Source organism: Kordia aestuariivivens, assembly GCF_014397005.1.
GTDB classification, from domain to species: Bacteria; Bacteroidota; Bacteroidia; order Flavobacteriales; family Flavobacteriaceae; genus Kordia; species Kordia aestuariivivens.
In genome coordinates this window covers 1-115,343 of record NZ_JACGWS010000004.1, presented here as the reverse complement: position 1 = coordinate 115,343, position 115,343 = coordinate 1, and the positions used below count along the sequence as shown (strand labels likewise).

Annotated in this window: 107 protein-coding genes and 1 pseudogene (1 of these 108 running past the window's edge); 53 read left to right on the top strand and 55 right to left on the bottom strand. The window is 34.2% G+C overall.

Annotated features, from left to right (window positions below):
• From H2O64_RS07935 to H2O64_RS07920, 4 genes are all read left to right on the top strand, one after another.
• Positions 1-1,862 carry the end of a translocation/assembly module TamB domain-containing protein gene (locus H2O64_RS07935; protein ID WP_235982806.1) on the top strand. 2,635 nt of this gene lie to the left of the window's left edge, so the window shows 1,862 of its 4,497 coding nt (coding positions 2,636-4,497); its start codon lies beyond the left edge, outside the window; its stop codon occupies positions 1,860-1,862.
• A gap of 323 nt (positions 1,863-2,185) precedes the next feature.
• Entirely contained in the window at positions 2,186-3,172 is a 987-nt protein-coding gene (pfkA, locus tag H2O64_RS07930; protein WP_187561650.1) for a 6-phosphofructokinase, read from the top strand.
• 34 nt (positions 3,173-3,206) lie between these two features.
• Entirely contained in the window at positions 3,207-4,202 is a 996-nt protein-coding gene (gene gap / locus H2O64_RS07925; RefSeq protein ID WP_187561649.1) for a type I glyceraldehyde-3-phosphate dehydrogenase, read from the top strand.
• A 107-nt stretch (positions 4,203-4,309) separates the two neighbouring features.
• Complete coding sequence (locus tag H2O64_RS07920) at positions 4,310-5,179, top strand: N-acetylglucosamine kinase (RefSeq protein WP_187561648.1); 870 nt, start codon at positions 4,310-4,312, stop codon at positions 5,177-5,179.
• A gap of 78 nt (positions 5,180-5,257) precedes the next feature.
• On the opposite strand, the gene H2O64_RS07915 is transcribed toward H2O64_RS07920, so the two are convergent.
• From H2O64_RS07915 to panB, 3 genes are all read right to left on the bottom strand, one after another.
• The gene (locus H2O64_RS07915) at positions 5,258-6,295 is read right to left on the bottom strand and encodes a GMP reductase (protein WP_187561647.1); all 1,038 of its coding nucleotides are present in this window, start codon (positions 6,293-6,295) and stop codon (positions 5,258-5,260) included.
• A gap of 108 nt (positions 6,296-6,403) precedes the next feature.
• The gene (locus H2O64_RS07910; protein ID WP_187561646.1) at positions 6,404-7,096 is read right to left on the bottom strand and encodes an RluA family pseudouridine synthase; all 693 of its coding nucleotides are present in this window, start codon (positions 7,094-7,096) and stop codon (positions 6,404-6,406) included.
• A gap of 188 nt (positions 7,097-7,284) precedes the next feature.
• Positions 7,285-8,103 carry a 3-methyl-2-oxobutanoate hydroxymethyltransferase gene (gene panB, locus H2O64_RS07905; RefSeq protein WP_187561645.1) on the bottom strand — a complete coding sequence of 273 codons (819 nt, stop codon included), beginning with the start codon at positions 8,101-8,103 and terminating at the stop codon, positions 7,285-7,287.
• Between the two features lie 681 nt (positions 8,104-8,784).
• Here panB and H2O64_RS07900 point away from each other — a divergent pair.
• Positions 8,785-9,567 carry a hypothetical protein gene (locus H2O64_RS07900; protein WP_187561644.1) on the top strand — a complete coding sequence of 261 codons (783 nt, stop codon included), beginning with the start codon at positions 8,785-8,787 and terminating at the stop codon, positions 9,565-9,567.
• Between the two features lie 39 nt (positions 9,568-9,606).
• Here H2O64_RS07900 and H2O64_RS07895 read toward each other — a convergent pair whose 3' ends face one another.
• The 4 genes from H2O64_RS07895 to H2O64_RS07880 form a co-directional block, all read right to left on the bottom strand.
• Positions 9,607-10,092: a GyrI-like domain-containing protein gene (locus tag H2O64_RS07895; RefSeq protein ID WP_187561643.1), complete on the bottom strand. Its 486-nt coding sequence runs from the start codon at positions 10,090-10,092 to the stop codon at positions 9,607-9,609.
• Complete coding sequence (locus H2O64_RS07890) at positions 10,089-10,955, bottom strand: bile acid:sodium symporter family protein (RefSeq protein ID WP_187561642.1); 867 nt, start codon at positions 10,953-10,955, stop codon at positions 10,089-10,091. The genes H2O64_RS07895 and H2O64_RS07890 overlap by 4 nt, the downstream gene beginning before the upstream one ends.
• Positions 10,956-11,034: 79 nt before the next feature.
• Entirely contained in the window at positions 11,035-11,547 is a 513-nt protein-coding gene (locus H2O64_RS07885) for a hypothetical protein (protein ID WP_187561641.1), read from the bottom strand.
• Positions 11,548-11,569: 22 nt separating this feature from the next.
• Positions 11,570-11,920 (bottom strand): hypothetical protein, encoded by a 351-nt coding sequence (locus tag H2O64_RS07880; RefSeq protein WP_187561640.1) that lies wholly within the window; start codon positions 11,918-11,920, stop codon positions 11,570-11,572.
• A gap of 86 nt (positions 11,921-12,006) precedes the next feature.
• Here H2O64_RS07880 and H2O64_RS07875 point away from each other — a divergent pair, with 86 nt between their 5' ends.
• On the top strand, positions 12,007-12,468 hold the full coding sequence (locus tag H2O64_RS07875; RefSeq protein ID WP_187561639.1) for a nuclear transport factor 2 family protein: 462 nt from the start codon (positions 12,007-12,009) through the stop codon (positions 12,466-12,468).
• Positions 12,469-12,471: 3 nt separating this feature from the next.
• On the opposite strand, the gene H2O64_RS07870 is transcribed toward H2O64_RS07875, so the two are convergent.
• Positions 12,472-13,353: a Brp/Blh family beta-carotene 15,15'-dioxygenase gene (locus H2O64_RS07870; RefSeq protein ID WP_187561638.1), complete on the bottom strand. Its 882-nt coding sequence runs from the start codon at positions 13,351-13,353 to the stop codon at positions 12,472-12,474.
• 131 nt (positions 13,354-13,484) lie between these two features.
• On the opposite strand from H2O64_RS07870, the gene H2O64_RS07865 reads away from it, so the two are divergent.
• Positions 13,485-14,210 carry a bacteriorhodopsin-like gene (locus H2O64_RS07865; RefSeq protein ID WP_187561637.1) on the top strand — a complete coding sequence of 242 codons (726 nt, stop codon included), beginning with the start codon at positions 13,485-13,487 and terminating at the stop codon, positions 14,208-14,210.
• A 151-nt stretch (positions 14,211-14,361) separates the two neighbouring features.
• Here H2O64_RS07865 and H2O64_RS07860 read toward each other — a convergent pair whose 3' ends face one another.
• A complete protein-coding gene (locus H2O64_RS07860; protein WP_187561636.1) occupies positions 14,362-15,780 on the bottom strand; it encodes an L-serine ammonia-lyase in 1,419 nt (472 codons plus the stop codon).
• A gap of 233 nt (positions 15,781-16,013) precedes the next feature.
• Here H2O64_RS07860 and H2O64_RS07855 point away from each other — a divergent pair, with 233 nt between their 5' ends.
• Positions 16,014-16,193, top strand: coding sequence for a hypothetical protein (locus H2O64_RS07855; RefSeq protein ID WP_187561635.1), 180 nt, complete (start codon positions 16,014-16,016; stop codon positions 16,191-16,193).
• Between the two features lie 130 nt (positions 16,194-16,323).
• Entirely contained in the window at positions 16,324-18,228 is a 1,905-nt protein-coding gene (dnaK, locus tag H2O64_RS07850) for a molecular chaperone DnaK (protein WP_187561634.1), read from the top strand.
• A 76-nt stretch (positions 18,229-18,304) separates the two neighbouring features.
• Here the strand turns inward: dnaK and H2O64_RS07845 are convergent, their stop codons facing one another.
• The 5 genes from H2O64_RS07845 to H2O64_RS07825 form a co-directional block, all read right to left on the bottom strand.
• Positions 18,305-19,231, bottom strand: coding sequence for an ARPP-1 family domain-containing protein (locus H2O64_RS07845; protein WP_187561633.1), 927 nt, complete (start codon positions 19,229-19,231; stop codon positions 18,305-18,307).
• A gap of 198 nt (positions 19,232-19,429) precedes the next feature.
• Positions 19,430-21,082: an HYR domain-containing protein gene (locus H2O64_RS07840; RefSeq protein ID WP_187561632.1), complete on the bottom strand. Its 1,653-nt coding sequence runs from the start codon at positions 21,080-21,082 to the stop codon at positions 19,430-19,432.
• 333 nt (positions 21,083-21,415) lie between these two features.
• On the bottom strand, positions 21,416-21,883 hold the full coding sequence (locus H2O64_RS07835; protein WP_187561631.1) for a nuclear transport factor 2 family protein: 468 nt from the start codon (positions 21,881-21,883) through the stop codon (positions 21,416-21,418).
• 202 nt (positions 21,884-22,085) lie between these two features.
• Entirely contained in the window at positions 22,086-24,188 is a 2,103-nt protein-coding gene (gene recQ, locus H2O64_RS07830; protein WP_187561630.1) for a DNA helicase RecQ, read from the bottom strand.
• Between the two features lie 360 nt (positions 24,189-24,548).
• A complete protein-coding gene (locus H2O64_RS07825) occupies positions 24,549-25,193 on the bottom strand; it encodes an alpha/beta hydrolase (protein ID WP_187561629.1) in 645 nt (214 codons plus the stop codon).
• A 63-nt stretch (positions 25,194-25,256) separates the two neighbouring features.
• On the opposite strand from H2O64_RS07825, the gene H2O64_RS07820 reads away from it, so the two are divergent.
• The 5 genes from H2O64_RS07820 to H2O64_RS07800 all read left to right on the top strand — a co-directional run bounded on the left by H2O64_RS07820 (position 25,257) and on the right by H2O64_RS07800 (position 29,944).
• A complete protein-coding gene (locus H2O64_RS07820) occupies positions 25,257-25,676 on the top strand; it encodes a hotdog fold thioesterase (protein ID WP_187561628.1) in 420 nt (139 codons plus the stop codon).
• Positions 25,677-25,692: 16 nt separating this feature from the next.
• Entirely contained in the window at positions 25,693-26,784 is a 1,092-nt protein-coding gene (locus H2O64_RS07815; RefSeq protein ID WP_187561627.1) for a chorismate-binding protein, read from the top strand.
• A 34-nt stretch (positions 26,785-26,818) separates the two neighbouring features.
• Positions 26,819-28,564 (top strand): 2-succinyl-5-enolpyruvyl-6-hydroxy-3-cyclohexene-1-carboxylic-acid synthase, encoded by a 1,746-nt coding sequence (menD, locus tag H2O64_RS07810; RefSeq protein ID WP_187561626.1) that lies wholly within the window; start codon positions 26,819-26,821, stop codon positions 28,562-28,564.
• Positions 28,565-28,662: 98 nt separating this feature from the next.
• Complete coding sequence (locus H2O64_RS07805) at positions 28,663-29,004, top strand: DUF2853 family protein (protein WP_187561625.1); 342 nt, start codon at positions 28,663-28,665, stop codon at positions 29,002-29,004.
• 109 nt (positions 29,005-29,113) lie between these two features.
• Positions 29,114-29,944, top strand: a complete 831-nt coding sequence (locus H2O64_RS07800; RefSeq protein ID WP_187561624.1) for a CvfB family protein — start codon at positions 29,114-29,116, stop codon at positions 29,942-29,944.
• Between the two features lie 145 nt (positions 29,945-30,089).
• Here H2O64_RS07800 and H2O64_RS07795 read toward each other — a convergent pair whose 3' ends face one another.
• From H2O64_RS07795 to H2O64_RS07780, 4 genes are all read right to left on the bottom strand, one after another.
• Positions 30,090-30,263 (bottom strand): hypothetical protein, encoded by a 174-nt coding sequence (locus H2O64_RS07795; protein WP_187561623.1) that lies wholly within the window; start codon positions 30,261-30,263, stop codon positions 30,090-30,092.
• A gap of 153 nt (positions 30,264-30,416) precedes the next feature.
• On the bottom strand, positions 30,417-31,148 hold the full coding sequence (locus tag H2O64_RS07790) for a LamG domain-containing protein (RefSeq protein WP_187561622.1): 732 nt from the start codon (positions 31,146-31,148) through the stop codon (positions 30,417-30,419).
• 68 nt (positions 31,149-31,216) lie between these two features.
• Positions 31,217-32,473 (bottom strand): hypothetical protein, encoded by a 1,257-nt coding sequence (locus tag H2O64_RS07785; RefSeq protein ID WP_187561621.1) that lies wholly within the window; start codon positions 32,471-32,473, stop codon positions 31,217-31,219.
• 30 nt (positions 32,474-32,503) lie between these two features.
• A complete protein-coding gene (locus H2O64_RS07780) occupies positions 32,504-33,628 on the bottom strand; it encodes a C1 family peptidase (RefSeq protein WP_187561620.1) in 1,125 nt (374 codons plus the stop codon).
• Between the two features lie 187 nt (positions 33,629-33,815).
• Here H2O64_RS07780 and H2O64_RS07775 point away from each other — a divergent pair, with 187 nt between their 5' ends.
• Together H2O64_RS07775 and H2O64_RS07770 are read left to right on the top strand one after the other, a co-directional pair.
• Positions 33,816-34,655, top strand: a complete 840-nt coding sequence (locus H2O64_RS07775) for a 1,4-dihydroxy-2-naphthoyl-CoA synthase (RefSeq protein ID WP_187561619.1) — start codon at positions 33,816-33,818, stop codon at positions 34,653-34,655.
• Positions 34,656-34,803: 148 nt separating this feature from the next.
• Entirely contained in the window at positions 34,804-35,409 is a 606-nt protein-coding gene (locus H2O64_RS07770) for an outer membrane beta-barrel protein (protein ID WP_187561618.1), read from the top strand.
• A gap of 163 nt (positions 35,410-35,572) precedes the next feature.
• Here the strand turns inward: H2O64_RS07770 and H2O64_RS07765 are convergent, their stop codons facing one another.
• The gene (locus H2O64_RS07765) at positions 35,573-36,388 is read right to left on the bottom strand and encodes a DUF695 domain-containing protein (protein ID WP_187561617.1); all 816 of its coding nucleotides are present in this window, start codon (positions 36,386-36,388) and stop codon (positions 35,573-35,575) included.
• A gap of 319 nt (positions 36,389-36,707) precedes the next feature.
• Here H2O64_RS07765 and menA point away from each other — a divergent pair, with 319 nt between their 5' ends.
• From menA to H2O64_RS07745, 4 genes are all read left to right on the top strand, one after another.
• Positions 36,708-37,640, top strand: coding sequence for a 1,4-dihydroxy-2-naphthoate octaprenyltransferase (menA, locus tag H2O64_RS07760; RefSeq protein WP_187561616.1), 933 nt, complete (start codon positions 36,708-36,710; stop codon positions 37,638-37,640).
• A gap of 20 nt (positions 37,641-37,660) precedes the next feature.
• Complete coding sequence (locus tag H2O64_RS07755; RefSeq protein ID WP_187561615.1) at positions 37,661-38,341, top strand: metal-dependent hydrolase; 681 nt, start codon at positions 37,661-37,663, stop codon at positions 38,339-38,341.
• Between the two features lie 164 nt (positions 38,342-38,505).
• Complete coding sequence (locus H2O64_RS07750) at positions 38,506-39,549, top strand: o-succinylbenzoate synthase (protein ID WP_187561614.1); 1,044 nt, start codon at positions 38,506-38,508, stop codon at positions 39,547-39,549.
• Between the two features lie 11 nt (positions 39,550-39,560).
• Positions 39,561-40,745, top strand: coding sequence for a CPBP family glutamic-type intramembrane protease (locus H2O64_RS07745; protein WP_235982804.1), 1,185 nt, complete (start codon positions 39,561-39,563; stop codon positions 40,743-40,745).
• A 66-nt stretch (positions 40,746-40,811) separates the two neighbouring features.
• On the opposite strand, the gene H2O64_RS07740 is transcribed toward H2O64_RS07745, so the two are convergent.
• The 4 genes from H2O64_RS07740 to H2O64_RS07730 all read right to left on the bottom strand — a co-directional run bounded on the left by H2O64_RS07740 (position 40,812) and on the right by H2O64_RS07730 (position 45,511).
• Positions 40,812-41,003, bottom strand: coding sequence for a class I lanthipeptide (locus H2O64_RS07740; RefSeq protein WP_187561613.1), 192 nt, complete (start codon positions 41,001-41,003; stop codon positions 40,812-40,814).
• Positions 41,004-41,408: 405 nt separating this feature from the next.
• Positions 41,409-41,531, bottom strand: coding sequence for a hypothetical protein (locus H2O64_RS24165; RefSeq protein WP_262890634.1), 123 nt, complete (start codon positions 41,529-41,531; stop codon positions 41,409-41,411).
• Positions 41,532-41,676: 145 nt separating this feature from the next.
• Positions 41,677-43,605 (bottom strand): hypothetical protein, encoded by a 1,929-nt coding sequence (locus H2O64_RS07735; RefSeq protein WP_187561612.1) that lies wholly within the window; start codon positions 43,603-43,605, stop codon positions 41,677-41,679.
• Positions 43,606-43,615: 10 nt separating this feature from the next.
• On the bottom strand, positions 43,616-45,511 hold the full coding sequence (locus H2O64_RS07730) for a DUF3857 domain-containing transglutaminase family protein (RefSeq protein WP_187561611.1): 1,896 nt from the start codon (positions 45,509-45,511) through the stop codon (positions 43,616-43,618).
• A 171-nt stretch (positions 45,512-45,682) separates the two neighbouring features.
• On the opposite strand from H2O64_RS07730, the gene H2O64_RS07725 reads away from it, so the two are divergent.
• Entirely contained in the window at positions 45,683-46,771 is a 1,089-nt protein-coding gene (locus H2O64_RS07725; RefSeq protein ID WP_187561610.1) for an AMP-binding protein, read from the top strand.
• Positions 46,772-46,812: 41 nt separating this feature from the next.
• On the opposite strand, the gene H2O64_RS07720 is transcribed toward H2O64_RS07725, so the two are convergent.
• Positions 46,813-47,172: a dihydroorotase gene (locus tag H2O64_RS07720; RefSeq protein WP_187561609.1), complete on the bottom strand. Its 360-nt coding sequence runs from the start codon at positions 47,170-47,172 to the stop codon at positions 46,813-46,815.
• A gap of 658 nt (positions 47,173-47,830) precedes the next feature.
• Complete coding sequence (locus H2O64_RS07715) at positions 47,831-49,459, bottom strand: acyl-CoA carboxylase subunit beta (protein WP_187561608.1); 1,629 nt, start codon at positions 49,457-49,459, stop codon at positions 47,831-47,833.
• A gap of 167 nt (positions 49,460-49,626) precedes the next feature.
• Here H2O64_RS07715 and H2O64_RS07710 point away from each other — a divergent pair, with 167 nt between their 5' ends.
• The 8 genes from H2O64_RS07710 (at position 49,627) to H2O64_RS07675 (ending at position 56,172) form a co-directional block, all read left to right on the top strand.
• Positions 49,627-49,989 (top strand): DoxX family protein, encoded by a 363-nt coding sequence (locus tag H2O64_RS07710; RefSeq protein WP_187561607.1) that lies wholly within the window; start codon positions 49,627-49,629, stop codon positions 49,987-49,989.
• A 21-nt stretch (positions 49,990-50,010) separates the two neighbouring features.
• Entirely contained in the window at positions 50,011-50,550 is a 540-nt protein-coding gene (locus H2O64_RS07705) for an NADPH-dependent FMN reductase (protein ID WP_187561606.1), read from the top strand.
• A 33-nt stretch (positions 50,551-50,583) separates the two neighbouring features.
• Entirely contained in the window at positions 50,584-51,015 is a 432-nt protein-coding gene (locus tag H2O64_RS07700; RefSeq protein ID WP_187561605.1) for a DUF1801 domain-containing protein, read from the top strand.
• 3 nt (positions 51,016-51,018) lie between these two features.
• Positions 51,019-51,447 (top strand): (4Fe-4S)-binding protein, encoded by a 429-nt coding sequence (locus H2O64_RS07695; RefSeq protein WP_187561604.1) that lies wholly within the window; start codon positions 51,019-51,021, stop codon positions 51,445-51,447.
• Positions 51,448-51,479: 32 nt separating this feature from the next.
• Complete coding sequence (locus tag H2O64_RS07690; protein WP_187561603.1) at positions 51,480-51,920, top strand: MarR family winged helix-turn-helix transcriptional regulator; 441 nt, start codon at positions 51,480-51,482, stop codon at positions 51,918-51,920.
• Positions 51,921-51,987: 67 nt separating this feature from the next.
• Positions 51,988-52,845 carry a pirin family protein gene (locus H2O64_RS07685; RefSeq protein WP_187561602.1) on the top strand — a complete coding sequence of 286 codons (858 nt, stop codon included), beginning with the start codon at positions 51,988-51,990 and terminating at the stop codon, positions 52,843-52,845.
• Between the two features lie 366 nt (positions 52,846-53,211).
• Positions 53,212-53,928 (top strand): pirin family protein, encoded by a 717-nt coding sequence (locus H2O64_RS07680; protein WP_187561601.1) that lies wholly within the window; start codon positions 53,212-53,214, stop codon positions 53,926-53,928.
• 219 nt (positions 53,929-54,147) lie between these two features.
• A complete protein-coding gene (locus tag H2O64_RS07675; RefSeq protein ID WP_187561600.1) occupies positions 54,148-56,172 on the top strand; it encodes an NADPH-dependent 2,4-dienoyl-CoA reductase in 2,025 nt (674 codons plus the stop codon).
• 179 nt (positions 56,173-56,351) lie between these two features.
• Here H2O64_RS07675 and H2O64_RS07670 read toward each other — a convergent pair whose 3' ends face one another.
• Positions 56,352-57,242: a TraB/GumN family protein gene (locus H2O64_RS07670; RefSeq protein ID WP_187561599.1), complete on the bottom strand. Its 891-nt coding sequence runs from the start codon at positions 57,240-57,242 to the stop codon at positions 56,352-56,354.
• Positions 57,243-57,513: 271 nt separating this feature from the next.
• On the opposite strand from H2O64_RS07670, the gene H2O64_RS07665 reads away from it, so the two are divergent.
• The 3 genes from H2O64_RS07665 (at position 57,514) to H2O64_RS07655 (ending at position 59,172) form a co-directional block, all read left to right on the top strand.
• Complete coding sequence (locus H2O64_RS07665; RefSeq protein ID WP_187561598.1) at positions 57,514-57,696, top strand: CAL67264 family membrane protein; 183 nt, start codon at positions 57,514-57,516, stop codon at positions 57,694-57,696.
• A gap of 136 nt (positions 57,697-57,832) precedes the next feature.
• Positions 57,833-58,363 (top strand): RNA polymerase sigma factor, encoded by a 531-nt coding sequence (locus H2O64_RS07660; protein WP_187561597.1) that lies wholly within the window; start codon positions 57,833-57,835, stop codon positions 58,361-58,363.
• Positions 58,364-58,365: 2 nt separating this feature from the next.
• The gene (locus H2O64_RS07655; protein WP_187561596.1) at positions 58,366-59,172 is read left to right on the top strand and encodes an anti-sigma factor; all 807 of its coding nucleotides are present in this window, start codon (positions 58,366-58,368) and stop codon (positions 59,170-59,172) included.
• A 125-nt stretch (positions 59,173-59,297) separates the two neighbouring features.
• Here the strand turns inward: H2O64_RS07655 and H2O64_RS07650 are convergent, their stop codons facing one another.
• From H2O64_RS07650 to H2O64_RS07635, 4 genes are all read right to left on the bottom strand, one after another.
• Positions 59,298-59,462 carry a hypothetical protein gene (locus tag H2O64_RS07650; RefSeq protein WP_187561595.1) on the bottom strand — a complete coding sequence of 55 codons (165 nt, stop codon included), beginning with the start codon at positions 59,460-59,462 and terminating at the stop codon, positions 59,298-59,300.
• Between the two features lie 188 nt (positions 59,463-59,650).
• Entirely contained in the window at positions 59,651-60,946 is a 1,296-nt protein-coding gene (locus tag H2O64_RS07645; RefSeq protein WP_187561594.1) for a tetratricopeptide repeat protein, read from the bottom strand.
• A 223-nt stretch (positions 60,947-61,169) separates the two neighbouring features.
• On the bottom strand, positions 61,170-61,727 hold the full coding sequence (locus tag H2O64_RS07640) for a DUF4331 family protein (protein ID WP_187561593.1): 558 nt from the start codon (positions 61,725-61,727) through the stop codon (positions 61,170-61,172).
• A gap of 304 nt (positions 61,728-62,031) precedes the next feature.
• Positions 62,032-62,682 carry a DUF4331 family protein gene (locus tag H2O64_RS07635; protein ID WP_187561592.1) on the bottom strand — a complete coding sequence of 217 codons (651 nt, stop codon included), beginning with the start codon at positions 62,680-62,682 and terminating at the stop codon, positions 62,032-62,034.
• Positions 62,683-63,015: 333 nt separating this feature from the next.
• Between H2O64_RS07635 and ettA the strand changes: the two genes are divergently transcribed.
• Complete coding sequence (gene ettA, locus H2O64_RS07630; RefSeq protein ID WP_187561591.1) at positions 63,016-64,707, top strand: energy-dependent translational throttle protein EttA; 1,692 nt, start codon at positions 63,016-63,018, stop codon at positions 64,705-64,707.
• A 112-nt stretch (positions 64,708-64,819) separates the two neighbouring features.
• On the opposite strand, the gene H2O64_RS07625 is transcribed toward ettA, so the two are convergent.
• The 3 genes from H2O64_RS07625 to H2O64_RS07615 all read right to left on the bottom strand — a co-directional run bounded on the left by H2O64_RS07625 (position 64,820) and on the right by H2O64_RS07615 (position 67,484).
• On the bottom strand, positions 64,820-66,412 hold the full coding sequence (locus H2O64_RS07625; RefSeq protein WP_187561590.1) for an eCIS core domain-containing protein: 1,593 nt from the start codon (positions 66,410-66,412) through the stop codon (positions 64,820-64,822).
• Between the two features lie 80 nt (positions 66,413-66,492).
• The gene (locus H2O64_RS07620) at positions 66,493-67,038 is read right to left on the bottom strand and encodes an aspartyl/asparaginyl beta-hydroxylase domain-containing protein (protein ID WP_187561589.1); all 546 of its coding nucleotides are present in this window, start codon (positions 67,036-67,038) and stop codon (positions 66,493-66,495) included.
• 32 nt (positions 67,039-67,070) lie between these two features.
• Complete coding sequence (locus H2O64_RS07615; RefSeq protein WP_187561588.1) at positions 67,071-67,484, bottom strand: VOC family protein; 414 nt, start codon at positions 67,482-67,484, stop codon at positions 67,071-67,073.
• 168 nt (positions 67,485-67,652) lie between these two features.
• On the opposite strand from H2O64_RS07615, the gene H2O64_RS07610 reads away from it, so the two are divergent.
• On the top strand, positions 67,653-69,848 hold the full coding sequence (locus H2O64_RS07610) for a tetratricopeptide repeat-containing hybrid sensor histidine kinase/response regulator (RefSeq protein ID WP_187561587.1): 2,196 nt from the start codon (positions 67,653-67,655) through the stop codon (positions 69,846-69,848).
• On the opposite strand, the gene H2O64_RS07605 is transcribed toward H2O64_RS07610, so the two are convergent.
• The 5 genes from H2O64_RS07605 to hutI form a co-directional block, all read right to left on the bottom strand.
• Complete coding sequence (locus H2O64_RS07605) at positions 69,841-70,398, bottom strand: TVP38/TMEM64 family protein (protein ID WP_187561586.1); 558 nt, start codon at positions 70,396-70,398, stop codon at positions 69,841-69,843. The genes H2O64_RS07610 and H2O64_RS07605 overlap by 8 nt on opposite strands.
• Positions 70,399-70,559: 161 nt before the next feature.
• Positions 70,560-71,024, bottom strand: coding sequence for a GNAT family N-acetyltransferase (locus H2O64_RS07600; protein ID WP_187561886.1), 465 nt, complete (start codon positions 71,022-71,024; stop codon positions 70,560-70,562).
• Positions 71,025-71,046: 22 nt separating this feature from the next.
• A complete protein-coding gene (locus tag H2O64_RS07595) occupies positions 71,047-72,063 on the bottom strand; it encodes a formimidoylglutamase (protein WP_187561585.1) in 1,017 nt (338 codons plus the stop codon).
• A 156-nt stretch (positions 72,064-72,219) separates the two neighbouring features.
• On the bottom strand, positions 72,220-72,780 hold the full coding sequence (locus H2O64_RS07590) for a hypothetical protein (RefSeq protein WP_187561584.1): 561 nt from the start codon (positions 72,778-72,780) through the stop codon (positions 72,220-72,222).
• A gap of 122 nt (positions 72,781-72,902) precedes the next feature.
• Positions 72,903-74,138, bottom strand: coding sequence for an imidazolonepropionase (gene hutI, locus H2O64_RS07585; RefSeq protein WP_187561583.1), 1,236 nt, complete (start codon positions 74,136-74,138; stop codon positions 72,903-72,905).
• A 78-nt stretch (positions 74,139-74,216) separates the two neighbouring features.
• Here hutI and H2O64_RS07580 point away from each other — a divergent pair, with 78 nt between their 5' ends.
• On the top strand, positions 74,217-74,909 hold the full coding sequence (locus H2O64_RS07580; protein ID WP_187561582.1) for an aspartate/glutamate racemase family protein: 693 nt from the start codon (positions 74,217-74,219) through the stop codon (positions 74,907-74,909).
• Between the two features lie 34 nt (positions 74,910-74,943).
• Here the strand turns inward: H2O64_RS07580 and H2O64_RS07575 are convergent, their stop codons facing one another.
• The 3 genes from H2O64_RS07575 to H2O64_RS07565 all read right to left on the bottom strand — a co-directional run bounded on the left by H2O64_RS07575 (position 74,944) and on the right by H2O64_RS07565 (position 79,239).
• Positions 74,944-76,056, bottom strand: coding sequence for a T9SS type A sorting domain-containing protein (locus tag H2O64_RS07575; protein ID WP_187561581.1), 1,113 nt, complete (start codon positions 76,054-76,056; stop codon positions 74,944-74,946).
• 85 nt (positions 76,057-76,141) lie between these two features.
• Positions 76,142-78,001: an endonuclease gene (locus H2O64_RS07570; RefSeq protein WP_187561580.1), complete on the bottom strand. Its 1,860-nt coding sequence runs from the start codon at positions 77,999-78,001 to the stop codon at positions 76,142-76,144.
• A 32-nt stretch (positions 78,002-78,033) separates the two neighbouring features.
• Positions 78,034-79,239 (bottom strand): RsmB/NOP family class I SAM-dependent RNA methyltransferase, encoded by a 1,206-nt coding sequence (locus tag H2O64_RS07565; protein ID WP_187561579.1) that lies wholly within the window; start codon positions 79,237-79,239, stop codon positions 78,034-78,036.
• 248 nt (positions 79,240-79,487) lie between these two features.
• Between H2O64_RS07565 and H2O64_RS07560 the strand changes: the two genes are divergently transcribed.
• The 7 genes from H2O64_RS07560 (at position 79,488) to H2O64_RS07530 (ending at position 84,292) form a co-directional block, all read left to right on the top strand.
• Entirely contained in the window at positions 79,488-80,066 is a 579-nt protein-coding gene (locus H2O64_RS07560; RefSeq protein WP_215907140.1) for an RNA polymerase sigma factor, read from the top strand.
• A gap of 38 nt (positions 80,067-80,104) precedes the next feature.
• A complete protein-coding gene (locus H2O64_RS07555; RefSeq protein ID WP_187561577.1) occupies positions 80,105-80,419 on the top strand; it encodes a hypothetical protein in 315 nt (104 codons plus the stop codon).
• Between the two features lie 73 nt (positions 80,420-80,492).
• Positions 80,493-80,873 carry a Spy/CpxP family protein refolding chaperone gene (locus H2O64_RS07550; protein WP_187561576.1) on the top strand — a complete coding sequence of 127 codons (381 nt, stop codon included), beginning with the start codon at positions 80,493-80,495 and terminating at the stop codon, positions 80,871-80,873.
• Between the two features lie 68 nt (positions 80,874-80,941).
• Positions 80,942-82,114 (top strand): YHYH protein, encoded by a 1,173-nt coding sequence (locus tag H2O64_RS07545; RefSeq protein WP_187561575.1) that lies wholly within the window; start codon positions 80,942-80,944, stop codon positions 82,112-82,114.
• Positions 82,115-82,268: 154 nt separating this feature from the next.
• The gene (locus tag H2O64_RS07540; protein ID WP_187561574.1) at positions 82,269-83,045 is read left to right on the top strand and encodes a YHYH protein; all 777 of its coding nucleotides are present in this window, start codon (positions 82,269-82,271) and stop codon (positions 83,043-83,045) included.
• On the top strand, positions 82,987-83,640 hold the full coding sequence (locus tag H2O64_RS07535) for a toxin-antitoxin system YwqK family antitoxin (protein ID WP_235982802.1): 654 nt from the start codon (positions 82,987-82,989) through the stop codon (positions 83,638-83,640). Before H2O64_RS07540 ends, H2O64_RS07535 begins: the two co-directional genes overlap by 59 nt.
• A gap of 64 nt (positions 83,641-83,704) precedes the next feature.
• Positions 83,705-84,292 carry an SCO family protein gene (locus H2O64_RS07530; protein WP_235982800.1) on the top strand — a complete coding sequence of 196 codons (588 nt, stop codon included), beginning with the start codon at positions 83,705-83,707 and terminating at the stop codon, positions 84,290-84,292.
• A 134-nt stretch (positions 84,293-84,426) separates the two neighbouring features.
• On the opposite strand, the gene H2O64_RS07525 is transcribed toward H2O64_RS07530, so the two are convergent.
• Positions 84,427-85,197 carry a class I SAM-dependent methyltransferase gene (locus H2O64_RS07525; RefSeq protein ID WP_187561572.1) on the bottom strand — a complete coding sequence of 257 codons (771 nt, stop codon included), beginning with the start codon at positions 85,195-85,197 and terminating at the stop codon, positions 84,427-84,429.
• Positions 85,198-85,215: 18 nt separating this feature from the next.
• Positions 85,216-88,260 (bottom strand): protein O-mannosyl-transferase family, encoded by a 3,045-nt coding sequence (locus H2O64_RS07520; RefSeq protein ID WP_187561571.1) that lies wholly within the window; start codon positions 88,258-88,260, stop codon positions 85,216-85,218.
• 215 nt (positions 88,261-88,475) lie between these two features.
• Between H2O64_RS07520 and H2O64_RS07515 the strand changes: the two genes are divergently transcribed.
• The 3 genes from H2O64_RS07515 to H2O64_RS07505 all read left to right on the top strand — a co-directional run bounded on the left by H2O64_RS07515 (position 88,476) and on the right by H2O64_RS07505 (position 93,401).
• Entirely contained in the window at positions 88,476-91,244 is a 2,769-nt protein-coding gene (locus H2O64_RS07515) for a beta strand repeat-containing protein (protein WP_187561570.1), read from the top strand.
• A 76-nt stretch (positions 91,245-91,320) separates the two neighbouring features.
• A complete protein-coding gene (locus H2O64_RS07510) occupies positions 91,321-92,337 on the top strand; it encodes a hypothetical protein (RefSeq protein WP_187561569.1) in 1,017 nt (338 codons plus the stop codon).
• A gap of 2 nt (positions 92,338-92,339) precedes the next feature.
• Positions 92,340-93,401, top strand: coding sequence for a WD40/YVTN/BNR-like repeat-containing protein (locus H2O64_RS07505; protein ID WP_187561568.1), 1,062 nt, complete (start codon positions 92,340-92,342; stop codon positions 93,399-93,401).
• A 5-nt stretch (positions 93,402-93,406) separates the two neighbouring features.
• On the opposite strand, the gene H2O64_RS07500 is transcribed toward H2O64_RS07505, so the two are convergent.
• The 6 genes from H2O64_RS07500 to H2O64_RS07475 all read right to left on the bottom strand — a co-directional run bounded on the left by H2O64_RS07500 (position 93,407) and on the right by H2O64_RS07475 (position 102,212).
• Positions 93,407-96,508: a patatin-like phospholipase family protein gene (locus tag H2O64_RS07500; RefSeq protein WP_187561567.1), complete on the bottom strand. Its 3,102-nt coding sequence runs from the start codon at positions 96,506-96,508 to the stop codon at positions 93,407-93,409.
• Positions 96,509-96,809: 301 nt separating this feature from the next.
• Positions 96,810-97,262: a sensor of ECF-type sigma factor gene (locus tag H2O64_RS07495; RefSeq protein WP_187561566.1), complete on the bottom strand. Its 453-nt coding sequence runs from the start codon at positions 97,260-97,262 to the stop codon at positions 96,810-96,812.
• Between the two features lie 10 nt (positions 97,263-97,272).
• Positions 97,273-97,803, bottom strand: coding sequence for a hypothetical protein (locus tag H2O64_RS07490; protein WP_187561565.1), 531 nt, complete (start codon positions 97,801-97,803; stop codon positions 97,273-97,275).
• A gap of 30 nt (positions 97,804-97,833) precedes the next feature.
• Positions 97,834-98,328 (bottom strand): RNA polymerase sigma factor, encoded by a 495-nt coding sequence (locus H2O64_RS07485; RefSeq protein WP_187561564.1) that lies wholly within the window; start codon positions 98,326-98,328, stop codon positions 97,834-97,836.
• A gap of 315 nt (positions 98,329-98,643) precedes the next feature.
• Entirely contained in the window at positions 98,644-100,488 is a 1,845-nt protein-coding gene (locus H2O64_RS07480) for an ABC transporter ATP-binding protein (protein ID WP_187561563.1), read from the bottom strand.
• Entirely contained in the window at positions 100,488-102,212 is a 1,725-nt protein-coding gene (locus H2O64_RS07475; protein ID WP_187561562.1) for a phospho-sugar mutase, read from the bottom strand. Before H2O64_RS07475 ends, H2O64_RS07480 begins: the two co-directional genes overlap by 1 nt.
• Positions 102,213-102,309: 97 nt before the next feature.
• On the opposite strand from H2O64_RS07475, the gene H2O64_RS07470 reads away from it, so the two are divergent.
• Entirely contained in the window at positions 102,310-104,955 is a 2,646-nt protein-coding gene (locus H2O64_RS07470; protein WP_187561561.1) for a T9SS type B sorting domain-containing protein, read from the top strand.
• Here the strand turns inward: H2O64_RS07470 and H2O64_RS07465 are convergent.
• The gene (locus tag H2O64_RS07465; protein WP_187561560.1) at positions 104,952-105,908 is read right to left on the bottom strand and encodes a glycosyltransferase family 2 protein; all 957 of its coding nucleotides are present in this window, start codon (positions 105,906-105,908) and stop codon (positions 104,952-104,954) included. The genes H2O64_RS07470 and H2O64_RS07465 overlap by 4 nt on opposite strands.
• Positions 105,909-105,917: 9 nt before the next feature.
• Positions 105,918-106,421 carry a DUF4199 domain-containing protein gene (locus tag H2O64_RS07460; protein ID WP_187561559.1) on the bottom strand — a complete coding sequence of 168 codons (504 nt, stop codon included), beginning with the start codon at positions 106,419-106,421 and terminating at the stop codon, positions 105,918-105,920.
• A 146-nt stretch (positions 106,422-106,567) separates the two neighbouring features.
• Here H2O64_RS07460 and H2O64_RS07455 point away from each other — a divergent pair, with 146 nt between their 5' ends.
• The 3 genes from H2O64_RS07455 (at position 106,568) to H2O64_RS07445 (ending at position 108,555) form a co-directional block, all read left to right on the top strand.
• Positions 106,568-106,819 carry a type B 50S ribosomal protein L31 gene (locus tag H2O64_RS07455; protein ID WP_187561558.1) on the top strand — a complete coding sequence of 84 codons (252 nt, stop codon included), beginning with the start codon at positions 106,568-106,570 and terminating at the stop codon, positions 106,817-106,819.
• Positions 106,820-106,945: 126 nt separating this feature from the next.
• A complete protein-coding gene (locus tag H2O64_RS07450) occupies positions 106,946-108,121 on the top strand; it encodes a GlmU family protein (RefSeq protein ID WP_187561557.1) in 1,176 nt (391 codons plus the stop codon).
• Positions 108,122-108,279: 158 nt separating this feature from the next.
• Entirely contained in the window at positions 108,280-108,555 is a 276-nt protein-coding gene (locus H2O64_RS07445; protein WP_187561556.1) for a hypothetical protein, read from the top strand.
• Positions 108,556-108,633: 78 nt separating this feature from the next.
• On the opposite strand, the gene H2O64_RS07440 is transcribed toward H2O64_RS07445, so the two are convergent.
• The 3 genes from H2O64_RS07440 to H2O64_RS07430 form a co-directional block, all read right to left on the bottom strand.
• Positions 108,634-108,933 (bottom strand): hypothetical protein, encoded by a 300-nt coding sequence (locus H2O64_RS07440; RefSeq protein WP_187561555.1) that lies wholly within the window; start codon positions 108,931-108,933, stop codon positions 108,634-108,636.
• 17 nt (positions 108,934-108,950) lie between these two features.
• Entirely contained in the window at positions 108,951-109,214 is a 264-nt protein-coding gene (locus H2O64_RS07435; RefSeq protein ID WP_187561554.1) for a hypothetical protein, read from the bottom strand.
• A 340-nt stretch (positions 109,215-109,554) separates the two neighbouring features.
• Positions 109,555-111,171 (bottom strand): ABC transporter substrate-binding protein, encoded by a 1,617-nt coding sequence (locus H2O64_RS07430; RefSeq protein WP_187561553.1) that lies wholly within the window; start codon positions 111,169-111,171, stop codon positions 109,555-109,557.
• 144 nt (positions 111,172-111,315) lie between these two features.
• Here H2O64_RS07430 and mtaB point away from each other — a divergent pair, with 144 nt between their 5' ends.
• Positions 111,316-112,653, top strand: a complete 1,338-nt coding sequence (gene mtaB / locus H2O64_RS07425) for a tRNA (N(6)-L-threonylcarbamoyladenosine(37)-C(2))-methylthiotransferase MtaB (RefSeq protein WP_187561552.1) — start codon at positions 111,316-111,318, stop codon at positions 112,651-112,653.
• Positions 112,654-112,790: 137 nt separating this feature from the next.
• Positions 112,791-113,693 (top strand): DUF6438 domain-containing protein, encoded by a 903-nt coding sequence (locus H2O64_RS07420; protein WP_187561551.1) that lies wholly within the window; start codon positions 112,791-112,793, stop codon positions 113,691-113,693.
• 51 nt (positions 113,694-113,744) lie between these two features.
• Here H2O64_RS07420 and H2O64_RS07415 read toward each other — a convergent pair whose 3' ends face one another.
• Complete coding sequence (locus H2O64_RS07415; protein ID WP_187561550.1) at positions 113,745-114,041, bottom strand: GNAT family N-acetyltransferase; 297 nt, start codon at positions 114,039-114,041, stop codon at positions 113,745-113,747.
• A 113-nt stretch (positions 114,042-114,154) separates the two neighbouring features.
• Here H2O64_RS07415 and H2O64_RS07410 point away from each other — a divergent pair, with 113 nt between their 5' ends.
• Both H2O64_RS07410 and H2O64_RS24025 read left to right on the top strand, forming a co-directional pair.
• The gene (locus tag H2O64_RS07410; protein ID WP_187561549.1) at positions 114,155-114,817 is read left to right on the top strand and encodes an alpha/beta fold hydrolase; all 663 of its coding nucleotides are present in this window, start codon (positions 114,155-114,157) and stop codon (positions 114,815-114,817) included.
• A 276-nt stretch (positions 114,818-115,093) separates the two neighbouring features.
• A pseudogene (locus H2O64_RS24025) lies at positions 115,094-115,180 on the top strand (alpha/beta hydrolase); the annotation flags it as partial.
• Positions 115,181-115,343: the final 163 nt, after the last annotated feature.

Here is a 115,343-nt window from a genome sequence, read left to right as displayed (position 1 = left end):
TCAGCGAAACTATTGAATCTTTAGTTGCGATTGGAACTATTGATGTTTCGGGAGACATAAATACGATTGATGTAGACGCAACGATTGATAAGTTTGATATTTCACCATTTAGTGCGCTTGGTGAAGATGTCATCACTGATATTCGAGGATTGATTTCAGGAAAAGCAAAAATTGTTGGAGACCTCAACAATCCAGCAATCAATGGAGAATTGAGTATTTTGGCAGGCGGATTGTACATTCCTTATCTCAATGTAGATTTAGACATGGCAAACAGTTCTATTGTAAAACTGTACGATCAAACATTTGAATTTGATGATATCACCATTTTAGACACACAAGATTATACCAAAGGACAACTCAACGGAACCATTAAACATACTTCTTTTGACGATTGGTTATTAGGTCTATACTTAACTACCGATCGTTTATTAGTATTAAACACGGAATTTGATGAAGAAGATGAAGAAGAAATTTTATACTACGGAACAGGCTATATAAGTGGAGAAGCTTGGATTACTGGTCCAACGGATGAATTGACAATAAAAGTTGCGGGAACTACGGAAAAAGGAACATCTTTAAAAATTCCAATTAGTGATGTGGCTTCGGTTGGAGATGCATCTTTCATAAAATTTGTGTCAAAAGAAGAATTCTACGATCCAAAAAGTCAAGATGGGAATACATTGGATGATTTCAAAGGATTAGAATTGGAGTTTGAATTAGATGTGACACCAGATGCTATCATTGAAATTGTAGTTGATAAAAAAGCGGGAAGTACTATTAAAGGAAGTGGTTATGGAAGTATATTAATGGAAATTAATACCAATGATAAATTCAACATGTATGGGGATTTTATCACGGATACGGGAGAATACAACTTTAAATATCGTGGCATTATCAATAAAAAATTCACTGTAAAACCTGCGGGAACTATAAATTGGGATGGTGATCCGTTCAAGGCACAAGTAAATGTAGAAGCAGTCTATAACTTACAAGCAAACCCTGATGTATTATTAGACAGTCCTACTTTCAACAAAAAAATACCAGTAGAAGTTGGCATCCGATTAAGAGGCGATTTAATGAAGCCAGAACCTGTATTCAACATCTCGTTCCCAACAACACAAGGAGTTGCAGAATCTGAATTGACAGACTTTTTACTAAATGATGATGACAAACGAAGATTGCAAGCCTTGTCTTTATTATCGCAAGGACGCTTTGTAAATGACGTAAACATCAATCAAAATGCATTGACAGGAAACTTAATAGAAACTGCAACAGGAATCATTAATGATGCACTTTCAGGGGAAGGAAACGGAAAATTAGATATTAATTTAAATTACAGTCAGGCAGATCGTTCTAGTCAATTTAACTTAGATGTTGCAGATCGACTTGGGTTAACGGTTTCTAGTCAAATAAGTGATAAAATCACTTTCAATGGACAATTGGGAGTTCCAGTTGGTGGTGTTACACAAACAGCGATTGTTGGTGATGCAGAAATAGAAATTTCATTAAATGAAGATCGTACTTTCACTGCGAAAATCTTCAACAGACAAAACCAAATTCAATACGTAGGCGAAATTCAAGGATTCACGCAAGGAATTGGATTGTCGTATCAAGTTGACTTTGATACTTTAAAAGAATTGGTCGATAAAGTCTTCAAAGGCAAAAAGAAGATGGCTGAAGAAAAGAAGAAAAAAGAAGAAGAAGAAGCCAAAGCGGGTAATGGTATTGTCGGTTTCTCAACAAAGGAAGATCTCAAAAAAGAAACTACAAAAAAAGAGGAGCAAAAGAAAACCGAGAAGAAAGAAAAAGATAAGGAAAAGGAAAAAGAACCTGATTCTAAAAAGGATGAAAAAGGCAACTAAACTTCAAGGTATCTAAAACGAAGAATACTAACACTTACGTACTTAAAATTTTCAAGCGCATCTTCAACGCAATTGAAAAAAAACACTCGGCAGAAATCTTGCCAAAAAAAATATCAAAAAAGAGACTGAATTGCACTAGAAATTCAAACATTATATATGGTGAAAAACCTATTAATACTGCAAAATCACGTGCGTAAAACGTTAAAATTCTGAGAACTTATTAACGAAAACGTTTGAAATTTCAAAACAATATAAAATTACTGTGAAGCGTACTATGAAATCAAAATAAGTTTCCTAGCTTTACTTTTCAAATTAAAAATTGCATGCAACATAATATCAAAAAAATAGGCGTTATGACCTCTGGAGGTGATGCTCCAGGAATGAATGCAGCGATTAGAGCTGTTGCTAGAGCTTGCTCATATTACAACGTAAAATGCGTTGGATATTACAGAGGTTATCAAGGAATGATAGAAGGTGATAGCGTTGAACTTACAGCACGAAGTGTAAAGAACATTATCAGTAAAGGTGGAACGATTTTAAAATCGGCTCGTTCCAAAGATTTCAGAACCAAAGAAGGAAGAAAAAAAGCGTATGACAACCTTAAAGAAGAAGGTGTAGAAGCTATGATTCTTATTGGTGGTGATGGAACTTTTACTGGAGGAATGATTTTCAGTAAAGAATATGACATTCCTGTAATCGGAGTTCCGGGAACGATTGATAATGATATTTTTGGAACAAAATTTACCATTGGATACGATACTGCACTAAATACAGTCGTTGAAGCGATTGATAAAATTAGAGATACTGCAAGTTCACACAACCGATTATTCTTTGTAGAAGTAATGGGACGTGATGCTGGATTTATTGCCCTAAACGCAGGAGTTGGAGCAGGAGCAGAAGAAATTCTAATTCCAGAAGAAGACTTAGGATTAGATCGATTATTAGAATCATTACAACGCAGCCGAAGAAGTGGGAAATCATCCAGTATTGTAGTGGTTTCTGAAGGCGATAAAATTGGTAAAAATGTCTTTGAATTAGCAGAATATGTCACGGAGAATTTACCAGACTATGAAGCGCGTGTATCTGTATTAGGACACATGCAACGTGGAGGAAAGCCAACATGTTTTGATCGTGTATTAGCAAGTAGACTTGGTGTAAAAGCTGTAGAATTGATCTTAGACGGACAAACCAATGTAATGGTTGGAATCTCAGACAACAAAGTACTAGTTACTAGTATTGAAAAAGCCGTAAAAGGTGAACACAATATAAACAAAGAATTATTGAGAATATCAGATATACTATCAGTATAAATTAACCAAGAACAGTAAGAAAAAAGAAAATAAAATGACAACATTAGGAATTAACGGATTTGGAAGAATCGGAAGAATAGTATTTAGAGCAACCTTAAAGAGAGACAATGTAGATGTAGTTGCCATCAATGACTTATTGGATGTAAACCATTTAGCATATTTATTAGAATACGATTCTGTTCATGGAAGATTTGACGGAACAATTGAAGTAAAAGATGGAAACCTTGTTGTAGACGGAAAAACAATTCGTGTTACAGCAGAAAGAGATCCAAAAACATTAAAATGGGATGAAGCAGGTGTTGATGTAGTAGCAGAATGTACTGGAATTTTCACAACATTAGAAACGGCTGATTACCACATTCAAGCAGGTGCAAAAAAGGTAGTAATTTCTGCTCCTTCTAAAGATGCACCAATGTTTGTAATGGGCGTAAACCATACAGAAGCAACAGCAGCTGACAATATCGTTTCAAACGCTTCTTGTACAACAAACTGTTTAGCGCCAATGGCGAAAGTATTAGACGATAACTTCGGAATTGAAGAAGCATTAATGACTACAATTCACGCAGCAACGTCTACACAATACACAGTAGATTCACCATCAAAAAAGAACTTCAGATTAGGTCGTTCAGCAATGAACAATATCATTCCAACCTCAACAGGAGCTGCAAAAGCAGTTGGGAAAGTAATTCCTAAACTAGACGGAAAAATTACAGGAATGGCTTTCCGTGTACCAACTGTTGATGTATCAGTAGTAGATTTAACAGTTCGATTGGAAAAAGAAACATCGTACGAAGAAATCAAAAATGTTTTCAAAGCTGCGGCTGAAGGAGATTTAAAAGGAATTTTAGGATATACTGACGAACCAGTAGTTTCTCAAGATTTCGTAAGTGACGATCGTACAAGTATCTTCGATGCTGGTGCAGGAATTGAGTTAAACTCAAAATTCTTCAAAATCGTTTCTTGGTATGACAATGAGTTTGGATATTCAAACAAATTAGTTGACTTAGCAGTATACGTACACAATTTATAATAAAAATATAAAGTAGCACAGTACATTTCGATTTCATTCAATGTATTGTGCTGCCTTTTTTAAGAAACATTCCCAAGAAATAGGGAATTTATTTTTATATTCATCACATGATTTTAGTAGTAGATAGTGGTTCCACAAAGTGCGATTGGATTGCCGTGGACAAAGATGGAAATCAGTTATTAGACAAGCTTCGTACAAAAGGATTAAATCCTGCGATATTGACTGAAAAAAAACTCAAAAAAACCATCAAAAAAAGTAAAGAACTTTCGGCACATCGTCATACAGTAACACATGTATTTTTCTATGGCGCTGGTTGCGGAACGGAAAATCCACGATTGTTATTAAAAGGCGTGTTGGAAGAATTTTTCCCAAATGCACTCGTTGAAGTTAACGAAGATACATTGGCAGCTGTATATGCTACTATTAATGATATTTCTGAAGCTGCAGTAGTTTGTATTCAAGGAACAGGTTCAAATTGTAGTTACTATGATGGAAAAATATTGCATCAGCGTGTAAAATCTTTAGGCTATAGCCTAATGGATGATGCAAGTGGAAACTACTATGGAAAACAGTTAATTCGTGATTACTACTTTAACAAAATGCCGCATTCAATACGTGTAGCATTTGAAGAAAAGTATAATCTTGAAAGTGATTATATCAAATACAACTTGTACAAACAACCCAATCCAAATGCATACTTAGCAAACTTTGCAGAATTTATGTTTCTAAACAAAGATTCAGATTACATTCTTGAATTGATCAAAAAAGGATTCCGTCTATTTGCAACGAACATGATTATGCAATTCAAAGAAGAACTCAAAACAGTTCCTGTACACTTTGCAGGATCAATTGCGTTTTTCTCTGAAAATGAAATTAAAGAAGTTGCGAATGAAATGGGCTTTACCGTTGGAAACTTTGTCAGAAGACCCATTGACGGTTTAGTAGCTTTTCACACCAATGCGTTGAAAAATAGCTAGAAAATTTTAAATTTTAAATGTTGAATATTAAATGTAAAATTAAATTTTTCAACATGCCAACATACCAACAACCAACAACTAAGAATACACTCTATTTTCTTGTTCTGATACACAAATAAAAGTTGTGCGCTTCGACAATTCTTTCAATCGTGGCGCGCCAACATACGTACACGTACTACGAATTCCACCTAAAATATCTTGAAGCGTATCTGCAACGTGACCTTTTAAGGGAATTTCCACTGTTTTTCCTTCGGAAGCTCTATATTCAGCAACACCGCCAACATGTTTTTCCATTGCGGTAGCGGAACTCATTCCATAAAACTGCTTGAATTTTTCACCATTACGTTCAATCAATTCACCGCCACTTTCATGATGTCCTGACAACATTCCGCCAAGCATCACAAAATCTGCACCAGCACCAAATGCTTTGGCAACATCGCCAGGTGTAGCACATCCGCCATCAGAAATAATATGCCCGCCCAAACCGTGTGCAGCATCTGCACATTCAATAATTGCCGAAAGTTGCGGATAACCAACGCCCGTTTTTACACGCGTGGTACATACCGAACCTGGACCAATACCAACTTTTACGATATCTGCGCCAGAAAGAATCAATTCTTCTACCATTTCGCCTGTCACCACATTTCCAGCAATAATTACTTTATCAGGAAACTGTGCGCGTGCATTTTTTACAAAATCAACAAAATGTTGCGAATAGCCATTTGCTACATCAATACAAATAAATTTAAGTTGCGGATGTATGGAGAAAATGAGTCGTAATTTTTCGTTGTCTTTCTCGCTAGTTCCCGTACTTACAGCAATATGTGGAATATAACTTGGTGGAATAGAAGCAATAAACGAGCTCCATTGTTCAATAGTATAATGTTTATGAATTGCGGTAAATAATTGTTTAGAAGCTAATGCTTTTGCCATTTCAAACGTTCCTACCGTGTCCATATTGGCTGCCATAATAGGAATTCCTGTCCATTCGTATGAATTATGTAGAAATTTAAAAGTTCGTTCCAAAGAAACTTGCGAACGACTTTTTAAGGTTGAACGTTTTGGGCGAATCATAACATCTTTAAAGCCAAGTTTTAATCCACTTTCAATGCGCATACTCTAAGGTTTATAGGTTTTAACTAAAAATAGAATTTTTTCATGAAAATGAATTCTATTTACGTGTTAGTTTTTCAAAGGTTATTAACAGAAATATATGAGGATCATTTACAAACACGCATCCCAAACAGGATCTTTGGGTAATGGCGCAATAATTTCTAATTGTTCTTTTTGTACAGGATGCGTAAATACTAATTTTCGTGCGTGCAAATGTATGCTTGCATCTTTATTGCTGCGATCAAAACCATACTTAAGATCGCCTTTTATTTTACAACCAATTGAAGAAAGTTGCGCTCTAATTTGATGATGTCTTCCTGTATGAAGTTGAACTTCTAATAAAATATAGCGATCTAATCGTTTCTTTACTTCGTAGTCTAAAATTGCTTTTTTACTTCCTTCAATTTCTTTTGAAAAAGCCGTCGATTTGTTATTTTTTGGATTTTTCCGAAGCCAATGTGTTAAGGTATCTTTTTCTTTTGGCGGTTCATTCTTTACAACTGCCCAATAGGTTTTTTTAGCTTTTTTCTCTGCGAATAACGCATTCAATCGTGGTAAAGCTTTTGAAGTTCTTGCAAAAACGATAATCCCCGTAGTGGGTCTATCTAAGCGATGTACAACGCCTAAAAACACATTTCCAGACTTGTTATACTTTTCTGCAATATATTCCTTTACAACATCGCTCAGTGGTTTATCGCCTGTCTTATCACCTTGTACAATATCGCCCGCACGCTTATTGACAATAATGATATGATTGTCTTCGTAGAGAACTTGGAGATTGTTTTTTGTAGAAATTATTTTCAATGGCTTGACAGGTTTTTACTGAAGTGTCGAATACAGTTTTAAAGTTTAAAAAAAATATGATTGGATAAACGCGTTTCTCGATACAATTTTCTTCATTACATTCCAAAAATCACTCTAAATGACGCTTTACTAATAATAAGAATTAATTTGACTCATAACTCATAACTCATAACTCATAACTCATAACTTTAATACTGTTCCTTATCATTCGGGAAATCAACCGCTTTTACATCTGCGGCATATTTTTTAAATGCATTCGTCATATCTTCATACATATTCAAATAGCGACGTAAAAAACGTGGATTAAATTCGTGCGTCATTCCCAGCATATCATGCGTAACCAATACTTGTCCATCCACACCATTTCCAGCGCCAATTCCGATCACAGGAATCGTAAGACTTTCAGCAACTTCTTTGGCTAACGCAGCAGGAACTTTTTCCAATACCAACGCAAAGCAACCAGCTCTTTCTAGCATTTTTGCATCTTCTTTGAGTTGTTCAGCTTCTTTATCTTCTTTTGCACGAACCGTATACGTTCCAAACTTATAAATCGATTGTGGCGTTAAACCTAAATGTCCCATTACAGGAATTCCAGCATTCAAAATACGCTTAATAGATTCCTTGATTTCCTTTCCACCTTCAACTTTTACAGAATGTCCGCCAGATTCTTTCATAATTCGAATTGCAGAACGCAAGGCTTCTTTCGGATCCGATTGATAACTTCCAAATGGTAAATCAACAACAACCAATGCTCTTTCAATAGCTCTCACTACAGATGATGCATGATAAATCATTTGATCTAGCGTAATTGGTAAGGTGGTTTCGTGTCCTGCCATTACATTACTTGCAGAATCGCCAACGAGAATCACATCAATTCCTGCGCCATCAACAATTTTAGCCATTGTAAAATCATAAGCGGTCAACATGGAAATTTTTTCTCCATTGTTTTTCATATCCACGAGTGATTTTGTGGTCACTCTCTTGTATTGTTTCTTTGCGACTGACATATATAGAATTTTGTAAGGGCATAAAAATAATATAAATAAGCTCGTGTTTGAGGACGATACGCTAAATTATTTTAAAATAAAGCACTAATTCTTCATATGAACTTAGCAATTTAGAGCTGTGAATAACTGTATATCCGCAAAAATAATAACATTTTTTTGCTGATTTAAAACTTTTTTAATATATTTGTTTAATATTTTTATGAAAAAGTTAAACAAAAGTAGTTAGTTGGTAAAGTTTTTCAAAAATGTTATTTACAAAGTAAGTAATGCTATTCATTAAATATAATTTGATTTTAGACAAAGTAGAGTCAATTATTTTTAACGGTATACAAAGCTTATTGTTAGCTGAATTGAATCCCAGACATTTTACATGTAATTTGTAAAGCGTCTGGGATTTTTAATCTGTAATGATTCAATCAATTCTCATCTGCTGTTAACTGTTGAATTTTAAATACCAAATTGTTTCTTCGCGATTGACTTATATATGATGGTTTTCTAATGTTTAAAAGTAAAAACAATGTAGTTGTTAGTGGTTTGAAAATTCTCTTTGTTTTACCAATCTACGTGTATTTATACGGTATTATAAACAGGTTTTTATACGCTATAAATAACAAATATTTGTATTTACCTTTAAGTGTATAACCAATAATGCAGGATCGCATTATATAAAAACCATACATTATGAAAATTTTATTTGATAGATACGGACAACAAGTTCAAGTACAACTTAATAAAAAAGATCGATTAACAGGAATGTTTAATACTCTTGATGAAGCTGGGTATGTGTATGATATTGCCGCTGGTGCTTTAAGTAGTAGTGCATTAGCTGGCTATGATGTCTTAATACTAACGACCAGAATGGATAATCCATTTGAAACTGATGAACTAGCTGCAATTACTGCTTTTGTGAAAAACGGAGGTGGACTTTGGTGTATGGCTAATCATTCTGGATTTAATCTTGGAAATATTAACAACAATCATGTGCGTTATACTGGTTCGGTATGTTCTACATTTTGGTCAGCTTATGAAGCTGCGGCATATAGTAGTACAGATCATGTAAATAATGAAGTAACCCTTACTGGAGCGAACTTATCAGATCATCCTACAATTTCTGGAAAAGACGGTTGGCCAATTGTGAGTGGAGGTAGCTCTACCCAAGTAGACACCATTGTTACAAGAAGTTTTTGTGCTGTGTATACGAACGCTTTTACTGATACTATTACTTTGTTAGAAAATCTCGATTATGTAGAGAATACACAAAGTAAATTGCCTATCACCAATGGTGTTATGTGGAGTATTGGACTTAGTAATGCTGAAAGTGTTGGAAGTGGAAGAGTTGTCATTTGTGGTGATTCAGGTTGGTTAGGAGATACAGATAGCAATTGGCCTGGACCAGGAGAATATCAAAACGGAGATAATGCACAATATATGTTGAATACGGTTACTTGGCTGAGTGGAGCGTAAAAGCAAAGTGAAACGCTATATTTTTAATGATTGTTAGAATTATTCTTTGATTGGAATCCAAACTTCTTCCTGTGAATTTTCATCCATTGGATTATAGCTTTCGGGCAACACTTCAAAATGCGGTCTGTTGTCTAATTCGTAGTCTGAATTTGGCAGCCATTCTGCAAAAATATAATTTGCTAATGCAGGAAAACCTTGTGGCAATCCTTTATAGATAAATACTGCGTACAATCCGGATGCAATTGTTAGCGTTTCCATTTCGTCAGGAATAACATCAAAATCAGTTACTTCAGTCATGGCAAACTTTGTGAATTCCGTTTGCGGATTGAAATTTTTAAAATAGGAAGTATCATCATACACTTGAATCGAATACAAATCCGTTCCAATGGAGTTTTTGACGGTTTTTCTATTTTGCATGAAACTTCTCCAAAGTAGCGGCGTCGAATTTTCTATTAAAGACATTCGAGTTGATTTCCCGATGAGTTTCTTCTGCGGAAGCATTTTTATTGTTGGTTGTTGTTTCATAAATCTTTTCGTTTTCCAAAATACCACATTAATATACTTCCAGTGACAAACATCCAAATAGAATATGCTACAACAGGAATGCTCATTTCTAAATTATTTAAAATTGTGGTGGCAATTACAATGGCGAGTGTTCCGTTTTGAATGCCACTTTCAACGGTAATTGATATGGAATCTTTTAAGTTTAACTTAAATAGGCGAGCGGTTAAATATCCTAATGACATCGTTGCAATATTGAGTACTAAAGTAACCAACCCGACTTGTTTCATGGCGTCTCCTAAAAATTTTAAATTTGCGGCAACTACTGCGATAAATATTAAAATGAAAATAACGGTAGAAGCTGTTCGCATTGGCTTTTCCATACGAGTGGCAAAAGCTGGTTTTGCACGACGAATCAGCATTCCTATTGAAATTGGAATGACAATAATGACTAAAATTTGAAGTATGGTATCTAAAATTGGTAATTCAATCACGACATCAGTTCCGCTTCCAAAATAATCAAGTGCAAACGACAAAATAAACGGAATTGTTAAGATGGTCGCAAAACTTACAATGGCTGTCAACGTTACTGATAACGCAATATTTCCTTTGCAAATCTGTGTGATTAAATTACTTGTGGGTCCACCTGGCGCTGCGGCTATAATCATCAATCCGACTGCCATTGTAGCATCTAAATCGAACGCAATGGCTAATAAAAAACCAATAATGGGTAAAAACAGAAGCTGGTTTACGATGCCAATAAAAGCTGCTTTTGGATATTTTGTAATTCGTGTAAAATCTTTTGGAATCAAGGTCATTCCCATACCAAGCATGATAATGCCGAGCGATAGTGGAAGTAAAACTTTGGTTAATAATGTTGTAATCATTGGTTGGTTATTAAAAAAAAACAATGTAGTGATAATAAATGAAATGAATTTTTGAAGAATGTTATCTTTTATTACATTTTTAAAAAATCGGAAAAGTAAACTGTAAGCTAAAACTATGATTAGATGGTTGTAATGAGCTGTTTTTTAATAGGTTAATATTCCAGCCGTAATAAAGAGTTATCCAGCCTATCATGGTGATTCCAACTTTAGGCATCAATCGAATTTGCGAATCATTATTAGAAAAAAGGTAATCAGTCCCAATCTGAGCGGAAATCAAAGAAAAGCTATTTTCATACGCTAATTTTATACCATATACATCTTGTCTATTGAGACGTAAATATTCAACTCCAGCGCTTATATATTGAAAACGCATCGCAAAAGCACCAAAGCCAGGATCTTTTTTGGGAAAAGAGCTGAGCACATAGCTCGCTTCCAATTCTAGCGTTCGTAATGAATTAAAAGAAACTCTGTAACCATTTATATTGTCCCAAGGATTTAATTGGAATTTTTTCTTTTTAACTAAAGAATCATTCTGTACTTGCGCGTTAGCTGTGAAGCTTATCAATAAAAAGAAAAGAATGTATTTTGGCATTTGAAGTTGTTTTATATTACAATTAACAAGGTGGGAAATAATAGGCAAATGCGGTAACCCACGTGAATATTATGGATAGCATTGTTCCAATTATTATAAACAGATGTCTGAATCTAAATAAATTGAATTTATTTCTAAAGTAATAACTGTCTAGAACTGCTAAGATGATTCCTGTTGAATAAAATATATTCATGAAAAAGCCAAAAATGACAATTCCAACAATTTCAGTTATAGAAAAATATGGAGGCCCAATGCTTAACAGTGCTAAAACTCCATTAATACCAATGATAATATTAAACCAAATTCGTTTCTTTTCCCACCAAACTATTGTTTTTTTTAAAACTGAAAAATCTAGTTGTATATGTTCGCTCATAGCTAAAGTTTGAAAAATCTTAAAAGTATCGTAAATCTAGCCAGATTTTAGAAAAATAAAGTTAATTTACTTCAAAATTCACAATCATGATGCGATATACATTCTTACTATTTCTTATAGCTAGCTTTGGCTTACATGCACAAACGGACGACGAAACCGCTGCAAAACAAGCAGTTGTTCAGTTCTTTGACGGATTTCACAAAAAAGATTCTGTATTGATGCAAGAAGTCGTTCACAAAGATCTCATACTACAAACCACATTTACCAACAAAAAGGGAGAAGCCGTTTTAAAAAATCAAGATGCAACAGGTTTTATAAAAGCGGTTGTCAGTAGAGCTGACAGTCCAATATGGAAGGAAAAAATACTTTCGTATAGTGTACAAGTTGATGGAACCATGGCAAATGTTTGGACACCTTATGAGTTTTGGCTCAATGGAAAGTTTCTACATTGTGGCGTGAATTCGTTTCAACTTTTCAAAGACAATGGAACGTGGAAAATTATCTATCTTATTGATACAAGACGTAAAGAAGGTTGTCAGGAAAAGTAAAATTTATTCTTTCATTCTTTTCATAACCCACGTATGTGGTGTAGTCACAGCAAAAAGGATTAAAAATAGTACGGCATTAAAAAGTTGTTCTTCCATAAAATAATATGCAACAACTAAACCTGAAATACTTAGTAACCAATAAAAAAAAGCAGCTTTAAAATAATTAGCGATGGAATGTTTATTCTTACTGCCAAACAAATAATGAATTTGATCAGTTATTGATGGAATACTATGCCAAAAAACAAAATAGACGGCAAATCCAAAAATTAATGTTCCAGTTTTAAAAACTAAAAATAAAACAAATAGGTATAAGAATTCTTTCAAATAATTTAAGTGTAAAATATGCTTTTTATAATGTGCATACAATAGGCTTGTAGCGAGTGTGCTAATAGCAATAACAAAAGAAATTTCGATCAATAGTATATCGATCGTATGATTTGTTAAGTTTGATACGATCGAATTTACATCTGAAACATTTACATAAAATAGCAATGTGAAGATTACCAATCCGTATGCAATAAAAATAATAGTTTGCAGCCATTGATCACTTGAAATTTTCTTTTCTAAATGTTGTTCTCCAAAATGGTATGCGCTCAATACAATGAATAATAATACAGAAGTAAACGGATGAATCCAGAAACTTACCACACACAATGAGATAAGCAATAGATATAAAAAAAGTGATTTTATAAAGTTGTTTTTTTTAAGTTGCTTCTTCTGTAAAATATTCAAATCATTTGCGCCGTGAATAATTCCCAATGAAAGGACAAAAATATAAGCAATAGTATCTTCTATTACCTGTCCAAATTGGATGCTTATCCAAAAGAGAAAAAAGGTAACAATAATCATAAAGTCTTGATAGTCTACATTCAAAACACTTCTCATATTCACCAAAGTTAATAACTTTTTTTACTTTGTTTATCTTTTTTTTGAATAAGTTAAACATTTTTTTGTATTTTCGTTTAGGTTTAACTCAAAAACCTTAAACAAAGTATTAACTAATTAATCAAACCATTATGAATTATTTATTAAATTTTCCGCTTGTTGCAAAAGTAGCAACAGACGATTATGTAGGATTCACATTCTTTGTTGGATGTATGGCAATGATGGCAGCATCTGTGTTCTTTTTCCTTTCTATGAACAGTTTTGACAAGAAATGGCGTACATCAATCTTGGTGTCAGGTTTAATCACCTTTATTGCAGCAGTCCATTATTGGTACATGCGTGACTATTGGGCAGCAAATATGGAATCACCAACGTTTTTCCGTTATGTAGATTGGATATTGACAGTACCATTAATGTGTGTTGAATTTTACCTAATACTAAAAATAGCTGGCGCGAAGAAAGCACTTATGTGGAAGCTTATTTTCTTATCAGTTATTATGTTAATAACAGGATACATTGGAGAAGCTGTAGACATTCCAAATGCTCAAATTTGGGGATTAGTTTCAGGGATCGCGTACTTTGCTATCGTATACGAAATATGGCTTGGAAGTGCCAAAAAACTCGCAGTTGCAGCTGGTGGATCAGTACTGCAAGCCCACAAAACACTTTGTTGGTTTGTACTAGTTGGTTGGGCAATTTATCCAATTGGATACATGGCAGGAACTCCAGGATGGTATGATGGAATTTTTGGAGGACTTTCGTTAGATGTCGTTTATAACATTGGAGATGCTATTAATAAAATAGGATTTGGTTTAGTTATCTATAATCTAGCAGTTCAACAGACTGAAAAAGCTTAACTCTTATCTTACTACTTAAAAATTAAAAAGTCTTAGAATTTCACTCGAAATTCTAAGACTTTTTTTAAGTTCAAATAGGATATAAACTGTATATTTTATAAGTCTAAAAAACCAACAATTCAAGTTAGTCCAAAAGCAAAGCGTTTCTAAATTAACAATCTGCCAAATTCACACCAACGGCCAATCCACCTTCGGAAGTCTCTTTATACTTAGAATTCATGTCTTTTGCAGTTTCCCACATGGTACTAATCACTTTATCCAACGGAACTTTTACATCTTCAGGATTTGTTTCCATGGCTAATTCGGCAGCATTAATGGCTTTAATTGCGCCCATCGAATTTCGTTCAATACACGGAACTTGCACCAAACCACCAATAGGATCGCAGGTCATTCCTAAGTGATGTTCCATGGCAATTTCAGCAGCAATCATTACTTGTTCTGGCGATCCGCCATATAACTCTGTCAATGCGCCAGCTGCCATGGCAGAAGAAACACCAATTTCCGCTTGGCAACCGCCCATAGCGGCAGAAATAGTGGCACCTTTTTTGAAAATACTTCCAATTTCACCAGCAACTAATAAAAAGCGTTTGATATGTTTAAAATCTGCATTGTGGTTTTCAATCACCATATAATACATTAATACAGCAGGAATCACACCAGCACTTCCGTTGGTCGGTGCTGTAACCACACGTCCTAAAGAAGCATTTACTTCGTTCACAGCCAATGCAAAACAACTTACCCATTTAAAAATTTGACGAAATTTCACTTCCGTTTTTCGAATTTTTTGAAGCCAATCTTGCGGAGAATCATAAGGTAATTCACCTTTTAATTTTTCATGAATATCAAAAGCTCTACGCTTCACGTTTAGTCCGCCAGGTAAAATTCCAGTGGTATGACAACCTGTATACATGCATTCTAACATGGTATTCCAAACACGATGTAATTCAGATTCAATTTCTTCAGGAGAGCGCAACAATTCCTCATTCATTTGTACAATTTGAGAAATCTTTTTTTGTTCTTGATCGCAAAACGCGACTAAATCTGTCGCTTTATTGATTGGAAAAGGAAAAATACGAATTGGATGATCGCTATCAGAATGACTTTCTTCTTCTTTCACCACAAATCCGCCACCAATAGAATAAAAAGTAGATTCATATACTTTATGATCAGCAATGGCACTAAATGTAATCCCGTTTGGATGAAATGGTAAAAAGGTTGAATTGAATATAATATCCGTTTTTGGCGTAAATGGAATATCTTTCTCTTGATTGAATGATAATATATTATGTTCCTTAATTGTATTCACAATTGTTTGTATACTTTCTGTCGGAATGGTTTCTGGATCAGCACCATACAAGCCAAGTAAAACAGCTAAATCTGTTGCATGCCCTTTTCCTGTCAAAGATAAAGAACCATACAAATCAACTTGAATAGAAGTAATAGCATCAAAAAGATTTGCTGCCTTTAATTCGGTAATCCAATTTTCGGCGGCTCTCCAAGGTCCTAAAGTATGCGAACTTGAAGGTCCAACGCCGATTTTTAGCATATCGAAAACACTGATAAATTCCATAATATTTGAGATTACTTACTTGCTGTAAATATAATTTTATTGTTTGATATTGATCAATCTTTTTTTGATGTTGTTAAAGTTATTTTAAAGTTGTAGGAATTCGCTTCAAACTTGCGTAAATTTAAGTAATACACATATTAAGTTTTTTATGTTGTATTTAAAGATAATTAATATGTGTGTGTTTACTAATTATTAATTGAACTCACTAGGAGTTCGCTTTAAAATCATTCATTATGAAAAATAAAAAAACGAACAGAAAACTGAACTTCAAAAAAATTAAAGTTTCAGAATTAGGAACATCAAGTATTAAAGGTGGCGGATCATTATTTACTTGTTATTGTTGTACATCTGATCACTGTCCAAATTCGGAAGATCAATGTGAAACCATTAGAGGGAATACTTGTTTTTGTTAACCTTTAACTACAATTTTTAAGAAATGCTGACATCATGTCAGCATTTTTTTGTTGGCATAGTCATTGTCTTATGGTATACAGTTAAAAAAAGTATATCACAACACAATAGATAAAAGTAAAAAATAAGATTATGAGTAAAATTATTGGAATCGATTTAGGAACTACCAACTCATGTGTTTCCGTAATGGAAGGAAATGAGCCAGTAGTAATCGCAAACGCTGAAGGAAAACGAACAACTCCTTCTGTTATTGCTTTTGTTGAAGGCGGAGAAATTAAAGTTGGTGATCCAGCAAAAAGACAATCTGTTACTAACCCAACAAAAACGGTTTATTCTATCAAACGTTTTATGGGGAACAAATTTTCAGAGTCTTCTAAAGAAGCTGGACGTGTTCCATACAAGGTAGTAAAAGGAGACAATGATACACCAAGAGTAGATATCGATGGACGTTTATATTCTCCACAAGAATTATCAGCTATGATTCTTCAAAAAATGAAGAAAACAGCAGAAGAGTTCTTAGGACAAGATGTTACAGAAGCAGTAATTACTGTACCAGCATATTTTAACGATGCACAACGTCAAGCTACAAAAGAAGCTGGAGAAATTGCAGGTTTAAAAGTGAGAAGAATTATCAATGAGCCAACTGCTGCGGCATTAGCTTATGGAATGGACAAAAAAGGAAAGGATCAAACAATCGTTGTTTTTGACTTCGGAGGTGGAACACATGATGTTTCTGTCTTAGAATTAGGAGATGGAGTTTTTGAAGTATTATCAACAGATGGAGATACACACTTAGGTGGTGATGATGTTGATGAAAAAATCATTAATTGGTTGGCTGACGAATTTAACAATGAAGAAGGAATGGACTTGCGTAAAGATCCAATGGCACTTCAACGTTTAAAAGAAGCTTCTGAAAAAGCTAAAATTGAATTGTCAAGTACTACTTCAACGGAGATTAACTTGCCATACATTACTGCAACAGCGAGTGGACCAAAACACTTGGTACGTACACTTTCGAGAGCAAAATTTGAGCAATTAATTGACGATTTAGTAAAAAGAACTATTGAGCCTTGCCAAACAGCATTAAAAAATGCAGATTTATCAATAAGTGATATTGACGAAATTATTTTAGTTGGAGGTTCTACACGTATTCCTGCAGTACAAGAAGCAGTAGAGAAATTCTTCGGTAAAAAACCAAGTAAAGGAGTAAACCCAGATGAGGTTGTTGCCGTTGGTGCAGCAATTCAAGGTGGAGTTTTATCTGGAGATGTAAAAGATGTTTTATTATTAGATGTAACGCCACTTTCTCTAGGAATTGAGACAATGGGGAACGTAATGACAAAACTTATTGAAGCAAATACTACGATTCCAACAAAGAAATCGCAAGTATTCTCTACAGCAGCAGACAATCAGCCATCTGTGGAAATTCACGTATTACAAGGTGAACGTCCAATGGCAGCAAACAACAAAACAATTGGTCGTTTTCACTTAGATGGAATTCCACCAGCACAAAGAGGAGTTCCTCAAATTGAAGTAACTTTCGATATTGATGCAAACGGAATTATCCAAGTTTCTGCGAAAGATAAAGGAACAAACAAAGAGCAAAACATTCGTATCGAAGCTTCTTCAGGATTAACAGAAGAAGAAATCGCGAAAATGAAGCAAGAAGCAGAAGAAAATGCAGAAGCGGATAAAAAAGCAAAAGAAACTGTTGACAAATTGAATGAAGCAGATTCAATGATTTTCCAAACTGAAAAGCAATTAAAAGAATTTGGTGAGAAATTATCTGATGATAAGAAAAAGCCAATTGAAGATGCTTTAGCCGAATTAAAAACAGCGTACGAAACAAAAGATATCGCTGTAATTGATCCTGCATTAGAGAAAATCAACGAAGCTTGGAAAGTTGCAAGTGAAGAAATGTACAAAGCGCAAGCTGACGGACAAGAAGGTGGAGCAGCGCAACCAGAAGCTTCAGCTGAAGGAGATGACAAAGACGGAGAAGACGTTCAAGACGTAGACTTCGAAGAAGTTAAGTAAGTTTCACTTACTATACACAAATACTAAAAAAGCAGCTCCATGGAGCTGCTTTTTTTATATAATATATGATCGTTTTTTAAAAAGAAGTAAGGTGTAATTTTTTGTTCTTATGTCTAAAAACATTTCCTTTTCCTTCTAATTTTTTATCTTGTTCAGTCTCCACTTTCATAAACTCTTCATAGTATTTTGAAACTTGTGCATTAGTAAGTGTAGGTTTGCTACCATTTGTAATAGCTTCCGTAATATAAGAATGTAATAATCCTGGATATGAATTTTTAAACAAATCATGTGTCGCAAAAATATCACAACCAACAATTTTATCTCCAGAAACAGCAATGACTCCAACAATAGAAGTATCATTGATAAGTTTATTCTTGAAAAAATCTAAATAGGATTTTAAGTCTTTAGTATATGTTTCTGACTTTTCTAATTCGGCATACGTACCAGTACTTGATACTGCTTGATTTTCTTTCGTAACTTCAGCTACATTTGCCCATACTTTTTGTTGATCTTTATCAATCAAGGCAGCTTGTCTTATCTTCTTGCTACTTACATTATAATAACCTTTAAAACTATTTCCAGACTCTTGTTGCTGCCATCTATGCTGTTCTACACAAAATGCAGGAATCCTCTTTTTTTCGCCTGGAGCAATAATCACATCTTCAGCTACGATACGATCTTGCTTTCCGCCTTTTACAACTTCTCCTGCAATAATATATATGTTTACAGTTGAATTATTGGTGGCAATAATAGTATTTACAGTACCAGAATCACTGATTTCTATTTTCCCTGAATTGATAGCTTTTTTTAAATTATGATACTTTCCTATATTTTTATATGCCTTTTTATAAGCATTATTTGCTTTGATTGGAATAAGTTGTAGATTTTTAAATGTATTTTTTTTCGTATTGATGATTTTTAAATTTTTACTGTTCATCTGAGCAGATACAGAAATAAATGAAAAACAAAATAAGGTGATTAGTGTATACTTAATGTATGACATGACGTATTGATTTTTAGAATGAATACGTAAAGTAATTCCAAAATGTAATTAAAAAAATGTAGAATTAGTCAAGCCTAATTCTTAATGCGTGAACACGACGTATCAATGAGTAAAAAAATAAAATTCTATTATAAACTAAAAAAAGATGCAGTTATCTGAACTGCATCTTTTTAGAAATAAATTTTTAAATGTGTTTTTTTAATTCTTTACAACTCGCTTTACAGCAACTCTACTTTCTGAATCCTGAAGCTTCATGAAATACATTCCTGAAACTAAATTCGAAATATCAATCGTTTTTCCATCTGCAAGTTGACCAATATTTGTGATGGTTTGTAAGGTTCTACCATTCAAATCTAAAATAGTTACGCTATCTATGGAAATGTTTGTGGCACTATTAATTGTAATTATATCTTTCGTTGGATTAGGCGATAATTTTATACTGTTTGAAAAAGCATTCTCTTCCACACTTAAATTTGCATCCACAGTTACGTCAAAAGAACACATTACAGAGTTTCCTGCTAAATCTGTGATTGTAAAAGTATTTGTAGTCGTTCCAATTGGAAAATCACTTCCGCTTGCCAAACCTGCAGTTTGTGTAGGCGTATAATCAATTTCTAAAAGATATCTATAGGTACTAACATTCGTTACATCATTCCAACCGCCACTAGATTGACTTACGGTATAATCTTCGTTTCCTGCATTATTTGGCTCACCCGGATTCCAATTATTATAGGTTGAAGTATCGCCACTTTGCCATACAAAACTTCCTTCGGTATCCACATCATTATAACCAATAAGTAAATCTCCAGCGCCACCAACGGTGTTTACAGCTTCTGTAATAAGTGTATTGTCTGCATCATTTCTAATCGTTCCCACAAATCCGCCTTGAGCGATTGCATCATTAAAAGCATTTTGCGGCGTAAATGAATTATTTGATAAATAATAGGCTTTTCCGTTGATATTTGTCAAAGGTGTAAAATTAGCCAATGGATTAATTAAAACACAATTATCTGTTGGAGTTAACGTATAATTTACAACTGCTGTTGTATCACCAAAACTAGCGGCAGTTTGCATAATATTTGCAGGACAGCCAGCCATAGGGTTTTCTGCATCTACAACGGTTACAGTAAAGCTACAACTCGAAGTATTATTATCGCTATCGGTTACGCTCATAAAAACTTCCGTAGTTCCGACAGGAAAAGAGGCACCAGAAGCCAAGCCAGAAGTCACTGTTGGTGTCAACGCGCCATCTTCTGTGTCATTTGCGGTTACATTATAATTGATCACGGTATCGCATTGTCCGGTTGTATTATTCATCGTAATATTTGAAGGACATGTAATCACTGGCGAATCTCCGATGGATTCAAACAATTGTACATCTGCAATTTGATTAATGCTTGAAGTTCCACAAGTTCCAGTAAAATTGACTCTATAAAAAGTATACGCGTTTGTGTTCGCAAAAGAAAACGTTCTAGAAAAAAAACGAGTCGCAACACACGGAATGGATCCGGTAGCCACACTTGTATAATTTGTTCCATCATTAGAACCAAATATTTCATAATTTGTCGGATCTCTTTCTGGAGCGTCATTTGCAGTTACAAATTCCATGGCAATGGCAGTTTTGGAAACACCTAACAAGTCCACTTCAAAACCAATGCCGTCAAACGCATTAAAATCGAGGAATTTGGTACTCGAATTTTGATCAATGACATTCTGTACGCCTTCCGCACCAGGAGAATTTACACTTCCAAAAGTGGTCGCTGTATGAATGGTATCGTCAAAGATTCCTTGGGCATTCGTAAAAGAAACTCCTGTAAAAATGAGGAGTAAAAAAAGTAGTATTTTTTTCATAATCAGTTGGTTGTAGTTAGTTTTAAATAAAATAAAGTCAATAAGTTAGCTGAATTTTATAAAAAAATCAAACTTTTTCAACGAAAGTATAAAAGAATAAAATTGACATAAGTTCTAGTTAAACAAGAGATTTCAATACTTTTTTGTCAATTTAAAACAACTTATTTGTGTGAATGTTGAATTTGAAAGCTTACGCTAGATGAAATATGGGAAGTTAAAATTGTTTGGTTTTTTTTTAAATGGAGTTGCTATTTCGTAAATAAATTTAGAATTCGCGTGGATTTTCGTAAGTAGCATTAGCAATTAATTATACAAGTCTTTGTTGTTTGTAGTTTACTCTAATTCCTTATAACCAGAAACATGAGAAAGAACAGCTTTCCATATTCCGTTACGCTTAATTAGAATATTACTAGATTGATATATGGATTCTTTATTGTCATTTATAATATGGCCAGTTCCTGCGATAATTGCGGTTCCATTTTTAAGTATTTCTAGTCTCTTTATTTCGTACTTAAAAGAGTCATGATTCATGGCAGTACTCTTAATCCGTTCAAGTTGCTTGGCCTTATTTGACCATTTGCCATCATTGGTTACCATCTGAAAATCATCTCCTAAAATACGATCAAGTAAAATCGTATCTTGTTCTCTATATGCTTTAGGCCATTCAACTTCTTTCAAATAACGAAGTTTTTCTTTATCCTCACTTACATTTATAATTGGGTCAGTTTTAATGATTTCCTTATTGTTTTGATTACATGAAAGAACTAAGAGGCTAAAAATTAAAAGAAGTGTTTTTTTCATTTTTCATGAGATATTAAAATTATACACAACGTATGTATAAACGGAATTCCGTATATTTCTGTTATAATCAATTCAGTTTTACAGATGTAGTTTTATATCAGATCACTAAAACTAAAAGAATCTCACATCAAATCAAAAAAATAAGGCAATTTTTAAGACTTATGATGTTTTCTTCAGAAAACAAAACGTTTTACAAAACCAACTACGAATCTTCTTTATCCAAAATGGTCAAACCAATACGAATGGTGCTGTACGGAATGGCTTCTTCAAAATGTTCAAAATAGGCTTTTAAGGTATTAGGATCTTCTAATTCCTTTTTGGCAGTTTTGATGCTTTCCAAATCGTGCTTATCAATAAACTGCGTTAAATCGATATCTTTTCCTTCCGCAAATAATTTAGAAATATGAGAAAAAATCGTGGTTTCGGCTAATTTTCGTTCTTTTGCAATCTCAGAAATCGATAAGCCTTGTTGATACAATTCGTACGTTTTCTTAGTTGTGTCACCTTTGCGTTTGGATTTCTTTTCGCCTGTAAAATCGATGACTTCTTTAATAAATTGATGTCCGTAATTCATGAGTTTCACTTTTCCGACACCACTAATACGCACAAATTCGTCTTCCGACATTGGACGATCCATTTCTATTTCTTTCAGCGTAGCATCATTAAAAATTTGATACGCCGGAACATTTTCTTCTTTGGCAATTTTTAAGCGTAATAGACGCAAACGTTCAAACAATGAATTTTTCTTTGCTTTGGTTGCAGTTACTTTTTGCTCTTCAATATGTTTCTCAGCTTCAACTAAATTAGCTAAATCAACTTTTTTTCCATTAAATAAAACGTCTTTAGCAAATTCGGTGAGTTTCAGCTTATTATTTTCATGAAAAGCAATTTCTAAATATCCCAAATTCACCAATTGGGTTACATACTGTTTCCAATCGAGCCAAGCAATATCTTTGGCAATTCCGTATGTTTTTAAATTTTGATACCCTTTTTCCTGAATCGTACTATTTTGTGAACCACGCAATACATCTATGACAACGCCAATTGGTTCTTGTCCGTCCAATCTTGCGACTGTTGATAATGCTTTTTGTGCAATAATAGTTCCATCAAAAAACTGTGGTGGATTTTGACAAACATCGCAATTTCCACAATCTTCACTGATCAATTCGCCAAAATAACTCAACAAAATTTTCCTACGACAACTCAATGCATCTGCGTATTCTTTCATCCGATCGAGTTTGGCAAGTTGTACCTCTACATTTCCTGAATTTTGCGCAAATTTCTGTAACTGAATTACATCGCCATAACTGTGAAAAAGTAACGTATTTGAAGGCAAACCGTCACGACCAGCACGACCAATTTCTTGATAATACCCTTCAATGTTTTTCGGTAAATTATAATGAATCACCCAACGTACATTTGACTTGTCGATTCCCATTCCAAAAGCAATCGTTGCACAAATTACTTGGCAATTATCATTAATGAAATCTTCCTGAATTTTAGAACGTTTCTCGTGCGCAATTCCTGCATGATACGCTGCTGCATTAATATTTGCACCTTGTAATTTTTCGGCAACGGCTTCTGTGGCTTTTCTGCTCAAACAATAAATAATTCCGCTTTCATTCGGGCGTTCGTCAATAAAACTGATAATCTGCTTCACGCGATCATTCGCAGGTCTGACTTCTAATTTTAAATTCTTTCGATCAAAAGAAGCGATATGTTGTGTAGCGTGTGGAATATTTAACTGATTTGCAATATCTTCACGTGTCGCTTTATCAGCTGTGGCAGTTAATGCAATAACAGGAATCTTCGGAAAACGCTTTTTCAAATACCCTAGGTTTGTATATGCCGGACGAAAATCGTGTCCCCATGAAGAAATACAATGCGCTTCATCTATGGCAATCAAACTAATGGTTTCACTACTAAAAATATTCTCTAAATAGGTCAAACTTTCGGGCGCTGTGTAGAGCAATTTAAGTTCTCCAGCGGCAATCCGAGTATAAATTTCTTGTTGTTCAGTTTCGTTTTGACTGCTATTCAAATAGGCAGCTGCAATTCCATTTGTGGTCAATCCATCCACTTGATCCTTCATCAAGGCAATCAAAGGTGAAATGACAATCGTAATTCCTTCCAATAAAAGCGCAGGCAATTGAAAACAAATTGATTTTCCACCACCAGTTGGCATAATAACTAAATTATCATGTCCATTAAAAATGGAATTGATGATATCTTCTTGAAGTGGTCGGAATTTATCGTATCCGAAATATTCTTTTAGGGTATTTTTAATTTGTATCGGGGCTATCATATCCTACAAAGAAAGTAAAAAAATAGCGAGTTACGAATAGTTTTACAAAGTGAAATACGTATTTAAAATTAAGAAAAAAAATATCTTAAAATTACACACCGCAGATTCTTTCCTATAAGTTTGATAGAGTTTTCCGTAATTAACTGATAATTAGTTAAATAAAAAAGCACAACTCTTGACAAGTTGTGCTTTTTCTGGTTGGTTGATTGGTTATTTGAGTTGTAACTAAGTTAATTTAGGTTTTTTAGGAAAAAAAGATAAAATTATACTTAGTGATATTTTAATACTGTAAAACTACACAGAAAAAAAGAGAGTTTGTTACGTGATCGCCTTACTAAAGGTAGGTAAGTTCGATAAAAATTATGATTTTGTTAACATTTCTAAAACTTCGCCAGACATTTCATGTTTGCCTTCAAAAGTGCTAAATGTATATTGTTTTCCAAATAACAGCTTCATTTTTTCAAGTTCTTGTTGCATGCGTTGTTCTGTTAAATATTCATCTTGCGTTCCAACAACATTGATCACTTTTGTTTCTACATAATTAATAAATTCAAAATCTTTAGCGGTTAATTCTGTGGGAATACTTCCGGCATAGATAATCAATTTATTACATAGAATTTTATATCGTGAAACCCAACGTAATGCCACAGAAACACCTTGTGAAAACCCTAAAACATAGAAATTTACATGACTAGGAATTTGCTCAGCTTCATAGATTGCATTCAAATTTTTCATCACATTTTCAATCTCGGTTTGTGTATTTTCTTTGGTCAGCCAACTTGCGCCAACATGTTTATATTCGTTCTTTAAATAATATTTAGAAGCGGCTTGCGGTGCAATAATATAATTTTCTTCTGCATTCAATTGATTGAAATACGAGATGAAATAACGACTTAAGAAACCAATTCCGTGACATACAAACCAAACATTCTTCGTTTTTTCAGTGAGTTCATTTAATGTAGAATAGGTATTTGTAACTTGATATGAGATTTCTTTTTCCTTCATCTTTATAATTGCGCTTGGGTTTCGTATTTTTATGCTTTCTAAAGCAATGCATAAATATATCAAATGGATTTGAATAAACAGAAAATTTTGGCACAACTCAACGCAATTGTACCAAATACACTTTTGGAAACCTTGAAAATTTCATACACAGACGTAGGCGAAGATTATCTAACAGCAAAAATGCCCGTAAATGCTACGGTATACCAACCGCAAGGAATTTTACACGGCGGCGCCACAGTTGCATTGGCAGAAACTGTCGGAAGTACAGCGTCACACTTATTTATTGATGCATCAAAATATAAAGTAAAAGGCTTGGAGATTTCTGCAAATCATCTAAAAAGTAAAAGTGAAGGTGAAGTATTTGCAACGGCGCGACCAATTCATAAAGGAAGAACCACGCATCTTTGGGAAATTAGAGTAGAAGACGAAGCAGGCAAATTGATCTCGCTTTGTAAGTTGACAACTATTGTATTGCCTAAATAATTTCAAAATAGATTTCATGCTCGAAACTTTAGCCAAACAGTTTAAAAATAAATTGCCTTTTGTAGCCTATCGAAAGCCGAATGCGATATTGACGAAAGCTATTTTACAGCATGATGATTCACTACATACTGTTTCAGACTTTACCGAAAGTGGTTTTGTATTTGCGCCATTTGACAATACAAAAAAAGCTATTTTACTTCCGTTTGATGAAATTTTAGAAGAAGAAATACACACAAAACAATTTTCCGAAATAAATAACGTACTGCGAGATCCTTCTGCGGAAGCGCACAAAAAATACGTGCAATTAGTCCAAAAAAGTGTTGACACGATTCAACATTCTGAAATTGAAAAAATTGTTTTATCTCGAAAAGAAGAAATTAGCGCGGTAAAAGATCATTTTGAACTATTTGAACAATTATTACATAACTACCCAACAGCGTATGTGTACTTGTGGTATCATCCAAAAGTAGGCATGTGGGCAGGCGCAACACCCGAAACTTTAGTGCATGTTCAAGGAAGTACACTAAAAACAATGTCCTTGGCGGGAACGCGAAAGTTGCAAGAACATGTTGTGGTTTCTTGGGATCAAAAAGAAATTGAAGAACAACAAATTGTCACCGATTATATTGTAGATCAATTGAAAACTATAACTACAAACTTGAATGTAACGGAAGCAGAAACACATCAAGCAGGAAGTCTATTTCACTTGTGTTCGATCATTTCAGGAAGAATGATTTCAACCATAAATATTGGTGATATTATCAAAACATTGCATCCAACACCAGCTATTTGTGGTTTTCCAACAGAAGCGGCAAAATCGTTTATTCTTTCGGAAGAAGGATACGATCGGAAATTTTATACAGGCTATTTAGGAGAACTCAACGAACGTGTAGAAACGGCTCGAAATCGCAATCGAAAAAACCAAGAAAATAGCGCGTACAAAGCAGTCCGAACGAATTCAGAATTGTACGTAAATCTGCGTTGTATGGAGTTAACTCACAACAAAAGAATACTTTACATTGGTGGTGGAATTACAAAAGATTCAAATCCTGAATCTGAATGGCAAGAAACGCTTGCGAAATCGCAAATAATGAAGCGAGTATTGTAAAAAGTAGTCCGAAAATTGTATTTTTACAGGACGAATGATGTACTCAAAAATTCCACTTGCACAAACGTTGGTTTCGCTTTGTATTGCCAAAGGTATCAATCATATTGTGATCTCTCCAGGATCGCGAAATGCACCCTTAACATTAAGTTTTTCACAACATCCAAAAATTCACGCGTATAGTATTGTTGACGAACGTTGCGCAGCTTTTTTTGCCTTGGGAATGGCACAACAATTATGCAAACCTGTTGCGGTGATTTGTACATCAGGTTCGGCAGTTTTAAATTACTATCCCGCAATAGCGGAAGCGTATTACAGCAATGTTCCGGTAGTAGTAATTTCTGCAGACCGACCCGAATATTTGATTGATGTTGGCGACGGACAAACCATTCGCCAGAAACATATCTTTAAAAATCATATCAATTACGAAGCAAATCTTAAACAAGATATTACACATAAGAGTACTATTTTGAGCGAAACGCACCAATTATCGAAAGATATGGAGCAGAAGTTGCAAGAAAAAGTACAAACTTATAATGAACAGGAAATCAACGCAGCATTAAATACAGCTGTTGAAAAAAATGGTCCTGTACATATCAACGCGCCTTTTGACGAACCTTTATATGGCATGCAAGAAACGGCGAGTGTTTTTCCAAAAGTTCAGCCGTTAGTGTTGGAAGAAGAAATTGATCATGAAAAAATTTCTAATGCGGCGAATATTTGGAGTGCTTCCACCCGAAAAATGGTATTGGTTGGAACGTTACCGCCACATACAATTTCGCGTAACTATTTAGAACTCTTAGCGAATGATCCGTCCGTATTAGTATTTACAGAAACGACTTCAAATTTACGGGATGATGCTTTCTTTAATGCGATTGATCAAATGATTTTACCGATAGAAAAAAATGAAGCATTGCTAGACGAATTTCAGCCAGAAGTATTGTTAACGCTAGGAGGAATGATTGTGTCTAAAAAAGTAAAGGCAATTCTGCGAAAGCGACAACCAAAACATCATTGGCACATTCACGAGAATAGAGTTTTTGATACATTTTTTTGTTTGGAACATTTTTTTAAGATGAATCCGAATCATTTTTTCGAAGCTTTCTTTTCGCAAACGAAACCAATTGAAAGTTCGTACAAAGCATTTTGGAATGCCATCAAAGAAGATCGACAAGGAAAACACGCGCAGTATTTGAAGCAAATCGATTTTACAGATTTGAAAGCATTTGAAACAATTTTAACTTCGTTACCAAATTCTTTAACCTTGCATTTAGGAAACAGTTCTACTGTACGCTATGCACAATTGTTTGAGATTGATGCCAGTATTGAACTATTCTGTAATAGAGGTACAAGCGGAATTGACGGAAGTACATCTACTGCGATTGGAACTTCGGTCGTAGCCGAAAAACAAACGATGTTGATTAGTGGCGATTTGAGTTTCTTCTACGATAGTAACGCATTGTGGAATAATTACATTCCGAAAAACTTCCGAATTATTATTGTGAATAATAATGGTGGTGGAATTTTTAGAATTTTACCAGGAAATAAAAATACAGTCAATTTTGATACGTATTTTGAAACAATTCATGAGCATACTGCCAAACAATTGGCGGAAATGTACCATTTCGAATACCAAACAGCTTCTGATGTAATATCGCTTCAAGATGTATTAAAAACGTTTTATGATGAGAGCGAACAACCAAAAATTTTAGAAGTTTTTACGCCAAGAATAACTAATGATGGTATTTTAATCGATTATTTTAAGTTTTTCAACGAAAATTAATAACTTGTACATCTGAAAAACCCATAATACCTGTATGTCAATTACTTTTGATAACAGATATTATTAATCAATTTTTTATAATTAAATTTTCAACTATTATGAGCAAGAGAGACGAGCTAATCGCAAAGTATGCAGCAGATTTAAAAGACAAATGTGGTGTAACTCCAGACATGGATTTATTGACTAAAGTAACTGTAGGTTGTGGTCCAGCAATTTATAACAAAGACGCAGCTACCGTTTCAGGATCGGATGAGAAGGAATTGGCAACTGTAAAAAATAATTTCTTGGTGAAGAAATTAGGTTTAGCTGATAGCGCTGATTTAGACAAAGCTATTGATGCAGTGATGGAAAAATACGGTCGTTCAAACAGAAATAAATACAGAGCTGTTGTATATTACTTACTAACAGTACATTTCGGAAAACAAGCAGTTTACAACTAGATTGCACTTTTTTACGATTACAAAATTTAAAAAACGTCATCTTTAATAGGATGGCGTTTTTTTGTTGTAATATTCAGATAAAACGTACCTTTGGCGCAAATTTATAAGCATGATTCACTTAGGACAACTCAATACATTAGAAATATTAAGAGAAACGCCTCCAGGACTTTTCTTGGGCGATGAGGAAGGAAATGATATACTGTTGCCAAATAAATATGTACCAACATCTTTTGAAATAGGAGATAAGTTGACTGTTTTTGCCTATTTAGATAGTCATGAGCGACCAGTAACAACAACCTTGAAACCGTATATGAAAGTAAACGAGTTTGGGTTACTACGTGTAACAGCGTTGAGTGACTACGGAGCATTTTTAGATTGGGGATTAGAGAAAGATTTGTTTGTGCCGTTTAAAGAACAAGCGCGTGACATGGAAGAAGGAAAATGGTACGTTGTGTATTGTTATTTGGATGAAGAAACAAATCGTTTAGTAGGTTCGAGCAAGACGAATAAGTATATAAGTAATGAAGAATTAACGGTTGAACGTTTTGATGAGGTCGATTTGATGGTGTCTCGCTTTACAGACTTAGGTGTAGAAATGATCATCAATCAAAAACACAAAGGATTGGTGTACAAGGATGAAATTTTCAGAGATTTAAAACTTGGAGAAAAACTAAAAGGTGTGATCTCGAAAATTAGAGATGATAATAAAATAGACCTTTCATTACAGCATATTGGATATAAAAATATTGAACCTTCTGCACAAGTTATTTTAGATGCTTTGGAGCGAAATGGAGGAAGTTTATCATTACATGATAAAAGTGATCCAGAAGAAATTAAAAAGCGATTAAACATGAGTAAAAAGAGCTTTAAAAAAGCAATTGGAAGCTTATATAAGCAAGAATTAATCACGTTGAATTCAGATAGTATTGAATTGAAATAATATAAAAGAGGTTGTCTAAAAAGTATAATTTTCGTCAAACTGAACTTGATTCAGTTTCACATAATCTTTGAAAATTAATACGTGAGATTCTGAATTAAATTCAGAATGACGCTTTTCAAGACTTTTTAGACAACTACTTACTTTTTTAGCATACTATTACTGAGCAATGCGAAGTGAAGCCACTTCCGTCATCAGACGGTTCGCCGGTATCATCACAATTTTTATGTGTATTTGGAGGTCTTCCACCCGAAATTTGAGTTAAATTTCCAATAACTTTTTTACTCAATACTAACTTTTTGATTTGAAATTGTTTTTTCATCATTACTTTTTTAAAGATTAATAATGATGTGAAATTAAGAGCAGAATTATCCTAAAACAAGCATGATAACCTAAGATTCATAAATTGAAGGTGCTTGTTAAACTCAGTGTTCATGTATATTTACAAAACAAATAACGATATATAATGCAAAGATTACTGCTCGTATAAATACGAAACAAATTCCGTTGATTTAGCTTTGCTGTAAATTCGAACGTCATCAATACTTCCGCTAAAAGCATTTTCTCCCGATTCGTCATTTCCAATAAGTAACGGTAATGTGGAAGTAGAAATTTCTCCTTTAATGTACTTCATCAAAGCAGGCTTTCCGTTAATGTATAAATACATAGTATCACCTTTTAATGTGCAGGTAATCATGTACCAAGTGTTTTTCTCATAATCGAACTTTCGCAATTCATGCATGATTCCGTAAGGAGAAATAGAGAAAATTATGTCGTTTGTAACTACTTCTTCATCTTCCAATGGAGCATATCCTATTGAAATTGCATACGCAGCTTGTTTTTTTTCTGCGTCAGAAATATTTTTATACAACACTTGTTGCAAATGTGATGCGTCCGTTTTTAACCATAAATTAATGGTAAACTCATCTGTAAAGTTCAAATGTTCGTTTGCAGGAATGCTGATAAAATCGTCTTTTCCGTCAAATTTGTATGCTAGGTTTGCATTTCCAAAACGATCAAAAGCAAGTGATGCGCCTTCTACTTGTGCATTTATCTTATACGAACTTACATCATTTGTATTTCCGTCAAATGGATAATGTGCAACTAGACTTTCGGTAAAATCAATGATTGGTTCGTCTTCTTCGATGCTACAACTGCTAAACGTAAAAACGATCGCTAAACAGCTGATTAAGAGTGAATTTCTCATGGTGAATTAGTTTTTTGATGCTTGATGAATTGATTTGAATAGTGCATCAAAAATGATACCAAAAAGAATTATTCTGAAATATACTTTAACTCAGGATATAAATCATAATACTTAGTATCTAACGGAATTGGCGGCGGAAAATTGTTTTCTTTCAATTCAGTTACAAAAGGATGTTTGTATACGTCTTGTTTTTGAAGCCTGTATGCAATTACTTTAATCTGTAAACTCACTCCTCTATATGGAGAAGTAAATCTTCTACGATACTTTTCAAAAGTATCTTGTAAAATACTCACTTTATGTCTAAAAGTAATTGATTTTCCTCTAGTATCAAGTCGTTCGCCCATGAAGAAAGTAAGTTGATAAAATTCTTCCAAAATGTTCAATAATTCGATTGCTTCATCAGAATTAGGTGCTACTTTTTTCAGTTGACTGTATACATCAATTGGATACGCATATAAAAATTCACCATTAAATTCAAAATTGGTAGACTTAAAGTTGTGAATTAATATTTTCTCAAGAAGAATTTGCTTCATGCTCACTTTTTCATCTTTTTGAAAAGCGTTTTTAGTTGCGATCAATAAGCTACGGAGTTCGTGTGTTCTCACTCGTTTCAAAGTAGTTATTGTTGTAGCGTCAAATTCAATTTGATAATTATTTTCAGCCAATGCTATTTGACTATTCAAATAAAATAACTCTTCTTCGTATATTTTTTGGAATACAGTTTCACTGCGATAATAACTTGACAGATTGATGAAACTCAGCAAAAATAAACTCACAATACTCACAATGAAAACATAGAATTTCCATTTCCAAACCTTGAAATATCTCGAAACCTCTGTCCAACTTGTCAAAAATAAATACACTGGAATGATATAAAAAATCCATTCATAATATTCATAAATACGAGTTCCTAGTAATGATTGATTATATAACACTTGACGAATAAAAACAATGACCATATACCAAGTAACAAACTCCACAAATAGGGAATAATTTGCAATACGAAGTGAAAGGTTTTTACGTGTTTTATGAAAATGAAATGCAGGTTGTAAAAACCAATAGCGAATCATTGCGCTTATTCCTAATGCAATAGCTGTAGAAAATAAAAAAGTTTGTTCAAAAAATAGTGCATCTTCGGATTGCAAAGGAATATCATAACCCATTGCACTTTTCATGATATTTATAATTTCAAAGAAGAAAAATATAAACATAAAAAAAACAATCGCATTCAAAACACCCAAACCAATTCCTGTCCAAAATCGGGGTTTTCCAATCTTAGCAATGCTTAAACGAGGTTTTAGTTGTATTCTTTTACGTGATTCCATACGGTATCAGTACAGAATTTATAGTAAACGTTACAAGTTTAGTTTTTCACGAAGTTTCTTAGGCAACGCATCTTTATGAACCATTACAGAAATTGTTTTCAATCTAAAAAATGCTTCACTCATGTGTACATGTCCGTCATTTGGAACACGACTCGTATTGCTTCCCCAAGAGTTTTTCACGCGGAAATAAGTGTTTCCATTTTGGTCTTTTGCCAATCCAGTAATGTGCATTAAATGATCGTCAGTTGTTGTGTAATTTTCAAATTCTTTTTGACGATATTCGGCAGTAATTGTTTTCTCTTTTCTAATTTCTGCAGAAAAATCAGATCTACTAGAAACAGCTTCTTCTGGAATTGACGCAACTGCATATTTAGCAGAAAATGTGCTTTCAGAAACATCACAATCCAATTCTACAGTAAATCCAGTTTGCAAAGCATTCTTAGTTACAGCAACCAATTCGTCTAATGTAACATTATAGAAACTTCCGTTAGAAAAATTATCAGGAATATTTAAAATAAACGACTCATAATACGGTTGATGCGTAAACGAAGTAATCGTTACATAATCATCCGGGTTGATCTTTGTCATTTCTAAAAAAGATTGTGGCGTGTATGTTTTTCCTTCAAACTGAAAAGATTCAGGACGTTTTCCTAAATATACATCCAATACATGTTCAATAGCAGGTTTCCAATTGGTTGATAGTTTTTTTCCAGGATTCTTAATATATACATTCAACATCGCTTTTAAAACCGCCACCATTTCTGCATGATTGTGATTGCTTTCTAAGGCTTTTAAACCAGAATACGCGCTATTTGGCACCAATCCGTTTGACTTTACAGCATTCATCACATCATGTGCCAATCCGCCTTCACTAAATTGTGCTTTTCCTTGACGCATCACGTAATTCCAAGCTTTGGTTGGATACGTATTTCGTACCGTAAACATTTCAGAAATATTAATTGGCTTTCCTGTCAATCGAATAATTTCAGATTCTAAAAAAGAAGAAGCCGAAAAACTCCAACACGTTCCTGTGCGTCCTTGACTAATTACGGGTGTAGCTTCTAAATCTACCGTTGTTTCAAATTGATACTCTTCTTGTGCAAAAGCAACAATAGAAAAACAACATACTAAAGCGGATAAAAGTATTTTTTTCATCAGTTTTTTTTATTTTATTAATTAGGTCAGATGGAATTCGCCAAGAATCATTTTTATTTACTAATTATAATGGCTCATTTCATCAGAAATGGATGTGTTTAAAGTGAATTACAGCACAAGAATTTGACTCAATAAAATCTTGTAAACTGTGTAAAATGATTTATTTTTACGCAAAATACTAAAAAAAATGAGTAAACCTGACTGGAAAACGGTAAAAGAATACGAAGATATTACTTATAAAAAAGCAGATGGCGTTGCCCGAATAGCATTTAACAGACCTGATGTACGTAATGCATTTCGACCACATACCACAAGCGAATTACTAGACGCTTTTAAAGATGCGCACGAAGATGTAAATATTGGCGTTGTATTGCTTTCTGCGGAAGGTCCATCATCCAAAGATGGTGTGTATTCTTTTTGTAGTGGAGGCGATCAAAAAGCAAGAGGAAATCAAGGATATGTTGGACAAGATGGTTATCATCGGTTGAATATTTTAGAAGTACAACGTTTAATTCGTTTTATGCCAAAAGCAGTAATTTGCGTTGTTCCAGGTTGGGCCGTTGGTGGCGGACACAGTTTACATGTGGTCTGCGATTTAACATTGGCAAGTAAAGAACATGCAATCTTTAAGCAAACAGATGCAGACGTTACAAGTTTTGATGCAGGTTATGGTTCGGCATATTTAGCAAAAATGGTGGGACAGAAAAAAGCGAGAGAAATCTTTTTCTTGGGAAGAAACTACTCAGCGCAAGAAGCATACGAAATGGGCATGGTAAATGCGGTAATTCCACATGCTGAATTAGAAGATACAGCGTTTGAATGGGCGCAAGAAATCTTAGCAAAATCGCCAATGTCAATCAAAATGTTGAAGTTTGCAATGAACCTAACAGACGACGGAATGGTAGGACAGCAAGTATTTGCTGGTGAAGCGACGCGTTTAGCATACATGACAGAAGAAGCCAAAGAAGGACGCGATGCATTTTTAGAAAAACGCAAGCCAAACTTTGACAAAAAGTGGATTCCTTGATCAGTTAGCAGTTTTCAGTTCTCAGTTGACGGTTTTCAGTGTCATTCTTGCGGAGGCTGGAATCTATTTTATTTGTTATGCTCAACTACTTTCTCAATAAAAACAATAAAGTCACGTTATACGAACAATTGATAACCAATCTTTACACATGAAAAAAAGCATCATATTCCTATTATTTCTAGGTTTTCAATTTGGAATAGGACAAAACGATACCGAACATAAATTCGAAATCGGATTGCATTACCCGTTGTCTACGGGCGATAATTTTATGGTGTTTGCCTACGATGGTTTGGTAGGATTGGACTTTAAATATCAATTTGCAGATACACAATTGATTTCGCCAAAAATTGGGTTTTCCGTCGATTATTTTAATTATAATTTTGTGGATGATGTAAATGGTGGCGCGTTTGTGCTGAAACCAGAAATCATTGGCGAATTCAACATTGAAAGTATTTCCGCGTTAAAACCATACATTTCTTTGGGTTACAGCATTTTTACAACTTCGTTGAATGCTACGGCTGCTGGTTTTGATTTTGGAAATCCAGATCCTGTGATTCAACCAAATGGCGATCGTTTTACAGATTCGCAAAGCGGCATTAGTTATGGTTTTGGAGTTGCGTATGATCTTTCAGAAACGTTTTTTGTGGAGGTTTCTGCCGATTTTATAAAGCTAAATCTTGACGGAAATACTTCTGGAAATCGCTATAACGAAAACATTCATACTGTGGGTATGGGCGTTGGATTACGATTTTAAGTTAGCTATTAGTATTGCGTATGAAGTATTGAGATGCGTTCTTGTTTTAAAGTACTTCTCGATACAAAATTCTTTCAGAAGTGACGTTTTGTAAAAATTATAAATGTTGAATTTTAAATTGAAGCGTTTTTTTTGCTAATACCGAAAACCCAACAACCAACAACTACTTTTTCTTCACAACATACGTTTCCCAACCATCATACAAACCATTATAATCTTTCGCGAGTTTAATGAGTTCTGTGGTAAATTTGGTCACGTTTTCCATTGTTGTTGAATTACTTCTATAAAATTTTATTTCGTGCGGAAGTTTCTCGTTGCCTGACTTCTTTTTGTATTCAACCGTATAGGCTAATTTTTCAATTTCGGCAGCAAACAAATTCATCTCATTTACTGTTGCAAATGTCGCATAATGCTCTATTTTTCTAGCTGTTTCTACATTATCACCCGCATTTTTAAGTTGAATGACTGTATCACGGTTTGACATGAAGTTTTTAATTTCATCATTCGGATACAAGAAATTTGTGTACAAATCCCAAGAAGGATCAGCTTTTACAAAAACATCATACTTTTCAGTTCTAAATTTATTTTTGAATAATTTATCAATATGTTGTTCAATACCTGAAGCATCTTTTACATAATAATATTCAAAACGATTGCCATCAAGCATAAACGAACCGACATAGTAATTATCTGAAACCGAATTCATCTTATCGCGAATAGCATCTTTAATTTTGTATAATTTCTTCAATTTATTTCCAACTGGGAATTCACTTTCTTTGGTGACTTTGTATTTAATTTTCACATAAAATAAAAAGTCAAAACCGTTAATGGGCGCTTGCTCAATCAAGTCCATGCGTAAATTTGTAGAACTTACACTTTTTTCTTGCTTGGCTTGATAGGTATTCCAAATTGGCGAATCCTGAGCATGCAGAAAAATGAGTGAAAAGAAAAGAAAAAAGAAGCTGAATGATAATTTCATGTCTACAGAATAAAAACTTGTCTGCAATGTAGCTAAAACTAGGAATTGCGCACAAAAAATTAATAGAATATTATGATAATTGCAGAATCAAAAACAATAATACTAGTTATAATTTGAGGTTATTGTAAAAGAAAATGATGATTTTTTTCTTTATATGAAACAGAAAAAGCAAGCATAGCCGTAGTTACGGTTTATTTTTATGATAAAATAGAAAGAGAAAAAGGGCGTTTTATTACAGTAAATTCAAGTTGTAAATGGTATAATAATTTCGTTTTCAGTATTTTTTTTAAAAGTGTATATTTACAAAAATTAAGTCTACATGATAAAAGCATGGCTTGCTGCCGCTCGATTGCGAACGTTACCTTTGTCCATTTCAGGAATTATAGTAGGTTGCGCAATGGCAAATTTTTCAGTCTTTGACAATGAACATCCAGGGTTGATACAATTTTATGTCGGGAAAACAAATTACCTCATATTCATACTTGCAATACTCACAACCGTTGGTTTTCAAGTGTTATCAAATTTCGCCAACGATTACGGTGACGGAATTCGTGGAACGGACGATGATAGAGAAGGCGAACAGCGCATGGTAGCTTCTGGTATTATTTCACCAAAGCAAATGAAAAACGCCATGATTTATACGGCAATCATCACGTTAATTTTAGCATTATTAGTGATTTATGTAGCTTTTGGAAGTGAAAATTTCAACTATTCGGTATTATTTTTCTTTTTAGGAATTACCTCGATTATTGCTGCGGTAAAATATACCGTTGGAAAAAGCGCCTATGGTTATTCAGGTTTAGGTGATATTTTTGTATTTCTATTTTTTGGATGGTTGAGCGTTGTCGGAAGCTTCTTTTTATACACAAAAAACTTAAATTTTGATATTTTCTTACCTGCAACAGCGATTGGATTGTTAAGTGCAGCCGTTTTGAATTTGAACAATATGCGCGATCGAATCAAAGACAAATCGCATGGAAAAAACACCTTGGTTGTCAAAATAGGAAGTCAATATGCGAAATTGTATCATTATTGTTTGATTCTTGGTGCGTTGGCTTGTTCATTATTTTACGTGTACATACGTGGAAAGTATTCCATACAACACTATATTTTTCTCATTGCATTCATTCCATTAGTTATGAATATGGTTGTCGTTGGAAAAAATATCATTCACCGCGAGTTAGATCCGGAATTAAAAAAAGTGGCATTGAGTACGTTTCTCTACGCGATCTTATTTGCTATATTTAATTAAAAAATAAAACAACATATACCATGAAAATTACATTCTTAGGACATGCTTCTTTACACATTGAATTTGATGGAACAAATATTATAGTTGATCCTTTTATCTCTGGAAATTCATTAGCTTCTCATATTGATATTTCTACTTTAAAAGCAGATTATATTTTGGTCACACATGCGCATCAAGATCATATTTTAGATGTGGAAACGATTGCTAAAAATACTGGCGCTACTATTGTGTCTAACTATGAAATCGCGATGCATTACGGCGCAAAAGACTTTAATGTATTTGCCATGAATCACGGTGGAACATACAAAACAGCTACATTTTCAGCGAAATATGTAAATGCAATTCATACGTCTTCGTTTCCAGATGGTTCGTATGGCGGACAACCTGGCGGATTTGTACTCACTTCTAAAAGTGGAAAGTCAATCTACATTGCTGGAGATACCGCTTTGACATACGATATGAAACTCATTCCCCTTCAAACACAACTCGATTTGGCTATTTTACCAATTGGCGATACGTTTACTATGGGAATTGATGATGCAGTTTTAGCAAGCGATTTTGTAGCGTGTGATAAAGTTTTAGGTTATCACTACGATTCATTTCCTCCAATTAAGATCGATCAAGCGGAAGCGAAACAAAAATTTACAGATAGACATAAAGAGTTGATTTTGTTGGAAGTTGGCGGGAGTTTGGAGCTTTAGTATTTTGGTATGTTGGTATATTGGTATTTTAGTAGTATTTCAAAGTTTTGAAATTATAAATGTAAAATGCTAAATTTTAAATGTAAAAATATTTTCGTCTAACAAGTCTAACAAGTCTAACAAGTCTAACAAGTCCAATAATCCAAGAAGTCCAACAATCAAGCATGAAAGCAACCTATCACAAACATATTTTAGATTTTAAACGACCTAGCGGAACGTCGCGAGGTGTTTTGAAACAGAAAGAAACGTGGTTTATTCATTTGGTTTCAGATGGAAAACATGGAATAGGCGAGTGCGGAATTTTACGAAGTTTGAGTATTGATGATGTGCCTGAGTATGAAGAAAAACTACGTTGGACCTGTGAAAATATTCAACTTGGAAAAGATACGTTGTTAGATGAATTAATCCAATTTCCATCGATTCAATTTGGTGTAGAACAAGCTTTTTTATCACTAGCTTCTGAAAATCCGTTTGTATTGCATCCGTCAGCATTTACACAAGGAAATAAAGCGATTGATATCAATGGTTTAATTTGGATGGGCGATGCGGATTTTATGAAATCGCAAATTAAAGAAAAGTTAGCAGCAGGTTTTTCGTGTATTAAAATGAAGATAGGCGCGATAGATTTTGAAACCGAATTGCAACTTTTAGAAAGCATTCGCAAAGAATACACCATCAACGACATAGAATTACGCGTAGATGCTAATGGAGCGTTTACACCTTTAACGGCATTAGAGAAGCTAAAAAGGTTGTCAGAATTTGAATTGCATTCCATTGAACAACCTATAAAGCAAGGACAATTTGAAGCAATGGCAAAACTCTGTGAAGTAACGCCGTTACCAATTGCGCTCGATGAAGAATTGATTGGTGTTTTTCAAATTGAACAAAAGAAAAAAGTTTTAGAAACAATTCAACCACAATATATTATCTTGAAGCCCAGTTTGGTTGGTGGTTATAGCGGAAGCAACGAATGGATTTCGCTCGCAGCTGCACAAAATATTGATTGGTGGATAACAAGTGCGCTTGAAAGTAACATTGGATTGAATGCCATTGCACAATGGACGTATACGTTGCAAAGCAAATTACCGCAAGGATTGGGCACAGGAGGTTTGTACACCAATAATTTTGATTCACCATTAACCATACAAAAAGGCGCTTTACACTACGATTGTGACAAATCGTGGGAAGTTCCATATATAAATAATTAGAAGCAACACTTATGTATATTACACAAGCATATAAAGGTTTACACGAATTTTGGCGTTACATTCTCGGAACGCTTATTACATTTATTGCGTGGCAATTTTTAGGCTCAATTCCACTTTTAATAGTACTATTTTTTAAAGTATTTCAGAAAGCGAATGATAGTGGAATGAATGTTTCGGAGTTAATGAATTCTGACGAAGCACCACAAACTATTGGTGCAATGGTAGAACTTTTAGGAGCAAATCTATTTCTGTTTTTAATGATTGTATCCTTTACTTTTGGTTTAATTGGGATCTTATTTTCTAATAAAGTACTTCATAAGTTATCATTAACAGCACTGACAACATCGCGAAAAAAAGTAGATTGGAATCGGATATTCGTTGGATTCTTTACTGTGATAATTTTCAATCTAGCAATCTTCGCTGTCGGTTATTACTTAGCACCAGATGGTTTGGTATGGAATTTTAAACTAGAACCTTTTCTAACGCTGTTAGTCATTTGCATCCTTTTTCTGCCATTTCAAACAAGTTTTGAAGAATACCTTTTTAGAGGATATTTGATGCAAGGAATTGGCGTGAATTTAAAAGACAATAAATGGATTCCTATTTTGGTAACGGTGATGGCAATAGCGCCCGTAACCTACATTGTATTGTATGCAAACTTCAAATTAGAAATGCTTCCAAATTTAGGATATACAGGATTATTAATGTTGCTCTTAGTGTTTCTGATGGATAGAATTAGCAAAACGAATCAAACGTTTCTGCATAGAAAATGGATTCCATTACTATTTACATCGGTGATTTTTGGAGTCATGCATGCGGCAAATCCTGAAGTGGAAAAGTTAGGCTACATTTCCATGGTATATTACATTGGTACAGGGTTCATTTTAGGAATTATGACTTTGATGGATGAAGGAATGGAATTGGCACTTGGATTTCATGCAGGAAACAATATTTTGACCGCATTATTAATCTCTACAGATTGGTCGGCACTTCAAACAGATGCTATATTTCTGGATTCTTCTGAGCCTTCAGCTGGATTTTTTGATATCTTTTTCCCTGTATTTATTATATATCCGTTGATGTTATTGGTCTTCGCCAAAATTTACAAATGGAAAAACTGGAAAGAAAAACTATTCGGAATTGTACCCGATCCTGTATCTGAATTGGATGAAATAATCGTTATTAGAGAAGACTAATTTTCAAGGTTTTTTTGTTAAGTAAAAAAAGCGAACCGAAGTCCGCTTAAATGATTAACAGTCTTTTTAGCAACCACCAAAGCAACTAAGCCCCGTAAAGTTACAAGTGAAAGTAACGCAGTCGTTTGTGAAACCACAAAAGAATGTCTGACAAAACAACGTGTCTGCTCCACCTTTTACTATTTCTTTTTCATTCTCAGCCAATTTTGAAATGGCTGTCTTTTTAAGCGCTAATTTTTTTAATGATCTTTTTTTCATAATGTTTTTTTAAAATTAATAATGATTAAAATTAGAGTCATTTTGTAAGAAAAAAAAGTAATGTCTTGTTCGGTTTATAAAGTATAACTGTTCAGTTTATAAAACAAAGAGTAGTTTATTCTTACTTTTGGTAATTAGATTTGGACATAAAAAAACGTGCTAAAAAGCTTTTTTTAGCACGTTTTTTTATGATGTTATAATTTTTTTATTCTTTCGGATTCATCAAAATGGCAGCTTTATTAAAGTCAGAAGCCACATTAATTACTTTACGGAAACTTTCATATTCTATTGTTAAATCAAATTAAGAATGATCACAAAAAAAAAATATGACAAAAAATATAAAAATATAATTGTAAAAAAAAACACTAGCTAAAAAAACAGTTTTTAGCTAGTGTTTACTAAAAGTTAGTCATGCTCCTTTTGAGTATTAGTGTCAAGACCTCCTTTTATTGAGTCATTTTCTTTATCATCTAATTTTGAGACAATAGTTTGATTGAGTTCTAATTTTTTTAATGATCTCTTTTTCATAATTTAATGTTTTAAAAAATTAATAATGATTAAAATTAGGATCATTTGGTAAGAAAATCAAACAATGTACTGTTCGATTTATAAAGCACACCTGTTTGATTTATAAAGTAAAAAGGTAAGTTATATAATACGGAAATGTAATTTTTTATTCTTTAGGATTCATCAAAATGGCAGCTTTGTTAAAGTCAGAAGCCGCATTAATTACCTTGCGGAAACCTTCGTATTCAGTAATGTCATATTCAAACTCTTTGTAAAACTCTTCAATGATAATAGTAAGTTTATTTCCTTCTAATTTATAATTAGATTCAAATTTACATTTTTGATTTCCTTCTTCGTCTAATAATTCTTTCTTGATGATTAACGATTCCAAACCTTCTACTTCGTAACCATCAGGAATTGTCACTATAATTTCATAATTGTATCTGTTCGGATATTGCATCTGAATTGGATTCACACGTTCGGTTTCTTGGTACAATTCGCTTTGCGTTCCAATTACTTTTCCAAGTTGGAAAATATAACTGTCGCCAGCTTCTTCCAATAAGGATTCAGAAGTAATCGTACTATGTACCAAAAACGGTTTGTTGTATTCCAACTGCGTCATGTCTTTATGTGTGATTTCGTATTTTTTTATGACTTTATCTTCAATTCCAGAACCTGTTAAATAGTCTTCATATTCTTTGATAGACTGATCTGGCGCAAGATTTAGAAACGCACGATTGTTCATTGCCCAGTGACCGTAATATTCTTGTTCTTGGTTAATTTTGACATATTCCATATCATCTTCAAACGAAATATTCAAGTTCCGAACAACTCTGCTATACTCTGGATCTTTCTGAGAAATTTTGTAAAAACTGTATTGCAATTTGTCATTTACAAAGATTCCTTGATTTCCTAAAATTGTTGGCGGTACTTCACTCAAACGGTAATCAATTCTGTTTGGTAAAATATAATTTGATGTTGTAGGAATGTAAATTAAAAATTCACGCAGCGCAGCTGGATTGAAGAATTCTGCATCAAATCGATGTTCATATACATCAGCCGTAATTACGGGCATGTATACTACATTTGCCGCTTTTAATAAATGTGAATACACCTTAATAATACCCAAGTCACTTGCCGATTTATTTTTGATAATATAATCAATATCAGAAAGTTGCTCGTTGTTGTTTTTTACAATCGTATAATTTTTCTTTACATAATCATCAATCAAATACGCTTTCGTAAAATCGTCTGATTTTTGATCTTTTAAGATGCTTTCTATAATTTTAGCAATCTCTGGATTCACTTTCTCAGGGAACAATCCGTCAGTAATATTTGTCACTACATTGTTCCATAACATGCTGTCTGTTACATTGGTTTCGGGACCAAAACATTGAAATGCAATGTACGTTTTATTAGAATCGTATGTTGCATATTCTTCTTCTAGCATCGGAACAATATTTTTGAGCGTTAATTGCTTTCCTTTACTGTTAGTGTAGGTTTTTGAAGTAAATTCTCCTTTTGCATTATACGCTTTAACTCTTCCTGGTAAATCGCCAATGATAAAATCATATTCCAACTTCTTAATCGGATAGCTTTTCTGAAGCGTTTCTCTCCCAAAAGCTGAATATTCTTTTTCAAGTGTATACAATACTTCAATTTCTGAATCTTTTACAGCGCCTTCAATCGCAAAGATTTTAAAATCGCCATATTCTTCTACATTTTTAACTTCTTTAATGTTGTCTTTATTCAATAAAGTAACCTTTCCGTCTGGTGTAATCGTACGTGCTTTAATGTCTACAATATCAATGACGTTGTACATCGAAATATATACTGTATTGTGCGTTTTGATTCCTTTTTCGTCATGCACACGCGCAATTGTATGATTGGTTTCAAACTTTTTAATGTTGTTTCCAAACTTAGGAACCATATATTCTACCATGTATTTTTCTAAAATCGCAATCGAAGATTCGTTGGCTTCTTCTTCAGAAAGTTCATGCAATGTTGGTTTTTCTGCCCAATCGTAATTTTTATATTCTTGTGAAAACGCTTGTGTAGCACACAAACATAAAAGGGTAACAATAAATGCTTTCATAGATTCTAGTTTACTTTTCAATAATAATACTTTTTTTATAGGCTTTTATTAATTTTTTCACAAAAGTATTCCACGATTCAAAATCTTCTTTGTCAATACGTAAGGTATTTATATAAATAGTTTTGGATTGAATAATCTTGCCGTCTTTTTCTTCGTATGAAATGCTAAAACCATACGCTTTTCCATCGTATTTAATGGGTTTTGGCATCGAAGTTACTTTATAACCTTCAGGAATCACAAACGTGGTTGTGTATTCTTTTTCAAACTTATGATCGATCTTTTTACCATATTTACGCTTTGCGATGTCTATTTTTTCTTTGGATAACGTCCGATCAATGTTGAGGTTTAAAATCGTTTTGGAGCCAATTGTTTTTGCGTAACTTTCTATCAACAAATCAAAAGAAAGTGTCAAAGTTTTATGCTTTGATTCTATGGGAGAAACCTTAATATTTTGATATTTTGTTTTATTATTTCCTAAAGCTAAAGTTGTATTGAGAAATTCTTCATCGCTATTGTCTTGCTTTTTATACAAATAATCCGTGACGAAATCTACTTTTTCATACCCTGTAAATACGCGTTCTTCGGATGCTTTAATACTTCCATCTTCAAACGTAATTGTCGTATTAATGATAGCTTTGCTTTTTTCAGAAGGTTGTACAGGTACTTTTTTAAGTATGAATTTGTCAGGAGAAATCCCGATTAATGCTTCTTTTGTTTGTGTAAATGAACTCGGCATGCCAAAATTGACATAACTATCGGTTCCATCAATAAAAATAGTATCCTTGTCAATTACCGTTGCTGTAATCATGTGATTGTCTACCATTGGCGTTGGTACTTCGTCATACAAATACGGACGATCGCGGGTGCCAATCCAAGTTCTAAATGAAGGAATTCCAACACGATTCAACATTACATATAACAAATTTGCCATGTCTTTACAATCGCCATATCGATTGTTGCAAACGCTTGCTGCACCACGAGGAATAAATCCGCCCAAACCATCTTCAAAAGCTACGTATGTTATATTTTCTTGAACCCAATTGTAAATTGCTTCTGCTTTTTCGAAATCAGAATCGTATTTCTTAGCAATATCTTCCGCAATCTTATATACTTTCTGCAAATCATTTTCGTCCACTTGTTTTGCCAAAGAAGCATACCAACTATACAAATCGGTTACATTGCTCAATACAGGAATTGTTTTTCCTTTTTCTTCGTAATTTTTTATGTGTAAAATAATATGTGGTAAGTAATACAAAGCGGCTTCTGCATCATCTTCACCGCTATATTTGGCAACATTTTCGGTTGTCCACGTATAAATGTTGCTATTTTTTGTTTCTTCTTTATTGAAATTTACCGTGATATTTTCGGTGTTAAACTCTTTGTAACCAATTTGAAGATTTTTGGGAAACTCAATGCGTAACACTGCTTTCTTCGTTGGTGCATACGTTCCGAATCGGAATAAGCCTAAAAAATGCGGTTCCGTAATCACTTCTTTATACTTTAAATCTGTAATTGCGCCTTTGGTAACTGCCGGAAACGTAAAGTTTTTTGTTTGTTGATCGCTGTAAAAAATACCATCATCAAACTCGTGTTTCGTTTCAATATAATCTACTTTTATGGTTTTTCCTGTAGAAGGTAAATACGTAGTTGCTTCAATATCTTCAAGTTTTGTAAAACTATCAAAACGAAGTGTTTCGTTGGCAAAATACAGTTTATTCGCTGTTAAATATTCTGCTTTCTCATGAATGCTTTTGACAATATTAAATTCACCTTTTTTTAGATTAATCTTAATATTTTCGGTGCGTTCTAAAAAGTGAAAATCTTCAGAAGTGTCAATTTGCGCAAAGCAAAAACTTGCAGCAAAAAATAACAGGAATACAGGGAATTTCAAATATGATATCGTCATATAATTACAATTTAAGTCAATGTGGAGAAACTTACTGATAGGTAAACAATATTGGAGGGAAAATATTGCATACTAAAAGCAAGCACAAACCACTAAATTAATAAAAACTACGCAAGAAATCAGCGATTTCTCCTAGCTTATTTTTAAATTTACAGAACAACATTTACAAAAATGATTCCAACTTTTAAAAATATCCATGTAAAGTTCAAATTAGACGGCAATTATTTTGATCGTGAAGGGTTAAAAGAAGTTGCATATAGCTTTGTAAAAGAGGGAAAACCGTATGAACAAGCGCTTGGCGATTTTTTAATTGATTGGCTCGATGAAAAAGAGTATGTAGTTGTTTTTACGTCAGGTTCTACGGGAAAACCGAAGTCAATCAGACTCAATAAACAAGCCATGGTACATTCAGCTTTGGCAACGGGCGATTTTTTTGGAATTAAACCAGGCGATTCTGCGTTGCAATGTTTGCCATCGAACTTTATTGCTGGAAAAATGATGTTGATTCGTGCGATGATTTTAGGTTTAGAACTCGATTTGGTAGCACCAACGTCAAATCCGCTTGAAAATCAGTATAAACACTATGATTTTTGCGCGATGGTTCCGATGCAAGTTGAAAATTCATTGGAACAATTGCACCAAATTAAAACCTTAATTGTTGGTGGCGCGCCAGCTTCTAAAGCATTGATTGAACGTTTGCAAAACGTTTCTACAAAAGTGTTTGCAACGTATGGAATGACGGAAACGATCACGCATATTGCAGCAAAACCATTAAATAATTTACCAAAAGGTGAAACTGCACAGTATCAAACTTTACCAAATATTCACATTAGTACTGACGATAGAAATTGTTTGGTGATTGATGCACCACGAATTCATCCAAAAAAAATCATCACAAATGATGTGGTTCAACTAATTTCCGAAACCGAATTCGATTGGTTAGGTCGTTTTGACAATGTGATTAATAGTGGCGGAATCAAACTCCATCCTGAGCAAATAGAGGAGAAGCTAAGTGCTTTCATTTCAGGAAGGTATTTCGTAACAGGAATTGACGATTCACAATTGGGTAAAAAATTACTACTAATTATTGAAGACACAGCTCAAAACGTTGAGGTTTCAAACCTATTGGAAACCATCAAGCTGTCCAAGAAGTTCTCAAAATTTGAAATTCCAAAGATAATTTACACCGTAAAAAACTTCACCGAAACCAATACAGGAAAGGTACAGCGCGGTAAAACAGTTGCTTCTCTTGGTTATTGAGTTTATTAGTTTAAAAGTGTATTGGTTGAATAGTTTAGCTTTTAAAGCCGTATTAATTCTTTCTTGTCAATTGCCTCACTAATATTTGCAGTTATATACTTATGACTGTTAAAAAATAGCTTATCAGAAGCTAGTTTTATGGTTGCAATGAGGCTTCCATCTTTCTTTTTTTTAACTGATGTAATTTCAACTTTTTCTCCTTTAATGTTCTCATAATTAGCAATTCCTCCTTTTTTTAGTATAAAGTTGGCGTTAGGAAAATTAATATGTTTGTAGTTGTTGTTATAAACTTCACCTATCGTAAAAACAGTTCCGACATTGATATCTGAATCAGAATTTTGGGAATACAGACTACTTGAAAAAAAGACTATTAAAAGCGCTACTATGATGTGATTCTTCATGATAAAAAAGATTAGTGTTATTTCTCCAATAAAAATAATTATAAAAAAAGAGACTATCAATAGCAAAACCCTAAATATTTAATTGGATATCCGTAAAATATACAAAGTAATATATTCTGTATAACGTTTAGTAAAGACGTAAAACACATCACATCAATAACCTCGACTAATTACATACTACACTTTACTCATCAAAAAGAGCTGTTTACTCAATATAGGTTTCAGAATCAAACTTATGAATGTACTTTTAATATAGAATAAACGAAAGGTTGGTTGTTTAGTTGTTTTATTATGAAAAACCTAGTGAAAATTCATACATACTAGGTTTTTCTTTTTTTGTTAAAAAAATCACAAAAATTTTAAAGATTGGCATAGAGTTTGTGACTTAGTGGAAACAAATCTTTGCTTTCAAAATGGAATAAAGATTAGGTTATTTTAGGTTTTTTAGGGGGAAAAGGTCTGGCTTTTAGGTTGCTAGGCCTTTTTCTGTTTGTATTAAATAAGTATTGAGATTTTAGTAGTTAGAATTGAGACAATGTGATTTTGTATGAAAAAGTATTCTCGAACAACAAACTAAGAGCGCAAGCGATACCAAAAGCAAAGCGTCCTAAAGTCTAAAAATCCAAGTCAGTCCAATAATCCAATAAAGTCTACTAAATCACACCTGAATGATTCCTAAATTAAAAGGTTTCTCAATTGGCGCCTGATTTGCCGCTTCAATTCCCATAGAAACCCACGTTCGTGTATCTAACGGATTAATGATCGCATCTGTCCATAATCGTGCAGCTGCGTAATACGGAGAAATTTGTCGATCGTAACGCGACTTTATTTTATTGAATAACTCTTCTTCTTTCTCTTTGGTAATTATTTCGCCTTTTTTCTTCAACGAAGCCGTTTCAATCTGTAATAATACTTTTGCAGCAGAATTTCCACTCATTACAGCCAATTCAGCACTTGGCCAAGAAGCAATCAATCGTGGATCGTATGCTTTTCCGCACATGGCATAATTTCCAGCTCCATACGAATTTCCGATAATAATTGTGAATTTTGGAACGACACTATTACTCACAGCATTTACCATTTTGGCACCATCTTTAATAATACCGCCATGTTCAGATTTGCTTCCAACCATAAATCCGGTAACATCTTGTAAAAACACTAACGGAATCTTCTTTTGGTTACAATTTGCGATAAATCGGGTTGCTTTATCAGCAGAATCTGAATAAATCACACCACCAAACTGCATTTCGCCTTTCGTTGTTTTGACCAACTTCCGTTGATTGGCAACAATTCCAACGGCCCAACCGTCAATTCTGGCATAAGCCGTAATAATGCTTTTTCCGTATCCTTTTTTATATTCATCAAACTCTGACTTATCTACAATTCGTTTGATGATTTCTTTCATATCATACTGTTCATGACGTGCTTTTGGAAGAATTCCGAAAATATCTTCCGGATTCTCTTTTGGCTTTGCCACTTTCACACGATTATAACCTGTTGGCGTATAATCACCAATTTTCCCAACAATATTCTTTATTGTAGTTAATGCGTCTTTATCATCTTTTGCTTTATAATCAGTCACACCCGAAATTTCACAATGTGTGGTTGCGCCACCTAAGGTTTCATTATCAATACTTTCGCCAATAGCAGCTTTTACCAAGTAACTTCCCGCAAGGAAAATACTTCCTGTTTTATCTACAATTAACGCTTCATCACTCATAATAGGTAAATATGCACCACCAGCAACACAACTTCCCATCACGGCAGCAATTTGGGTAATTCCCATGCTACTCATTACGGCGTTGTTTCTAAAAATACGTCCGAAGTGTTCTTTATCAGGAAAAATTTCATCTTGCATTGGCAAATATACACCTGCGCTATCGACTAAATAAATAATAGGCAATCGGTTTTCAATAGAAATTTCTTGTGCGCGCAAGTTCTTTTTTGCAGTAATAGGAAACCAAGCGCCCGCTTTCACTGTTGCGTCATTGGCAACTACAATACATTGTTTTCCTTGGACATACCCAATTTTTACCACAACACCACCAGAAGGACAACCGCCATGTTCTTCGTACATTTCGTCACCGACAAAAGCACCAATTTCTATGGCAGGTTTCTTGTCATCTAACAGAAAATCAATACGTTCACGCGCTGTCATCTTTCCTTTGCTGTGCAACTTATCAATCCGTTTTTGCCCACCACCTAAACTCACTTTGGCGAGGCGACGACGTAATTCTGATACTAAAAGTTTATTGTGATCTTCGTTCTTATTGAAGTTGATGTCCATGGGTATAAAATTTTCCTCCGCTAAAATACGAAACAAATACGGCTATTGAAAGGAACAAAGTTTGAAAGTTTTCTTAAAAAACAGTTAATTAATTTACATGGAAATAGTTTCCTTGGAAAATAAAAATATTATTTGTAGATTTGTACAGAATTTAAAAACTAACAAACATGAAAACTCAAAAAATTATTTATTACATAACAACAGGGTTGTTTACAGCATTAATGTTATTTTCGGCAGGAATGTATTTTTTTAAGAATGCAGATATAGTAAAAGGATTTACAAGTTTTGGATATCCAACATATATTATTTACCCTTTAGCTATTGCTAAAATTTTTGGATTGATAGCTATTTGGCAAACCAAATACAAGACAATTAAAGAATGGGCGTATGCAGGCTTCTTTTTTAATGTAATATTGGCTTTTTTTGCACATTATATGATTGGTGATGGAGAACAAGCTGCAGCTTCAATCGGTTTAGTACTTATAATAGCATCCTATTATTTTTGGAAAAAAATTACAAACAAACAATAAAACATATCTAAAAAACATAAAATGAAAACAATTGTAGCCTTCGCAGGAAGCGACAGTAAAACATCAATCAACAAACAATTAGCAACATACACAGCAGGTTTAGTAGAAAACGCAACAGTTAAAGTTTTAGACTTAAATGATTACGAATTGCCATTATATGGAATTGACAGAGAATTAGAAAGCGGAGTTCCTGAAAATGCACACAAATTCTTAAAGACACTTCAAGAAGCAGACGGAATCGTATTATCATTAGCAGAACACAATGGTTCGTACGCTACCGTATTTAAAAATATATTTGATTGGATGTCACGTATTGATGGAAAACTTTGGGGAAATGTGCCAATGTTATTAATGGCAACATCACCTGGCGCTAGAGGTGGACAAACAGTGTTAGATATCGCAAAAGGAAGATTCCCATACATGGGCGGAAACATTGTAGGCGATTATTCTTTACCAAGTTTTAATGAGCATTTTGTAGCTGGAAAAATAAAAGATGCTACTTTGTTAGAAAAACTACATGTTGAGGTTGCTAAATTGAAAGCGGCTGTGAATGAAGCATAGTTTTTAGTATCTTTAAAGAAGACTAAAATAATAATGTCAACACCAAAAATGCAAGAAAACGATCAAGATGTTATCAAATTTATCAAAGAAGTTGCTTCAGAAACGCAACAAACAGACTGTTTTACGCTGTTAGAATTGATGGAAAAATCCACTGGTATACAACCAAAAATGTGGGGAACAAACCTGATCGGTTTTGGAAAATACGAATACACATACAAATCGGGACGATCGGGCACTTGGTTTCTAACAGGGTTTTCACCACGAAAACAAAATCTTTCCATATACATTATGAATGGATTGCCAGAAGAAACAGAAAAGCTTGAAAAACTCGGGAAACACAAAATAGGTAAAGGTTGTTTGTATGTAAAGCAATTAAAAGACATTCATATTGACGTTTTAAAAGAATTGATCACTAACGGAATCGAACGCATAAAAAAAGATCCACAAAACACTGTAAAATCATAAGCTATGGAAAAAAAAGAAATCATCAAAGAATATACAAACGAAGATATTACAGTGGTTTGGAAACCAAAAACATGTATTCATTCTAAAAAATGCTGGAAAGAATTATTGCAAGTGTTCAATCCGCAAAACAGACCTTGGATTCATATGGAAGGTGCAACTACTGAACGCATCAAAAAGCAAGTAGAAGCGTGTCCATCTGGCGCATTGTCTTATAGAAGTAACAAAGCAGGTGATCCGCAAGAAGTTCATTTAGAAACAAAAGTAGAAGCCTTAGAAAATGGTCCTTTATTAGTATATGGAACATTAAACATTACAAACTCTGACGGAACAACCGATAAGCGCAATAAAACAACTGCATTTTGTAGATGTGGAGCTTCTCAAAACAAACCATACTGTGATGGCGCGCATGTTCAAGCTGGTTTCAAAGGCTAATTCTAAATGAAAAATAACAGATAAAATAACAAATGGGAGACATTTCTAAAGACATACAATCAAAATTTCCATCTGAGAAAGTGAAAGCTTTCATCAACATAAAATATACTGCGAATTGGATTAACAGTAAAGAGAACGAATTTTTCAAACCATTTGGAATCTCGCCTCAGCAATTCAATATTCTAAAAATCCTAAAAGGCGCAGGAAAAGCAATCAAAGTGCAAGAAATCAAAGATCGTATGATTGAAAGAGCTCCAAATGCCACACGATTAATGGACAAACTTTGCGCAAAAGAACTCATAGAACGCATTCCGTGTCCGGAAGATCGAAGAGTCGTTCACATTGCCATTACGGACAATGGATTACAACTCTTAGCGGCAATAGCGGAAAGCTTACCAAAAAATGATTGGATGAGCAATCTTACAGCATCAGAAGCCACACAATTAAGTGACTTATTAGATAAAATCCGCTAAAAATTTGATTAAATATTTTCCATGGAAAATAATGTAAACACAACAAAAAGAAAGAAAGAGTACAATTATGAAAACACTACGAAGCATAGCATACAAAGGAACAAGTGACTATGTAAATATGGGCGGAAACCTAATTCGTCAACCGTTACCAACACAAGAAATCGATCAAGTTGATCCATTCTTACTATTGCATCATTACAAATATGATGTCGGACCGTACAGTCCAGGATTATCACTATCGCCGCATCCGCATCGTGGATTTGAGCCTGTGACATTTATATTCAAAGGTGAACAATTGCATCGCGATTCACTAGGAAACGAAGGAATTCTAAACGCTGGCGATGTACAATGGATGACCGCAGGAAGTGGCGTTATTCATGACGAAGGACCAAGCAAGGAATTTGAAGGTACGATGGAAGGAATCCAACTTTGGGTAAATCTTCCCAAAAAAGACAAAATGACCGCGCCAAAATATCAAGATATCAAAGCGGAACAAATGCCAACAATTTCTGCGGAAAACGCAAAAGGAAGCCTAAAAGTGGTGGCTGGCGAACTCAATGGACAAAAAGGACCAGTTTCTACATTTACGGAAATCAATGCGTTCATTGTCAACTTGGAAACGTATGGAAACATTACCATTCCGATTCCTTCAACTCACGAACTATTGGTGTATCTATTGGAAGGCGAAACCCGCGTAAACGATCAACACACTTTAAAACTCGGGAAATTACAAATGCTAACATTTGAAAAAGATGGGAAAGCAATTTCGTTAGAAGCGAATAAAAATAGCACGTTGCTTATACTTTCGGGCGAACCAATTGATGAAAAAGTCACTTCTTGGGGACCGTATGTCATGAACTCACAAACCGAAATCATGGAAGCCATGCGCGACTATCAAGCTGGAAAAATGGGACACTTATACTAATTTATTTGTCATTCCTGCGAAGGCAGGAATCTATAAGTGGTTTACAGTATTTTGGGCGTAACCTCCGAAAAAAAATCGGAGGTCGCGCTTTCAGGAGTCGCTCTCTTCGAGGAGCTCCAACAGATCCTTCAATCGCTTACGCGGAAACTAGATATTAATATTTAGTAATGAGTATTGAGTTTATAAGCTAGAAAGTTTATAACAAATCCATAAACACACAGAATACCGAACAAACCAACTAAATATCGAATACTTAATTTTTAAATTTCAACACACAACACACAACACACAACACACAACACACAACACACAACACACAACACACAACACACAACACACAACACACAACACACAAAGAAAAAAATAATGAAAACAATATATCACAAAGCAAACACACGAGGAAAAGCAGATCACGGCTGGTTAAAAAGTCATCACAGTTTTAGTTTTGCCAGTTATCAAAATCCAGAACGTATGGGATTTGGGCAACTCAGAGTCTTAAACGACGACATTGTAAAACCAAAAATGGGCTTCGGAACACATCCGCATCAGAATATGGAAATCATTTCTATTCCGTTAAGTGGCGCGTTATCGCATAAAGACAGTATGGATAACAAACGCGCAATTACGGTTGGAGAAGTGCAAGTGATGTCTGCCGGAACAGGATTGCAACATTCTGAATTCAATGATAGTAGAACAGACGAAGTCAACTTTTTACAACTTTGGATTCAACCCGAAACGCAAAATGTAACACCGCGTTACGAACAAAAAAAATTCGATGAAGCAAAGCGACACAACAACTTTCAAACAGTAGTTTCGCCACAAGATAATATCATAGGCGATGCTTTAGGAATTCATCAACAAGCTTACATTTCGTTAGGAAACTTCGACGAAGGAAAAACCATCAATTTCAAGCTTCATGATGCTTCACACGGAATCTACATATTCTTGCTTGAAGGCGAAATTTCAGTTGGGAACGAAACATTAGAAACTAGAGACGCCATTGGAATTTCGGATGCAGGAACTGTAGAAATTCACATAAATACAACTTCTAAAATTTTAGTAGTGGAAGTTCCGATGAATTAGGTAGCATTAAAATTTTAACCAAGAACTGTTTGAGAAGTAATATTTCAAGCAGTTTTTTTCATTTCGAATAACTTCAATTCCAATTCAAACAACAAATAATCTTCGTTAACTTTCAAAAAATAACTATATTGCATTGTGCTGTGCGTGCATAGTAAAAATACATGATTGTTTTGACAGAATTACACTATCTTTAAGCAATCAGAAAAACCATCGAAATACATGAAATATAAGCATATTTTTGAACCGTTAGATCTTGGATTTACAACACTTAAAAACAGAGTGTTAATGGGTTCAATGCATACAGGTTTAGAAGAGGAGAAAAATGGATTTGAACGATTAGCAGCTTTCTATGCCGAACGCGCAAAAGGTGGCGTAGGCTTGATAGTTACTGGTGGAATGTCACCAAGTGTGCGCGGTTGGTTAACACCTTTCTCATCGCGAATGAGCACAAAAAAACATGCTAAAAAACATAAAATTATCACGGAAGCTGTACACAAAAACGGTGGAAAAATATGTATGCAAATATTGCATGCAGGTCGTTATGGTCATCATCCACTAAATGTAGCACCTTCTGCAATAAAATCACCAATTACACCATTTAAGCCAAGTAAATTAAGTGGTGCTAATGTTAAAAGAACGATCAAAAGTTTTGCAAATTCTGCATCATTGGCTAAAATGGCGGGTTATGATGGTGTAGAAATTATGGGTTCTGAAGGTTATTTAATCAATCAATTTATAGCAGAACGCACAAACAAACGTGACGATGAATGGGGCGGAAACTATGCAAATAGAATGAAATTTGCCGTAGAAACGGTGAAAGCAGTTCGAGAAGCAGTTGGTGTAGAATTTATCATCATTTATCGTTTGTCGATGCTCGATTTGGTTGACAAAGGAAGCAGTTGGGAAGAAGTAGTACAACTTGGAAAAGCCATTGAAAAAGCTGGCGCAACCATTATAAATACAGGAATTGGTTGGCATGAATCACGAATTCCAACAATTGCAACATCTGTTCCAAGAGCTGCATTTACGTGGATTACGGAACGTATGAAAAAAGAAGTGAGTGTACCTTTAATTACTTCGAACAGAATAAATATGCCAAGTGTCGCTGAAAAAATTCTAGCAGATGGACAAGCAGATATGATTTCGATGGCACGACCGTTTTTAGCAGACGCAGATTGGGTAAACAAAGCTGCAGAAGAAAAAGCAGATGAAATCAATACGTGTATAGCGTGCAATCAAGCGTGTTTAGATCATATTTTTAAGCAAAAAGTTGCAACGTGTTTGGTAAATCCTAGAGCATGTCACGAAACAGAATTTGATTACACACCAGCAAGTATCAAAAAGAAAATTGCTGTTATTGGCGCGGGTCCAGCCGGATTAGCCGCAGCAACAATTGCAGCGCAACGCGGACACGAAGTAACTTTGTTTGACGACAATAATGAAGTTGGCGGACAGTTTAACATCGCGAAGCAAATTCCAGGAAAAGAAGAATTTTACGAAACCATTCGTTATTTCAATAAGCAAATAGAATTGCACAATGTTGAGGTAAAATTGAATACACGTGTCAATGCTGATGAACTTTCGCAAGGAAACTTTGAAGAAATCATTCTGGCAACAGGAATCAAACCGAGAATGCCAAGAATAGAAGGAATTGAAAACGAAAAAGTATTGAGTTATTTAGATGTATTAAAGCATAAAAAACCTGTTGGAAAGCGTGTTGCCGTAATTGGAGCTGGAGGAATTGGTTTTGATGTTTCTGAATATTTATCACACGAAGGCGAATCGACTTCGCAGAATGTTGATGCTTGGTTGAAAGAATGGGGAATTGATAAAAGTTTGGAAGCTCGTGGTGGAATTGAAAACATGAAACCAGATTTTCACGGATCGCCAAGAGAAATTTTTATGCTCAAACGGAGCAAAGGAAAATTTGGTGGAAACTTAGGAAAAACCACAGGTTGGATTCACAGAGCGAATTTGAAAAAGAAGAATGTAAACTTTATCGGAGAAGTTCAGTATACAAAAATTGACGATCAAGGATTGCATTACACACAAAATGAAGAAGCAAAAGTTTTAGAAGTGGATAATATTGTGATTTGTGCAGGACAAACACCTTTAAAAGAACTCATGGAACCGTTGCAAGCAAAAGGTTTGACGGTTCATATTATTGGTGGTGCAGATATTGCCGAAGAATTAGACGCAAAACGCGCTATTGACCAAGGAAGTCGTTTGGCAGCGAAGTTGTAAAACATACTTTTCAAACATAAAAAAACCCACAATATTCTAATGAATATTGTGGGTTTTTTTATCTAAAAGCGAAGCGATCTAAGAGATTCCCGCCTACGCGGGAACAAGTCTAAAAGCGAAGCGATCTAACATCCAACAGCGCAGCGGTCTAAGAGATTCCCGCCTACGCGGGAACGAGTCTAATAAACTGGTACAACCGTATATCCTTGTTTTCTCAATAAATTAATAACACCTTGTTCGCCAGGTAAATGCAACGCTCCAACACCAATAAATGTTGGTGCTTCTGCGGTAATTTTTTCGATGAGCGGAATCCAATTGCGATTGCGTTGATCGACTAAACTTTCTTGAAAATCTCCTTCCAATCCTTGTTCGGTAGTTACTTTTAGCAAACCTTCTAAATCTTCTGCGTTGTAATAACGCGTCATTTCTTCAAAGCCTTTTTTACTTTCTTCCATGCCTTCTTTCGCCATTTCTACCAACGTTTTCAATTGATCTTCATACGGAATATCATCAAAAACTTTCATTTGATCAGCAATTGTTTCCAGTCCAATTACTTCTTCATTTTGCGCTTTTGATACTTTCATAAATTCCATATCATAAGCTGTTCCATTATCACAAACCGCCATTTTAGCCGTAATTGTTGAGGTAATTGCCAATGGTTTCATTTTGTCGAATAGTTTCAAATCCATTCCGACTTGTTCTTTGAAAAAATCTGCTAATGTTTTATAATCGTCTTCATTGAGCAAGCCTTTAATGGTTTTTCCATCTTCCATAAAGATAAATTTCATCATATCCATTTGTAAATTAGGATTCGACATATCAATTTCTAAGACTAAGCGATCGGTTTCGTCAAATGCTTTTTTAAGTTTATCTGTAAACTCATAATCGCAGGTTAGGTGAATAGTTCCGTATAAATAGGAAGGTTTTTTGATGTCTTTCCCTGTAATTTTCCAAAGTAATGATTTCTCAAGTTTTGGACCTTTAGAAGTATTTACAATCGATTTACTAGAATTACAACTAATGAATACTGTAAGTACGCAGAGTATGAGTAATGAAAGTTTTTTATTCATGGGATACGTTTAACTATTTTCTACTTAGATTTTTTTGAAAGATACTAAAAATTATGCTGTGTAATTCTTGCACTTACAAAGGCCATTTTAGAATTTGTGTGGATTAAACTTTTAGTTTTTGAATTAAAAATTCGATATTTGCAGTTCATAAAAGCGCAAAGGATTGAGGTATTTGTTGAAGCTCCTCGCAGAGAGCGACTACCGAAAGCCTGACTTTTATATATGCAGAGACATCAGCATATATAAACGATGCGCCCAAATAAAAGATACTATGGGAATGAACAAAAATACAGTACTAGCTTGGGCAACCACGATAATGATATTGGTAGGAATTGGTTTAATAGCACTTGGTGCGTTTAGATATGACGACGTTGCAGGTTACGGATTTGGAGCAGTCGGAATCGGATTCTTTGCCATTGCATGGGTTTTTAATGCCTTAAAAGGTCGCGTATAATACAATGCTTAAAAAAATGAAAAGCTTCACTTGTTGAAGCTTTTTTTTATGCGTAAAAGTCAAATTTTCTACACGAAAAATCGTAGCTTTATGATTCTTATTTATAAAGGAGAAAATAGGGAGTTCAATTGTATTTATGGAGTTAGAAACACTCATCACGAAATTTCAACAAAAAGATGTGAAAGCATTTGAATCGTTATACGCTATGTATAATGATAGTATTTTTGGTGTGATCAATACGATTGTGAAAAATGAGGATATCGCTACCGAAATTCTGCAAGATGTGTTTATAAAAGCATGGAATAAATCCGTCGATTATAACACTAGAAAAGGACGTTTTTTTACTTGGTTACTCAATATTGCCCGAAATGCCGCGATTGATAAAACGCGTTCAAAATCTTTTAAGAACGCGCAACAAAACCTTGATGTTGATTTTTTCGTACATAGTATTGAAAACAATGATAGTTTAGACGAAAAAACAAACGCAATTGGTATAAAAAAATATGTGAGTCAGCTTGCCGAAAAATGCAAACAAATCATTGAGTATCTTTATTTTAAAGGGTATACACAAAAAGAAACTTCCGAAACCCTCGAAATTCCGTTAGGAACGATAAAAACAAGGAATAGAAACTGTATTAACGAACTCAGAAAAATGTTGAAAGTATAACAATGGATCCCAAAGAATACATAGCATCTGGAATTTTAGAGCTGTACGTAGCTGGCGCGCTTTCTGAAAAAGAAAACGCGGAAGTGCATGCAATGATGCTAAAGTATCCGGAAGTTACCCAAGAAGTCTTGGAAATTGAAGCTGCGATTTTAAATTTGACTGCAGCGACCAGTTCAAAAGATACTTCGGATGTATTTGAAGTTGTGAAAGAAAAATTACAACTGACAGATACTGACGAAACCAAGGTTATTCCATTGCAAAAACCACGTTCATTATTCCGTTATGCAGGTTGGGCTGCCGCTGTTATTTTAGGTTGTGGATTGATTTATTCCGTATTGAAAACAGGCGATTTGCAATCACAAATTGACATTGTGAAAACTGAAAAAGAAGCACTGAAAGAGCAAATTTATAAAGCAAATAGTGATTTAACTGCGGCAACTGAATTGTTAAGCGTTTTACGAACAAAAGATATCATTTCGGTGCCACTTGGTGGGCAAACAGTTTCGCCAACATCATACGCAAAAGTATATTGGGATAAGAAAGCGAATAATGTATACTTAGATTTACAAGGATTGCCAGATCCGCCAGAAGGGAAAGTTTATCAAATTTGGTCGTTAACACTCAATCCGTTAACACCAACAAGTTTGGGCGTGATCGAAGATTTTTCTGCTGATAAAGACAAAGTATTTGACTTGAAAAATACAAACGAATCCCAAGCGTTCGGAATTACACTTGAACCAACAGGCGGAAGCGAATCGCCAACCATGGAGCAATTGTATACACTTGGTGTTGTGGCTTCAAATCCTTAGAAAACCTTTTTAATATTATATTCAATGTCACCTCGAGCGCAGTCGAGAGGTTCTTAATATATAGACTTCATTGAGTCTCGACTGCGCTCGACTAGACATTAGTTATTTCCCACTAAAAGATTCCTCTAACAAACCCAAGGACAACTATTGTACAATGAAACACAATAATCGTTTCTACATTCGGTAAGTCTGTCACTTGCTCCGCGACCGCCAATTGTAGATTCCTTTACTTCCAGATGTGAGATTGCTTTTTTGTTTAATGTCAACGATTTAAAATTTTTCTTTTTCATGATTTTGTTTTTTTTGGTTAAACTATGCTTAGAATATAAAAAGAACAAATGGTAATTGTTTACGGTATCGCCGTAATTAACAATATTACTTGGTTTGAAAACAAAAAAAGACACTTCATCACAAAGTGCCTTTTCAATCAATAAAAACCAATCGTCTAACTAAAAAGTTAGGGTATAGTTTACCAAAACTATAATCGTTGTATTTTCTGTGTTAATAGTGGACCTACTTCAAAACTACTTTCGAGTAATTCTGCTTTGATGTCCGCAACGGAAGTTGTATTTCCGTTTGCTTTTAAAATTTCTGCGGCGTGATACATCGCAACAGGTTCAAAAGTTTTGTCTAGTACATGTTGCTCTATAATTTCTAATGCTTTCGCTGAATTTCCTTGTAAATGATACGTCCAGGCGAGTAAATCGTACGATTGTGGCGTTGGACGCAATTTGACTTCTTGTTGTGCAATTTCTAAGGCTTTTTCGGTATTGTTTAATTCTTCTGATAATATAGAAACCTCATAAGACGTATACATCACGCCATAATTCTTATCTTGAATAGCATTCATAAACGCTTGAATATTTTTTTCTTTTTCAGCATTTTCTCCCATGTATTCAGCAATCTCAGCTTTCAATAAATAATAATCAGGTGCTTTGTGTTGTGACATAATTGTATTTAGAATACGTAAGGCTTCTTCTGAATTTTTCTCGTGTGAAAAAACAATCCAAGCAATTCCTTTTTTCGCGTACGCATCATTTGGATCTAATTCTAATGCTTTTAAATAATGGTTGTATGCATCTTTAATTCTTCCGGCATGACCGTAAAAATCTGCTAGGTTTGTATACGACCATTGTTTTAAATAACGATTATTTGCATCTTCTGCTTTGAGTTTTGCTTTTTCCATCATTTTGATGGCAGCCAGTAATTTTCCTTCATGATCGTACCATTTTGACAATCGAATCAACGCGTCAAAACTATTGTCATTTTTAAAATGATTTAAGTAAAGTTCAGCTGCTGCAACATTTCCGAGTTCTAAATGTACATCGAATAACATTTTTTGTGTTGCGTCTAAATTTTCACCTAAAACTTCAGCTTTTTTTAGTAAAACTAATCCTTCTTGAAAGCGATGTTGTGAAATATAATTTCGAACTAAACTTCTGATATAATTCGCGTTTTGATAGTTTGTGCGTTCGTTTACAATTTCCAAATGGCTTGAAGCTTTAAGTAAGTGTGAAACTTCGCCAGTTGCTTTAAACAATTGCGAATGCGAACTTGCTATTTTTGCATGATACGGATATTGATTTGGAGTTTTTTCTAGTTTAGATGCCCAGAATTTTTTGATGTCAGACGCATCTATAAGTGTTTTATTTTCAGCAATTGCTAAATACGAGTTATATTCAGCGGAAGCTGTAACTTTTTGTGATGGAGTAGAAGTGCAACTGATTAAAAAGGCACAAGCTCCAAGGATTAAAAAAGTGATTTTAGTATTCATAGTGATTGTTTTTAGTGAAACTCAATTTTGAAAAGTCTGAAAGACGAATTCACGATTGTAAGTTGAACTAACTCCGTTGAAGAACGGAGTCTAATTAAATATTTAGATTCCTTTTAAGTTTAAAAAGAGAGCATTTAGAAGGTTATTAATTCAAATAATGTTCCCCCAAGTTTCTAAATGCTCTCACAGCAAATCGTGCCAGTTATTGGTAAATGGTATTACTTTACCAAGGTGAGGCTAAGTATGGAAATGAGGACAAAAAAGGCTTGTCGTTGGCGTCTACATGATCATCAGAGAGATTTGGGTTTTCTGTGAAATCTTCGCCACCAAAAATTAATAATAATTCAACCGTAATCACATCATCGGCTAAAGCGCGACCTGTCAAAACATTCGTGCCATCGAAAAAAGTTGTGGTTCCGTCAAGGGAAACATTCAACACATCGGTAGCTAATAATCCTGTAAAAGCAGCTGCGTCTTGTCCTAAAGCATTCTGATCTCCAGGATTTGCATACGCAGGACTCAATCCTGTTAAATTGGTTTGAAACATTGCTTGGAAAGCTGCATTTTGTTGCGAAGGAATTGTAATATTAAAAGCATCTTTATTTGCTTGAGAAACAAATACGGTATTTACGGCAGGTCTTCCCATTTGATCTTGTTGTGCAAACGTTCCTGAAAAATCAGGTTCGTTGTCAATTATAATTGTATTGTCGTCTGAAGAACAACTCGTTAGTGTGAAAACGCTCACGAGTATAATTCCTAAAATTGATTGTATAGTTTTCATTTTTTTCTGTTTAAATTGTGAATTTTTATTGATTAATTTTTGTTCAATTAGACGAATTAAATGTTTCGTAATCCGTTCTTTTTCTGAAGTATAGAAAAGGTTTTGCGTTAAAAATTTTCGAATCCTTGGAGAAAATTTAGTAAAATCTTTTCGGTTTTAGTTTTCCAACGAGAAAACTAAAAATACCTGCCAGAAAAATGCCTTTTCTTTTGTTTCGTTTTCTTTGGGCAAGCAAAGAAAATGAAATTTAAAAGCTGATAATGAACTGTATAATCGAGTTTTTGTTAAGATTTTAGATATATAATTATTGTTTCCCTTTTGCTTCTGCCCAAACATTGATCGTTCCTGAACCGCCAATTTGTGATTTTGGCACTTCAACTACGATTGATAGTACGTTTGAACCTGCAAACGTGTCTGTTCCAGGATCGTTAAAAGCAGTTGCATTTCCTGTGATGATTTCTCCGTATCGTGCGAAATCCATAAAAAATGGATCATCTCTTGGACCTGCGAAAAATTTCATTCCGTTTTCAGTTGCTGTAATGGCGTTACTTCCGTAGGCTGTAATATCAACTGACGAAGTTGTCGCTGAGGTTTCAATTACACTATTTAATCCTGTTGCGCTTGGCGCGATTGGACCGAAGAAATACATTTTTCCGTCTCTTGGAATTGCTTGAATCACTAAATCTTCTACATTATCTCCAGAAGTATCAATATTAATTTCGATTAATGTGTTTTCGTCAAACGAAGTGTTTGAAGTTGCTGTCGGACTCAATAATCCTTGTGTATTCACTACAAAAGCTATCGTATTTGTGTCTTCTCCTTGAAAGGCGTAGAAATCGGTAATATCAGTAGTTGCTCCTTGTATTGCTGGCGCATCAATGTGATCGGCAGCTATCAAAAAGAAACTTCCCACCAATACAATACTGATTCCTAAAATGGTTGTTACTCGTTTCATAATTTTAAAAGTTTTATTAGATTTTTATTGTTTGCTATTATATACGAGAACAATGTCAATACGGTTTTCTGAAAGTGTAAAAAAGATGAAAATAAGTTTAATAGTTTATTTGTTTATGGATTTAAAGTGTTAATTTTCAATTGATTAATTTATTTTAAAAATTTATTTTTTTCTTTATTTAATTTGATGAAACTTTAATTTTGAAGGAAGTTTAGCCCGAAACTTTGTTTTTTAAATTTTTTAATGATTCAATTTTTCAATCCACATTTATATGTGAGAATGCTAAGACAATTATGTATATTTGTTGCATAGCAATTAAATTAAAGAACAATTATGTCAGACGATAAGAAAGTTATCTTTTCCATGAATAAGGTTTCTAAAACCTATCAAAGTACAAACAAGCAAGTATTAAAAGATATTTACCTAAGTTTTTTCTACGGAGCCAAAATCGGGATTCTCGGTTTAAACGGTTCTGGTAAGTCTACTTTACTGAAAATTATTGCAGGTGTTGAAAAAAACTATCAAGGTGATGTTACCTTTTTACCAGGATATAAAGTTGGTTATTTAGAGCAAGAACCACAATTAGACGAAACAAAAACTGTGATGGAAGTTGTAAAAGAAGGTGTTGCTGAAACAGTAGCCATTCTTGATGAATACAATAAAATCAACGATATGTTCGGTTTGGAAGAAGTATATTCTGACGCCGATAAGATGGACAAGTTAATGGCGCAGCAAGCAGATTTACAAGATCAGATTGATGCTTCTAACGCTTGGGAATTAGACACCAAACTAGAAATTGCAATGGATGCCTTGCGTACGCCAGAGCCAGACAAGTTGATTGGTGTACTTTCTGGAGGAGAACGTCGTCGTGTTGCTTTATGTCGTTTGCTATTACAAGAACCAGAAATTTTATTATTGGATGAGCCTACCAACCACTTGGACGCAGAATCTGTACATTGGTTAGAACATCATTTAGCACAATACAAAGGAACAGTAATTGCGGTAACGCACGATAGATATTTCTTGGATAATGTTGCTGGTTGGATTTTAGAATTGGATAGAGGAGAAGGAATTCCTTGGAAAGGAAACTATTCTTCTTGGTTAGATCAGAAATCGAAACGTATGGCGCAAGAAAGCAAAACCGCTTCTAAACGTCAGAAAACATTAGAACGAGAATTGGATTGGGTTCGTCAAGGAGCAAAAGGTCGTCAAACAAAGCAAAAAGCACGTTTGAAGAATTATGACAAATTGATGAGTCAAGATCAAAAACAAATGGACGAGAAGTTGGAAATTTACATTCCAAATGGGCCACGTTTAGGAACCAATGTGATTGAAGCGAAAGGAGTTTCGAAAGCTTTTGGTGATAAATTATTGTATGAAGATTTAAACTTCAATTTACCACAAGCAGGAATTGTGGGTGTTATTGGTCCGAATGGAGCTGGAAAAACGACCATTTTTAAAATGATCATGGGCGAAGAAACACCTGACAAAGGAAGTTTCACGGTTGGAGACACGGCAAAAATAGCGTATGTAGATCAGGCGCATTCAAATATAAATCCTGATAAATCTATTTGGGCAAACTTCTCGGACGAGCAAGAATTGGTCATGATGGGCGGAAAGCAAGTAAATTCGAGAGCGTATTTAAGCCGATTCAATTTCGCGGGAAGCGAGCAAAATAAAAAGGTAAGCGCACTTTCTGGTGGAGAGCGTAACCGATTGCATTTAGCCATGACGCTAAAAGAAGAAGGAAACGTTTTATTACTCGATGAGCCAACAAACGACTTGGATGTAAACACATTGCGAGCATTGGAAGAAGGTTTAGAGAACTTTGCAGGTTGTGCTGTGGTAATTTCGCATGATAGATGGTTTTTAGATCGTATTTGTACACACATCTTAGCTTTTGAAGGTGATTCGCAAGTATATTTCTTTGAAGGAAGCTTCTCAGATTATGAAGAAAATAAAAAGAAACGTTTGGGTGGTGATTTAATGCCAAAACGTATTAAGTATAAGAAGTTGATTAGATAATTGATTTTATTTTTCATTCCTGCGAAGGCAGGAATCTATTTCTATAAGTATAAAAAAAAGCCTCGTGATTGCGAGGTTTTTTAGTTTATGACTTATGAATATTGACGAGAATTTATAATCCTACACCAGCACCATTATCTGACTCTGATCCTGATTCTGACCCAGATTTTGATTTTGATTCTGGTTCGGAGTGCGATCTAGGTCTATGTTCCGATTCAGCAGCAGCTTCATCTCTTGCAGAAATAAGTCTAGCATGTATTAAACTAACTGCTCTATACACCTCAGTTGTTTCTGGATGCCTTTTAGAATCTGTTGTTTTATTTTTTGTTGTTGCAAGATCTAAAATACCTTGAATATTATTACTTTTTAAAAACTGCTTCATAGCAGCGATACCGGAAGGTACTTTTCTTCCAATGAGCCCTTTTCCCAAACTTGACCACATAGTATCATTTAAGCGTTCTCGTAAATGATGAATAACAGCAGCGCTATCTAATGGATTTCTATCTAATCTATTTGTTCCTTGTAATGTAGCGCCAGTTACGGGAATAACTCTTGCTACTGGAGGAGCTAGTACTTGAATTTCTCCAGCATCAAACATTCCGACGGAATTCCCTGTTCCAACAACAACACGTAGTAACACTCCAATTTGATCGGCAGCATTCGCTGCAGTAGCACCATGACGATCACCACTTTCATGACTCGAACTTTTAGTCGCCATAAGTGCAATATCCCTTGAAGTGGTAAACGGAATAAAACGAGTTAAACTACTGTCGCTAGTAAATTCTGGAATATCATTTGTTGCTTGTCGTTTAGCAGGAGCTCTACCATGTAGAGCATCAGCATAGACGGCGTGACCTGAATCAACGCCTCTATATAAGACTAGATGTCCACTAAGCCAATTATTTATGTAAGGAACTATATGAGCATCAGCTGTAAATACATAGGTGTTGTTTTCTTTTTTGGCAAAAACAGATTTCCCTATATACAACCAACATTTGTGTCCAACTTTTGTAAAAGTAATCCAATTTTCTTGTTCATGATTTGCTGTGTAGTGTTTTGTCCCTACATTTAGACGATAGGTTTGCCTTTGTACTGTTTGTGTAATATTCGTTGTTACAGCATTAGTTTTTTCTTTTCGTTGCACAGTATTGGATGTTAAAGCTTTTGCGCCCATAACATCGGCTTCTTTTTCTAGGTCTGAATCATCATTTATCTGAATTCCAGCTTTCATTTGTAGTGTTGGTTTCACTCTTCCTTGCTTTTGTTGAACTACATGCCATGCTTCATGAGGAAGATGCTTTTCCTGCCCTGGACCAAGATGTATATTTGTACCTTGTGCATACGCTAATGCTTGTAGTTGCGCTGGTTTCGATGAGTTATAATGAACTTTTACATCATCCATAGTATGACCAGACAAATTTTCAATTCCAGATTTTAAATGATTTGGTAAACCTGTGTTATTTTTCTTTGTTTGAACAGGTAATTGTTGGTTATTAAAATAGTTGTCAGCAATTTTTTGAAACTGAATTGCAAAGGCATTATTGGGATGATTGTTCGTTTGGTCAAATAATTTTTGTTGTATAATAGCTTGTGGACGATTATCTTCAAATTGAAAAGTAGGATTTTCAATAATTGCTTTTTGCGAGTTAGCACTAGCCAATAAGTGACTTTTATTTTTTTTAGATTTGTCCGCAAATATGTTCATATACAAGCCTTTGAAAACTAAAGTTAAGATAAATATTATAATTCAGCAATGTGGTTTCCCGTAAATGATTAAGAATTATATCAATTCTCATAACCACCTTCTGCAAAAACACCCGTCAACCAATCATTTACCATACAATCTAAGATGATGTGAGCACGTGGTTGATCGCTATTATTTTTGACTTCATGATGAATATTGAAGTTGCAATACCAGCATTCGCCTTCTTGCATTACAACAGGTTCGTCATTCAATAAGATTTCTACTTTATCATTCGTGTACACAGGAATATGTAGTCGAACTTTTCCTTGCTCAAAACTATAGCCAGAATCGGTGTGTTTTTGTATCGCTGCGCCAGCATCCAAGGTGTGAATACGAAATGTTTCTACACGACATTTGAATGTTTCAAATATCGATAACATATAAGGACACTTTTTTAGCGCATCATTTGGATAAAATGTAGGGATTTCGTCAGGTGTGCCGATAGGGTAAATAAATTCCTTTAACCATAATGTCTCCAAAGCCACGGATGGATTGTAAACATCTCGATACTCAGTTTTTGAAAATTGAGCGAGTTCTTTTTTTATAGTATTTGCATCAAATGCGAAGGGTAGTTTTAGTGAATTCATGGTGTAATATACTATAAAATTATTTTATTTAATTATTTTGAAAAAACTTCACTGTCATTTGAAAACGCTTTGAATTCTAGTGGATTTCCACTAAAGTCAAAAACAAACATAGTGCGTTGTTCACCAATTTGTCCAGCGTAACGTGTTTGTGGTTTTATGATGAATTCGATGTTGTTCGCTTCAAAGATTTGCTGTAAGGTTTCAAACTGTGCAATGGTGAGCACACAGCCAAAATGCGGAATCGGAACATTCACGCCATCTACTTTTCCACAATAATCCAACGCAGGAAAGTTTTCACTCACATGTCCCGACAATTGATGTCCGTAAAAGTCGAAATCAATCCAGTTTTCGGTAGACCTACCTTCTTGACATCCTAATAGTTCAACATAAAATTTACGTGTCGATTCAATATCTTTTATCTTAAAAGCAAAGTGAAAAATATTCATGAAAGCTTAATTTAAAAAATGATTCCATAAAAATAGTTGAAACATTTATGGTATACAATCAAATTTAGATAATGTATTTTTATTTCGTTTTTTGTAAGAATTTAGAAAAAGGACTTCTCTATCTTATTTTTTTTGTACTTTGGATGTATTGACGAAAAAACCAACTCTTTGAAAAATACCTTACCTACCATACTATGCATCTTTCTTTCTTTTTCTGTTTGGAGCCAGAAAAGTGAAAAAGAAAAAATTAAAGATAGCATTCAAAAGTACTTCTACATTACGGGCTCAAGTTTTGAAAAATACCAATATATAGAAGCAATAGAAGCTGCTAATAAAGGAATTACTTTTGCACATCAAATTAATGATATTCGAAATCTAGCAACACTTCACAATGATTTGGGTTTGGCGTATAATGGTTTTTCTGAATTTACTAAATCCAAAGAAAATTATTTAAAATCTTTAGTGTATGCAGCTGAAGAAAATAATGATACATTAAGATGTTGGGTATATAATAATTTAGGGAATATCTATTCAGAAGGGTATAAGAATACAGATTCAGCATTATATTACTACAAAGAATCTTTAAAAATATCTGAAAAACTCAAAGATACAGCTGAAATTTTAACGCCAATTCTAAACATTGGCTGGACATACATTGATGAAGAAAAGTTTGATACGGCATATCCGTATTTAGTGAATTCAGAAAAAATGATTTACACCAAACACGGTGATAAATCGGCAAAAGCGCAAATCAGTTATCTGCTTGGACGTTATTTCCTGGCGAAAGAGAATTATGAGTTAGCAGATACTTATTATAAAACGGCGATCAATTTTGCAGAAGAAGAAAAACTTTTGGATGAGTTGACAGAAATATATCAGCATTATTCAGCATTAGCAGAGAAGCAAGGGAAGCCTGAAGTAGCATACGATCGTTTACGGAAGCATTTAAAATATAAAGATTCTTTATTCAATGAAATAAAAATAAAAGGAAATCAAGATGCTTTGGTAAGATTTTCAGTAGATGAATACAAAAAAGATTTGGAACGAAGTGAAATAGAAAAGCGTGACCAACAAATCATTATTGATAAAACAAAACAGATTTCGTATGTGTTAATGATTGCTGGTTTTATCTTGATTCTACTCTTGATCAACATGTTTAAGAATTATAAATTCAGGAACAAAGCGTTGACAAAACTTCGTTTGAAAAATAGTGAATTGCGTGAAGCAAAAGAAGAAGCAGAAGAACAAGCAAAATTAAAATCGCAATTTTTCTCTACGGTAAGTCACGAATTGCGAACGCCTTTATATGGTGTTGTTGGACTTACTTCTTTGTTGTCAGAAGATTTTCCAAATTTGAAGGAAAATGAGAATTTCAAGTCACTAAAGTTTTCAAGTAAATATTTATTATCACTGATCAATAATGTATTACAGATTAATAAAATAGAATCAGAAGGTGTAAAATTAGGACGGATTCCGTTCAATATTAAGAGCTTAGTGAGTGAAGTGGTAAATTCGTTTAGTTTCGCGCTGAATCAGAATGAAAATAAAGTACATCAAAAAATTGATCCGAAAATTCCAGAAGTATTAATAGGCGATTCGGTACGCTTGTCGCAAATATTGATCAACCTTATTGGGAATGCGATCAAGTTTACGGAATCTGGTAATATTTGGGTTGAGCTTACTTCTGTGAAACAAGAAAATCTACAACATACCATACAGTTTAGTATTAAAGACGACGGAATTGGTATTCCGAAGGAAAAGCAAGAAAAAGTATTTGACAAGTTTATACAATTGCGTCCGATTGAAAAAAACTACCAAGGCACAGGTTTGGGACTTTCTATTGTGAAGCGTTTGTTGCTATTGTTTGAAAGTGATATCACCCTAAAAAGTGAGCATAAAGAAGGAACTGAGTTTACATTTGACATTACCTTTGAAGAAAGTAAGGAAATGTCTATAAAAGATACGTCGCTACCGATAAACGTTATTGATAATATCGACAAGAAAATCTTGATTGTAGATGACAATAAGATCAATCAAGTGATTACAAAACGTATTTTACAAACAAAAGGCTATCAATGTGATGTTGCTGAAGATGGTTTTGTTGCGTTAGAATTGGCGAAATCTAACGAATACGACTTAATTTTAATGGATATTAATATGCCTAAAATTGACGGAATAGAAACTACGAAACGCATTCGATTGACCGATAAAAACACACCAATAATTGCGTTAACTGCCGTAGAAGAAGATCAAATAAAAGATGAAATTTATGAAGCTGGTATGAACGATTTTATCATCAAACCGTACGATTTAGAAGAATTTCATCAAATTATTTTGAAAAGTTTATATGTGAATGTTATATAAAATACGCGCTTCCGTATATATACACACTACACAGAATCAGTTCACCAATAAAAATACTGACAGCAAAAACAAGAGGATTAATTTTCATCGCACCTGCGGTATAACAAATTAAATCTGTTGGGACAAACGGAAAAAATGCCCAAAAGATGATGAAAAATGGTCCGTACTTTCCTGAAAGTTTATCCTTTACCAATTTCTTCATTTTTGTATGCTTATCAAAAAGTCTGGCAAAGCCTAGTTTATCTGAAAAATAATAGACAATCATCGAAGAAATTACAATTCCGATCACGGAAATAAGCAATACTAAAAATAAATCATCTGGAAATAAAAAGACACCAGCAAAAATAAGTGCTGTGCTTGGAAGCATGACAAAACCTCTGATGAGGTGACAGAAAAAGAAAATAGCCAAACCGTAATTTCCATACGCTTGAATGTTTGATGCAATATTTTCTCTGGAAAATGTTTCGGGATAGATAAAATTATAGACAATAAAACCCACAATCAATACAATCCAAAAACGTCTAAAAAACGTAATATAACTTTCTTTCATGAAATCTAAATTCAATACCAATACAAGACGATAAAGCTACACAAATGTTACGATTGAACTAAGTATTTAATTTGATAATTTGAAAATGTGTTAATTTGAAAATATTTTCACATACCAACATACCAACATACCAACATACCAACATACCAACATACCAACAACTAACACACTAACTCCATCTTAATATCACCACGTGCATACGGATTGTTTACTTCAATCGGAATTTCTATGAATCCGTATTTTCTGTAAATGTAAATTGCATTTTCGAGTTTGCGGTTAGAGTAGAGCAGTAGCTTTTCAAAATTTTGTTCTTTGGCAAAATCAATACAATGCTGTAACAATTGTTGTCCAATTTTTTTTCCTCTAAGTGAAGGAACAACAGCCATTTTACTCAATTCAAAAACGGTTGACTCCATTTTAATCAATGCTACAGTTCCAACAACTTCACCATTAAGTTTTGCGAAAAAAATATGTCCGCCAGCATCAATAATATACTCTTTTGCCTGACTCAATACTTCTTCATCGTGCGGTTCCACATAAAAAAAGGTTTCGAGCCATTCAATATTTAAGTCATAAAAATCTTTGACATATTGTGCATCAAAAGGAATAATAGAAAGCGTGTCCATCATTTAATAGTTGAAAAAATAATTATTTGCGTATAAAATCTGTAATGAGATAACTGAGTAGTTTCCCAATTCGGTACATTTCGTTAGCATCATCAGGGTTTGGAGCCGCTTCACACAAATGTAAATACGCCGCGTTTTTTTGTTTTCCGAAGAAAGAAGCAAAAGTTCGTGCTTTATTGGCACTAAAACCGCTTGGCGTCATGGCGCTACTGGGTACATTTTCAATCGCATCACAATCAATTTCGACACCAAAAGGGCGATTATTGATAAAGGTTAAAGCACTGTTTAATTGAAAATAAAATCCTTGTTCCTGTCTAATCTTTATGCCTTCAAATGTATTAAATTGAATTCGTTCCGAGTGCAATTCAATAGTCTTTAAAATCTTTTTGGATGTATAATTTTCATGCAGTCCAAACATAAAGTATTTGTCTAAAAAACCTTGCTTAAAGGCATAACTAAAACCATTTCCGCTATGTCTGCCTTCCAAGTTCCTAAAATCGGTATGTGCGTCAAAATTAACCACATTTATGGCTTTGCTTTTGCCGAGCGCAGTTCCTTTAATATTTCCGTACGCATTGTTATGTCCGCCACCAATTATGATTGGTATCTTTTTTGCTTTTGTAATTTGATACAGTAAATAAGTAACTTCTTCGTCAATTACTTCCACCAATTTTCCAAGTTGCTCGTAATAATCGACTGCATTTCTATCCAAAGACTTTGCCGTTTCAAGCAATTCAGAAAAATCTAAATGTCCTAACACCAACATTCTTTTTCCTTTGTTAAAAGCGTTGTCTTGTGTGTTTAATAATGAAGTCAAAGCCGCTTTCCATGCTGTTGTTGCGCCTGCTTTCCCACGATTTGCTAAGACGCCAATATCTTCAGGAATTCCAAAGAGTACATACTTTGCATCACTTCGTTTTAATTGTTGTATTAAATTTTCTTGTGAAGAAAGTGTGTCTACTTTTTCGCCAAATTTCGTTTCGCCTTCTCGAGTATTTATATATGTGTTAAGTGTAGCTTTTGTATAAAAATGTAGCATAGTTATGAGGTCAATTGCTTAGGGCTAATTTACACTTTTATCTGATTTCTTTTAAATTGAATTGTGAAAAGATTGTAAACTTCGACTCTGCTATGTTTATGTTGCATTTTAATTTTATATAATCAAAGAAGTCCAAGCAAGTCCAACAAAGTCTAATCAATCTGATAAAGAAGCAATACATTCCTCACGAATCTTCCAGATTTCTTCAAAAGAATAGGGAAGTTGTTCGTTTATAATCCATTGTTTTAGAAAACCTTGATGCCAATTCACTTTGAAGTCACCAATTTGATGTGGCAAAATTTGTTGTTCGGTGAGTAAACTGTCTTCAAAAGAAGTCTTGTTTTCAGGCGTTCGCGTAATATCGAGTAGGTTTCCGTTGATTTTAAGATACGTATGCGCTTCTGGAATATAATCTAAATTATACTTGATTAAAACGCTTCCAACGCCTTTGGTATTGGTTTCGTTCATTTGGTAGATTCCAATGTATAATTCCACAGCTTCCTGATTGTTCTCAATAGAAAGTTGCTTCAAGAATGCGTGTTTTGTTGCGCAGGTTCCTTTGTTTTCGGGAAGAATCAATTTATAATCGCTCCGATCTGAAGTTCTTCCATACGGCAATTGATGAATATACGCAATTGCGCTTTTGAAATCTGTGATTCCGTTGTGTAGCAACAACTTTGAAAGTGGCGAATTCAGCGAAAGCGAAAAGTTAAACATGTTTTTTATTTAGTTTGAGTTATGTCTGAAAATCTAACAATCTAATAAAGTCCAGCATCTCGACTGCGCTCGATGTGACACGTTTCTAACAAGTCCAAGTCAGTCCAACAATCTAAGACGGTCTAAATGATTTTTCCATTAATGATGACATTCTCAATATTGTTATCACCAAAGGCATACGGTAACACATTGTACGATTCAATTTCTTTGGTAATGATTAAATTGGCAGTTTTTCCAACAGTAATACTTCCGTGCGTTTCTGAAAGTCCCATGGCATACGCGCCGTTTATTGTCGCTGCATTGATGGCTTCTTCAGGTGTCATTTTCATTTTGATACATGCCGTACTAACCACAAAATTCATGTTCCCAGAAGGTGTAGAACCCGGATTGTAATCAGTTGCCAACGCAACTGGCAATCCTGCATCCATAAGTTTACGCGCTGGCGTATACGGAATGCTTAAAAAGTACGAACACGAAGGCAAGGCAACTGGCATCGTTTTGCTTCCTTGTAAAGCTTTGATATCATCATCGTTGAGTTCTTCTAAATGATCTACGGAAAGTGCGTTGTATTTCACACCAAGTGCCACACCGCCAAACGCATTGAATTGATTGACGTGTATTTTTGGAATGAGCTTATATTTTTGTGCAGCTTTTAGCAATCGTTCAGTATCTTCTAGTGTGAAATAACCTTTTTCGCAGAAAATATCTACGTATTCTGCTAAGTTTTGTTCGGCAACTTTTGGCAACATTTCATTAATGACCAAATCCATATACCCATCTTGGTTTCCTTTGTAATTTGCAGGAATGGCGTGTGCGCCCAAAAATGTTGTTTTGATCGGAAAGTTATAGGTTTCTTTTAAGCGCTTGGCAACACGCAACATTTTGAGTTCGGCTTCGGTTGTGAGTCCATAACCCGATTTTATTTCAATAGCACCAGTTCCAAGTTGCATGACTTCTTCCAAGCGTTTTGCCGATTGTGCAAACAATTCATCTTCGGAAGTTTCTTGTAGTTTTTTGGCTGAATTCAGGATTCCACCACCACGATTCGCGATTTCTTCATAACTCAAACCATTGATTCTGTCTACAAATTCTTGCGCTCTGTTTCCCGCGTAGACTAAGTGCGTGTGACTGTCGCACCAAGTTGGCAACACTACTTTATTTGTGCAATCGATGATCGTATCTGCGGAAGCGATTTGAATCGTTTCCATTTGACCGAAATCTGAAATGACATCATCAACAATATATATGTAGGCGTTTTTTAAGATTGGAAGTTTATTCATGTCACTTCCAGAAACCTTAGAAACGGGCGTTTCACGAACTTGTAATAATTCTTTGATGTTGATAAGTAATGTTGTCATACCTTGAAAAAATATATGTTTACAAAAGTAGAAGCAAAGCAAATAAAACCCTAATTTTAGACGTATAAATTATGAAGTATGCAAACTATTGGGCTTATTGGCGGGATTACGTGGCAATCGACCATTTTATATTATCAAGTTTTAAACAGATTGGCTGCGGAACGACAAGGCGGACAACATTCGGCAAAGTGTATTATTAATTCAGTAAATTTTGAAGAAATTAAGCAATTGCAACACGATGGTCGTTGGGATTTGTTGAATGATATCATGGCTGAAGCCGGAAAAAACTTAGAGAAAGCGGGCGCAACCTGCATTTTAATTTGTGCCAACACCATGCATTTAACGATTGATGCGGTTCGTGCAAACGTTTCGATTCCTATAATTCATATTGCAGAAGCAACTGCGGAAAAAATTCAAGAGCAAAACCTGAAAACCATAGCATTGTTAGGTACAAAGTATACAATGGAGAAAGCTTTTTATAAAGATGTGTTGACATCGTTTGGCATAAAAACCTTGATTCCGAATGCGGAAGATCGTGAAGAAATTAATCGGGTTATTTATAAAGAATTGCCATTCGGTATTTTAAAACCAAGCTCTAAAAAAGCATACGTTGACATTATTGAACGTTTGCAGAAAGAAGGCGCAGAAGGTGTTATTTTGGGTTGCACCGAAATTCCTTTGTTGATACAACAAGAAGACGTTTCCATTCCTGTATTTGATACCACAACCATTCATGCTACTAAAGCAATGGATTTCGCGTTAAGCGAATAAAACATTCGTTCAGAACTTGTTAATCGTAAAATTATTATTGGCGAATCAATTTGTGTGTGCTTATTTTGTTTTTTGATTGAATTTTAACAAAATACACCCCTTTTTTAATGGTTTGAATATCGATTTGATTGTTGATAATGTTTGATGAGTTTAGTACAGTTCTCCCATTTATATCTACAATTGAGATGCTGTCAATAGTTTGATTATTTTTTGTGTTGAATTGTAATGTATTCGTAACAATAGGGTTTGGATATATTTGAAAAGAATTTAATGCTTCGTCTTCAACATCTAATACAACCAAAAATGAAAAGCCTAATAAGTCAGGACAGTTCCCATTATTTACATATGTATTCCAACCACCTAAATCAAAAGTTGTAGAAGGAGTTGGTGATGATAAAGTTTCCCTTTTAATAAATAAATCTGTATTTATAAGTGTCGTGCTATTGCCCAATTCACCAATTGAATCGTAAAAATTATCAAATTTAAACAAGCCAATTACATCGTTTCCGTCAAAGTTGGTAATTGCACTGTTGTAATCATCTACTTCAGTTGTGCAAATTGAAATATTAGGATGGGCAATGACATAGCTTTCTCCAGATACTAAAATCGTATTTGCTGGGAATGTGTATACCGCATCCCAAGTTGCATTTCCATCATAACTTATTTTTAAGGTATAGTTTGCTAAATCAAAATTTCTAATTGTTTGATTTGATATTTCAATAGCTTTATTATCTGCGGTATAATTTAAAAAACCAGATAAATAAGGATTGGTAGGTGGGTTTTGATAAATGACATTGACAGATTTACAAATTTGATTGGATAGAGGTGAAGCATTACCAGCAGCGTCTCTAGCAAGTATAGTGAGACAGTATGTGCCATTTGGGTAATACAATAAAGGAACATATTGCGTAGAACTAGAAGCATCGTATGCTATTATTTCTTCTAAAATACCATTTATGTAAATTTCATAAGTAGCAATTCCAACATTATCTGTTCCGTGTTGCCATTCTGCAGAAACAGAATCTGGCTGAACCAAAGGATTGCTTATAAATTGAAAATTCGTTGGAGTTGTTGGTGGTTGCGTATCTTGCGAAAAACAAGAAAAACTTATTAGAAAGACTAATAAATTCAATAATAACTTTTTCATGGTTTGGTTTTAATCTGAAATAAAAGTACAAAAAAAGCGACACTATTTATAAGAATAGTGTCGCTTTTTATAAATTACGAATACTTTATTGCTTCATCAATTTTTTATTAACTGTTTGATTCCCAATTTGTAACTGTAAAATATACAATCCGCGTTGCAATCCTTGAATGTTGATTTCGTTGGTAGGATTTGCTTGTTGTACTACTAACTTTCCAGTAATATCGTAGATACGCGCTTCTGAAATCTCCGTATTGTTTTTTGATTGAATATATACAATATCTCCATTTGTTGGATTTGGATAGATTGAAAACGTTTCCGTTTCAAATGTAGCAACACTTAACGTTTGCGTATGCATTCCTAGGTTTGTACATGTATTTGAAGCAGAAGTATCCCATTCGCTAGCTATATAAGTCGTATTAGGAATACTCACAGTTGCTTTTCTAATTAACGTTGTATTTGAAGCAAAGGTAGTTCCATCACCTAAAGTTCCAATAATATCAATTAACACATCGTTTTTAAATAATCCGATAGCGTCATTTCCGTTAAATCCAGTAATTGAATCATTAGAATCATCTACAACACCTGTACAAACTGCCAAACCAGTATTTCCAATAACATAAACATCACCATCATTGATCATAGCGCCTACAGGAAATGTATATGTTGAATTCCATGTTGCACTTCCGTTTGTACTAATTTTTAAAGTATATGTATTTGCTACATCATTAGGATCAACTGTTGCACCTGTATAATTCGCAATTTCTAGTGCTTTATTAAACGAACTTCCTTCCATATATTCAGAAAGGTATATGCTAGAATCAGTTCCGCCTCCGCCGCCAGCTAAAGTAGTTCCATCTACTCCTGTTGATTGTGCTGAAGCATTTCCTGCTGCATCTTTTGCTGTTACTGTAAAAGTATATGTTGTTAAAGGAGCTAAACTGCTTACTGTTGCAGAAGTCGTTGTAACTGTTTGATCAAATACACCGCCTACATATACATCATATCCTGTAACGCCAATATTATCTGTAGAAGCTGTCCAAGAAACATCAATGCTGTTTCCAGTTTCATTACTCACCATTAGATTCATTGGTACAGTTGGTAACTCTGTGTCAGTCGTAAAAATTCCCCAACGATCTTCTGCTGGCGTTCCACCCCAAATTACTGTAGCTAAACGTGGATTATCAATAAAAGGATTTCGATTTCCTTGTGCTGTTGCATTGGCAATATTTTCATGATATGCATTACGCGCATCTTCATACGGAGAAACAGGATCAGCCGCATTCCATTCTAACAACAAATCAATCATGTTAGCATCAACGCTGTTTATAGTTCCGTCAGCTACGAATGTTGGATAACATTGTGCTCCGTAACGAAGGTACATGTACATTGTAATTCGTGCAACATCGCCACGCCAGTCAGTTCCACCTAAAGAAGCATCACCAGGATACCAAGCAGTACCTACTGTTCCAGAATTTCCAGAACCTGCTGCAAATTTGCGATTGCCACGTTGTCCGTTTCGTTGTACATCTGATGAACGTAAATTGTGTGCATCACTATATGGAGGTCCATTTGTTCCAAACTCATCTAAATCAGGACTTGCCAATGAGTTTGCAAATGTATGTTCTCTGTTCCAATCACCAACATTTCCACCATTATTATTTTTACCTCTTGATACATCATTGGTAACATCGCCGTCACTTCCGTTTTCCCATCCGTATAATAATAAGACATTGTTAGAATTATTTGGATCTAAATCTGTAACCATTGTCGCTGTCCAAATCTCTGAGTAGGATAGTGAGTTTGAATGCGTGTTGCTTACTTTTACTGCAAGTGCGTCTCGTAATTGTGTTCCAGTTAAGGTAAGATTTACATCATTATAATATGTTTGTTGTGCAAAACCTATGGAAGATATTAATCCGATTAAAAAAAGTACTGTTTTTTTCATTGTAATAAATTATATTGAAGTGATTTAGGGTTTTATTTTCGTTCTAACAAAGCCATGTAGAAACCATCAAATCCTGACGTTGACGCCAATAATTTTTTATCTTCTACAAGCGTGAAGTCTTCATTTGAAGCTAGAAATTTTTCTACTTGTTCTTGATTTTCAGAAGGTAAGATAGAACAAGTTGCATACACCATTTTTCCGCCCGATTTTACCATTTTAGAATAGCGTTGTAAAATATCTTGTTGTGTCTCTCTTACTTTATCTAAAAATCCAGGTTGAATTTTCCATTTAGCATCCGGATTTCTACGCAAAACACCCAATCCAGAACATGGAGCATCAATCAATACACGATCTGCTTTGTCATATAATTTTTTGATCACTTTCGTGGAATCAATAACGCGTGTTTCTATATTATGTGCACCATTACGTCTCGCTCTACGTTTTAATTCGCGTAGTTTTGCTTCGTATATATCTAAAGAAATTAAGTTTCCTTTATTTTCCATCAAAGCAGCTAAGTGCAACGATTTTCCGCCAGCACCAGCACATGCATCCACCACTTTCATTCCGGGTTTTACATCTAAAAACTCAGAAACTAATTGTGAATTTGCGTCTTGTACTTCAAACAGTCCATTTTTAAAAGCGTCATTCCTGAAAATATTAGCACGTTCTTTCAAACGTAATGCTACAGGATGTCCTTTTACGACTTCAGTTTCATTGTCAAAAGTAAGTAATAACGCTTGTAATTTTTCTTTGGTAGTTCGTAAAGTATTTGTTCTAAGAATTACATCGGCTTGCTTGTTGAGCGCATGGATTTCTTTTGACCAAACTTTTTCACCTAACTCAGCAACACCTAATTCATCCAACCAATCAGGAATAGATTCTTTGATTTTTCTAGTTTTAGAAAGTTCATCAAAACGTCCTTTAATTCTACGTGTTGGAGTTCCTGCTAGTTGATTCCAATCTGGTAATTCAATACCTCTTAGCGTTGCCCAAACAGCAAAAACACGCCATAAGTTTTCACGGGAATAATTTTCTTTGATTTCTGCTATTTCAGCGTATAAACGCTTCCAACGCACAATGTCATAAGTCGTTTCTGCAACAAATTTACGATCACGACTTCCCCAACGGGCGTCTCGTTTCAGTAGTTTTTGAACTACTTTGTCTGCATATTCTCCTTCATTAAATATTAAGTTTAGCCCGTCAATGACTGAAAAGACTAAATTTCTGTGTAATCGCATGTGATTTCAAATTAAACCGCAAAGGTATTGTTTTATGTTTAGATTTTTTAGTTAATTTAACCCGAATTATGCCTTAAAACTTCGTGATGAAAATTTGAACTTCCAGAAATACTTATGTTTTCTTAATTTCAACATAGTATAGCTACGATTAAATTAAAAAGCACAGCAAAGCGATTGTATTTGCAGTAGTTCAGATTTGTAATAGATTTTTAATGTATAATGCGGGTTACCACAATCAAATAAATTCATTGAGCGAAGCATCTTTTATAGCAGATTTACAAGAAGGAAAACGAGCAGCGTACAGTCGCTTGTTGGATGAATATCAGCAACAAGTTTTTCATGCTTGCTTATCTTTTGTCCCTAATAAAGAAGATGCTGAAGATGTTGCTCAAGAAGTTTTTGTGGAAGTTTTTAAATCGATTCATAAATTCAAAGGAAATTCCAAATTATCCACATGGATGTATCGAATTTCCGTGAATAAATCTTTAGAGTTTATTCGAAAGAAAAACACCAAAAAACGATTTGCGTTTATGCAATCTATTTTCGGGAACGAAATTCCTGTGGATAAAACTTCTTATTTTACAGAAATGAATCACCCAGGAATTGTATTAGAAAATAAAGAAAAAAGCGAAACAATCTTTAAAGCCATTCATCAATTGCCAGAAGCGCAACGAATTGTTTTTACTTTGCATAAGGTAGATGGTTTGTCTTATAAAGAAGTCGCTGAAATCACGGAGAAAAGTATCTCATCAGTGGAATCTTTATTGTTTCGAGCCAAGAAAAATTTACAACAAATTCTAGCTAATTTTTATAAAAATTCAACCTAACGCAAGTTTTTTAAAAATATTGCATCTAATAGAACGTTATGAAGACACCAAAAAATATAGAACATACTAAAGAAACTGCATTTGATGTTTTAGATGACATCAAAAAAGTGAATGTTTCTCCTTTTTTCAAGGATAAAACTATGCAGCGCTTGTTTGCAGAAAAAGAAGAAATAGCTCCAGCTAGTATAGGTTGGTTTACGCCAAAACTGCAATTTGCGACACTGATTTGTGTTTTGGTTATAAACGTTTTTGGAATTTTACAATTGACAAACTCAACATACAATGAAAATGTTGCTGAGTTTGCCAGCGCGTATGAATTGTCGCAAGACGCGAAACCATCTTTATTCAATTAAATAAAAAGACATGAAAAAAAATATACTCCTTTATATATTAGTTCTTTTTTTAGTAGTGATGAACGGTTTTTTTATGTTCAAAATTTTTGGCGATAAACATCCGCCAGATCGTAATCCGGGACAGTTTATTGCGAAAGAACTCAATTTTGACGAGGCGCAAATGAACGATTTCAGAAATATGAATAGGGCGCATCATGAAGCTATGCGTGAAATTTCTCGTGAAATCAAAGAATTGAAAGATGCATTATTTAATGAATTATCAGAAACGGGAGTAAACGAAACTGAAGTGAACGATATTGCCAGACGCATTGGTGAAAAAGAGCGTCAGAAAGATTTGAAAACTTTCTATCATTTTAAAGAAGTTCAAAAAATTTGTAACGACGAACAACGCTTACGTTTTAACTCTATAATACAAGACGCTTTACACCGACACGGAAAGAAAAAAAGAAAATAATCTACACAGCGCACAAGTTTTTCTAAAAGAATACATCTAACTACCAAACACGATGAAATTCTCTTATAATGAAAAACATAATTTCTATTGCACTTTTACTCGTTACGTTCGCAACATTTGCACAGGAAACTTCCACCAATACATTTTCGGTAACAGACGGTTACGAGTGTACAGAAATGGTGAAATATAAAAGTGAAGTCACTATTTCCGAACAAGGAAAATACCGTGTTATCAAATCGAATGCAATTCCACAACACGCTACAGGTGCTTTTCCAAATGCAGGAAACCCGAATACCATTTCTCCTCAACAAAAAACATATAAAGTCGCTTTACGACCTAAAAAGAACAAGAAACTAACTTCTGTATATAGTGAAGGAATGTTAGGACAAGGAACGCCTGCGTATGTTTTTGGTGTTGCTATTAATGGTGTAAAGATGGAACCGACTGCGATGGAATTTTTCATCAATCCAAACACACGTGAAATGAACACGGCTTGGTCAAAAGAAGCACTGAGCACAAATGTAGATTTAGGCGACGATTGCAACAACGCACACGTACAACCAACGGGAGAATATCATTATCATGGAACACCTTGGGGAATTGTAAAACAAGCAGAAAAAAACAGTATGTTTTTATTGGGTTGGGCAGCCGACGGTTTTCCTATTTACTATAAATATGGTTATGCTTCGGATACTAACAGTGAATTAAAAGAATTGAGGTCTAGTTATAAATTAAAAGTAGGAAATCGTCCAGACGATGGAATTACAGCACCAAATGGCACGTATGATGGAACGTATGCACGCGATTTTGAATATGTAAAAGGACATGGCGATTTGGACGAAGCAAACGGACGTTTTGGTAAAACACCAGAGTTTCCAAAAGGAACCTATTATTATGTAATAACTGATAGTTTTCCTTCGTTACCACGATTTTTTGTGGGAACACCGAACGAAAGTTTCAAAGTTGGTGGTGGCATGCGTGGCAGAAATCGTGGCGGGTTCTCTGGGAGAAATCGCGGTGGAAACAATAGAGAACGCCCAAGTGTAGCGGAAATTTTTGAACAAATGGACGCAAATAGTGATGGGAAGTTGAGCAAGAAAGAAGTAAAAGGTCCATTACAGCGCGATTTTTCAAAAGTTGATACAAATGATGATGGATTTATCTCAAAAAAAGAATTAGAAAAAGCTCCAAAACCACAAAGAAGACAAGGCGGACGTGGACAAAGAGGCGGAAGACAGTAAACGAGTTGTGAGTTATGAGTTGTCTGTGAAATTTTGTGCATGGAGCTTAGTCGAAATGAACAATCTAATATTCTAAGTAGTCTAAAAAATAAAACACAAGTTTTTTAAAAGAAACGCATCTAACTAAAAAATAAACTAATTAAATCTTTAAAACATGAAAAGAAAACCATTTACAATAGCACTTTTGTTATGTGCTTCAATAATATTTATTGTTGCTTGCGGAAGTGACGATGATAGTACTACAACGACAGACCCAACAGGCGGAGGCAATACAGCTACGTTACATGCTGCTTTTGCGGAGTTTGATACTGATAATACAACGGTCGTTTTAAATGGTACAAATGTGACTATAGAAACGAATGGATTGCCAAATCATACATCGCCATATTGGTCACAAACGAATCCTTTATTTGTGCAACCAACGGTAACTTCATTTGCTCAAATGGCTCCTGGGAATATTGACGATTTTAACGGATCTTATTCATTAACAATTCCTGCAACGCCAGCATTGGCTTCAAGTTCAAGTGCAACTGGTTTAGGAGCTATTGGTATTGCAGTTAGTGGTTCGGTAATTTATAATGATGAAGAAGGTCCAAATGTACCTTTAGATAATGTGATAGGTTCTTTGGATTACACAGCAGCACATACAGGACCGCAAAGCTATCACTATCATTTAGAGCCAAAAGCTTGGTCGGATGATGATGAAAAACTAATTGGAATCATTTCAGACGGATTTTTCTTGTACGGACGAAAATGTAACTCCACAGCAACGTATCCAACAGATTTAGATGCTTCTGGCGGACATACAAGTACCACACAACATACCACAACGGCAGAATATCACTATCACATACAAAACGAACTTTATTTGAATGAGTACTATATCTTATTTCCAGGAAATTATCAAGGAACAGCGAACAATATACAATAATGTGGTTTTCCTTTTTGGGATGGTACTTTTGCTGACTTCATGTGAGCAAAAACCCCAAGAAGAAGCAGTGATTACCGAAAGTGTTTCCCTAAATACTTCGGTAGTCATTGCTAAAAATTCATTGGAATTAAAACCAAACTTGGGATTGATGTTTTATCAAAACCAACCATTTACAGGAACTTCTGAGTCAAAATACCCGAATGGAGTTGTTTCGGAAACAGTTCAATATTTGAAAGGAAAGAGAAATGGAGTGCGAAAAAAATGGTTTCAAGATGGTTTGCTCAGTTTTGAATCAAATTATATTGAAGGAAAGCAACACGGAACTTCCAAAACATGGTGGAGCAACGGAAATTTGCGTTCTATTTCAAACCATAAAAATGGTGTTGTGAATGGAATTCAAGAACAATGGTACAAATCTGGAGAAAAATTCAAACAGTTCACTATTGTGAATGGAAAAGAAGAAGGTTTGCAGAAAGCATGGCGAAAAAATGGAAAAATATTTAATAACTACGAAGCGAAAAACGGACGGATTTTTGGCTTAAAACGATCAGGATTGTGTTATGAATTGGAAAGCGAAATTGTACAAACAAAATAAACTTTGCGTACTTGTTATTGTTTCTTTGTTGTTGTTTAATTGTAAAAATGACACACGAAAACAGTTGGACAGTCGTGTCACAAATTTACCTTTTTATAAAGAAGCTTCGTTTACGCCACATTGGTTGGAAAGTGGAAGTGAAGCACAAAAAACATTTCATCAAATTCCAGCATTTAGTTTGACGAATCAAGAAGGAGAAACGATTACAGAAGCGACGTTTAAAGATAAAATTTACGTTACCGATTTCTTTTTTACAACCTGTCCGGGCATCTGCCCAAAAATGACCGCGAATATGAACATTTTACAGCAAGAATTTAAAACAGATGCTGAAATTTTATTATTGTCACATTCGGTAACGCCTGAAATAGATTCGGTTTCTGTATTAAAATCGTATGCCGAAAACAAAGGAATAGAAAGCAATAAATGGCATTTGGTCACAGGCGAACGTTCTCAAATTTACGACTTAGGTCGAAACCATTATTTCGTGGAAGAAGATTTAGGAGAAACCAAAACCAATGATGATTTTTTACATACCGAAAACTTCGTATTGATAGATAAAAACAGGCAAATTAGAGGAATCTACAACGGATTGAACAAAACTGCCGTTCAGCAATTAATTGCAGATATTAAAACATTACAATTAGAGAATTAGAATTAGTTTATTACGATAGGAAAAGGCTTCACAAATGTACAATGTGAGGCTTTTTTTTGAAATAATAAGTAAACAACAACTTACCCAAAACCTCTAAAAACGAAGCACGTCATGAGCGATAGCGATCTAACAATCTATTTAGTAAGCGTACAGAAAAAGTCAAGTGTAGCTTCCGAATGTTCGCCAAGTGAATAATCTTCCAGCGTAATAGTATTGACCAAATCAGGATTTTTATGCAATAGCTTTTTTCGATTCATTCGATTGGCAATTTCATACGGAATTTGCAACAACCAAGAAGGAATTTTGTGTTCTAAATTAAAAATATCATAGCGTAAAAAACGTGCTACAGATTCTTTGTTTTTCTCGTAATAAGCAGCAGTTTTTGCATTTCCTTGTATGGCTTTAATGGTATAGTTTGTAAAATTATTTTCAAATAAATGGACCAAATCTTCAAATGTATATTCTTTATAGTGCCAAGGATTTCGCGCAATAGTTTTTAAGGCATTTGGTGTAGAAATATAGGCTTTTCCGTTTGGTTTTAGTACACGATGAATTTCTTCTAAATATAAAGCTGCTTCCTTAATATGTTCAATCACTTGAAACGAAACCACAACATCAAAACTGTTATTTTCTAATTGTGTTAGTGGCGGAATTTTTTCTTGAATTATAGTTGTATTTGGATATTTAGAATTGATTAATTCTGCTGTGTATGGCGATTTGTCAATCAAGGTTAATTGATCCGAGTTTTTATATAATAATTCTACACCATAACCTTCGCCGCAACCTATTTCTAGTACATTGCCATGAATATGTGGCGCAACTACATGATAGGCTTTTAACGTCCGTTGAAACAATGGATTATCGGATGTGATTTTTGAAGATGTAACTTCTGTTGAAAATAACATAATGAAAAATTAGGGGAATTAATACGGCCAATTTTGTTGTTGCCACGTTTGAAAATTTTTATCAAACTGTTGAAATATTTCTTTTGATACAGGCGCATTTTCGATTCCACTTGGAAATTGATTCAGCATTTGTAAGTATATATTTTTTAAACGATATGCATGACGTAAATTTATAATTGGATTAGGCGGATCAAATGATGTCATCCATTGCAATTCGTCCCAAATATTTTGCATTGCAATTGTGCAAATTTCTGTTCCTTTAAGTATGTTTCCTGCACGCACATATAATTTCCCAATAGCATAGGAATATTGTTTGTATGGAATTGTTTTGTTTGGAAAAAGCGTAGTGCATTTATTTAAGACCTCTATAGCTTTTTTGGTTTGTCCTTCTTCTAACAACGCTTGCGCAAGGAAATAATAGTTTTGGCGCAAAATTTCACGTGCGTAAGTCGTGTTTTCATCGCGAATAAAAACGGTATCATCATCTAAACCTTCAAACTGAACTTCATTCATGATATATGAATACATCATTTTGGTATCTACAATTTTAGGATTTACATCTGGATCTTTTCGTTGAATTGGCGCTAATATGTTTACCATTCCATGTTGAATCATGTACGGTTCTAAGTTTATAAAATGACTCTTTTTACCATTAATCGCAAAGCAAATTGGTCGGTCGTGAATATTATTTAGCAACAAATTCATCAATGCAAGTTCATTTAAACCATAAAACTTTTTAGGATTTTCCCAAGTGATTGATGCGGTATACGAAGCATTTAGTTTTTTAGGATCAAATAGCTTTTTAATACGTGTGGTATCAATTGGAATTGAAAATGTAGTTGATGGAATATAGTGTCGCATACGTCCATTCCAGTTAATTCGTGTATTATCTTTCGTTAAAAACTCGAACAAAATAGGCAAAACGGCAGCTTTTTTTGTTTCTTCCTGCAAAGGAAACAATTTTTCAGCACCACTAATATATAAGTCTTTGTTGAGGTCTATTTTTATCGGTTTTGAGTCGTAAAGTTTCTTTTTGAGATGATCAATATGTGTTTCAATATTTAATTGCGCAAAATTAATGACACGTACATCTGTGCGATAGCCTTCTACTTGTTGTAAATACCAAAGCGGAAAAATCATATTATCGCCATCAGTAATCAATATAGATTGCTCCGGACAGGCATCTAAATAGGCTTTTCCGAAGTTGTAGGCAAAGTTATCATGACCGCGTTGGTGATTGTCCCAACCTTTGGCTAATAATTGTATTGGAGAAGCTAAAAGTGCAATTGCGGCAATAATTCCGATACGTATTTTCGGGTTTTTAATTCCTTGTAAAGCTTGCGCTAGAAATACTACTGAGAGTCCAATCCACAAGGCAAATATGACAAAAGAACCAATAAAAATATAATCGCGTTCGCGAATTAAAATACTGGAAGGAACAGGGTTTACATAAATGGTAATTCCGATGCCAAAAGTGAGAAATAGGAGCAAAGTAGTCCAAAAATAGGGTTTGTGTTTTCGCAACGCGATAATACCTAAAATGCCTAAGATGAATGGTAAAAAATAGTAGGCGTCGTTTCCTTTGTGATGTTTATAATATTCAGGAATGATCGATTGGTCTCCGATTCTGTGCTTGTCAAATGCATTAATTCCGCTAACCCAATTTCCATCTTTGATATAGCCTAAACCATGATGATCGTTTTGTCTGCCAATAAAATTCCAAAACAAATAACGTGCGTTCATCCACATCAATTGATAGTTTACAAAAAAGCTTAGGTTTTCTGTAAACGTGGGTTTGTTTATGGTAACAATTTCTCCTTGTACGGGATATTTTATCGGTTCACCGAAAATAGGTGTCCATGCTTTGTATTTTTCGGCATCGCCTTTGTCAAACATTCTTGGGAAAAAGAGTGTGAACTCATCAGCATAGTTTACGGTCTTAAATTTTCCGTCATCAGTTTTTAGGTATTTTTTCTGATCAATGTCATAGCTATACATAGGTTTTCCGTCAACAAAGCCAACATCTTTATCTAATGGAGCATTAAATGCAGGTCCTTTGAATAATGGAATAGCGCTTACGCCAAATTGCTCTGCACGAACATATTGTAGCATTTTGTTACTGTTTTTCATGCTTTCAGCAATCAATGTGTTTACATTAGATCGTTGCATCGGCATGAAAAATGAACTCATTCCTATAAAAAAGAAAATTACACCTAAAGTACCATGTTGAAGGATTGTTTTTTGACGTTTTTGAGAAAATACTAAGAGCAAACTAAATGAGATTAGTATGCCTAAAAACATGACAGTAATTCCTGAGTTTAAAGACATTTTAAAGGAGTTTACAAGCCAAATATCTAAGGTGTTTGTGAGTTTTATAATTCCTTGTACAAGAAATCCGTAAATAAAGAAAAAAGAAATACAGCCTAGTAAAATGGCTAGTATAAAATTTTTGATTGTGAGCCCAAATTTTTTGTGTGCAATTAAAATAGAAAGCGGAATTACAATAGCGATTAGAATTAAATGTACACTTGTAGAAATTCCGAGAAGAAATGCAAAAAGTAGCATGTAACGCATTTCTTTTCTTTTGTCTAATTCGCGTTCCCACAGTAACATGATATGAATCATTCCTGTCATAAGCGCAAATGATAATGTATATACTTCTGCTTCTGTGGAAGCAGTCCAAAAACTATCAGAAAAGGCAAGGGTTAGTGCAGCGATAATTCCCGCAATCAAAGCTGTATAATTACTCTTGGTTACTGAAAGTACGCGTTCTGCAACATTTATAGTAATTCTAAATAATAATGTAATAGTTAAGGCGCCAAAAAATCCGGAAATTAAGTTGCTAATCAAAGCAGCTTTGGTTGCAGGGAAAAAGGATAGGATGACTTTACATAGAATTGTATAAAAAGGCGCGCCCGGCGGATGTGATGCTTGAAGCGTATAACTACTTGTGATAAACTCAGGACTATCCCAGAAAGCAATGGTGTTAGAAGCGGAAATCGCATAGATTATAAACACAAATGCAAAGAGCATCCAGCTCGTAATTTTTTTAGCTTTTGGCATTACAGTTAGGTTCATTTTTCATGCAATATAGTAGAATTATTCATTCCGAAAAGAACCAAGTTATGAATAAAATATAATTGTATGTAGGTTGCATTTTAAAAACAGGTGTATTCCCGTATGTTTTTTAATGAATTGTTAAGTATATTTGAAAATTATGTTAAAATTATATTTACTATATTTGAATTACCATAAAATAAACTAACAACAATTCTATTATGAAAAAACAATTACCCCTCGTAATTGTGTTTGTATTGAGCTTTTTAGGAGTGACAGGCTTGCAAGCACAAACGTTAAATGAAACCATGGGTACTGGTTCAGGAGTTTCCATTACTTCTGGAGATTTTAATACCATGTATGGAGATAGTACAGGTAGTTTCTTGACTTCTGGTTCTAGAGTAACATTATTTGGTTACAGTGCTGGACGTAGCGTAACAACAAGTGAACTAATTGCAATTGGGTATCTAGCAGGATATTCTAATACTACTGGTTTTGATAACACGTTTATAGGTTATGAAGCTGGTCGTTTAACGACAACTGGTGGAGATAATACCTTTATTGGTGCTGAATCTGGTGAAAATAATACTACTGGTTATGATAACACATTCGTAGGTGAAGAATCAGGAGCAAATAACACAACAGGTTACGAAAACACATTCATCGGAGAAGATGCAGGTTTTAGTAATACTACTGGTTATAAGCAAACATTCGTAGGAAACGAAGTAGGTATTTCATCTGATGTTGGATATCGAAACACTGCTATTGGTAGTGAAGCTATGAGTGATGTAGATGATGGTCACCACAATACTGGAGTTGGAGATTCTGCTGCAATTGATATTGGAGATGGTATTTACAACACTATGGTTGGTGCTGCTGCCGGTGTAGCTACAGAATGGGCAGATTATAACACATTCATTGGAGCACAAGCAGGTTGGGATAACAACCGTACAAATAATACAACAAATGCAAACCACAATACGTATGTAGGTTTCTCTACAGGTTTTACAAACAGAGAAGGACAATATAACGTAGGTATGGGGTCGCTTGCAGATTTTGATAATACAAATCGTTCTAACGCCGTGTTTTATGGGTACGACATTACTGTAAGTAATAATAATGTGATGGGATTTGGTAACAGAGCATTTATCGATGGACAATATTCAATTTCTTTAGGACACGACCATGATGTTAGAGGACAAAACTCTGTGATGTTAGGATATTTAGGAAATATGGGTACTCTAGCTGATTACTCAGTTGGTATTGGTGATCGTGTGAATGTTGCAGAAAATGATGCTGTAGGTATTGGACGTGATGTAGATGTTGACAATCAGTTTGCAATTGCCATTGGTTCTACAACGGTAGCACAAAATGATGGAGCAATCGTTATTGGATATCAAGCTTCTTCTTTAGATCCAAGTGCTTTAGATCCAACAAATAATATTGCTATTGGAGTGAATGCAAACGTACAAGGAACAAACTCAGTTGCTATTGGTAATGCTGCCACAGCCTTAAATGATAATACGATGGTTCTTGGTGGAAGCATAAACCCATTAAGTGTTGGTATCGGAACTGATACACCAAACGCAAATGCCTCTTTAGACTTAACAGGAACAACTAAAGGTTTGCACTTAAACCGTATGACAACGGCAGAACGTACTGCATTTGGAAGTTCATTAGGAGCTACAGATGAAGGTATGGTTGTGTATGATACAGAAACAGATAATTCATTCTATTGGGATGGAACACAGTGGAAAGGAATGATGAACATGGATACACAAGATTTATCTCTTGCTACTAATACATTGAGTTTAGTAGATGGTGGTTCGGTAGATTTATCGCCATATTTAGATAACACTGATGCACAAGCAATTTCAGTTGCTGCTGATGTATTAAGCATTACAGGTGATGCAGGAACGGTTGATTTATCAGGATATTTAGATAATACAGATAGTCAAGCAATTTCAGTTGCTGGAGATGTTTTAAGTATTACTGGTGATGCAGGAACTGTTGATTTATCAGGGTATTTAGATAACACAGATAGTCAAGATTTAGCTATTGCAGCAAATGTATTAAGTATTTCTGGTGGCGTAACAACTGTTGATTTATCAGGATATTTAGATAATACTGATAGTCAAGATTTATCATTAACAGGAACAACTTTAAATATTTCTGGTGGAACTGGCGTTGATTTAGTTTCATTACAAGATGGAACAGGAACAGATAGTCAAGCAATTTCTATTGCAGCAAACGTTTTAAGTATTACAGGTGATGCAGGAACGGTTGATTTATCAGGATATTTAGACAACACTGATAGTCAAGGTTTATCATTAACAGGAACAACTTTAAATATTTCTGGTGGAACAGGCGTTGATTTAGTTTCATTACAAGATGGAACAGGAACTGATAGTCAAGATTTATCTTTAACAGGAACAACCTTAAATATTTCTGGTGGAACTGGTGTTGATTTAGTTTCATTGCAAGATGGAACAGGAACAGATAATCAAAACTTAACTTCTGCAACGTTATCAGGAAATACATTAACCGTAGCTATTGAAGGAGGAACTTCAGTAAACGTTGATTTATCTCCAGTTTTAAGTACATTAGAAGCTGAAAACACAGCACAACAAGCACAAATAGATGATTTACTTGCAAGAGTAGCAATTATCGAAGCATGTGCATGTAGTGGAACATTATCATTACCAGGTGGAACGCCAGCATCAAGAAGCGGCGCTATTTTATACCAAAATATTCCAAATCCTTTTAATGATACATCTTCTATCCGTTACTTTATTCCACAAGATACAAGCGGAAATGCTGCCATCGTATTTGTAAATACGGCTGGACAAGTAATTTCAACGGTTGATCTTCCAAATAGAGGAGAAAGCGAATTAGACATCAACACAAGAACATTATCTTCTGGAATGTACTATTACACATTATACATTGATGGTAAGAAAGTAGATACTAAGAAAATGATCATTCAATAATACAATAAGAATTCAATTCTTAAATTAAGATAAAAAAGCTTCGTAAACTACGGAGCTTTTTTTATTTTTAGACGATATGAAAACGCTGAACATAGACTTTCTTAATACCGGATTGATTTTACTATCTTTTCTCTTAGCATATTGGTTGCCTTTTGAGCTTTTTCTCTTGGCGTATGCAATACTGGGACCATTACATTATTTCACGGAAATCAATTGGATTCGCGATAAAAATTATTTTGTTGCCAACAATAAAATTTGGATTTATCTAACGATTGTTTTTTCATTAGTATTATCGATTCCACCTCTTTTGCGACTATCAATTTTTGCAGACTATAAAGATTATGATCTTGTGCGTCAAATAGTATATTATTTACCTACCTATCTAAATTCCTGTTTCTTTATTGCCATCGCTTGCGCGATTGCTTTTATCGGATTTAAAAAGAAATCACATCAATATCTAACAATTGCTTTAGGAGTTGTATTAGCCGTTTTATTGCACTTTTTTCCGCTCTATCATATCATTATAGGCGTCTTACTTCCAACAGTGATTCATGTGTATTTATTCACCTTATTATTCATGTGGTATGGAAATTTAAAATCAAATTCTAAAGTAGGATACTTTAATGTCTTATTAATGGTTTTGATTCCTTTTATAATAGCGTATATGAGTTTTTCAACTCAACATATAGTAATAGGCGAAACTACCGAAGGCATTTATAGACAAAATAGTTTTCATCTATTGAATATAAATATTTCTAAACTATTAGGTTTGTCGGATGGAACAACCTTTTCCTTTTTTAGAATATTTGATGTGAAAATTCAAATATTTATTTCGTTTGCATACACCTATCATTACCTAAATTGGTTTTCAAAAACAACAGTTATTGGTTGGCATAAAATGCTCACACAAAAACGTTCGCTATTGATTCTTACACTTTGGATAGTTTCCGTGGCATTGTATTTTTATAATTACAAAATTGGATTGACATTACTGTTATTTTTAAGTTTATTGCATGTGTTTATGGAATTTCCTCTGAATGTAATTTCGATCAAAGCGATTGGTCAATCGATCTTTAACCCTAAAAAAACGTAATCATGCGTATCTTCATTTCATTCGTTGTATTGGTATTATTTTTTTCTTGTGAAGAAAAGAAACAAGAAAAAGTACAGCAGCCTAAAAAAGCAATTACGGAAGTTCAGATTGAGTCAATATTCAACGATTCTATCAGTATTAGAGCGATTGCAATTACACCAACAAACGATTTAGTGTATGGTGGAAATAAAACCACCATAGGACATTATAACGCAGCAAAAAACGCACATACAGCATTGTTGAAAGGAAAAGTGCCCGATTCTCTAAATGTAAGTTTTAGAGCCGTAGCGTATGCTAATAATGCTACTTTTGGAATTAGTATTGTAACTCCTGCGTTATTATATAAAATTTCAAAAGATGGAACGGTTCAATTAGTCTACAAAGAGGAACACGAAAAAGTATTTTATGATGCAATTGCTTTCTGGAATGATCAAGAAGGAATTGCCATGGGCGATCCAACTGACGATTGTATCAGTATGATTATTACGCGCGATGGTGGAACGACTTGGCAGAAGGTTTCCTGTGATAATTTACCAAAAGCAACCGAAGGAGAAGCCGCTTTTGCTGCAAGTAATACAAACATTTCGATTGTTGGCGATGAAACTTGGATTGCAACAGGAGGAAAGGCGAGTAGAATACTATATTCTGCGGACAAAGGAAAATCGTGGACTGTGTATGAAACGCCCATTGTTCAAGGATTGGAAACTACAGGAATGTATTCTGTAGATTTTTATGATTCCAAAAACGGATTTGCTATTGGTGGCGATTATACACAAGGTGACGGAAATGAAGCCAATAAAATCAGGACTTCCAATGGTGGAAAAACATGGAAATTAGTCGCTGAAAATTCAGGTCCGGGCTATAGAAGTTGCGTACAATACATTCCAAACAGCAACGCAAAGGAATTGGTCGCGGTTGGTTTCAAAGGAATCGATTATTCTAAAGATGCAGGAAATACATGGACACATTTGTCCGATGAAGGATTCTACACCATTCAATTTGTAAACGACTCTTTAGCGTATGCCGCAGGGAAAAATCGGATTGCGAAATTGACTTTTAAATAAAGGCACTACTGCAACTTTTCAATCGTACTTTTTATACTGCTATGATTCAGCATATATTGCATAAAATCAAAAGCAGGTACTGCCATTACACGACTCATTTCGGGTTCAATAATTGTATTTGTTTCTTTAGAACAACCTTCCATTAAATTTTTAATTTCGGTATTGTTCGTTTCTATCATTTCAGCAATCGTTTTTACACATGCAGTATTTTTTACATCCATACCGTAAATAGCTTGGATATCGTCAAAGTCAAATTTATGTGGCAAATAAAGACTTTCAAAAGTAACGCTATCATTCTGAATGGTTAATAGTTTCAATTTATCCTTAATATATCCAGGAAACATTTCGGTGGCAGCAACTGAATTTACAATGGCAGAAATTTCATTAGATTTATTAATTCTTCCTCCTTTACAGATTCCCATAATACTATCCATTCGCGATTTGACATATTGCGCTTTATCATTTATAATATTAATAAAAACTGTCTTTTTTTGTTCTGCAGAAGGATCTAATTCATTAATTGCTTCGTATAATTTATAAGCAGATAACAGACCAGAATTCTCGTAAATTCCACCATCGTTGTATTGTCCTTCACCTTCAATAGTAGCCGCAGGACTAATTAATGGAAACCTATTTGTAGTTGATGCAGCATTGTAAAAACTTAATGTTTTATCATTGTCCAACGCTAAAATATCGTTTGCCCCCAAATATAAAATCTGATGTGAAATACCTTCCGTTGGTACTGAAACCGCCATTCCTTGTCGTCCTTTAATATTGGTTGAATTGCTAATCAGTATTGGAAAACGATTCTCTCTTTTGGCATACATTTCATTCCAATATTGTCTGTATGTTTTGGATTGAAAAGCAGCTTCATTAAATGTAGGATTTGCATATTCTGCATACGTACGCATTGCTCCAGTTGATCGATCTTTCCCCTGCAAATTAATAGGCAAGAATACATGTGTAAACCAATCTCTACCAAATAAATGGGCTAAGTCCATTGATAATATATTCTCTGTGCCAATTCTTTTAATAGCAGCATTTCGTTTTTCTAAATCGCTGATTTCATGTTTAATCACAGAATAATTAATCAATCCGATAGTACCACCAGAAGCACCAGACATGCAAACCGTTTTGTCATATAAAGTGTTGTTTTTATCCAACGCATTTAATACTGTCATTGTCCAAGCATTTGCTTTCATTCCACCGCCATAACAACCAATATAATAACGTGTATTGGGTAAGTTTTTAGTGTATTCCTGTAAAGTCACTTTCTTTTGAGTCGTATCTTCTATTTGTGCCAATTCAAATAAATTATTGGCAGAACTTTCGTTAGATCGGGCTAAATAACTAAAAATAACAAGCAGTAAAACAGTCGTGTATACTGTGAAAAAGAATTTTTTCTTGTTGCGTTGCGCAAAATCATCTTCAGCTAAATTGTAATAAATAAAATGTTTTAAAATAATGACGATAATACCATACAATAGGAAGAAATACGAAAGTATAATAATGATAGCATTCACCTTCATTGCAAACGTTGGCCATATATTAATCGCTGCTAAAAACAACGTGTTTGCAACTCCAAAGTAGGCTATAATTTGTAAAAAAATCACATTATTACTCAAAGAACCTAAGGATAATGAACCTATTCTTATTTTTGAAAGCATTTTGAAAAAAGAAGATTGACCAAAGAAATTGTTTTTCTCAAACATCGTAAGAATTTCTTTTTTCTTTAGTTCGTCACTACGCGTATCTGTTTGATCATATAGCAATGGAAAAGCAGTGAAAATAGCGGTGTTGTTTTCATTGAAAAAAGTATATTTAAACAACGTTCTATATGTTCTGTAATACGTATAGGTTATGGCTTGAAGTGTAACGCACACAAGACTTATAATGACGGTGGTATAATTATACGGATGTTCAAACCACAATAATAAAATGAACAGTAGGAGATGCGCCACAAGTGTCAAAGTTAAAAATATAATATAGCTCACCATAGGACTTTTAGGCTTAGAAGTATCATCTTTAATTATATATAAATCATCAAATTCGTTATCTGCTTTTTTGATGCTATTTTCATAATATAACCACCATTTATCTTTCTTCTTTTTTAATACATACAACCACCATATCAGCGCAATCACTAATACACTAGAAAATCCGCTAAGTTTCACACCAATACTAAAATTTGTATCTGCGGTATAGGCAATCATATAAAATAAAGCTGCATAAAAGAATACACCGATGGTTCTGCGTAAAAAGCTGATATAGCTTTCATACTCATTACTCTTTTTGGTATTTCCTTTTTTATTTTTGTACCAAACAATTCCAAATATTCCAAAAGATTTGGTCATTTTCCATTCTTTATCTTTAAATTTTCGATTGGACTTTGACAGTAAAAAGTAGTTAGGGTAATGTGATAATGTAATGCAATAAATAGGAGCTAAGAGTAGCAATAATACAATTACAAACCAAAAAGGCTTATAGTATAAATCTACAATGATTGAATTTACTTGTGGTGCTTTCGGTAAGGTAAGTCCAATAATAACTAAGAACAGCAAACTTATCCAGGAAGATGATACAAACTCTTTAAGAATCAAAAATCTATTCTTTAAGGAATAGCGCAACAATACTACCAATACGGTAATGAGCGCAATTGCATACGCGCCAATTTTAATGGAAACAATGGTTTGCGGATATTCTTTATTAAATAAATAGTAAAAATTCTCAGTACAATCAAACGTATATGCGATACTAGCGAGCACAACGAATAGTTTAAAAACCCATTGCATGCTATTCGCAGTAGCTTTTGTATGCACATATCTTCCAAGAATATAAAAAAGCAACGCCGCCCAAACAAAATCGAATATAAAAAATAGATGAAAAATCCATTGCTGTAAGGTAGTTGTGTTATCTAGAAACCAAGCTTTCGTAACACTTGTCTCTGTAAATTGTGGATGTAGTATCCAATCGTAAATTGAAAACATTTTTCCGCAAATCATCATTAAAGCCGAAAGGATGATAAAAATAATAATGATGCGCTTTGATATATTGTTTCTTTCGAAATATTTGAAAGAACTAAACTGATATTTTGTGCTAGAATCCATCTGTGTTATTTTTCTTAAAGCTACAAATCAATTTTGAAAATAAAAATACTTATGTGTAGGTATTTTTAAAATTGGGTATAAATAGAAAAGGAGTGCTTTATAAAAACACTCCTTTTAACCAATCACCAAAAAATGTAAACTAAGAATAACTATTACAGTTTTAGTATACAGTATATTAGACTACATTAAGTATTAAAGGTTTAAAACAAAAAGAGCATTTCTTTGTGAGAAATGCTCTTTTCTAATCAATGCTTAGGTTAAGAATATTAAAAATATTCTAGGTTTTTTAGGACATTGATTTTTATTGTCCACGACGCTTTTGACGAAACTGTTTCATCAGTTTTCTATTAAAATCGCGTTCTGCTTTTTTCAAGCGGATGATTTTTTTTGCAGGAAGAATTTTTTTAAGTTTTTTTATTAAATCCTTATTATTCTCGTATACTTCCGCTTCCAAGTTTTCAATTCTATTCAAAACAGTAGTTGCTTCTGCGTCCGTCATGCTATCCAAATTGTCAGCATCTCTTTTTATTTTAGTCATTCCTTTTACACGCAACTCATGATTTTTATCATCATACGCATTGTATATAGGCCAAAATTGTTGTGCTTCTTTTTCAGTTAAATCTAAATTTTCTGTAAAATAGGCAATCTTTAATGCTTTAATTTTCTCTTTATTTTTTTTGCCAAAATTACCGTTTTGTGCCATTCCAACAAAAAGCCCAAAGCACAAAAATAAAATTGTAGTATATAGTTTCATATTCATGATATTATTCAATTAACAAATCATAAGGATCTGCAGTGTTTTCCAAATAATCTATAGTTTCTGTTTCGTTTAAGCTTACTTCAAATAGTGCTGCAACATCAATGTTTTCTTCTTCGTATACGCTTAGTAACTCGTAATTATTCAATGCGATTAAATCATTTTCAATAAATGTATTAATTTCACTATTGACAACATTATCAATAGAAATTCCTGTTGTGGTAGTTCCAAAGAAATTGATTGCGCCTAACAATAATACACACGCTGCTGCTGCATATCCAATATATTTCAAGTAATTTTTCTTAGTGTTGAGTGAAATTACCTTCGTTTCTTTTTCTTCTGATGCAAACAATTGATTCGCCAATGTATCTTCTAAACCATCAAAATAAGTCTCAGGAACTTTAAAACCTTCAGTTTTAGGAATTATTTTTTCTGTGTGTAACTTGTCAAAAAGACGCGCTTCAAAAGTATCAAAGTAGTCTTTCGGAGTTGTAAACCCAGAAGGTAAATTGTTGTTATGTAATTTTTTATTTTTCACAATAGTTTGACTCTAAATCTGATAAAAGGTTTAATCTGTTAAAAATACTTCTATTTTTTTTACAGCATGATGATACGATGCTTTCAACGCACCAACCGAAGTATCTAAAACTTCGCTCATGTCTTTATAGGTAATGTCTTCAAAATACTTCATGGTAAATACCAATTGTTGTTTTTGCGGTAATGTTGCAATGGCTTTTTGCAGTTTTAACTGAATTTCATCGCCTTCAAAATACACATCAGCTTGTAAATTATTCACCAAATGATCTTGTAATTCTTCCGAAGAAATTCCTGCTTTTTTTGCACGTTGATTGATAAATGTAATTGATTCATTCGTCGCAATGCGATACATCCATGAATATAATTTGCTATCACCTTTAAACTTGTCAATGCTTCTAAACACTTTTATAAATGTATTTTGAAGCACATCATCCGCATCTTCATGACTCGTCACCATACGTCGAATATGCCAATACAAGCGTTCTTTGTATGTAGACACAAGTTGTCGAAACGCTTTTTCTTGCATTTTCGGGTTCTTTAAATCATCGATAAGGCTTATCTCAACAACGTTCAATTCTTGGCGTTTTGTCTTTAGACTTTAAAAAAAGATAATGGTTTAAGTTAAAGATAAAAAATATTTTCGCTAATAGCTTTGATACAGAAATACTTCTCGATACAATTTTTCTTTATTTCATTTCAAAAAATCACTCGAAGTGACGTTTAAAAACTCCAACAATGACAGAAAAATAATTCGTGTATTCGTGGCAAAAAAAAGCGTCAAGATGCTAAATTAAAAATGTAAAAGTATTTTCGCTAACAGCTAACAGCTAACAGCTAACAGCTATATCGACTGCATTTGCACCAACTTCGTATATACTTTATTATTCAGAATTAACTCTTCATGCGTTCCTTGCTCTACAATTTCACCTTTTTGCATCACGACAATCATATCTGCATTTTGAATGGTAGATAATCGGTGCGCAATTACGATGGAAGTTCTGTTCTTCATCATATTTTCGAGTGCCACTTGTACTAAGCGTTCACTTTCTGTATCGAGGGCAGAAGTAGCTTCGTCCAAAATCATGATTGGTGGATTTTTTAAGACAGCTCTGGCAATACTCAAACGTTGTTTTTGTCCACCAGATAACTTTCCGCCAGAATCACCCACATTATGATCGAGCACTGAGGGTAAATCTTTGACAAATTCCCACGCATTCGCGATTTTTAACGCATCAATTACTTCTTCGTCGGTAGCATCTTGCTTTCCTAGTTTCACATTGTTTCGTATGCTATCATTAAACAGAATAGAATCTTGTGTCACCAAGCCCATTAAGCCGCGTAGTGAAGTTTTTGTGAGCGTTTTGATATTCTCGTCATCAATTTCAATACTTCCTTCATTTACATCGTAAAAACGCGTAACAAGGTTTGCAATCGTACTTTTTCCGCTTCCCGATTGTCCAACCAAGGCAACTGTTTTTCCTTTTGGAACGTTTAGTGAGAAGTTTTTCAATACATACGCGTCATCATATTTAAAAGATATATTATTTAGTTTGATGTCAGTATTAAAACCATCTTTTGTTTTTGCATTTGGTACATCTTCAATAGGGCTTTTTGTTTCGAGAATTTCTAATACACGTTCTGCGGCAGCATTTCCTTTCTTTACACCATAACTTGCTCTACTAATTGCTTTTGCAGGCGTTAAAATGTTATATGCTAAACCCATAAATGTAAGGAACTTTCCGCCATCTAGCGCAGGTGTAACACCATCTGCTAGTTTTTCAACTAAAACCATGTGTCCACCATACCAAAGCAATACACCAATTACCAAAATTCCTAAAAACTCACTTGTTGGTTTTGCTAAGTTTAGTCGATTTAAAAGTTTGTTTGAATATTTTAAAAATCGTCCTGTAGATTCTTGAAACTTCCCATTGAAATGTGGTTCAGCAACAAATCCTTTGATTACTTTCAATCCACCGAGCGTCTCTTCTAAAAGTGATAAAAAAGTACCTTGTTCTCGCTGAACACGATCAGATTTTTTCTTTAGAGATTTACCTATTAAAGAAATAATATATCCCGAAATAGGAATAAAAATGAATACAAAAATAGTTAATTTCACACTAATGGTAAGCATGAAAAGAATTGTAAATATGATTGTAAGTGGCTCACGAACAACAAGTTCTAAAATAGATAGAAAGGAATGTTGTATTTCCAACACATCAGTACCAATTCTTGCCATCATGTCACCTTTTCGTTTTTCGGAATAAAAAGAAAGCGGTAATTCGACTGTTTTTTTGTATAAATCATTTCGAATATCAGTTAACACGCCATTTCTCAAAAATGTAATAAAATACATGGCTAAATAGTTAAAGATATTTTTTAAGAAGAATACGGATAAAATTAGTGCAATGACAATAGTTAATGCTTTAGAAACATCACTTCCCGCAATTTCACTAATGTTATAATTTATGTACTTATCAAAGTAATCAGCAAATTGTGTAAATCCTTGGTAAGTTGGTTCTTCTGTTATTTTTTCTGTGTCTTTATCAAAAAGAATATTTAGTAATGGCATTAAAACCATAAATGCTAATGCAGAAAATAAAGCATATAGCATGTTAAAGAAAATATTAAGTAGCGCATATTTTTTATAAGGTCTTATAAAGTGCGCAATTTTTTTAAAATATTTCATTAGTTGAGTTTCATTTCTTGTACGATGCGATCAATTTTTGCATCGAGTTGTTTTTCTACAGTTGCGAAATCTGCTTTGTTTGCTAAAGGCAGGTTTACACTAAAATAGAATTTTATTTTCGGTTCTGTACCGCTCGGACGTGCTGCAATTTTAGTGCCATCTGCCGTGTAATAGATTAAAACATTTGATTTCGGAATTGAAATAGGTGTTTTTGTACCATGCTCCATGTCAGTAGTTGTAGAAGCTTGATAATCTTCAATTCGGATTACTTTTGAACCATCAATAGTAGTGAGTGGATTTTCTCTCAAATCTACCATGATTTGCTTGATTTCAGCGGCGCCATCCATTCCTTTCTTCACCAAAGAAACCAATTTTTCTTTGTAGAAACCATGCGCTACATACATGTCAATTAGAGACGCAAAAAAGGAGCTTCCATTGGCTTTTGCTTGCGCTGCAATCTCACATGCCAACAATGTTGCTGTGACTGCATCTTTGTCACGTACAAAGTCGCCTGTCATGAATCCGAAGCTTTCTTCGCCACCGCCAATAAATTCCAATTCAGGAAAATCTTTGATCATTTTGGCAATCCATTTAAAGCCAGTTAAGCCAATTTTGCATTCTACATTATACGCTTCTCCTAATTTTTCCATCATTGGTGTTGATACAATCGTAGAGCCAATAAATTGTTTTCCGTTGATTTTATTATTGTTTTTCCATTGTTGTAATAAGAAATCAGTCATGACAACCATGGTTTGATTTCCGTTCAATAACATCATTTCTCCTTCTAAATTTCGGACAGCAATACCCAAACGATCGCCATCAGGATCTGTTCCAACAACAATATCAGCATGTACTTTTTCTGCTAATTGCATCGCCATTTTTAAGGCTTCTGGTTCTTCTGGATTTGGCGAAACAACTGTTGGAAAATCTCCATCGGGTTTTGCCTGTTCTTCAACAATATGAACATTAGTGTATCCAGCTTTTTTCAAAACATCAGGAATCATGGTGATAGAAGTTCCGTGTAATGAAGTGAATACAATTTTTAAATTATCTTTTCCAGATACTTTAAAATCGGCATTTGCCACACTTGCGTTTGCAAAAGCTTCATCGACTTCCGTATCAACCAAATGAATTAAATCATCTTTTGCTTCAAACTTGATTTGAGCAAAATCTAATTGATTAATTTCTTGAATAATTTCGTCATCTTCTGGTGGTACAATTTGTCCACCATCTGACCAATATACTTTGTAACCGTTGTATTCTGGCGGATTGTGCGAAGCTGTTAATACAATTCCGGTATGACAATCTAAATATTTTACAGCAAACGATAATTCTGGTGTTGTACGTAAATCTGAAAATAAATATACTTGAATATCATTTGCAGAAAATACATTGGCAACTGTTTGTGCTAGCGACTTACTATTGTGTCTACAATCGTACGCAATGGCAACTTTTAGTTGTTCATTTGGATATATTTTTTTGAGATAATTGCTTAATCCCTGTGTATTTTTACCTAAAGTATATTTATTGATTCTGTTGGTTCCAGGTCCCATAACGCCACGCATTCCTCCAGTTCCAAAAGCCAAATTTGTATAAAAACTTTCTGTGAGTTCTTTCGGATCATTAGCTATAAGCTGTTGTATTTTTGTTTGTGTATCTGAATCAAAATTTGGTGAGAGCCAAGCAGTTGCTTTTTCCAAAATTTTAGCGTCAATCTTTGTCATTTATAGGAGTTTTAAAAAACAAAAATAACGAATTCATTTGGTTTCTATTTTGATAGATTGGATATTTTGGATAACTTTATAGTATTGCTATGAAAATATGAAAGAAAATACTCTAAAACTCTTTTGCATATTTCTATTCTTTTGTACCTCTTTAAATGCGCAACGTGAAACCGCTAATTGGTTTTTCGGTGTAAATGCTGGACTAGATTTTAATTCGGGAACACCTGTAATATTAGATAATGGTCAAGTAAATACGCTGGAAGGTTGTTCAACAATTTCAGATGCAAATGGGGCACTCTTGTTTTATACAGATGGAGTTACCGTATGGAATCGTGTGCACGGAATTATGTCAAATGGTACAGACTTAATCGGAAGTCAGACCAGTACACAATCGTCTATTATAATTCCAAATCCCGGGAATCCAAATATCTACTATATTTTTACTACAGATGTGGTAGACGCATATAGTGCAAATCCTAATCAAAGTAATGGATTTAATTATTCTATTGTCGATATATCACTAGCTGGTGGATTGGGCGCAGTAACCACAAAAAATATCAATTTATTATCTAGTACTTCCGAAAAAGTTAGTGCTTCATTGAGTTCTGATGGAAATTATTGGGTAGTTACACATCGAAATAATCAGTTTTTCTCGTTTAAAGTAACAGCGGCTGGCGTAGATACAAATCCTGTAACTTCTAATGTATTGCCTAATATTTCCGATTATAGAAATATTAGAGGAAGTATGAAAATTTCACCTAACGGGAGAAAACTAGCAATTGCACACACATTATTTGAGCCAGTACAAGCCGGTTCATTGTATTTATATGATTTTGATAGCGCTACTGGATTGGTGTCAAATAGCGAATTTTTAGAAAATGATTTAATGTTTTATGGCGTTGAGTTTTCTTCAAATTCATCTAAATTGTATGCTTCTGGAAAATTATTCTCTGGAGCGACTGCGAATATGCAATTGCAACAATATGATGTGAATGCTACAGATGTTCCAAGTACAAAATACATTGTCCACAATTATTTGCAAGCGCAAGTAATATCTTCTTTAGCGGGAAGTCTACAATTGGGAATGGACAAACGAATTTATCATTCATTACCTGGAAATAAATTATCTACCATAAATACGGCAAATTTAGCAGGAGCAGATTGTAATTTTGATTTTCAAAGTGTTGATTTAGGATTTAGTTCTGCACGTTTTGGTTTGCCAGCTTCGGTGCAATCGTATTATGAAAGTATAGCAACTATTGAAAATTTTTGTTTCGGTGATGCAACTTCTTTCACGGTAACTTCTGATAATACAATTATAAGTATTGATTGGAATTTTGGCGATCCAGCTTCTGGAAGTAACAATACATCTACTTTAATTTCACCAACGCATACGTTCTCAAGTTCTGGGTCATATACGGTGACTATAAATGTTGCTTTTTCAAATGCGCCTAGTCAATTATTTACGGAAGTTGTTGTCATTCAAGAAACACCAAGTATAAATTCACTATTTATACTAGAACAATGTGATGTTGATGATAATGATTCAGATGGTTTATCAATCTTTAATCTGCAAGAAGCAATTACTATTATTGAAGAAGATAATGGCAGTGCTGACATAAATATTTCATTTTATGAAAGTATGAATGATGCGCAAATGAACGAAAACTCACTGACAAATTTTATATATGCAAATACGGTAAACTCACAAGTTTTATACGCAAGAGTCTTTTCATACATCGATTGTTTTGCGATTGCACAAATACGATTGCAAGTAAATTCAGGAACCAATTTAGGTGTATACGACACTATCGATGTTTGTGAAGTAAACGGTACAGGTATTTCCATTACACAAGTAGAAGATACCTTAGAAAATGATTTCCCCGGCGCTACTATTGGTGTTTATAATACTAGAAATGATGCGTTGTTACAAGATAATCAACTCTCGGATGCGTCACCAATTAACATAAACATTGACGGCGAACTGTTTTTTAGAGTTTCCTACGGAACTGAATGTGGTTTCATCGGAAGTATTATGGTAAATATTGTTGCTCAGCCAGAAATAGGTGATCAGCAAGCTTTTTTATGTGGAAATGAAGGTGCTACAGTTTTGTTATCTTTTGAAGAAACGTATGCGAGTTACTTGTGGTCAACCAATGCAACAACATCATCCATTGAGGTGGCAGAAACAGGCGTGTATACCGTAATAATTTCAAATACTGCAGGTTGTGAAAAAGAAATAGCGTTTGTGGTAGCAGAAGAACCTTCATTGACAATTGATCGTATAGAAGTACAAGACTTTCAAGATGTAAACGCAATAAACATCATCGTTGTAGAAGAAAATAATCCTGAAAGTATTTTTAGCTATTCCATCAATGGTGGAACAACTTTTTCTGAAAGTAACGAATTTGTCAATGTGTATCCAGGCGTGTATGATATTGTTGTGAAACGTGGCGAATGTAACGCTGCTTCTGAAACGATTTTAGTTGGAGGTTTTCCAAAATTTTTCACACCAAATGGAGATAGTTACAATGATACTTGGCAATTGCTTCAAAAAGAATATTACCCAAATGCAATCATAGAATTGTATGATCGATATGGAAAGAATTTAAACTACATTAAAGCTAATAGCGAATGGGACGGCACATACAAAGGTGTTCCGTTGCCATCAGGCGATTATTGGTATAAATTAGTGCTTGAAAATGGAAGAGTCATCACAGGGAATGTAACGTTGAAGCGTTAAACATTCTCTGTTTCGCTGATTTTATAACGTTCCTTATCGCGTTTGCTTCGCAATATAATTTCTCCTAAGAAACCTGCCAAGAAAAACTGTGTTCCTATAATCATAGTGGCTAATGAAATATAAAACCAAGGATTTTTTGTGACTAAAATCGCAGGCAAATCATACGCGAGTTTGTATAATTTTGTAATTCCAATATAACCAGCCGCTGCGAAACCGATCATAAACATCATCACACCTAAAGCGCCAAATAAATGCATGGGACGTTTTCCGAATTTAGATAAAAACCAAATCGTTATCAAATCTAAAAATCCATTAATAAAACGATCATAGCCAAATTTCGTTTTCCCGTACTTTCGTGCTTGATGTTGTACTACTTGCTCGCCAATATTACCAAAACCAGCGTTTTTAGCCAATACAGGAATGTAACGGTGCATTTCTCCATACACATCAACATTCTTAATCACTATATTTTTATACGCCTTTAAACCGCAGTTAAAATCGTGTAGTTTCAATCCAGAAGTTCTTCTGGCTGCCCAATTAAATAATTTTGAAGGAATATTTTTTGCGATAACAGAATCGTAGCGTTTCTTTTTCCAACCAGAAACCAAGTCAAAATCTTTTTCTGTAATCAATTTGAATAATCCTGGAATTTCATCGGGACTGTCTTGTAAATCGGCATCCATCGTAATTACAACATCGCCAATGGCTTTTTTAAAACCTGCGTGTAACGCTTGCGACTTTCCGTAGTTTCGTAAAAAACGAATTCCTTTTACTTCCTCGTGTTTTATTGCCAAGTCAAAAATAATCTCCCATGAACGATCTGTACTTCCGTCATCAATAAAAAATACTTCATACGTATAATTGTTTGCTTGCATTACACGCGCAATCCAAGCATACAGCTCTTGTAAAGACTCTTCTTCGTTGAGTAATGGTATAACTACAGATATATTCATAAATTGATCTTATCGTTGTTTATAAAAAGCATTAATTACTAGTGAAGTAATCAAAGAAACAAAAAATCCTGTAAATAAGCTTTTCAAAACAATATCAATAAATAGGCTAAATTTATAATTGTCTTTAAAGAGTGCAATTTTTTCTGCAACTTCTTCAGGTGTAAATTGTTCGTTTAGTTTTAAATTTTTTGGCGCTACGGCAGCTAATTTATCAATAAAATCAGGCTCTATAAAATTTGCGTGTATAATTTGATATACCCAAAGGATCATTCCACCAACCAAAATAACACCAATTCCTGTTTGTAATCCTTTACGAATACTAAACAATTCGCCATTAAAATCCTTATTTGCTTTTAAAATTGCGATGATAATAAGGACTACCGTAATTGGTAACATCAAAATTGCATAGATATTATTGGAATCGGTATGAATATTTTGCTGATATTGCAGCAGGAAAAATAGAATATTCAGAATTCCTAAGGCAATTCCGAAATGAGATGTTTTTGAAAACATGTATACAGTTTTTTAAGCAGATCACAAATATAGAAATTCAAGCGTATAAAATGTCAAAATATTTTTATTAAAATGTTGCACATTCAGAAATAATAATTAAATTTGCACCTCGAAAATTGAGAAAGTCACAATAAAGATTACACAAAATGAAACAAGGTATACATCCAGAAAATTATAGAGTAGTAGCTTTTAAAGATATGTCTAACGATGATGTATTTCTTACAAAATCTACTGTGGAAACTAAAGAAACTATCGAACATGAAGGTAGTGAGTATCCATTATACAAATTAGAAATTTCAAGAACTTCACATCCATTTTACACTGGTAAATCTAAATTAGTAGATACAGCTGGACGTATTGATAAGTTCAAAACAAAATACGCGAAATTCAAAAAATAAGAATTTCGATCAGATCATACAAAATGTCTTTCAGGTAACTGAGAGACATTTTTTTTTGAAAAATAACGAGATTCCTATTTACAAACGCAAAGCTTTTTTTTACATTTACAAAAACTCAGCATACACATGAACTATATTCTCTTTGATGGAACCGTAAGAAACGCACTCTTACCTTTTACCTACACGCGACCTGTTGCCGATATTAGAGTTGGAATACTGACAATTAGAGAAAAGTGGGAAATGCATCTTGGTGGAACTACAACAACAATCACAGAAGATTATTTGTCTGAAAAATATCCAATGGTAGAATTGGAAGAAAACGTGATGATCAATGCTTCTTTTTTACCAAATGCAGAATTGACCGCAATGATTCAAGATTTGAAACCAAAGCAAGCCATTTTTGCTGACGATGAAATTATTGCGTTTCACACAACTGACGAGCAAGATGAGGTTGATTTTGATGCGTATGCTATTATTTCGTATGAAGCAGCATGCTTGCGAATAGAAAATACGTGGGATATTTTCTCGAAAAATGCAGAAGCCATTCAAGCTGATTTTGATTTAATCACTAACGATCGAACTTCGCAACCAATTCCTGCGACAGTAAATGTAATAGCTCCTGAAAATATATTTATAGAAGAAGGCGCAACATTAAATTTCTGTACGTTAAACGCGAGCTCTGGACCCATTTATATAGGGAAAGATGCTGAAATTATGGAAGGAAGTGTGGTGCGTGGCCCATTAGCAATGTGTGAAAACTCAGTGTTAAAATTGGCGACCAAAATTTACGGAGCTACAACTTTAGGACCGTATTGTAAAGTTGGTGGAGAAGTGAACAATTCAGTATTAATGGGCTATTCTAACAAAGGACATGACGGATTCTTAGGAAATTCTGTCTTAGGCGAATGGTGCAATATTGGAGCGGATAGTAACAATTCAAATCTTAAAAATAACTATGCGCCTGTGCGTTTGTGGAGTTACGAAACAGAAAACTTTGCAAAAACAGGATTGCAATTTTGTGGACTCATGATGGGCGATCACAGCAAATGTGGAATCAACACAATGTTTAACACAGGAACTGTCGTTGGTGTCAACGCAAACATATTTGGTTCAGGTTTTCCAAGAAATTTTGTGCCAAGTTACAGTTGGGGTGGCGCAAGCGGATTTACAACCTATCTTACTAAAAAAGCGTTTGAAGTTGCTAAAGTAGTTATGTCACGTCGAAAAATTGAATTCACAGAACAAGACGAAGCTATATTAACACACATATTTGAAGAAACAAAAAAGTGGCGTAAAGATTAAAGTATATGATTGAAATTATCATCATCATTCTAATTTGAAAACAATTCTTTCAATTAGCAAAAAAATACAATCAAAAGCTCGCTTGGCTTTATGGTGTACTTGGCGTAGTTTTTTATTACGGAGGTGCTTTCATTGCGGGTGTAATTCTAGGATTGTATATGGAAATTACTGGAACTGATATTCTAGGAGGACTTAGTGATCTAATGTTAATGGTGGTTTTTATACCAATTGGTGCGCTTAGTTGTTGGGGAACATATCAACTATTCAAAAAGAAATGGCATAAAGACTATGCAGAAGCAGAACGCAGAAAACCAAAAATTGCTGACATTGGGAAATCTGAAGAAGAAGAAAAACCAATAGTAGATTTCTTAATCGAAAACAAAAGTCCTGACGATTTGGGGAAGAAGAAAGATGATAATGATTGGCGTTTTTGAAAACTGTCAATCTAAAAAATAGAAAAGCCGTTATTTGTAAAAATAACGGCTTTATATATATAATTTCTATCTTATCAATTAAAATTGAAAAATTAAGGGTACTTCATTTGAAAACTCATGTACAAATAAAAAGTAGCACACTATTGGAATGATAACTAAGCTAACAACAGAAAATACAATCAGTGTTTTTCGTCGCGATTGTCGTTGTTGCTCTTGTATTTGGTCTTTAATTTTTTTCAATAGTAGTGGCGTAGCTTCATTATATTCTGCCGTAGAAGATTTAGTGCCAATATAACGTTCTATGCGTTCAAACTTATCCAAACGCTTGCGTTTATTATTTCGAATAATCGTGTTCGCTAATGATACAAATCCTCCCATGAGTTCTAAATTTTAAATTAAAGTATACTTCCAAGATAATACAAACCAGCATACAGCAATGGAATTGCTATAACAAATGAAATCACAAGTTTTAGCATATCTAAACGTTGTTGTTTTTTCGTTTTCTTGCGAATTACTTCCAATTGAGTTTCCGTAGCTTTAGGGAATGTTTTTTTAATTCCTTCGTCTTTGTAATAGTGGAGGTTTTTATCAAAAGGCGTTCTTTTAGTACGTCTTCTTCTGGTTCTTTTTAAATCTTCATATACTGCGGATCCTGTCATAATCTTTTCCTTTTAAATGTAACGCATACATTATCTGTATCGAAAAAAATAAGAATGTTACAAGAAAGAAATATTATTGAATGTGGTTTTTATGAGTAACGAATCCTTTTCTGAAGTATAGAAAAGCTTTTACGTTAAAAATTTTTGAAGCCTTGGAGAAAATTTAGTAAAAGTTTTTCGGTTTTAGTTTTCCGAAGAGAAAACTAAAAATACCTGCCAGAAAAAGTGCCTTTTCTTTTGTTTCGTTTTCTTTGGGCAAGCAAAGAAAATGAAAATAAAAACTTCATATTATGGTTTATAGCTTTAGATTAAACTATTTTTTTAAATATAAATAATAAAATTACTGTACTTTCTTTACACGTTTCAATTCTAACAAATTCAACGCATTCATGCCTAAGCCTGATACGTTTTTTTGTGTAAATCGTACAACCTGATCGTAATACAAAGGAACCAATGGTGCTTCAGAAATTAGTAGCGAATCCATTTTTGTGTATAATTTTGCGCGTTTGCTCGCTTCAATTTCGCGTAAGGCTTCTTCATACCAAGCATCAAACTGTGGATGTTTAAAATGTGTGTAATTTGGACCGTTTGGCGTGAAGTTTTTGCTATAAAATAATGATAAATAATTCTCTGCATCTGGGTAATCGGCAATCCAACTGGCTCTAAAAATGGGCAATTCTCCTTTCGAACGTAATTCGCGTAGGGTAGAAGCGGGAATTACATTTACACTAGCTTTGATGCCTATTTTTTCTAGCTCTCGCTGAATGTACTCGCAGAAATTCAAATACTGTCCGTTGGTTGTGATAGAAACTTCCGGCGACGCATTTCCGGTTGCTGTTATATATTGATTCACAAGATTTTTCGCTTTTTCAGGTTCATAATCAAACCCTTTAATATTGGCAAAACCAGGCAACCCTTTCGGGATAAAACCGTGAATGGCGGGCGTTCCAATGCCGCTTCGTAAATACGTGATCATTTTCTGTCGATCAAAACTATAATTCATGGCTTTTCGCAATAAATGATGACTGGAAACATTCGTGCTATCGCCAATAAAAATTCCTAAATATTCGGTATTCAAATACGGTCCGGAAGTCATATTGATGTTCTCTGTATACGTTTCTCGTAACTGACCAGAAGCATCTAAAATTTCATCTTGATAGGAAGGATCAAGCGAATTCAAAAAATCTATATTTCCTTGTGCAAACTGTAAAAATTCACTCTGTTTATCGGGTAAAAAAGTAATGGCAACTGCTTCCAAATACGGCAATGCATTTCCTTCTGCATCTTTCTCAAAATACATCGGATTTTTGCGTAAAACTAACTTTGTATTTTCTTCCCAAATCTTAAACTGAAAAGGGCCAGTTCCAATCGGATTTGCTCTAAAATCATTTCCATAATGTTCCACAATCTCTTTCGGTACAACCGAGCAATATTTCATCGTAAGTAAACTCAAAAAGGCAGGAAAAGGTTGTTTTAATGTAATAACAAAGATTTGATTACTTGTAGCTTCAAACCGATCAACACTTTTAAAAATCCAACGTCCGCTAGACGCTAATTTATCATCTAAAATTCGCCCAAAACTATATTCAAAATCATAGGCATTTACAGTTCGCGTACTATCTTTTCCAAACAATTCGTGCTTGTGAAACTGTACATCATCACGCAGTACAAAAGTATATGTCAACGCATCTTTAGAAATATACCAAGCTTTTGAAATAGAAGGAATTACATTCAAATCGGTATCCATTTCAACCAAACCATTAAATAGTTGATGTACAGCCCAAATATTGCGTTGATCTTTCGCGAAAGCAGGATCTAAAGAAGTAATATTTGCATGCTCATTATAACGAAACACCAAATGATCTCTGTTGTCAGTTTTGTTTTGTTGACACGAAAAAGAAATCAACAATAAACAAAGTATTGATATATAAGATATTACCAATTTAAAATGTTGCATTGTTAATTTTACCATATGCTGAATTAATTGTAAATTTGCGGGCTTTCACCTTTAATAATTTAGCTTTTTTTGTTTGAATTTAAAGGTTTAAAAGTACACAATAAAAAACTAAAATCGCTACCGTTTTGGTAGAAAAGTACCGAAATGAACGATAGAAAAAAAGTCGCTTTTTACACACTAGGTTGCAAACTGAATTTTTCAGAAACGTCTACAATTGCTCGAAACTTTCAGGACGAAGGATTTGAAAAGGTTGATTTTTCAGAACATGCAGATATGTATGTCATCAATACATGTAGTGTGACGGAAAATGCGGATAAACGATTTAAAACGATTGTAAAACAAGCACAAAAAGTAAATCCTGATGCTTTTGTGGCGGCTGTTGGTTGCTATGCGCAATTGAAACCAGAAGAATTAGCGGCAGTTGATGGTGTTGATTTGGTACTTGGTGCGACAGAAAAATTCAAGATTACAGATTATATCAATGACCTTACAAAAAATGAGTTTGGAGAAGTGCATTCTTGCGAAATTGAAGATGCTGATTTTTATGTGGGAAGTTATGCTGTTGGCGATCGTACGCGTGCTTTCTTAAAAGTGCAAGATGGTTGCGACTATAAATGTACCTATTGTACCATTCCGCTTGCGAGAGGAATTTCGCGAAGTGATACGTTGGAAAATGTATTGAAAAATGCCAAAGAAATCTCTGAACAAAATATCAAAGAAATTGTCTTAACGGGCGTAAATATTGGCGATTACGGAAAAGGTGAATTTGGAAATAAAAAACACGAACACACATTTCTAGAATTAGTACAAGAATTGGATAAAGTGGAAGGAATTGAACGCTTGCGAATTTCTTCTATTGAGCCAAATCTATTAAAAAACGAAACAATTGATTTCGTATCAAAAAGCAGCACATTTGTACCACATTTTCACATTCCATTGCAAAGTGGAAGCAATACATTACTGCGTTTAATGCGCCGTCGCTACATGCGTGAATTGTATGTAGATCGTGTAACGAGAATCAAAAAAGTCATGCCAGATGCGTGTATTGGCGTAGATGTGATTGTTGGTTTTCCGGGCGAAACGGACGAATTATTCTTGGAAACGTATAATTTTTTAACCGAACTCGATATTTCATACTTACACGTTTTCACCTATTCCGAACGCGAAAACACAGTTGCTGCCGACATGGAAGGTGTTGTGCCGCAAAATGTGCGTAAAAAACGCAGCAAAATGCTTCGTGGTTTGTCTGTTAAGATGCGAAGAGGATTCTACGAAAGCCAACTTGGGAAAACGAAAACGGTTTTATTCGAAGGTGAAAACAAAGAAGGATACATTCACGGATTTACAGAAAACTATGTAAAAGTCAAAGCACCTTGGAATCCTGAATTGGTCAATACTTTACAAGAAATCACACTTACCAAAATTGACGATGACGGAATCGTTCGGTTTGATTTTGTCAATGAAATCGTTGCTTCAAGCTAGATTTCAATATTCAATTTTTGTTGCTTTATCGAAGTATCTTGAGTGTCGTCGAAAGATTGGTACGATTCATGCAAATATGTATGGTATGTATCTTTAATTGTAAACAGATACTTATATTTAACTATAAAAAATATCAAATGAAAACAACTATACTCTCTATATTAGTGCTCACATTAATCAGTTGTGATGCGTCTACAAAAGATTTGATTGGAACTTCATGGAAAGTTTCCGAATTAAATCAAGATGGAAAAAAGATGGCAGTTACCAACGATGTCATTCTGACGATAAGAAGTGCTACTGAATTTTCGCTGAAGCTAGATAAAAACAGCTGTGTTGGAATTTATGAAATTACCGGAAAAAATAGTATAAAACTAGGTAATTTAGGGTGTACTGAATTATGTTGCGATTCTGATTTTTCAATGGCAGTGACAAATGCATTGTATAAAGTGTCTACAATAAATTTTGAAAAAGAACGCGCAACATTATCTGGAGATGATGTGAAAATCAAGTTTAAAAAATATGAAGTCGTGTCAAATAGAATACAGATGATGATAGAAGATGAAAAGTTGATTACCAAACAAGAAAAAATACCAACCAAAGAAACAACAGATGTTGGTTTGTTTGTAAAACCTACCGAAGGTCAACAAACTAAAGGAACTATTCCAGAAGGAGATTTTATAACATTGTATAAATCGCCATGTAAAGGAACTTGTGAAGAATTTACAATGGTTATGTACGCTGACGGAACTGTTGTATACACCGGGAAATTCAATGCGGAAATCCAAGGGAAACATACGGTAAAGTTAGCAAAAAGTGAATCGGAAGCATTGTTTTCACTATTTGAACAATCGAACTTTACGAATTTCGCTGCGAAGTATGATGATGCAACCATTATGGATATTCAAAATACATACTTGACTTATAAAGGTAAAAAGATTCACATTCGATACAAACCTAATGCGCCAGTTGAATTGCAGGCATTGCTTGAAAAAGTAGAACAAAAGGCGAAAGAAGTTTTGGTGCAGTTGAAGAAAAAGTAAAAATTAAGCATAAAAAAAGGGAGCGTTTAACGTTCCCTTTTTTTTGTAGAATTAGATTCTAACGCCCACGGGCAGTAGATCTTTATACTCTTTGTGTTTTCGTAAAAAACTAGCAATCTTTGGGCTAGTTGGTACAACTCGTAAGTTTCGTTCTTGAATACTATCTAAAACAATTCTGATAAAAGCGTCCTTGAAATCATCATTATCAAGCGATTCGGGAACAATCAGTTTTGTTAAAAATATTTTACGTTCTTGGAGTGAATACTCAATTTTCGCAATTCCATCAGTTGTTTTGTATTCAAATTGACGTAAAAATTCGTTATCATTGATAACAATTTCATTATCCATAGCAGTTTAATTTAAATTAATCTTAAATGGTGTTAGGAGAAAAAATCTTGGGTTAACTTTGCAAAGATACAAAATTTACACTAGATTTCCGAGTTTTTAGTGCGACTATCTATATGAAAGATCATAAAACACCTGTATATTTCATGCCAGGAATGGCGGCAAATCCTTCTATATTTAAACATATAAAATTACCAGAAGACGAATTTGAAATGTATTTCTTGGAATGGTTTATTCCCGAAAAGGGAGAAACATTAGCCAATTATGCATTGCGCATGACGCAAAAGATACAACACGATAATATTGTCTTAATTGGCGTTTCTTTTGGCGGAATCTTAGTGCAGGAAATGGCGCGTCACATCAAGGTACGTAAGCTTTTTGTGATTTCTACGGTAAAAACGAAGCATGAATTGCCACGCAGAATGAAAATTGCGAAAGCCACTAAAATTTACAAAATTTTCCCCACAGGATTGGTCAACAGTATAGATGTGTTTCGTAAATATGCGACTAATGATTTCGTAGCTAAGCGATTAGATTTGTATGAAGAATATCTTTCTGTTCGCGATAAATACTATTTAGATTGGTCTATTGAGCAAATTGTCAACTGGAATCAAGAAAAACCATTACCAGGCACCATTCACATTCACGGTGAAAAAGATGGTGTATTTCCGATACAATACATTTCTGATTGTATTCCAATAAAAGGCGGAACGCACATTATGATCATCAATAAGTATAAATGGTTCAATGAAAACTTACCACGATTAATTAAGGAGTAGAGTTAAAAAAGTTTTGTATTAATTTTTTTGAAGCGATTATTCTTTTTCCGCAGTGTAGTAGTTGTTTTCCGTTAAAAATTTTTGAAGCCTTGGAAAAAATTTAGGAAAACAAATACGATTCTAGTTTTTCAGAAAAAACTAGAAACACCTCTGGAAAAAGCGCCTTTTCTTTTGTTTCTTTTCTTTGGGCGAGCAAAGAAAATGAAAATAATAAACTAAAAGCGAATTTTTGTACTTCCAAGGTTATCTTATTTGTCTAGTATTTCTTTAATTCACATTCCAATAAAAGGCGGAACGCACATTATGATCATCAATAAGTACAAATGGTTCAATGAAAACTTACCACGATTAATTAAGGAGTAGAGTTAAAAAAGTTTTGTATTAATTTTTTTGAAGCGGTTATTCTTTTTCCGCAGTGTAGTAGTTGTTTTCCGTTAAAAATTTTTGAAGCCTTGGAAAAAATTTAGGAAAACAAATACGATTCTAGTTTTTCAGAAAAAACTAGAAACACCTCTGGAAAAAGCGC

What these genes read in the sequence shown, in the direction of transcription:
- pfkA (WP_187561650.1), top strand. Translation starts at nt 2,186, where the DNA reads ATGCAACATAATATCAAAAAAATAGGCGTTATGACCTCTGGAGGTGAT.
- gap (WP_187561649.1), top strand. Translation starts at nt 3,207, where the DNA reads ATGACAACATTAGGAATTAACGGATTTGGAAGAATCGGAAGAATAGTA.
- H2O64_RS07920 (WP_187561648.1), top strand. Translation starts at nt 4,310, where the DNA reads ATGATTTTAGTAGTAGATAGTGGTTCCACAAAGTGCGATTGGATTGCC.
- H2O64_RS07915 (WP_187561647.1), bottom strand. Translation starts at nt 6,295, where the DNA reads ATGCGCATTGAAAGTGGATTAAAACTTGGCTTTAAAGATGTTATGATT.
- panB (WP_187561645.1), bottom strand. Translation starts at nt 8,103, where the DNA reads ATGTCAGTCGCAAAGAAACAATACAAGAGAGTGACCACAAAATCACTC.
- H2O64_RS07900 (WP_187561644.1), top strand. Translation starts at nt 8,785, where the DNA reads ATGAAAATTTTATTTGATAGATACGGACAACAAGTTCAAGTACAACTT.
- H2O64_RS07895 (WP_187561643.1), bottom strand. Translation starts at nt 10,092, where the DNA reads ATGAAACAACAACCAACAATAAAAATGCTTCCGCAGAAGAAACTCATC.
- H2O64_RS07890 (WP_187561642.1), bottom strand. Translation starts at nt 10,955, where the DNA reads ATGATTACAACATTATTAACCAAAGTTTTACTTCCACTATCGCTCGGC.
- H2O64_RS07885 (WP_187561641.1), bottom strand. Translation starts at nt 11,547, where the DNA reads ATGCCAAAATACATTCTTTTCTTTTTATTGATAAGCTTCACAGCTAAC.
- H2O64_RS07880 (WP_187561640.1), bottom strand. Translation starts at nt 11,920, where the DNA reads ATGAGCGAACATATACAACTAGATTTTTCAGTTTTAAAAAAAACAATA.
- H2O64_RS07875 (WP_187561639.1), top strand. Translation starts at nt 12,007, where the DNA reads ATGATGCGATATACATTCTTACTATTTCTTATAGCTAGCTTTGGCTTA.
- H2O64_RS07870 (WP_187561638.1), bottom strand. Translation starts at nt 13,353, where the DNA reads ATGAGAAGTGTTTTGAATGTAGACTATCAAGACTTTATGATTATTGTT.
- H2O64_RS07865 (WP_187561637.1), top strand. Translation starts at nt 13,485, where the DNA reads ATGAATTATTTATTAAATTTTCCGCTTGTTGCAAAAGTAGCAACAGAC.
- H2O64_RS07860 (WP_187561636.1), bottom strand. Translation starts at nt 15,780, where the DNA reads ATGGAATTTATCAGTGTTTTCGATATGCTAAAAATCGGCGTTGGACCT.
- H2O64_RS07855 (WP_187561635.1), top strand. Translation starts at nt 16,014, where the DNA reads ATGAAAAATAAAAAAACGAACAGAAAACTGAACTTCAAAAAAATTAAA.
- dnaK (WP_187561634.1), top strand. Translation starts at nt 16,324, where the DNA reads ATGAGTAAAATTATTGGAATCGATTTAGGAACTACCAACTCATGTGTT.
- H2O64_RS07845 (WP_187561633.1), bottom strand. Translation starts at nt 19,231, where the DNA reads ATGTCATACATTAAGTATACACTAATCACCTTATTTTGTTTTTCATTT.
- H2O64_RS07840 (WP_187561632.1), bottom strand. Translation starts at nt 21,082, where the DNA reads ATGAAAAAAATACTACTTTTTTTACTCCTCATTTTTACAGGAGTTTCT.
- H2O64_RS07835 (WP_187561631.1), bottom strand. Translation starts at nt 21,883, where the DNA reads ATGAAAAAAACACTTCTTTTAATTTTTAGCCTCTTAGTTCTTTCATGT.
- recQ (WP_187561630.1), bottom strand. Translation starts at nt 24,188, where the DNA reads ATGATAGCCCCGATACAAATTAAAAATACCCTAAAAGAATATTTCGGA.
- H2O64_RS07825 (WP_187561629.1), bottom strand. Translation starts at nt 25,193, where the DNA reads ATGAAGGAAAAAGAAATCTCATATCAAGTTACAAATACCTATTCTACA.
- H2O64_RS07820 (WP_187561628.1), top strand. Translation starts at nt 25,257, where the DNA reads ATGGATTTGAATAAACAGAAAATTTTGGCACAACTCAACGCAATTGTA.
- H2O64_RS07815 (WP_187561627.1), top strand. Translation starts at nt 25,693, where the DNA reads ATGCTCGAAACTTTAGCCAAACAGTTTAAAAATAAATTGCCTTTTGTA.
- menD (WP_187561626.1), top strand. Translation starts at nt 26,819, where the DNA reads ATGATGTACTCAAAAATTCCACTTGCACAAACGTTGGTTTCGCTTTGT.
- H2O64_RS07805 (WP_187561625.1), top strand. Translation starts at nt 28,663, where the DNA reads ATGAGCAAGAGAGACGAGCTAATCGCAAAGTATGCAGCAGATTTAAAA.
- H2O64_RS07800 (WP_187561624.1), top strand. Translation starts at nt 29,114, where the DNA reads ATGATTCACTTAGGACAACTCAATACATTAGAAATATTAAGAGAAACG.
- H2O64_RS07795 (WP_187561623.1), bottom strand. Translation starts at nt 30,263, where the DNA reads ATGAAAAAACAATTTCAAATCAAAAAGTTAGTATTGAGTAAAAAAGTT.
- H2O64_RS07790 (WP_187561622.1), bottom strand. Translation starts at nt 31,148, where the DNA reads ATGAGAAATTCACTCTTAATCAGCTGTTTAGCGATCGTTTTTACGTTT.
- H2O64_RS07785 (WP_187561621.1), bottom strand. Translation starts at nt 32,473, where the DNA reads ATGGAATCACGTAAAAGAATACAACTAAAACCTCGTTTAAGCATTGCT.
- H2O64_RS07780 (WP_187561620.1), bottom strand. Translation starts at nt 33,628, where the DNA reads ATGAAAAAAATACTTTTATCCGCTTTAGTATGTTGTTTTTCTATTGTT.
- H2O64_RS07775 (WP_187561619.1), top strand. Translation starts at nt 33,816, where the DNA reads ATGAGTAAACCTGACTGGAAAACGGTAAAAGAATACGAAGATATTACT.
- H2O64_RS07770 (WP_187561618.1), top strand. Translation starts at nt 34,804, where the DNA reads ATGAAAAAAAGCATCATATTCCTATTATTTCTAGGTTTTCAATTTGGA.
- H2O64_RS07765 (WP_187561617.1), bottom strand. Translation starts at nt 36,388, where the DNA reads ATGAAATTATCATTCAGCTTCTTTTTTCTTTTCTTTTCACTCATTTTT.
- menA (WP_187561616.1), top strand. Translation starts at nt 36,708, where the DNA reads ATGATAAAAGCATGGCTTGCTGCCGCTCGATTGCGAACGTTACCTTTG.
- H2O64_RS07755 (WP_187561615.1), top strand. Translation starts at nt 37,661, where the DNA reads ATGAAAATTACATTCTTAGGACATGCTTCTTTACACATTGAATTTGAT.
- H2O64_RS07750 (WP_187561614.1), top strand. Translation starts at nt 38,506, where the DNA reads ATGAAAGCAACCTATCACAAACATATTTTAGATTTTAAACGACCTAGC.
- H2O64_RS07745 (WP_235982804.1), top strand. Translation starts at nt 39,561, where the DNA reads ATGTATATTACACAAGCATATAAAGGTTTACACGAATTTTGGCGTTAC.
- H2O64_RS07740 (WP_187561613.1), bottom strand. Translation starts at nt 41,003, where the DNA reads ATGAAAAAAAGATCATTAAAAAAATTAGCGCTTAAAAAGACAGCCATT.
- H2O64_RS24165 (WP_262890634.1), bottom strand. Translation starts at nt 41,531, where the DNA reads ATGAAAAAGAGATCATTAAAAAAATTAGAACTCAATCAAACTATTGTC.
- H2O64_RS07735 (WP_187561612.1), bottom strand. Translation starts at nt 43,605, where the DNA reads ATGAAAGCATTTATTGTTACCCTTTTATGTTTGTGTGCTACACAAGCG.
- H2O64_RS07730 (WP_187561611.1), bottom strand. Translation starts at nt 45,511, where the DNA reads ATGACGATATCATATTTGAAATTCCCTGTATTCCTGTTATTTTTTGCT.
- H2O64_RS07725 (WP_187561610.1), top strand. Translation starts at nt 45,683, where the DNA reads ATGATTCCAACTTTTAAAAATATCCATGTAAAGTTCAAATTAGACGGC.
- H2O64_RS07720 (WP_187561609.1), bottom strand. Translation starts at nt 47,172, where the DNA reads ATGAAGAATCACATCATAGTAGCGCTTTTAATAGTCTTTTTTTCAAGT.
- H2O64_RS07715 (WP_187561608.1), bottom strand. Translation starts at nt 49,459, where the DNA reads ATGGACATCAACTTCAATAAGAACGAAGATCACAATAAACTTTTAGTA.
- H2O64_RS07710 (WP_187561607.1), top strand. Translation starts at nt 49,627, where the DNA reads ATGAAAACTCAAAAAATTATTTATTACATAACAACAGGGTTGTTTACA.
- H2O64_RS07705 (WP_187561606.1), top strand. Translation starts at nt 50,011, where the DNA reads ATGAAAACAATTGTAGCCTTCGCAGGAAGCGACAGTAAAACATCAATC.
- H2O64_RS07700 (WP_187561605.1), top strand. Translation starts at nt 50,584, where the DNA reads ATGTCAACACCAAAAATGCAAGAAAACGATCAAGATGTTATCAAATTT.
- H2O64_RS07695 (WP_187561604.1), top strand. Translation starts at nt 51,019, where the DNA reads ATGGAAAAAAAAGAAATCATCAAAGAATATACAAACGAAGATATTACA.
- H2O64_RS07690 (WP_187561603.1), top strand. Translation starts at nt 51,480, where the DNA reads ATGGGAGACATTTCTAAAGACATACAATCAAAATTTCCATCTGAGAAA.
- H2O64_RS07685 (WP_187561602.1), top strand. Translation starts at nt 51,988, where the DNA reads ATGAAAACACTACGAAGCATAGCATACAAAGGAACAAGTGACTATGTA.
- H2O64_RS07680 (WP_187561601.1), top strand. Translation starts at nt 53,212, where the DNA reads ATGAAAACAATATATCACAAAGCAAACACACGAGGAAAAGCAGATCAC.
- H2O64_RS07675 (WP_187561600.1), top strand. Translation starts at nt 54,148, where the DNA reads ATGAAATATAAGCATATTTTTGAACCGTTAGATCTTGGATTTACAACA.
- H2O64_RS07670 (WP_187561599.1), bottom strand. Translation starts at nt 57,242, where the DNA reads ATGAATAAAAAACTTTCATTACTCATACTCTGCGTACTTACAGTATTC.
- H2O64_RS07665 (WP_187561598.1), top strand. Translation starts at nt 57,514, where the DNA reads ATGGGAATGAACAAAAATACAGTACTAGCTTGGGCAACCACGATAATG.
- H2O64_RS07660 (WP_187561597.1), top strand. Translation starts at nt 57,833, where the DNA reads ATGGAGTTAGAAACACTCATCACGAAATTTCAACAAAAAGATGTGAAA.
- H2O64_RS07655 (WP_187561596.1), top strand. Translation starts at nt 58,366, where the DNA reads ATGGATCCCAAAGAATACATAGCATCTGGAATTTTAGAGCTGTACGTA.
- H2O64_RS07650 (WP_187561595.1), bottom strand. Translation starts at nt 59,462, where the DNA reads ATGAAAAAGAAAAATTTTAAATCGTTGACATTAAACAAAAAAGCAATC.
- H2O64_RS07645 (WP_187561594.1), bottom strand. Translation starts at nt 60,946, where the DNA reads ATGAATACTAAAATCACTTTTTTAATCCTTGGAGCTTGTGCCTTTTTA.
- H2O64_RS07640 (WP_187561593.1), bottom strand. Translation starts at nt 61,727, where the DNA reads ATGAAAACTATACAATCAATTTTAGGAATTATACTCGTGAGCGTTTTC.
- H2O64_RS07635 (WP_187561592.1), bottom strand. Translation starts at nt 62,682, where the DNA reads ATGAAACGAGTAACAACCATTTTAGGAATCAGTATTGTATTGGTGGGA.
- ettA (WP_187561591.1), top strand. Translation starts at nt 63,016, where the DNA reads ATGTCAGACGATAAGAAAGTTATCTTTTCCATGAATAAGGTTTCTAAA.
- H2O64_RS07625 (WP_187561590.1), bottom strand. Translation starts at nt 66,412, where the DNA reads ATGAACATATTTGCGGACAAATCTAAAAAAAATAAAAGTCACTTATTG.
- H2O64_RS07620 (WP_187561589.1), bottom strand. Translation starts at nt 67,038, where the DNA reads ATGAATTCACTAAAACTACCCTTCGCATTTGATGCAAATACTATAAAA.
- H2O64_RS07615 (WP_187561588.1), bottom strand. Translation starts at nt 67,484, where the DNA reads ATGAATATTTTTCACTTTGCTTTTAAGATAAAAGATATTGAATCGACA.
- H2O64_RS07605 (WP_187561586.1), bottom strand. Translation starts at nt 70,398, where the DNA reads ATGAAAGAAAGTTATATTACGTTTTTTAGACGTTTTTGGATTGTATTG.
- H2O64_RS07600 (WP_187561886.1), bottom strand. Translation starts at nt 71,024, where the DNA reads ATGGACACGCTTTCTATTATTCCTTTTGATGCACAATATGTCAAAGAT.
- H2O64_RS07595 (WP_187561585.1), bottom strand. Translation starts at nt 72,063, where the DNA reads ATGCTACATTTTTATACAAAAGCTACACTTAACACATATATAAATACT.
- H2O64_RS07590 (WP_187561584.1), bottom strand. Translation starts at nt 72,780, where the DNA reads ATGTTTAACTTTTCGCTTTCGCTGAATTCGCCACTTTCAAAGTTGTTG.
- hutI (WP_187561583.1), bottom strand. Translation starts at nt 74,138, where the DNA reads ATGACAACATTACTTATCAACATCAAAGAATTATTACAAGTTCGTGAA.
- H2O64_RS07580 (WP_187561582.1), top strand. Translation starts at nt 74,217, where the DNA reads ATGCAAACTATTGGGCTTATTGGCGGGATTACGTGGCAATCGACCATT.
- H2O64_RS07575 (WP_187561581.1), bottom strand. Translation starts at nt 76,056, where the DNA reads ATGAAAAAGTTATTATTGAATTTATTAGTCTTTCTAATAAGTTTTTCT.
- H2O64_RS07570 (WP_187561580.1), bottom strand. Translation starts at nt 78,001, where the DNA reads ATGAAAAAAACAGTACTTTTTTTAATCGGATTAATATCTTCCATAGGT.
- H2O64_RS07565 (WP_187561579.1), bottom strand. Translation starts at nt 79,239, where the DNA reads ATGCGATTACACAGAAATTTAGTCTTTTCAGTCATTGACGGGCTAAAC.
- H2O64_RS07555 (WP_187561577.1), top strand. Translation starts at nt 80,105, where the DNA reads ATGAAGACACCAAAAAATATAGAACATACTAAAGAAACTGCATTTGAT.
- H2O64_RS07550 (WP_187561576.1), top strand. Translation starts at nt 80,493, where the DNA reads ATGTTCAAAATTTTTGGCGATAAACATCCGCCAGATCGTAATCCGGGA.
- H2O64_RS07545 (WP_187561575.1), top strand. Translation starts at nt 80,942, where the DNA reads ATGAAAAACATAATTTCTATTGCACTTTTACTCGTTACGTTCGCAACA.
- H2O64_RS07540 (WP_187561574.1), top strand. Translation starts at nt 82,269, where the DNA reads ATGAAAAGAAAACCATTTACAATAGCACTTTTGTTATGTGCTTCAATA.
- H2O64_RS07535 (WP_235982802.1), top strand. Translation starts at nt 82,987, where the DNA reads ATGAGTACTATATCTTATTTCCAGGAAATTATCAAGGAACAGCGAACA.
- H2O64_RS07525 (WP_187561572.1), bottom strand. Translation starts at nt 85,197, where the DNA reads ATGTTATTTTCAACAGAAGTTACATCTTCAAAAATCACATCCGATAAT.
- H2O64_RS07520 (WP_187561571.1), bottom strand. Translation starts at nt 88,260, where the DNA reads ATGCCAAAAGCTAAAAAAATTACGAGCTGGATGCTCTTTGCATTTGTG.
- H2O64_RS07515 (WP_187561570.1), top strand. Translation starts at nt 88,476, where the DNA reads ATGAAAAAACAATTACCCCTCGTAATTGTGTTTGTATTGAGCTTTTTA.
- H2O64_RS07510 (WP_187561569.1), top strand. Translation starts at nt 91,321, where the DNA reads ATGAAAACGCTGAACATAGACTTTCTTAATACCGGATTGATTTTACTA.
- H2O64_RS07505 (WP_187561568.1), top strand. Translation starts at nt 92,340, where the DNA reads ATGCGTATCTTCATTTCATTCGTTGTATTGGTATTATTTTTTTCTTGT.
- H2O64_RS07500 (WP_187561567.1), bottom strand. Translation starts at nt 96,508, where the DNA reads ATGGATTCTAGCACAAAATATCAGTTTAGTTCTTTCAAATATTTCGAA.
- H2O64_RS07495 (WP_187561566.1), bottom strand. Translation starts at nt 97,262, where the DNA reads ATGAAACTATATACTACAATTTTATTTTTGTGCTTTGGGCTTTTTGTT.
- H2O64_RS07485 (WP_187561564.1), bottom strand. Translation starts at nt 98,328, where the DNA reads ATGCAAGAAAAAGCGTTTCGACAACTTGTGTCTACATACAAAGAACGC.
- H2O64_RS07480 (WP_187561563.1), bottom strand. Translation starts at nt 100,488, where the DNA reads ATGAAATATTTTAAAAAAATTGCGCACTTTATAAGACCTTATAAAAAA.
- H2O64_RS07475 (WP_187561562.1), bottom strand. Translation starts at nt 102,212, where the DNA reads ATGACAAAGATTGACGCTAAAATTTTGGAAAAAGCAACTGCTTGGCTC.
- H2O64_RS07470 (WP_187561561.1), top strand. Translation starts at nt 102,310, where the DNA reads ATGAAAGAAAATACTCTAAAACTCTTTTGCATATTTCTATTCTTTTGT.
- H2O64_RS07465 (WP_187561560.1), bottom strand. Translation starts at nt 105,908, where the DNA reads ATGAATATATCTGTAGTTATACCATTACTCAACGAAGAAGAGTCTTTA.
- H2O64_RS07460 (WP_187561559.1), bottom strand. Translation starts at nt 106,421, where the DNA reads ATGTTTTCAAAAACATCTCATTTCGGAATTGCCTTAGGAATTCTGAAT.
- H2O64_RS07455 (WP_187561558.1), top strand. Translation starts at nt 106,568, where the DNA reads ATGAAACAAGGTATACATCCAGAAAATTATAGAGTAGTAGCTTTTAAA.
- H2O64_RS07450 (WP_187561557.1), top strand. Translation starts at nt 106,946, where the DNA reads ATGAACTATATTCTCTTTGATGGAACCGTAAGAAACGCACTCTTACCT.
- H2O64_RS07445 (WP_187561556.1), top strand. Translation starts at nt 108,280, where the DNA reads ATGGAAATTACTGGAACTGATATTCTAGGAGGACTTAGTGATCTAATG.
- H2O64_RS07440 (WP_187561555.1), bottom strand. Translation starts at nt 108,933, where the DNA reads ATGGGAGGATTTGTATCATTAGCGAACACGATTATTCGAAATAATAAA.
- H2O64_RS07435 (WP_187561554.1), bottom strand. Translation starts at nt 109,214, where the DNA reads ATGACAGGATCCGCAGTATATGAAGATTTAAAAAGAACCAGAAGAAGA.
- H2O64_RS07430 (WP_187561553.1), bottom strand. Translation starts at nt 111,171, where the DNA reads ATGCAACATTTTAAATTGGTAATATCTTATATATCAATACTTTGTTTA.
- mtaB (WP_187561552.1), top strand. Translation starts at nt 111,316, where the DNA reads ATGAACGATAGAAAAAAAGTCGCTTTTTACACACTAGGTTGCAAACTG.
- H2O64_RS07420 (WP_187561551.1), top strand. Translation starts at nt 112,791, where the DNA reads ATGAAAACAACTATACTCTCTATATTAGTGCTCACATTAATCAGTTGT.
- H2O64_RS07415 (WP_187561550.1), bottom strand. Translation starts at nt 114,041, where the DNA reads ATGGATAATGAAATTGTTATCAATGATAACGAATTTTTACGTCAATTT.
- H2O64_RS07410 (WP_187561549.1), top strand. Translation starts at nt 114,155, where the DNA reads ATGAAAGATCATAAAACACCTGTATATTTCATGCCAGGAATGGCGGCA.